Source organism: Pseudomonas sp. G166 (assembly GCF_037027455.2).
In the GTDB taxonomy this organism is placed as follows: Bacteria; Pseudomonadota; Gammaproteobacteria; order Pseudomonadales; family Pseudomonadaceae; genus Aquipseudomonas.
Genome location: NZ_CP146985.1, coordinates 5442574 through 5556922 on the forward strand (window position 1 = coordinate 5442574; position 114349 = coordinate 5556922).

Sequence of the window (114349 nt, forward strand, 5' to 3'; positions counted from 1 at the left end):
CTCATGACTAGAACCATGCGCACCCGAACGTTGAAAACGCTGCTGGCGCCGTCCCTGCTGACCCTGGCGATATTCGCCGGGGCCACGCAGGCGGCAGCCCCGCTGCGCCCGCCACAGGGTTACTTCGCACCGATCGAAAAGATCAAGACGGGCGACGCAGCCCAAGGCTGCGACGCGACACCGACGCCCTATACCGGCTCCTTGCAGTTTCGCAGCAAGTACGAGGGCTCCGACAAGGCCCGTGCGACCCTGAACGTGCAGTCGGAAAAAGCCTTCCGTGACAGCACCGCCGACATCACCAAGATCGAGCGCGGCGTCAGCAAGCAAGTGATGCAATTCATGCGGGACGGTCGCCCCGAGCAACTGGAATGCACCCTGAACTGGCTGACTGCCTGGGCCAAGGCCGACGCGTTGATGTCCAAGGACTTCAACCACACCGGCAAGTCCATGCGCAAATGGGCCTTGGGCAGCATGGCTTCGGCCTATGTACGCTTGAAGTTCTCCGACTCCCACCCACTGGCCAACCACCCGGAACAGGCGCAACTGATCGAAAGCTGGTTCAGCCGGATGGCCGATCAGGTGGTCAGCGACTGGGACAACCTGCCACTGGACAAGACCAACAACCATTCCTACTGGGCCGCCTGGTCGGTAATGGCCACCTCCGTGGCAACCAACCGCCGCGACCTGTTCGACTGGGCCGTCAAGGAATACAAGGTCGGCGTCAATCAGATCGACTCCGAAGGCTTCTTGCCCAACGAGCTCAAGCGCAAGCAACGGGCGCTGTCCTACCACAACTACGCCTTGCCGCCGCTGGCGATGATCGCCAGTTTTGCCCAGGTCAACGGTGTGGACCTGCGCCAGGAAAACAACGGCGCGCTCAAGCGCCTGGGTGACCGCGTGCTGGCCGGCGTCAAGGATCCGGACATCTTCGAAGAGAAGAACGGCGATGAACAGGAAATGAAGGATCTGAAGATCGATTCGAAATTCGCCTGGCTCGAACCGTTCTGCAGCCTCTACACCTGCTCCGAAGACGTGCTGGAACGCAAGCATGAAATGCAACCGTTCAAGACTTTCCGCCTCGGCGGGGACTTGACCAAGGTGTATGACCCTTCGCATGAGAAAGGCGAAAAAGGAAGCTGATGCCGTATCCCCTGCCTGACAGGGAACCTTGTGGGAGCGAGCTTGCTCGAGATTGCGGTCTGACATTCACCATGGATGTCGATTGACACTCCGTCATCGCGAACAAGCTTGCTCCCACAGGGAATGTGGTCTGTTTCGAATGTAATGAAGCCCCCCGGTTTTCATGGGGGGGTTTGGGGGGGCTCTGGCCCTTGACTGTTGATTCAACATGGAGAGATCGGGATGGTATTTTCATCCAACGTGTTCCTGTTCCTGTTCTTGCCGATCTTTCTCGGCTTGTACTACTTGAGCGGGCAACGCTATCGCAACCTGCTGCTGCTGGTCGCCAGCTATGTGTTCTATGCCTGGTGGCGGGTGGACTTCCTGTTGCTGTTCGCCGGCGTGACCCTGTGGAACTACTGGATCGGCCTCAAAGTCGGTGCCGCCGGCGTGCGCACCAAACCGGCCCAGCGCTGGTTGTTGCTCGGCGTGGCGGTAGACTTGTGCATCCTGGGCTACTTCAAGTACGCCAACTTCGGCGTGGACAGCCTCAACGCGATCATGACCAGCTTCGGTCTCGAGCCGTTCATCCTGACCCACGTGCTGTTGCCGATCGGGATCTCGTTCTACATTTTCGAGTCCATCAGCTACATCATCGACGTCTATCGCGGTGACACCCCGGCGACCCACAACCTGATCGACTTCGCAGCGTTCGTGGCGATCTTTCCGCACCTGATCGCCGGCCCCGTGTTGCGTTTTCGCGACCTGGCCGATCAGTTCAACAACCGTACCCACACCCTGGACAAGTTCTCCGAAGGCTGCACGCGCTTCATGCAGGGTTTCATCAAGAAAGTGTTCATCGCCGACACCCTGGCGGTGGTGGCCGACCATTGCTTCGCCCTGCAGAACCCGACCACCGGCGATGCCTGGCTCGGTGCCCTGGCCTACACCGCACAGCTGTACTTCGACTTCTCCGGCTACAGCGACATGGCCATCGGCCTGGGCCTGATGATGGGTTTCCGCTTCATGGAAAACTTCAAGCAGCCTTACATCAGCCAGTCGATCACCGAGTTCTGGCGGCGCTGGCACATCAGCCTGTCCACCTGGCTGCGCGATTACCTCTACATCACCCTGGGCGGTAACCGCAAAGGCACGTTGATGACCTATCGCAACCTGTTCCTGACCATGCTGCTCGGTGGCTTGTGGCACGGTGCGAACATCACCTACGTGATCTGGGGCGCCTGGCACGGTATCTGGCTGGCCATTGAAAAAGCCGTGGGCATCAACACCTCGCCACGCAGCATCAACCCGATCCGCTGGGCATTGACCTTCCTGCTGGTGGTCATGGGCTGGGTGATCTTCCGCTCCGAGAACCTGCACGTGGCCGGTCGCATGTACGGCGCCATGTTCAGCTTTGGCGACTGGTCGCTGTCGGAACTGACCCGCGCCAACCTGACCGGCCTGCAAATCGCCACGCTGGTGGTGGCCTACATCACCCTCGCCTTCTTCGGCCTGCGGGACTTCTACACCAACCGTCCGCCGGTCAAGACCAAGCCTGAGGTCAATACCGAAGCCAATGGCCCGGCCACGGCCCAACCGGGGCTGATCAAAGCGGTACCGGGTGACAACCCGTCGGCTATCCACGAACCAGGCTACACCGTGGGTGTCGAAGCCCAGGTGCAACCGGCCTACTGGACCGCGGACTGGTCACGCTACGCGATGCGCGCCCTGGTGCTGCTGTTGTTCATCGCCTCGATTCTCAAACTCTCGGCGCAAAGCTTCTCGCCGTTCCTTTACTTCCAGTTCTGAGGGATCTGAACATGACCCGCTCATTACGCATCTTTTACATCGCATTGTTCCTGCTGCTGCTGACAGCACTGGGCCTGTGGTCGATGCGCAGCTTCTTCGGCTTCAGCACCAACCCTGACGCAACCGTACTCAACGGGCGCTGGGCCAAGGCCGTGGAAACGCACTACGACGACGAGTTCCCGATCAAGCGCCTGGGCACCAATATCTGGGCGGCACTGGACTACAAGCTGTTCAACGAAGGCCGCAAAGGCGTGGTCCTGGGCCGCGACCAGTGGCTGTACAGCGATGAGGAGTTCAACCCGATCGTCAATGAAGAGCTGAACCTGCAAGGCAACTACGCGCTGGTCGAAGGCGTGCGCCAGAAGCTCAAGGAACAAGGCATCACCCTGGTGATGGCGATCGTGCCGGCCAAGGCGCGCTTGTATCCGGAGCACATGGGTGAAGTGAAGCCATCGAGCATTCACGCCAACCTGTACCAGGATTTCCACGCTCGCGTGGCGGCAGACAAGATCCTCGCCCCTGACCTGCTCGGCCCGCTGCAAGAGGCCAAGCAGAACGGCCAGCAAGTGTTCCTGCGCACCGACACCCACTGGACCCCGGAAGGCGCGCAAGTGGCCGCCGAGAACCTGGCCAAGGCGATTGCCGAGAAAGCACCGCTCAACGGTGAGCCGCAGCGTTTCGTCACGGAGCCCGCGGAGAAAATCACCCACAAGGGCGACCTGCGTCAGTTCCTGCCCCTGGACCCATTGTTCGAAAACCTGATGCCAGCCCAGGAGCCGCTGGTCAAGCGCAACACCCGCGAAGCCGACGACCAGCCGGCCGGCGATGACGCGCTGTTCGCTGACACCCAGGTGCCCGTGGCCCTGATCGGCACCAGCTACAGCGCCAACCCGACCTGGAACTTCGTCGGTGCACTCAAGCAAGCCCTGCACAGCGACGTCGTGAACTACGCCGAAGACGGCCATGGCCCGATTCTGCCGATGCTCAGCTACCTCAAAAGTGACGCCTTCAAGAACAGCCCGCCACAGGTGCTGATCTGGGAGTTTCCTGAACGTTATCTGCCCGTGAACAACGAAATCGGTGACGCCGACCCACAGTGGGTCGCAGAACTCAAACAAGCCGGCGCTCGTCAACAGAACGTCGCAGCTAACACTCAATCCGAGACGCCCGACCGGGCGCAAAACTGAAAGAGAGGTCCACCATGACTTTCAACACTACTCCTCGCCGTCTCGCTGCTCGCTCCTTCAAGGCCCTTGCCCTCGTCGCCAGCATGAGCGCCCTTTCACTGTCCGCCTTTGCAGGTGATTCGGCCCTGTATGGCCCAGTCGCACCAAAAGGTTCGAGCTTCGTACGTGTCTACAACGCCAGCAACGCCGAAGTCAGCGCCACCGTTGGCAGCACCAACATCAGCGACGTAGCCCCCTTGGCCAGCAGCGACTTCAGCTTCATGCCCGGTGGTGACTACAGCGCCAAGGTCGGCAGCCAGACCGTGCCGGTGAAACTGGCTTCCGATCACTACTACACCCTGGTCAACAACGTCAGCGGCCAACCTCAACTGATCGAAGAGCCGCCGTTCAAAAACAAGCAGAAGTCCCTGGTACGCGTGCAGAATCTCACCGACAAGGCACTGACCCTCAAGACCGCCGATGGCAAGACCGAAGTGGTGCCGAACGTAGCGGCCAAAGGCCGTGGCGAGCGTGAAATCAACCCGGTGAAAGTGACCCTGGCTTTGTTCGAAGGCGACAAGAAAGTCGGCGAGCTCAAGCCCGTGGCCCTGGAGCGCGGCGAAGCGGCCGTACTGTACGTCACAGGCAGTGGCAGCAGCCTGTCGCCAGTGTGGGTGAAACGCCCGGTATCGACCCGCTGATGAGTTTTCCTGACTGACGCTTTCCTCCTGTGGGAGCGCGGCGTCATTCGGGCACGGAACAACAACAAGAGAGTGAAACGACAGAACGCAGTAGCTCTAAAACCATTTCGATTTGTAGGAGTAACAAACATGATTCCGGTGATCTTGTCAGGTGGTAGCGGCTCACGTCTTTGGCCGCTTTCGCGCAAGCAATTCCCTAAACAGTTCCTGGCCCTGACCGGCGAACACACCCTGTTCCAACAGACCCTCGAGCGCCTGGTGTTCGAAGGCATGGACACGCCGATCGTGGTCTGCAACAAAGACCACCGGTTCATCGTCAACGAGCAACTGAGCAACCGCAAACTGGAAGCCCAGCGCATCCTGATGGAACCGTTCGGCCGCAACACCGCACCGGCGGTGGCGCTGACCGCGATGATGCTGGTCAATGAAGGTCGCGACGAACTGATGCTGGTGCTGCCGGCCGACCACGTGATCGAAGACCAGAAAGCCCTGCAACGTGCCCTGGCCCTGGCCACCGTGGCCGCCGAGCGTGGCGAAATGGTGCTGTTCGGCGTACCGGCCACCAAACCGGAAACCGGCTACGGCTACATCAAGTCGACCAACGATGCGCTACTGCCTGAAGGCGTGAGCCGCGTCTCGCACTTCGTCGAAAAACCCGACGTCAAGCGCGCCACCGAGTTCGTCGACGCCGGCGGCTATTTCTGGAACAGCGGCATGTTCCTGTTCCGCGCCAGCCGTTTCCTCGAAGAGCTGAAAAAGCATGATCCGGACATCTACGACACCTGCCTGCTGACCCTGGAGCGCAGTGAGCAGACCGCAGACACCATCACTTTCGACGAAGCCACCTTCGCCTGCTGCCCGGACAACTCCATCGACTACGCCGTGATGGAAAAAACCCAGCGCGCCTGCGTGGTACCACTGTCGGCGGGCTGGAGCGACGTCGGTTGCTGGGCGTCGCTGTGGGAAGTCAATGAAAAAGACACCAACGGCAACGTCACCAAGGGCGATGTGGTGGTCCAGGACAGCCGCAACTGCATGATTCATGGCAACGGCAAACTGGTGTCGGTGATCGGCCTGGACAACATCGTGGTGGTCGAAACCAAGGACGCCATGATGATCGCCCACAAGGACAAGGTCCAAGGCGTCAAGCAGATGGTCAACACCCTCAACGCACAGGGCCGTACCGAGACCCAGAACCACTGCGAAGTCTATCGCCCATGGGGTTCCTATGATTCGGTGGACATGGGCGGTCGCTTCCAGGTCAAGCACATCTCGGTCAAGCCGGGCGCGTGCCTGTCACTGCAGATGCACCACCACCGCGCCGAACACTGGATCGTGGTCAGCGGCACCGCCGAAGTGACCTGCGACGAGAACGTGTTCCTGCTCTGCGAAAACCAGTCGACCTACATCCCGATCGCGTCGGTCCACCGCTTGCGCAACCCGGGCAAGATCCCGCTGGAAATCATCGAAGTGCAGTCCGGCAGCTACCTGGGTGAAGACGACATCGAGCGTTTCGAAGACATCTACGGTCGCTCCACCCCGGTTGAGCGCGGCGTCTCGGTGAAAACCATCGCGCAGTAAACCTTCGCAAAAGAGAAGCCCCCGTCCAGCCCACTGCGTCCCCTATCCGCAGTGGGTTGGGTGGGGGCTTTTATCAAACAAGTTCAGACTTCACTGATCCCAACTCATGGTCCGAACGCGTACAACTCCGCCACCAAGAGACTCTCCGCTAAAAAGATCTTCAGCTAGCAAAGCCACCTCCAGTTCATGATCAATATTCAGTGGCGCATAATAAACCCCGTTCCAATCAACGGAACCCAAATTATCTGGCTCTGGCGGTAGGCCGACATAATGCACAGACCACTTCGCAACAACGGGAAGGCCATTCTGCTTTCTAATTGAAAGCTGTACCGTTCCGCCAGGAGTAATATTCGTGGATTGAGAGTCTACAACCGAGAAACCACTACGCTCTTCCTGATTGGGTGTGTGTTCCTGACTAAGGATCGAAAGCATATGAACCAGTTCCACAAAAACTTCAGTGGCAATACTTTGATCCTTGGCCATAGCCCTGACCATAAAGGGTAAAGTACGATTATAAGACCCAGCCTCGGGAGCTCTATACACCCCATCGGGCCCAATCGTACCGATATTCCCTGCCATCATTGGGATCAACGACCAAGTTACATCAACGGGTTCGTGTCTATTATCTAGTGCCTTAAAGTTGACCTTTGTCCCAGCGTAAACGACCATAGGTAAAGAAGCGATGGATAAAGAATTTTCACTTTCGGAAACTTTAAACTTACTGCCTGTTGAGCCGCTCATATTTTTTTCCTCTATTTAGTTACTGCACACTCTCAGCCCCACCACAGCATTTGCCTTCCAAACGATCACACTGTCAACTAACAGAACAGATAGTTGACAAAACATAAAGCCCAATATAAAGCCATCACAAATGAGCTACGCCAGAATAAGACGCAGAGTCATTGCGAAGTTCGAAATAAGGTCGCCATGCATCATCAGGGGCCTTGACGCTGCTGGCGGATCATCCACCGGCACATTGAATGTTCATTGCCTTGCCCCTTAGGTAGGATGGTGTCCACTCATCCCCGGAGCGTTCAGATATGCTCATCGGCGTCCTGCTGGTCATCACCTGGCTCATCCTGCTGTTGCGCTACCCGGCCAAGGCCTTGCCGGTCTCCCTGGCGGCGTTCGTCGGCCTGGGCCTGGTGGCCGCGTGGGTGCTCTGGCAGGAAAACCGTGAAACCCGGCAGTTGGAGCGCCTGGAACTGCGCCTCACCTACGCCCCCGAACACTGCCCCGCCGACCGTCCACTGCTGCTGAACATGAACAATGGTAACGATGTGCCGTTGACCGAACTGCGTTGGCGGATCGCCGCCTACGCGCCCGGCGATACCATCAACCTGGCCGACAACCCCTACACCGCGCCCCGCTACCGGGGTCCGGGCGAACTGCAAGCCGGCGCCAGTTGGCAGGACTGTCTGCCCCTGCCAGCGCTGCGCCCTGGCTATCGCCCGCAAACCCTGGAGTTTCGCGCCGAGCGGTTGCAAGGTAGTTTCTCCAACTGATTGCCTCCACCACTTTTGCACAAGGAACGCGCCATGCCCGTTGCGTTGATTACCGGATGTTCCAGCGGCATCGGCCGCGCCCTCGCCGACGCCTTCAAGGCTGCCGGCTACCAGGTCTGGGCCACTGCGCGCAAAGTCGAGGACGTGGCAGTGCTCAACGCTGCCGGGTTCACGGCGGTGCAATTGGACGTGAATGACGGTCAGGCCCTGGAGCAGTTGAGCGAGCGGATCAACCAACAGCACGGTGGCCTCGATGTGCTGATCAACAATGCCGGCTACGGCGCCATGGGGCCGCTGCTGGACGGCGGCGTACCGGCCATGCAGCGCCAGTTCGAGACCAACGTATTCGCCCTCGTCGGCGTAACGCGTGCACTGTTTCCGGTGCTGCGCCGGGCCAAAGGCCTGGTGGTGAACATCGGCAGCGTTTCCGGTGTGCTGGTCACGCCGTTTGCGGGTGCCTATTGCGCCTCGAAGGCAGCGGTGCATGCCCTGAGCGATGCGCTGCGCATGGAACTGGCACCGTTCGGCATCCGCGTGATGGAAGTCCAACCCGGCGCCATTGCCTCCAGCTTCGCCAAGAATGCCGGGCACGAGGCCGAACAGTTGATCAGCGAGCAATCGCCCTGGTGGCCCCTGCGCGACGGCATCCGCGCCCGGGCCAAGGCCTCCCAGGACAACCCCACCCCGGCCAGCGAATTCGCCGATGGGCTGCTCAAGGCTGTACAACATCCCAAGCCACCGCGCCTGCTGCGCCTGGGCAATGGCAGCCGGGCCTTGCCGTTGATGGCCGGATTGCTGCCCAAGGGGTTGCTGGAGAAGGGGTTGATGAAGCGTTTTGGGCTGGGAGGGTCGCTGTAGCTGCTGGAAAAGCAGGCGCTATTTCTGTGGCGGACACAAAAAAAATGCCCACCGAAGCTCCAATGTGGGAGCGGGCTTACTCGCGAAGGCGTCGGCACAACCAACATATTCGCAAGCTGACCCACCGCTATCGCGAGCAAGCTCGCTCCCACAGGGGAATTGCAGTGATCACAAAATCCAAGCTCACCACAAATCAAATGTGGGAGCGAGCTTGCTCGCGATGACGTCGGCACAGTCAACATCAATACAAGCTGAATGGCCTCAACGCTCGCCCTGGGGCTCGACCACCACCGTACATGTCATCCCCGCCGCCAGCAGCACACCCTGCGGCACTTCATCGAGATGAATCCGCACCGGCACCCGCTGGGCCAGGCGCACCCAGTTGAAGGTCGGGTTCACGTCGGCGATCAGTTCGCGGCTTTCGGGGTTGTCACGGTCGTAGATGCCACGGGAGATGCTTTCCACATGCCCCTTGAGCATTTCACCGCTCATGAGCTGCAATTGCGCCGCATCACCGATCCGCACCTTGGGTAACTTGGTCTCTTCGAAGAAGCCATAAACCCAGAACGAATTCATGTCCACCACCGCCATCTTCGCCTCGCCGATGCGCGCGTAGTCGCCACGGTGCACGTTGAGGTTGGTGACGTAGCCGTCCACCGCCGCGCGGACTTCGGTGCGCGCCAGGTTCAGCTCGGCCGCCTCCAGTTGCGCCTGGGCGTTCTGGTAATCGGCCAGGGCCGAGTCGGCGATGTTGCTGGCGTCGTCGCGGTTTTCCCGGGAGATCACCAGGCTGTCCAGGTCGGCTCGGCGATGGGCGTTGACCTTGCGCATTTCCCAGGTGGCCTTGCGCGACGCCACCAGGGCGCGCGCCTGTTTGACCGCGATGCGGTAGTGCTCGGGGTCGATGCGCAGCAGCAGGTCACCCTTTTTTACGGTTTGGTTGTCGCGCACCGGCACCTCGACCACCTCACCACTGACATCGGCAGCGACGTTGATGATGTCGGCCCGCACCCGACCATCGCGGGTCCAGGGGGTGTTCATGTAATGCACCCACAACGTACGGCCAATCCACAGCGCCAGGGCCAGCACCAACAGCGTCGCCAGCAGGCTGAAAAACTTTTTCATCGCATCGATCTCAACGGTAGACCGTCAGCGCCAGCGCGCCGAACAGGCAGGTAAACAGACTCAGGCGCAGCAACGCCGGGTGCCAGAAGAAGCGGTACAGGTCCAGCCCCGACAGGAAGCGATCCAACGCCCAGGCCAGGGCGGCGGCGATGAAAAACATCAGAGTCATGGTGGGCATGTACACGCCGTGGAAGGCGATCTCACGGGGCATGTTCAGGTTCCTGGGGAAGCGGTGTGGCATGCGGCATGGCATAGCCGGCCAATGGCGATTGCGGGTCGAGCAGCGAAGTACGGATGAAATGCAGGTAGCTTTTCACCCGGCGCAAGGCCGAGGTATCGAAATGCGGGGCAAAAGGTTCGTCGGTGGCTTGCACGCGGCTGATGGCGTGATCCACTGCCACCAGGGCGCGCTCCAGGTTGCTCGGGCCCGGCTGGCGGAACAGCCGCACCAGCGCCCGCCCCATCACGCGGATCGCCTGGCGCCACGGCTGGCTTTCGGCATAAGCCGGATGCACGGGCAAAATCGCCTGCTCCTTGCGCAACTCGATAATCGCGTGGCCAACCTCCAGCACCACGAACATCCAGCGCAGCAATCCCCGTTGCACCTGGGGCTGCCCCGCCGCCAGCCCGTAGGCTTGGTGCAGCAAATCGCGGGTACCACTTTCGAAACTTGACGCCAGGCCCTTGAGCTTGCCGCTGATGGCATACACCACTTGCTCGCGCAGGTCCTGTTCGAGCCGGCGCCACAACCAGCGGCTGTTGGGCGGCAGGATGATGGCCCCGGCGGCGGCGCATACCAGCATGCCGAGGATCATCGCGATGTAGTCGTTGATGAAGGCATAGGGGTTGTAGACCGTCAGGTTGTCCGGCACCGAACCGGTGCTGAAAAAGATCAGCAGCCCCAGCCCGACTCCGGCGTATTGCGGCCTGGAACTGAGGAACGAACCGAGCATGATCACCGGCGCCAGCATCACGCAAAGCAACGGGAAGCCATCGATCAACGGGAAGACGAAAAACATCTCGACGAAGCCGATCAGCGCCCCGAGCAAGGTGCCGCAGGCCATCTGGAACGCCATGCGCTTGGGGTTCGGCGTCGCGGCCGACAAGCCCACCGTAGCGGCGGCGATCATCGTCATGGTCGCGCCGCTTGGCCAGGCCGTGGCGACCCAATAACTGCCCAGTACCAACAGGATGAAGGCGGCGCGAAACCCCGAAGCCGCCGCAGCCAAACCATTGGTCTGTGGCACGAACGGTTCGTCCCAACGCTCGCGTTCGTGCCGATGATCGGCCAGGGACGCGTGGGTCAAGGCGTAGCCATGCAAGTCGTCGACGAAGCGATAAAGCAGTTCGTAGGCCGTGTGAAAATCCAGTTGCTGCGCATCACTGGGCGCCGTTTCCTGGAACAACGCCCGCAGCCGTCGCACCTGGGCCGGCAGCTCGGCCTTATAGTCGGCCAACGCCACCGCCAGGCGCGCCGCATCGGCGTCGGTCAAGGCTCGCGCACTAAAGCTGTCCAGCAGTTCGGCCAGGTTTTGCAAACCAGGCTTGATGGCACTGACCACATGATCGGCCGCGCTGCTGCGCAAGCGCTCGAGCAACTGATGCAAGGCATTGAAGCGGGTGGTGATACCCATGAATTCGCTATTCAGGCGGCTGAGCCGGCCGTTGCGCCGACGCATGTGCGGGTCTTCGAACACGGTCACGCTGCGCAGGCTTTCCAGGCCTACGGCTTCCGCGATGAAGCCCACGTTGCGCGCCTCGAAAGCCTCTCGTTTGCTGCGCCCGCGCAAGCCATCGGTCACGAACAGGGCAAACACCCCAAAGCGCTGGTACAAGGCATTGCGCATGGCGGCACTGGCGGTTTGCGGCAGGATCGCGGCGCTGACCAGGGTGGCACAGACAATCCCCAGGGAAATCTCCAGCACCCGCCAGACCGCCGCCATGAACGCGCCTTCCGGATGGGCCAGGGCCGGTAGGCCGATCATCGCCGCGGTGTAGCCAGCCAGCACGAAACCATAGGCCCGGAAGTTGCGATAACGCGCGGCACCAGCCGAACAGACCCCGACCCAAATGGCCAGGCTGCCGAGAAACAGTTCGGTGTTCTGGGCGAACAGGGCGATCAACGCCACCATCACCGTCGAACCGGCCAAGGTGCCGAGGAAGCGATAGAAGCTCTTGGCGAACACCTGGCCGCTCTGGGGTTGCATGACGATGAACACGGTGATCATGGCCGTGCGCGGCTGCGGCAGTTCCAGGCGCATCGCCAGCCACAACGTCAGGAATGCGGCGAACAGGACCTTGAAGATATAGACCCAGGTCACCCCATCGCTGCGGGCCCAGTCAAAAAACCCACGACGCCATTCAAGGCGATACAACCTGCGGGCAGGGGCGAATAAAGACATCACAATAGACCTACTCGGCATGGCTCAAGTCAGGAGTGTCGGTGCCGGCTTCCAGCCCACCGCCCAGCGCCGTCACCAGGTCGGCATGGGCACTCAATCGCGCCGCCTCCACTTGCTGCTGCACCTGTTGCTGCTTGAACAACAGGCTTTGGGCATTGAGCACGTTGAGGTAATCCGTCAGCCCGCGCTGGAACGCCACCAGCGCAATGTCGTAGGTGCGCTGGGCGGCCGCCACCGACTCGGTGGCAAAGGCTTGTTGTTTGTCCATCGATTCACGACGAATCAACTGATCGGAAATGCTCTTGAGAGCCTCCACCAACGTCTGGTTGTAGTGGGCCACGGCGATGTCATAGCCGGCCGCCGCCTCGCCCAACTGCGAACGCAAGCGCCCACCGTCGAAGATCGGCAACGTAATCGCCGGCCCGACGTTGTAGGTGAGCTTCTTGCCGGTCAAGAACTCCAGCGCCCCGCCGCCGGTGGCCATGTAGCCGATGCTGGCGACCAGGTCGACGTTGGGATAAAAACCGGCGCGAGCCACATCGATGCCCCGCGCCTGAGCGGCCACTTGCCAACGCCCGGCCACCACATCCGGACGCTGGCCGAGCAGTTCGGCGGGCAATGCCGACGGCAGTTTCAAGGGTGCGCCGAGGGCCAGGGTCGGACGCTGCAACCGCGCGCCCTCTCCTGGTCCCTTGCCCGCCAGCGCCGCCAACTGATTGCGGCTCAAGGCAATGGCTTCGTCGAGGGCGTCGAGTTGGCGATGGGTCTCAGGCAACGGCGCCTGGGCCTGGCTGACTTCGAAATGGGTGCCAATGCCGCCGTCCAGGCGCTTTTGCGCCAGCTCGAGAATCTGCTCTTGTTGATGGAGCGTTGCGGCAACGATATCGCGCTGGGCGTAGTGCAACGAAAACTGGATGTAGGCGCGCACGATGTTGTTCTGCAACTCCAGTTGCGCCTGCCGTGCCTGCGCCACGCTGACGTGAGCCAGGTCGACGGCCTGCTCACTGGCGTTGCGCTCGCGCCCCCACAGGTCCAGGGCATAGCTCAAGCCCAGGCCGGCATTGTTGTCCCAGGTGGTGGTGTCGGCGAGTTCGCCAGGGCCATAGAACTGATCGGCGGGCCAGTTGTGACGCTTGAGGGTCGCCTGGCCATTGATCTGCGGCGCCTCTGCAGCCTCGGCCACGCCCGCCAGCGCCTTGGCCTGGCGCACCCGGGCCACCGCCATGGCCAGGCTCGGGCTATCGTGCACGGCCAGGTCGATCCAGCGATTCAACTGCGGGTCGCCATAGGCGCTCCACCACTGGCGGTTGGGCCAGTGGGCGTCGCGGGCGGCCTCGCGGATGGCCGCATCGGTAGCCAATTGGTTGGCCGGTAATACCTGGCTTTGCGGCCCAATCCCTCCTGTCCCGATGCAACCACTGATGGTTAATGTCAGAACCCAAACACTGAGAGTCTTCAGCTCTCTGCTGATGCAACGCGGCACTTGCGCAAAATTCCTGAGAGGGGGGGCATGACGACGAGGATGGCTGCCTGTTAACGCAAAACTTGTGGGAGCGAGCTTGCTCGCGATGGCGCCCGGCCATTCATCTCAAATGTTGAATGTGACGGCCTCATCGCGAACAAGCTCGCTCCCACAGGTGCCCGCCAAGGCCCGCTCCTGCTTTGGCGGCAATTCTAGGCATCGCCCTCGCCGGCGATAAGCCGACCTTTCTGTGAATCTTTGTTACCGTTAACGCGATAATCCATTAGTCGGGGTCCCGTAGCGCTGTAACTTCATGTCACAATTTGCCACCGCCCAAGAGAGCCCTCCATGGACACTTTGCAAAACATGCGCGCGTTCAGTTGTGTTGCCGAAGCTGGCAGTTTCACCGCCGCCGCCGCGCAACTGGACACCACGACAGCCAACGTCTCGCGCGCAGTTTCCAACCTGGAAGCCCATCTGCAAACGCGCCTGCTCAACCGCACCACCCGCCGCATTGCCCTGACCGAGGCCGGTAAACGCTACTTGCTGCGTTGCGAGCAGATCCTGGCGTATGTTGAGGAAGCCGAGGCCGAGGCCAGTGATGCCCACGCCCGTCCCGCCGGGCAGTTGAAGGTCCATACCATGACCGGCATCGGCCAGCATTTCGTGATCGACGCCATCGCCCGTTACCGCAAGACCCATCCAGACGTAACCTTCGACTTGACCTTGGCCAACCGCGTACCGGACATCCTCGACGAGGGCTACGACGTGTCCATCGTGCTCGCCAGCGAGTTGCCGGATTCGGGCTTCGTTTCCCAGCGCCTGGGCATCACCTACAGCATCGTCTGCGCATCGCCCGCCTACGTGAAAGCCAGCGGCTGCCCGCAAAAACCCGGCGACCTGCTCAACCACGCCTGCCTGCGCCTGGTCAGCCCGGTCATTCCGCTGGAAAAATGGGTATTCGACGGCCCGGAAGGCCAGGAAATGGTCACTATCAACAGCTCACCGTTCCTGGTGAATTCCGCCGATGCGATGAAAACCGCGATCACCAGCGGCATGGGCGTAGGGGTATTGCCGGTGTACGCCGCCATCGAAGGCCTGCGCAACGGCACGCTGGTGCGGGTCATGCCCAACTACCGCTCCCAGGAGCTGAACCTCTATGCCATCTACCCTTCGCGCCAATACCTGGATGCGAAGATCAAGACCTGGGTCGAGTACCTGCGAGGTTCATTGCCGGAAATCCTGGCGGCGCACCAGGCCGAGCTGACGGCTTATGAGCTGAGTGGAAGCCTGGCGGGCGCACGGGCAGCAATCTGAAGTCACCGCCGTGCGCCGAGGATGATATTCAGCGCTTGCCCATCGAACGGCGCGTGCCGGGAGGCGCAGCGCCCGGCGTCTTGGTATGACCGTTTTTCGCGCCGTTCTTGTACCACGGCTGTTGCCCGGCACCTTTGGCTGCCGCCAGCTCACCAGGTTTGAACGGGAATTTGAAAGCCGGGATCGCCGGGTTGACGTTCTCGGCGCTGGAAACATCGCTGTCGGCTCGGTCGGCCTGGTCGCCGTCCGAGCTTTCGTGCGCGGGCGAAGGTGTTGGGGAAGTCATGTAAAGCTCCGGGTAATGCATGCAAGTCGGGCCCGGAGAGCGAGCCGCGAAAGGCGGCAGTATACCTGCCCGCCATCGGGGCGCGCAGGGCAGATTCGATCAGCGTCACCACTGGTCTGACAGCCATCGGGGACAAAACTGACAAGCCTGTCAGTTGGGCGTCACCTTCCTGACCGTCTCGCAACGCTATATAAGAATGATAGAAATCCCTCCGTCCTGAACCGGCTCTTCGCATCCATGCACATCCAGAAAAAAACCGTCCTGTTCGTCGCGCTCCTGGTCGCCCTGGCGGCCCTCGTCCTCTGGTATGTCATGAAGCCTGTCACCGCCAAGCCCGGTGCTCCCGCCGCCGTTCCGGTAAGGGTCGTCAGCGTGGTGCAAAAGGATGTGCCACGCTTTGCCAGCGGTATCGGCACGGTGCTGTCACTGCACAGCGTGGTGATCCGCCCCCAGATCGATGGCATCCTCACCAAGCTGATGGTCAAGGAAGGGCAACTGGTCAGGAAGGGTGACCTGCTGGCGACCATCGACGACCGCTCCATCCGCGCCAGCCTCGACCAGGCCCGGGCCCAGCTCGGCGAGAGCCAGGCGCAACTGGCAGTGGCCCAGGTCAATCTCAAGCGCTACAAATTGCTCAGTGTCGATGACGGCGTCTCGAAACAGACCTATGACCAGCAACAGGCACTGGTCAATCAGCTCAAGGCCACGGCCCAGGGCAATCAGGCGGCCATCGATTCGGCGCAGGTGCAATTGTCCTACACCCAGATCCGCTCCCCCGTGAGCGGTCGCGTCGGCATTCGCAACGTGGACGAAGGCAACTTCCTGCGCACCAGCGACACCGAAGGTTTGTTCACCGTGACCCAGATCGATCCGATCGCCGTGGAGTTCTCCCTGCCCCAGCAAATGCTGCCCACCTTGCAACGGTTGATCGCCGCACCCGAGCAAGCCTTGGTCAAGGCCTATATCGGCGCCGATGGCGCCCCCGGGGAGCTGCTCGGCGAGGGGCGGTTGAGCCTCATCGACAACCAGATCAACACCAACACCGGAACCTTGCGGGCCAAGGCTGAATTCAACAACGCCGCGCAACGGCTCTGGCCCGGGCAGTTGGTGACCCTGAAAATCCAGACCGCCATCGAAAAGGACGCCCTAGTGGTCCCCCCGACGGTGGTCCAACGGGGCCTGGAGCAGCACTTCGTCTATCGGGTCAACGGCGACAAGGTCGAAAGCGTGCCGGTGGTGATGGTTTATCAGGACAGCGGCATGCACATCATCAAAGGCGTGAACGCTGGCGATCAATTGGTGAGCGACGGTCAGTCGAGGCTCAAGCCGGGGGCCAGTATCCAGGTGCTCAGTGATCCGCCGGCCGTGGCCAAGTCTTCGGAGCCGCAGCCATGAAGGGCCGGGGTTCGATCTCAGCCTGGTGCATCGACCACCCCATCGCCACGGTGCTGCTGACGTTCGCCGTGGTACTGCTGGGTTTTATCGCTTTTCCCCGGCTACCAGTTGCGCCGTTGCCGGAGGCGGAATTCCCGACGATCCAGGTCAACGCCCAGTTGCCCGGTGCCAGCCCCGAGACAATGGCTTCATCTGTGGCGACGCCGCTGGAGGTGCAATTCAGTGCCATCCCCGGCATCACCCAGATGACCTCCAGCAGCGCCTTGGGCTCGACCAACCTGATCCTGCAATTCAGCCTCGATAAAAGCATCGACACCGCGGCCCAGGAAGTCCAGGCGGCCATCAACACCGCCGCTGGAAAACTGCCCAATGACATGCCGAACCTGCCCACCTGGCGCAAGGTCAACCCGGCCGACAGCCCGGTGCTGATCCTCAGCATCAGCTCCAGCCTGATGCCGGGCACCGAACTGAGCGACTACGTCGAAACCCTGCTGGCCCGTCAGATCAGTCAGATCGACGGCGTAGGACAAATCTACATCACCGGCCAGCAACGACCGGCAATCCGCGTCCAGGCCTCCGCTGACCGGCTCGCCGCCATCGGCCTGACCCTGGCGGATATCCGCGTGGCGCTCCAGCAAGCCAGCCTTAACCTGGCTAAGGGCGCCCTGTACGGCGACTCAAGTGTTTCCACCCTGTCCACCAACGACCAGTTGTTCCAACCTGAGGAATACGGTGAGTTGATTGTGTCCTACAAGAACGGGGCACCGGTTCACCTCAAGGACATCGCCAAGGTGATCAACGGTTCGGAAAACGCCTACGTCCAGGCCTGGTCCGACAACGAGCCCGGGGTCAACCTGGTGATCTTCCGGCAACCCGGAGCGAACATCGTCGAGACCGTCGACCGCGTCCAGGCAGCCTTGCCGACCCTGCAAGCGATGCTGCCTGCCGCTGTACAGGTCAAGGTGCTGATCGACCGTACCCAGACCATTCGCGCCTCTCTGCACGAAGTGGAAATCACCTTGCTGATCGCTGTGCTACTGGTGGTGGCGGTGATGGCGCTGTTCCTGCGCCAGTTGTCCGCGACCCTGATTGTTTCGGCGGTGCTGGGGGTGTCGCTGACCGCCAGCTTCGCCCTGATGTATGTGATGGGCTTCAGCCTGAACAATCTCACATTGGTGGCCATCGTCATTTCGGTGGGGTTCGTGGTGGACGATGCAATCGTGGTGGTGGAGAACATCCACCGCCACCTGGAAGCCGGCGACGACATGCGCGAAGCGGCGATCAAGGGCGCCGGCGAAATCGGTTTTACAGTGATCTCCATCAGCTTCTCGCTGATCGCCGCGTTCATTCCGTTGCTGTTCATGGGCGGCGTGGTCGGACGGCTGTTCAAGGAGTTCGCCCTGACCGCCACCTCGACCATCCTGATTTCGGTGGTGGTATCGCTGACCCTGGCGCCGACACTGGCCGCGCTGTTCATGCGCGCCCCGGTGCATCATGCCCATGGCAAGACCGGGTTCGGCGAACGTCTGCTGGGCTGGTATGAACGGGGTCTGCGTCGGGCCCTGGCTCATCAGAAGCTGATGATCGGCGTGTTCGGTCTGACCCTGGCGCTGGCCGTGGTGGGCTACGTGTTCATCCCCAAGGGGTTCTTCCCGGTACAGGACACCGGCCTGGTGCTGGGCACCAGCGAAGCCGCCGCCGATGTGTCATTCCCGGACATGGTGGCCAAGCACAAGGCCCTGGCCGAAATCGTTGCCGCCGACCCGGCGGTGCAGACCTTTTCCCATTCCGTCGGCGTCTCGGGCAACAACCAGACCATCGCCAACGGCCGCTTCTGGATCGCCCTCAAGCCTCGGGGCGAGCGGGATGTGTCGGCCAGCGGGTTCATCGACCGGATACGCCCCAAACTGCTGAAAATCCCCGGCGTGGTGCTATACCTCAGGGCCGGGCAGGACATCAACCTCAGCTCAGGCCCCAGCCGCGCCCAATATCAATATGTACTCAAGAGCAACGACGGGCCGAGCCTCAACGCCTGGACGCAAAAACTCACCGACAAACTGCGCGGCAACCCGGCATTCCGCGATATTTCCAATGACCTGCAATTGGGCGGCAGCATCACCCACATCAACATCGACCGCAGCGCGGCGGCGCGCTTCGGCCTCACCGCCAGCGACGTCGACCAGGCCCTGTACGACGCCTTCGGCCAGCGGCAGATCAACGAATTCCAGACCGAGACCAACCAGTACAACGTGATCCTGGAGCTCGATACCGCACAACGGGGCAAGGCCGAGAGCCTGGCGTATTTCTACCTGCGCTCGCCGCTGAGCGGGGAAATGGTGCCGCTCTCAGCCCTGGCGCGCTTCGATCCTCCGAGCAACGGCCCGCTCTCCATCGCCCACGACGGCATGTTCCCGGCCGCCAACCTGTCGTTCAACCTGGCGCCAGGCGTGGCCCTGGGAGATGCGGTGCGCATGCTCGACCAGGCCAAGAACGAGATCGGCATGCCGGCCGCCATCGCCGGTAGCTTCCAAGGCGCCGCCCAGGCATTCCAGAGTTCCCTGGCCAGCCAGCCGTGGCTGATCCTCGCCGCATTGGTGGCGGTTTACATCATCCTCGGTGTGCTCTATGAGAGTTTCGTGCACCCGTTGACGATCATCTCCACCCTGCCCTCGGCCGGCCTCGGCGCACTGATCATGCTGTGGCTGTTGGGCCAGGACTTCTCGATCATGGCGCTGATCGGTTTGGTACTGCTGATAGGGATCGTCAAGAAGAACGGCATCCTGATGATCGACTTTGCCCTCGACGCCCAGCGCAAAGGCGGGCTGACGCCCCAGGAAGCGATTTTCCAGGCCTGCCTGACCAGGTTCCGGCCGATCATGATGACCACCCTGGCCGCCCTGCTCGGCGCCCTGCCGTTGATGCTCGGCTATGGCCCTGGCGCGGAGCTGCGCCAGCCCCTGGGCATCGCGGTGGTGGGCGGCCTGCTGGTGAGCCAGGCGCTGACGCTGTTCACCACACCGATCATATACTTGTGGCTGGAGCGACTGTTCCATCGGCCGCCCCATCAGCCAGGGGTTGCGCCGGCAGCGGCGCTGGCGAGCACAGACTGAGGCGGGGCCATGCGCGTTCTGATCATCGAAGACGAAGAAAAAACCGCGGATTACCTGCATCGCGGCCTGACCGAACAGGGCTACACCGTGGACGTCGCACGGGACGGCATTGAGGGACTGCACCTGGCCCTGGAAAGCGACTACGCCGTGATCGTGCTCGACGTGATGCTGCCGGGCCTGGACGGTTTCGGCGTGCTGCGGGCGCTGCGGGCCCGCAAGCAGACACCGGTGATCATGCTCACCGCTCGGGAGCGGGTCGAAGACCGCATCAAGGGCCTGCGCGACGGCGCCGACGACTACCTGGGCAAACCCTTCTCCTTCCTGGAGCTGGTGGCCCGCCTGCAAGCCCTGACCCGTCGCAGCGGCGGCCATGAACCGGTACAGGTGAGTATCGCCGACCTGTGGATCGACCTGATCAGCCGCAAAGCCACGCGAGCGGGTCAACGCCTGGACCTGACGGCCAAGGAGTTTTCCCTGCTCAGCGTCCTGGCCCGCCGCCAGGGTGAAATACTTTCGAAAACCGCCATCGCCGAAATGGTCTGGGACATCAACTTCGACAGCGACGCCAACGTGGTGGAAGTGGCGATCAAACGTCTGCGGGCCAAGCTCGATGGGCCGTTCGAACAAAAGTTGCTGCACACCATTCGTGGGATGGGCTATGTACTGGAGAGTCGAAGCGATGACCTTGCCTAACAGCATCGCCTTGCGCCTGAGTGGCCTGTTCACGCTGGTGGCGGCGCTGGTGTTCCTGTTGATCGGCGGTGCCTTGTACCAGCAGGTTGCAAAGGGTCTGGGCCTGTTGCCCGAGGCCGAACTCGACGCCCGCTACAGCGTGCTCGAATCGACAGTTGGCCGTTATGGCACGCCCGAGCATTGGGTGAAGATCAATAACAAACTGCGGCTGCTGGGTGAGGAAGACAAACGCATCCATTTCTGGATCGTCAGCGGCGATCCGCGCTTTGAATATGGTGCCCTCGATCCGCAGATCCGCACCTTTGCCGAAGGACCATTGGGCAAACGCGACTTGAAGCTGCCCCATCGGCACTACCCGATGAAAGTGCTGGTGAGCCAGTTCCCGGCCAAGGACCAACGTCCACCGCTACGCTTCATGATCGGCATCGACACCGAGACGTTCTACCAGACCCAGCATCGTCTGCTGGTGGCACTGGTGAGCCTGGCGATTGTCGGCGTCCTACTGGCCTCCCTGTTGGGCTACTGGGTGGCGCGCATTGGCCTCAAACCATTGATCAAGCTGTCCGATGAAGCCCGGCGCCTGACCCCGCCCCGCCTGTCCGGGCGCTTGCGGCTGTCACCGCTGCCACCGGAACTCAGTCAGTTCGTCAGTTCCTTCAACGCCACCCTCGACCGGGTCGAACAGGCGTATTCGCGACTGGAGTCATTCAACGCCGACGTCGCCCATGAACTGCGCTCGCCTCTGACCAACCTGATCGGCCAGACCCAGGTAGCCTTGACCCGTGGGCGCTCGGCCGAGCATTACTTCGAAGTGCTGCAATCAAACCTCGAGGAGTTGGAGCGGCTGCGTTCGATCATCAACGATATGTTGTTCCTGGCCAGTGCAGACCAGGGCAGCAAAGCCACCAAGTTGACCAGTGCCTCACTGGCCGGTGAAGTGGCAACCACCCTCGACTACCTGGACTTCATCCTCGAAGACGCCCAGGTCCAGGTCCGGGTCAGCGGCGACGCCCAGGCCAACATCGAGATAGCCCATCTGCGCAGGGCGTTGATCAACCTGCTGAGCAACGCCGTACAGCACACCGCGCCAGGGCAATTGATCGAGGTGCGCATCGAAGCCCTTGGCGACCAGATCAGTCTCGGCGTCACCAACCCCGGCGAGCCGATTGCCGACGAGCACTTGCCGCGCCTGTTCGAACGCTTCTATCGGGTCGATGCCTCCCGCAGCAACAGTGGCGCCAACCACGGATTGGGACTGGCCATCGTCAAGGCCATTGCACTGATGCATGGAGGGGATGTGTTCGTGCGCAGTGACCGGGGCGTCAATACCTTCGGGATCCGTTTGCCAGCCTGACCCCCGAAAGCCGGCACCGCATTCATGCGATCTTTCCAGGCCATTGAATGCTGGGCGAAAGCCAACTGGATCAAAATAAAAAGAGCATCAGGATGCGGCCCCAGCCTGCCTCGGCGCCTACAGTTATAACGCGAACACCGATTGCCCACTCCCTCCGATCCAAGCACAATCAGCAAAAGGCCAGCATCTGGTTCATTGCCCGTGATGCATCCTTTGGGACGGATCCCAGCCACATGACACTACAGACATCGGAACCATGAGCGCGAGCAGTGCGACACCCGGCAACACCCCGTTTTCGATACGTTCGGAGCGGGTACTCGTACTGGCCAGCTCGCTGGTTGTCATTGCCATCCTGAGCATCGTGACTTTTCTGCTGATCCGCGAACATGCCGCCGCCCAGCAGGCAGCGACACGTGCGGCGACCAATATCGTGCAACTTATCGACGCCGATGTACTGCGCAATGTGGAGCTCTACGATCTGTCGCTGCAAGGTCTGGTCGCCGCTGCCAAACGCGACGACCTGAAAGACGTTTCGCCGACGATTCGCCATCTGGCGCTGTTCGACCGCGCCACCGCCGCGCCCTACAAGGGTGACATCCTGCTGCTCGACAAGCATGGCGACGTGGTCGCCGACTCCGCCTCGATCGAACCGCGCAAAGGCAATTACGCCGACCGGGAGTATTTCCAATCCCACGTCCAAGACCCGAGCCTGGACATGATGATCAGCCGCCCGTTTCGGTCCAGAAGTCACGCGCAGGACTGGCGCATCAGTTTCAGTCGTCGACTGAGCGATGAACGGGGCGAATTCATAGGCGTTGCCGAGGCGGCGATGCGCTTGAACTACTTCAACCAATTGTTCAAGAGCCTGAACATCGGTCATGGCGGCACGGTCAACCTGGTCAGCCGAGACGGTATTCTATTGGCCCAAGAACCGCCCTTGGCCGAAGACCTGACAGGCAGGGACTTCAGTAACCGACCGAACTTCGTGCGCATCCTGCGCGAAGGCAATGGCAGTTTCACCAGCCTGTCTGGCCAGGACCAGACGCAGCGCCTGTACACCTTTTCCCAGGTAGGCGACTTGCCGTTGATCGTTGTGGTCGCGCTCTCGGCCCAGGAAGTTTTTGCTTCGTGGCAACGTACGGCGCTGCTGGTCAGCGGCGCTACAGGCGCACTGTGCATCGGTCTACTCTGGCTCACCTGGCTGCTGCGCCACGAACTGCGGCGCCGCCACGCCGCTGAGCGGGAACTGGCCCAATTGGCATCCATCGATTCGCTGACGGGCCTGGCCAACCGCCGGACCCTGGACGATACGCTGCAACAGGAATGGCTGCGCGCCCAGCGCTCCGGTCAACCACTGTCAGTCATGATGATCGATGCCGATCACTTCAAGGCCTTCAACGATCGTCTTGGCCATCAACGCGGTGACGAGGCCTTGCGCACCCTGGCGCAGTTGATCAGCAGGCACGTCCGCCGACCGGCCGACCTGGCAGCGCGCTACGGCGGTGAGGAGTTCTCGGTGGTACTGCCGGAAACCACCACCGCCGGAGCCTTTACCATGGCCCAGAACATTCGCGAAGCGGTGGAGCAATTGCCACCCGCCCTCGATGGTGATGCTCCCATGACGGTCAGCATCGGCATCGCCACTTGGGCCAAAGGGCCGTATGGCGAACTCGAACAACTCATGTTCGCCGCTGACAAGGCGCTGTATCAGGCCAAGGCCAGTGGGCGTAATCGTGTGGTTTGTGCGATGTAATGTTCCTTCGCCTCTGTGGCTAATGCTGCTGTGAATCTTCAATTCGACCGATTTGGGGTAGTGTGTATATCCATTTCTGCGGTAACGGCCACTGGCGGTTCCGCTCTTACAGCGGGTCACTTTTGGAAGAGCTGGAATGCCGGACCAGCCAAAAGTCACCAAAACCGCTTTACCCCACCACTCGGTGTCTCGCCTCGGCATCCATGCCGAGGTGCCCACTGCGCAATGCCTGCGTTCGGCTAGCGTGGTTTAACGGGGCACCGAGATCAAAATCAAAAGCAGAGCAAAAGCAAAAGCGGGGCACAAGCAGGAGCATCTGTGTCTGAACCACCGCTATCGCGAGCAAGCTCGCTCCCACAGGGGTTAGTCGGTGTTCACAGCACTGCAAACGACACAAAAACCAGTGGGAGCGAGCTTGCTCCCACAGGTCCAGCCCAAACAGCTCTGATTGGTGTACACCGCCCGCAAGAACCAGGCCGGCTGTCAGGCCGCCTCGCGGCGGACGTTGATCTCGGCGCCCCGTTAACCACGATGGCCGAACGCAGGTATTGCGCAGTGGGCATCCCGGCATGGATGCCGGGATAGCCGCGCTGGACCATGGATGGTCCTTCGCGGCGGGCCCACGGAGCAATGCCGGAGTGAGGGCATGCCGAGCCGAAGCGAGGCACCGAGTGGTGGGGCATGAAGCGTTTTGCTTACTTTTGCGCTTCTCAAAAGTGAGCCGCCGTAAGGGCGGAACCATAAGCCGCCGTTACCGCAGCAACGGATATGTACCCCAACCAACCCAACCCAAAAAAACAGCATTACCCCCTATCGCCACAGACGCCCCAGAAAGCAGCCATAAAAAAAGGCCACCCAAAGGCAGCCCTTAAAAAACTAGAGAGGTTTTTTGCTTACACGGCCGCTACAGGACGCATGTAAGAGATTGGTGCGGTGCTGGCATCTTCGAACGTCACGACTTCCCAAGCATCTTTCTGCTCAATCAACTTGCGCAGCAGCTGGTTGTTCAGCGCATGGCCGGACTTGAAGCCCTTGAACTCACCAATCAGGCTATTGCCCAGCAGGTAGAGGTCGCCGATTGCATCGAGGATCTTGTGCTTGACGAATTCGTCTTCATAACGAAGGCCGTCTTCGTTCAGCACACCGTCGGAATCAACCACGATCGCGTTTTCAACACTGCCGCCGAGTGCGAGGTTGTGCTTGCGCAGGTACTCGATGTCACTCATGAAACCAAAGGTACGGGCGCGGCTGACTTCTTTTACGAACGAAGTGCTGGAAAAATCCACGCTTGCACTCTGGGTGCGGTCACGGAAAACCGGGTGATCGAAATCGATCTCGAAGCTCACCTTGAAACCTTCGAAAGGGACGAAAGTGGCGCGCTTGTCGCCGTCTTCAACTGTCACTTCCCGCAGGATGCGGATGAACTTCTTGGCGGCGTCCTGCTCTTCCAGGCCAGCCGATTGAATCAGGAATACGAAGGGTCCGGCACTGCCATCCATGATCGGGACTTCGGACGCGGAGAGCTCGACGTAGGCGTTATCGATGCCCAGGCCAGCCATGGCCGAGAGCAAATGCTCCACCGTGTCCACTTTGGTGTCACCGTTGACCAACGTGGTCGACATAGTGGTTTCACCAACGTTTTCCGCGCGAGCAGGAATCTGCACCACAGGGTCGAGGTCGGCACGACAAAACACGATGCCGGTATCGACAGGCGCGGGCTTGAGGGTCAGGTAGACCTTCTCGCCGGAGTGCAAGCCGACACCTGTGGCACGGATAATATTCTTCAGGGTGCGTTGTTTAATCATGGCATGGGCCGCTTCAGCGCAAATTGCGAACTGGTATCAACAAAGGCTGGCGATGATAGCAGACCAGACCTTTGCTGAACACCAATCACCCGTATCCCCCTGATACATTTCATCAATCGGCCTGACGACGCAGGAATGCCGGGATGTCCAGGTAATCCAGATCGTCTTGCGGATTCATCTTCGCGGCAGTCGCAGTACCGGCCTGGGCCTGGTTGCGCATGACGGTCGGACGGTCCAGGTCACGGTAGTTCACCGCAGGCGCTTCCTGACGGGCAGACACTTGTTGTTGCGGTTGCGAAGCCATGGAAGTGTGAACGGTATTGTCGATGACCTTCACAGGTTTCTCGATTTTCGCGCCCAGACCAGTGGCAACCACGGTGACGTGCAACTCGTCGCGCATGTCCGGATCGATAACAGTACCGACCTTGACCATCGCGTGCTCGGAAGCGAAGGCTTCGATGATGCTACCCACGTCGGAGTACTCACCCAGGGACAGGTCAGGACCGGCGGTGATGTTCACCAGGATGCCGCGTGCACCTTGCAGGTTCACATCTTCGAGCAACGGGTTGCGAATGGCCGCTTCGGTGGCCTCGCGTGCACGGTTCGGACCGCTGGCGCAGCCAGTGCCCATCATCGCCATGCCCATTTCGCTCATGACAGTCCGTACGTCGGCAAAGTCGACGTTGATCATGCCCGGACGCTTGATGATGTCGGAGATACCGCGAACGGCACCGGCCAGTACGTCATCGGCCTTGGCGAAAGCCGACAAGAGGCTTGCGTCTTTACCGAGGATGGTCAGCAGCTTCTCGTTAGGGATGGTGATCAACGAGTCGACGCTTTCAGACAGCAGACGGATACCTTCGTCGGCGATCTGCATGCGCTTGCGGCCTTCGAACGGGAACGGACGAGTCACCACCGCAACGGTGAGGATCCCCATTTCCTTGGCCACTTCGGCAATGATTGGCGCCGCACCGGTACCGGTACCGCCGCCCATGCCCGTGGTGATGAACACCATGTTGGTGCCTTGCAGGACTTCAGCAATGCGCTCACGGTCTTCGAGAGCGGCCTGACGACCGACTTCAGGGTTGGCGCCGGCGCCCAGGCCTTTGGTCACGCCAGTGCCCAGTTGCAGGATGGTCCGCGCGCCGATGGATTTCAGCGCCTGGGCATCAGTGTTGGCGCAAATGAATTCGACGCCTTCGATGTTGCTCTTGACCATGTGGTTGACAGCGTTGCCGCCGCCACCGCCGACACCGATTACTTTGATAACCGGGCTAGCGGGGATGTTGTCTACGAGTTCGAACATTTTCCCTCTCCTTTCATTCTCTAGTTTTTTCGCCTACTGCGTTTGCTGCATCTTCCTGCGCCAAGCCGGGCTTGCCGCGTGAAGCTTTGAATCTGGTTTAAAAATTGCCTTTGACCCAAGCCTGGAGCCGCTCGAACAGCGGCGCCTTCGGCTCGTCATTGCTATAACTGTCGCGGCTGCCGATGCCCGAGAACGAAATCCCGTCGGACTGCTTCTGCAGGCCGTACATCAACAGGCCCACGCCGGTGGAATAAATCGGGTTGCGGACCACGTCATCCAGGCCCTTGACGCCATGGGGCACGCCCAGGCGCACTGGCATGTGGAAGATCTCTTCGGCCAGTTCGACCGCGCCTTCCATCTTCGAGGTACCGCCGGTCAGCACGATGCCGGCCGGGATCAGGTCTTCGTAGCCACTGCGGCGCAGTTCGGCCTGGATCAGCGTAAACAGCTCGTCGTAACGCGGCTCGACCACTTCGGCCAGGGCCTGGCGCGACAGCTCGCGCGGTGGACGGTCGCCAACGCTTGGCACCTTGATGGTTTCACCGGCACCGGCCAGTTTCGCCAGGGCGCAGGCGTAGCGGATCTTGATTTCCTCCGCGTATTGGGTCGGAGTGCGCAACGCCATGGCGATGTCGTTGGTCACCTGGTCACCGGCAATCGGGATCACCGCCGTATGGCGAATGGCGCCTTCGGTGAAGATCGCGATGTCGGTGGTACCGCCGCCGATGTCCACCAGGCACACGCCCAGCTCTTTCTCGTCGTCGGTCAGCACCGAGTAGGCCGAGGCCAGTTGCTCGAGGATGATGTCGTCGATTTCCAGGCCGCAGCGGCGCACGCACTTTTCGATGTTCTGCGCTGCATTCACTGCGCAGGTGACCACGTGGACCTTGGCTTCCAAGCGCACGCCGGACATGCCCAGGGGCTCGCGAACGCCCTCCTGGTTATCGATCACGTAATCCTGCGGCAGGGTGTGCAGCACCCGCTGGTCGGCCGGGATCGCCACGGCCTGGGCCGCGTCGAGTACACGCTCGAGGTCGGCGGAGCTGACTTCGCGATCACGGATCGCCACGATGCCGTGGGAATTCAGGCTGCGGATGTGATTACCCGCCACGCCAACGAACGCCGAGTGGATCCGGCAACCGGCCATCAGCTGCGCTTCTTCGATGGCGCGCTGGATCGATTGCACGGTGGACTCGATGTTCACCACCACGCCTTTTTTCAAGCCACGGGACGGGTGGGTACCGATCCCGACGATGACCAGCGTGCCGTCGTCCGCGACCTCGCCTACCAGCGCTACCACCTTGGAAGTGCCGATATCCAGACCGACGATCATTTTTCCGCTTTGCACGTTTGCCATGGTCCTGCCTCTTCTTAATTCTTCGCGACGGCGGGTGCGGCCGTCGTGGGCGCTACAGGTTCCCGCCAGCCAACAGCCAGGCCGTTGGCGTAGCGCAGATCGATGCGCGCAATGTTCGTAATCTGTTCTTTAAGCGTCTTGTCATAGATGGCGATGAAACGGCGCATCTTTTCCACCAGGTTGCCGCGACCGAGCAACAGCTCGATGCCCGGGCCCGAGCTGCCCGCGCCAGTGGTCAGGAACCAGCTGCCGCGCTCACGCAACTCCAGGCGCGCGATGGAGAAGCCCAGTGGCCGCAACATCTGACTCAACACCTGGTACTGCTGCATCACTTGCTGCTGGGCCCGCTGCGGGCCGAACAGTTGTGGCAAATGTTCATAGTTGGCCAGTTCCCGCGGCGTAAACGCCTGGCCCTGGTTGTTCAGCAACGACTCGTCGCCCCAACGGGCCACCGGCAGTTGTTCTTCCAGGCGGATCGACACTTGGTCGGGCCATACCCGGCGGACTTCGGCATGGGCGATCCAGGGCATCTGTTCCAGCTCCGTGCGCATGCCCGCCAGGTCGATGGTGAAGAAGCTCGAGGCCACGAACGGGGCGATCCGCTGCTGCACCGCCTGCTGGCTGATGTAGCTCAGGTCGCCCTGGACGTTGATCCGGGCAATTGGCCGGTCGGCGTAAGGCAACAGCCGTTGGGCGCCTTCATAAGTACCGAACCCCAACGCCACCAGCAGCACTGGCCAGAACAGGCTCTTGAGAAAGCCAAAATTGGCTTTCGGCAGACGCGCCGACATCGGCTCCTTGGCCACCATCCGGCTGGCACCCCGCGGCACCGGCTTGCGACCGGGTGCGGATGGCTGATGACGAAGCGATGCGCCTTGCATGGCTTAACCTCTTGGCTCTTGATGGCCGACACTGGCGGCCAGGATCGACAGCACCAGTTGCTGGAAATCCAGGCCGGCGGCGCGGGCCGCCATCGGTACCAGGCTGTGATCGGTCATGCCGGGGGCGGTGTTGACTTCCAGGAACCAGAACTGCCCATCGGCGTCCTGCATCACGTCCGCCCGACCCCAGCCGGCGATACCCAGCGCCTCACAGGCCTTGGCCGTGAGGTCCATCAGTTCTTTTTCCTTGGCGGCGTCCAGCCCGCAGGGAATGCGGTACTGGGTATCGTTGGCGACGTACTTGGCGTCGTAGTCGTAGAACGTGTGCGGGGTGCCCAGCGCAATCGGGGGCAACACCTGGTCACGCAGGGTGGCGATGGTGAACTCGGGACCACTGATCCACTGTTCCACCAACACTTGCGAATCGTAGGAACTGGCGTCTTTCCATGCCGCGGTCAACTCAGGCAGCGAATTCACTTTCGCCATGCCGATACTTGAACCTTCATGGGCCGGTTTGACGATCAAAGGGAAGCCCAGTTCCGTGGCCGCCGAAATACAATCGGCCTCGCACGCCAGCACGGCGTGACGCGGCGTCGGAATGCCGAGGCTGTGCCAGACCTGCTTGGTGCGCAGCTTGTCCATCGCCAGGGCAGACGCCAGGATGCCGCTACCGGTGTAGGGAATGCCCAGGCATTCGAGCAAGCCTTGCATGCTGCCGTCTTCACCGCCGCGGCCGTGAAGGATGATGAACGCGCGGTCGATCTTTTCGTTCAACAGGCGTTGCAGGAAGTCGTCGCCCACGTCGATGCCGAATGCGTCGACACCGGCGCTTTGCAGGGCTTGCAGCACGGCATTGCCGGACTTGAGGGACACCTCGCGCTCGGCGCTCTTGCCGCCGAACAATACGGCAACGCGGCCGAAGGCTTTCGGCTCGAGGGTCGAGACCAGGTTGGCGTAGGCAGCAGTCATTTCAGTTTCCCCTCGCTGGAAGCCACGATTGCCCCGGCGAATAACGGACTTTTCAACAGTTTCGGGGCCAGGCCGCCGATGTCACCGGCACCCTGGCACAACAGGATGTCGCCAGCGCGCAACAGCGGCTTGACCAGTGGCGCCAGCTCCACGCCGCGCTCGATGTAGATCGGGTCCAACTGGCCACGCTGGCGGATGCTGTGGCACAACTGACGGCTGTCGGCCCCGGGGATCGGTTCTTCACCGGCCGGATAGACTTCCATCAGCAGCAGTACGTTGGCGTCGGCCAGCACTTGGACGAAATCGTCGTACAGGTCGCGGGTGCGGCTGTAGCGGTGCGGCTGGTAGACCATCACCAGGCGCCGATCCGGCCAGCCACCACGCACAGCCTTGATCACCGCCGCGACTTCGGTCGGGTGATGGCCGTAGTCGTCCACCAGCATCACGTTGCCACCTTCCACCGGCAGTTCGCCGTAGACCTGGAAGCGTCGGCCCACACCCTGGAACCCGGACAGGCCCTGGACGATGGCTTCATCGCTGACACCTTCGTCGGTGGCGATGCAAATGGTCGCCAAGGCGTTGAGCACGTTGTGATTGCCGGGCATGTTCACTGACACGTCCAACGGTTCGCGATCCGGACGCAACACGGTGAAGAACGTCTGCATGCCCTGCTGGCGCACGTTGATGGCGCGCACGTCGACTTCTTCGCCAAAACCGTAGGTCACGGTCGGGCGCTTGATCAGTGGCAGGATTTCGCGCACCACCGGGTCGTCCAGGCACACCACCGCCAAACCGTAGAACGGCAGGTTGTGCAGGAACTCGACGAAGGTTTTCTTCAGTTTGTTGAAGTCACCGTCGTAGGTCGCCATGTGGTCGGCATCGATGTTGGTGACCACGGCCACCAGCGGCTGCAAGTGCAGGAAGCTTGCGTCGCTCTCATCGGCTTCGGCGATCAGATAGCGGCTGGTGCCCAGCTGGGCATTGGTGCCCGCGGCATTCAGGCGCCCACCGATCACGAAGGTCGGGTCCAGGCCCCCGGCAGCGAACACCGAAGCGATCAGGCTGGTGGTGGTGGTTTTGCCATGGGTACCGGCGACGGCGATGCCGTGTCGATAGCGCATCAGCTCGGCCAGCATCTCGGCCCGAGGCACCACGGGAATACGGCGTTCCAGGGCGGTGGCGACTTCCGGGTTGGAGGTGTTCACGGCACTGGAGACCACCAACACGTCGGCATTGGCGGCGTTCTCGGCACGGTGACCGATAAAGATGTGGGCGCCGAAGGACTCCAGGCGCTCGGTCACCGGGGACGCTTTGAGGTCGGAACCAGAGACTTCATAGCCCAGGTTCAACAACACTTCGGCGATCCCGCACATGCCCACGCCGCCGATACCGACGAAGTGGATACGGCGGATACGGCGCATTTCCGGTTGCGGCATGGCTTTGCGATTCTCAACCATGGGCCACCTCCAGGCAGGTATCGACCACTTGGGCCGTGGCATCGGGTTTGGCCAGGCGGCGGGCGGCACGGGCCATGTCTTCGAGTGTTTGCGGCTGCATCAAAACCTCTGTCAGGCGCGCGGCAAGATCCGCGGCGCCAGTCGTTCTTTGCGGCATCAGGAAGGCAGCGCCTTCACGGGCCAAATAATCGGCGTTGCGGGTCTGGTGATCGTCGATGGCGTGGGGCAAAGGCACCAGCATCGAGGGCAGACCGGCGGCAGCCAGTTCACTGACAGTCAGCGCGCCAGCGCGGCAGACCACCAGGTCGGCCCAGCCATAGGCTTGGGCCATGTCTTTGATGAAAGGCTGCACTTGCGCCTCCACGCCTGCGGCGCGATAGCGCTCGGCGGTCACTTCATCGTGGTTTTTGCCGGCCTGGTGAAACACTTCCGGGCGCAGTTCGGGGGCGACCTGCGACAAGGCTTCGGGCAGCAATTTGTTCAACGGTTCTGCCCCCAGGCTTCCGCCCAGGATCAGCAAACGCGCCTTGCGTCCGGCCAGGGCCGGGCGCGGTGTATCGAGGAACAGCTCGGTACGCACCGGATTACCGGTGGTGCGGCGGCTGCCCGACAGGGTAAAGGTGTCGGGAAAGGCTTCACAGACCCGGGCGGCCAACGGCACCAGTAACCGATTGGCGGTACCGGCCACGGCGTTCTGTTCGTGAACGATCACCGGCACACCGGCCAATTTCGCCGCAACACCGCCAGGACCGGTCACATAACCGCCAAACCCCACTACGCATATCGGTTGCAACCGACGGATGATCGCTCGCGCCTGCCAGACCGACCGCAGCAGCATCAGCGGTGCCTTGAGCAACGACAACTTGCCTTTGCCGCGCAGGCCACTGGCGTCGATCCGGTGCAGCTCCAGGCCCGCGCCAGGCACCAGTTCGTTCTCGATACCCCGTGGCGTTCCCAGCCAGTGCACGGTGTAGCCGCGCGCCTGGAACTCCCGGGCACAGGCCAGCGCCGGGAACACATGTCCGCCGGTACCGCCGGCCATGATCAGCACGTTAGCGCCCATGAGTCGGCTCCTCGGCGAAGTCGCTCTCCTGGAACTCCATCTCTTCACTGCCCAAATGGGTTCGACTCTCCCATTCGATACGCAGCAACAAGCCGAGACAGGCACAGCAGATCACCAGGGAACTGCCGCCATAACTGAGGAACGGCAGCGTAAGGCCCTTGGTCGGCAACAGGCCGACGTTCACGCCGATGTTGATCAGGAACTGGCCGATCCACAGGAACGACAGGCCATACGCCACGTACGCGGCAAAAAACTGCTTGGCCTTCTCCGCCCACAGGCCGATGTACATGCCACGCACGCAGACGAACACGAACAGTGCCACGGTGCACAACGAGCCCACGACGCCCAGTTCTTCGGCCAGGACCGAGAACACGAAGTCGGTATGGGCTTCGGGCAGGTAGAACTGCTTCTGTACGCTGTTGCCCAGGCCTACGCCCAGCCATTCGCCGCGACCGAAGGCGATCAGCGCCTGGGTCAATTGATAGCCGGAACCGAACTGGTCCGCCCACGGGTCGGTAAAGGTGATCAGGCGCGCCATCCGATAGGGTTGCGCCTGCACCAGCACCGTTACCGCCGCAACCGCCAGCGCGACCATCAGGGTGAAACGGAACAGCCCGACGCCTCCGAGGAACAGCATCGCCGCCGCCGCGCCCATCATCACTACCGTGGCGCCGAAGTCCGGCTCCATTAGCAGCAGGCCCGCCATCGGCAGCAACACGATGAATGGCTTGAAGAAGCCCATCCAGCTCTCACGTACTTCTTTCTGGCGCCGCACCAGGTAACCGGCGAGGTAGATCACCACGAAGACCTTGGCGATTTCCGAAGGCTGCACGTTGAAGAAGCTGAAACCGATCCAGCGCATCGAGCCGTTGACCTCGCGGCCGATCCCAGGCAACAGCACCATCACCAACAGGCCGAAGGCACCGAGCAGCATCATCCAGCCCAGGCGCTGCCAGGTGGCGATCGGCACCATCATGGTGACGATGCACGCGCCCAAGCCGATCACCAGGTAAATCAGGTGGCGGATCATGTGGTAAAGCGTATTGCCTGACTGTACGGCCGCCACTTCCGACGACGCGGACGTGATCATCACCAGACCCAGGCCCAGCAGCGCCAGGCAACCGGCGAGCATCGGGAAATCCAGGTCGATGCCGCGCCCGGTGATCAACGGCGACGGGTACGGCTTGATGATGTTCATCAGACTCATGCCAAGTCCTCCGCGGCCCGGGCGAACAGCTGCCCGCGCTCTTCATAGTTCTTGAACATGTCGAAACTGGCGCAGGCCGGCGACAACAGGACTGCATCGCCCGGTTGAGCCAGGGCGCGGCACTGCTGCACCGCTTCATCCAGCGAAGCGACACGCACCAGCGGCACGGCATCGCCGAGCGCCTGGGCGATCAATTCGCGGTCGCGGCCCATCAGCACCACGGCACGGCAGTTGGCCGCCACCGGATCGCGCAAATCCTTGAAGTCGGCACCCTTGCCGTCGCCACCGGCGATCAGCACCAGTTTGCCTTCGATATCCGCGCCCAGCCCTTCAATGGCCGCCAGTGCGGCACCGACGTTGGTGGCCTTGGAATCGTTGTACCAAGCCACGCCATCGAGATCGCGAACCCACTGGCAGCGGTGCTCGAGACCGGCAAACGTGCGCAGGGCCGCCAGCATGGCATCGAACGGCAGGCCGACCGCGTGCCCCAGGGCCAGGGCAGCCAGGGCGTTGGCCTGGTTATGGGCGCCACGAATCTTCAGCTCGCGCACAGGCATCAGGTTCTGGAATTCGAAGGCCAGGTATTTCTCGCCATTCTCTTCGCGCAGCCCGAAGCCTTTGAAATCCGGAACCCCCAGGCCGAAGGACCAGCACGGCAACCCCTCGCCCAACAATGGCCGGGTCAGGGCGTCCTGGCGGTTGAACACCACTTGCCGGGCGCCACGGAAGATCCGGTGCTTGGCCAGGTGGTAAGCCGGCAGGCCGCTGTAACGGTCCATGTGGTCTTCGCTGACGTTGAGCACGGTCGCCACTTCGGCGCCCAGATGGTCAGTGGTCTCCAGCTGGAAGCTCGACAGCTCCATCACGTACAGCTCGACGTCGTCATTGAGCAGGTCCAGCGCCGGAGTACCGAGGTTGCCGCCCACGGCGACGCGCTTGCCGGCCGCTGCCGCCATCTCGCCCACCAGGGTGGTGACGGTGCTTTTGGCGTTGGAACCGCTGATGGCAATGATCGGCGCCTTGGCGTTGCGTGCGAACAGCTCGATGTCGCCGGACAATTTCACGCCACGGGCAGCCGCCGCCTGCAGGGCCGGAGTCGCCAGGGCCAGGCCGGGGCTCACGTAGAGCTCATCGGCGCGGCACAGGAATTCGACATCCAGCTCGCCACAACGCACGTCCACCTGGGGATAGTCACGCCGCAGCGTGGCCAGCTCAGGTGGATTTTCCCGCGTATCGGCCACAGCAAACGACACGCCCCGGTTCGCCAGGAAGCGAACCAGGGACATGCCGCTCTTGCCGAGGCCGACAACGATGCGGAAGTGGTCAGAAGCGATCAGGGACACTCGTTCTACCTCAGCTTCAGGGTGGCAAGGCCGATCAGCACCAGGATCACGGTGATGATCCAGAAACGGACGATCACACGCGGCTCGGGCCAGCCTTTGAGTTCAAAGTGGTGGTGAATCGGCGCCATGCGGAATACGCGGCGGCCGGTCAATTTAAAGGAAGCAACCTGAATGACGACTGACAGGGTCTCCATCACGAACACACCGCCCATGATGAACAGGACGATTTCCTGGCGAACGATGACCGCGATGGTGCCCAGGGCCGCGCCCAGCGCCAGTGCGCCGACGTCGCCCATGAAGACCTGTGCCGGGTAGGTGTTGAACCACAAGAAACCCAGGCCGGCACCGATCAGCGCGCCGCAGAACACGATCAGCTCGCCCGCCCCGGGCACATAAGGAATCAGCAGGTATTCGGCGAATTTCACGTTACCCGACAGGTAGCAGAAGATCCCTAGCGCGCCGCCCACCATCACCGTCGGCATGATCGCCAGGCCATCGAGGCCATCGGTAAGGTTGACCGCGTTGCTCGAACCGACGATCACCAGGTAGGTCAACACAACGAAACCTGCGCCCAACGGAATGCTGTAGTCCTTGAGCATCGGCAGGATCAGGGTGGTTTCCACCGGCGAGGCGGCAGTCATATAAAGGAAGATTGCCGCGCCGAGGCCAAACACCGACTGCCAGAAATATTTCCAGCGGCTCGGCAGGCCACGGGAGTTCTTCTCGATCACCTTGCGGTAATCGTCGACCCAGCCGATGGCGCCAAATAGCAGTGTCACCAGCAGCACGACCCAGACGTAACGGTTCGCCAGGTCAGCCCAAAGCAAAGTACTGATGCCAATGGACGACAGGATCAGCGCACCACCCATGGTCGGGGTGCCGGATTTGGACAGGTGGGACTGCGGGCCGTCGTTACGCACCGACTGGCCGATTTGCAGGTTCTGCAAGGTGCGGATCATCCACGGGCCCAGGAACAGCGACAACGACAGCGCGGTCAGCACACCCAGGATCCCGCGCAGGGTCAGGTACTGGAAGACCGCGAAGCCTTTGTGGAACTGTTGCAGGTACTCCGCTAGCAGCAGCAGCATTAATGTTTCTCCATACGGGTGCCGCACAGCGCCGCGACGACGTTTTCCATCGCTGCACTGCGTGAGCCCTTGATCAATAAGGTGGTGTTCGGGTCTTGCTCGGCCCCCAGGGCCTGGATCAGCTCGGCCTGAGTGGTGAAATGCTGTGCGTGTTCGCCAAACGCAGCGACCGCGTGGGCCATCATCGGGCCAACGGCATACAGCGCATCGACTTTGTCGCGCGCATAGGCACCGACATCGTGATGGCCCTGTTGCGCCCACTCGCCCAGTTCACCGATATCCCCCAGTACCAGCACGGTACGGCCGGAGAAACCGGCGAGGATATCCACCGCCGCGCACATGGACGTCGGGTTGGCGTTGTAGGTGTCGTCGATCACGCGCATGCCGTTGCTGGCCAATTGCGCAACACTGCGACCCTTGACCGGTTGCACCGCATTCAACCCGGCGACGATGCCCGGCAGCGACACGCCCAGGGCATGGGCGGCAGCGGCAGCGGCCAGGGCATTGGCGACGTTATGGGTGCCGAGCAGGTTCAACTGGACCCGCTCGGCGCCATCCGGGCTATGCAGGTTGAAGGCCGGGCAACCACGGGCGTCACGGTCCAGGTCGCTGGCGTAGAAATTCGCGGCAAGATTGCTCAGGGCGAAGGTCAACACCTTGCGCTCACCCGCCCGGACCTTCCAGGTTTCGAAAGCCTTGTCGTCAAGATTCAACACGGCGACGCCATCGGCATCGAGCCCTTCGATGATCTCGCCCTTGGCCTCGACGATTTTTTCCGGCCCGCCGAATTCGCCGACGTGGGCGGTCCCGGCATTGTTGAGCACCGCCACGTGGGGCTTGGTCATGGCTACGGTGTAGGCAATCTCGCCGAGCCGCGAAGCACCCAGCTCGATGACGGCGGCGCTGTGTTCCGGCGCCAGTTCCAGCAGGGTCAGCGGCACGCCGAGGTCATTGTTCAGGTTGCCCCGGGTCGCCAGCACAGGGCCGCGGGTGCGCAGGATGCTGGCAAGCATCTCCTTGACCGTGGTCTTGCCGCTGGAGCCGGTGATGGCCGCAACCGGGTTGCCAAACGCCGCGCGGTTCAGCGCGCCGAGTTGGCCCAAGGCCTGGCGAGTGTCATCGACCAGCAACTGCGGCAGCGTGCTGTTGGTCACTTCCCGCTCGACCAATGCTGCAACCGCACCTTTGGCGGCGACTTCATTCAGGTAGTCGTGGCCGTCGAAACGCGGCCCGGCCAGGGCGACGAACAACTGCCCCGGGGCAATGGCCCGGCTATCGATGCTGACCCCGTCGAAGCTGGCATCCGCAGCCAGCAGGCGTGCATTCAGGGCGTTGGTCAGCTCGCTGAGTTTCAGGGCCTTAAGCATGGGCCACCTCCCACGCGGTCAGGGCGTGATCGGCTTCCACCAGATCGGAGAACGCATGGCGTTCGCCGTTGATTTCCTGATAGTCCTCGTGGCCCTTGCCGGCCAGGACGATGACATCCTCCGCCGAAGCGCTGGCAATCAACTGGGCGATGGCCTGGCCACGACCTGCTACGAACGTGACGTTATCCACCGCCGAGAAACCGGCACGGATGTCGTCGAAAATCTGCAACGGATCTTCGCTGCGCGGGTTGTCGTCGGTAACCAGCACGCCGTCGGCCAGCCGCTCTACCACTTCAGCCATCAGCGGGCGCTTGCCGCGATCGCGATCGCCGCCGCAGCCGAACAGACACAACAGCTTGCCTTTGGCGTGAGGTCGCAGGGCCATCAAGACTTTTTCCAGGGCATCGGGGGTATGGGCGTAGTCGACCACCACCAACGGTTGCGTTCCGCCACCCAAGCGCTGCATGCGACCGGCCGGGCCTTCGAGCTTCGGCAGGACCTTGAGGATTTCATCCAGCGCGTAGTCCAGCCCAAGCAAGGCGCCGATGGCGGCCAATACGTTGCTCAGGTTGAAGCGACCCAGCAAGCTGCTGCGCAGATGGTGTTCGCCCTGGGGCGTGACCAGCGTGGCACGCACGCCTTCGTCAGTAAATTGCGCCTGGCGCACATACAGGTAGGCGCTGGCATCTTCCAGGCTGTAGGTGATCAACCGCGATTCGCGCTGGTCGGCGGCCAGTTGCCGACCGAACTCGTCATCGATGTTGATGACCCGGCATTTCAAGTCGTTCCAGGCAAACAGCTTGGCCTTGGCTTCGCCGTAGGCCTGCATGGTGCCGTGATAATCCAGGTGATCCCGGGACAGATTGGTCAGCACCGCGACGTCAAAGGCCAGAGCAGTCACTCGCCCCTGGTCCAGGCCGTGGGAAGAGACTTCCATCGCAACGGCCTTGGCACCGGCCTTTTTCAGATCCGCCAGGGTCGCTTGCACGGCAATCGGGTTCGGCGTGGTGTGCAGGCCACTTTCCAGCGCGCCATGAAAGCCGTTACCCAAGGTTCCAACAATGCCGCAATGCTGGCCGAGCAGGTCCAAGGCCTGGGCCACCAACTGGGTGACGCTGGTCTTGCCGTTGGTGCCGGTCACGCCAATCAGGTTCAGGTGACGGCTCGGGTCGCCATAGAAACGCCCAGCGATGTCCGACAACTGCGCTGCCAGCCCCTTGACCGGAATCAGGGGGACGTCAGTGATCGGCAGTACGGTTGCGCCTTGCACTTCATAAGCCACGGCAGCCGCACCGCGCTTCAAGGCGTCGGCGATATGGGAGCGACCATCGAACCTGGCGCCCGGCACCGCCAGGAACAAGTCCCCGGCACGTACATTGCGGCTATCCAGGGCCAGCTCGCGAATCAGCAGATCGTGACCGGCGTGGGCAAAAATCTTGTTCAGGCTCAGGGACATCAGCCACGCCCTCCTTCGGCTTTCAGGGGAACGACCGGTGCGGTATTGGCCTGCTGGGTCGGTGGCAGGTTATCCGGGGTAATGTTCATCAGCCGCAGGGTGCCGGACATCACTTTGCTGAACACCGGCGCCGAAACCAGGCCACCGAAATAGCCCGCCTTGCTCGGTTCGTCGATGACCACGACGATGGCGTAGCGCGGGTCGCTCATCGGGCCGAAGCCGGCAAACAGCGAACGGTAGGAATTCTCGGCATAGCCTTTAGTGCCCACGGAGGTCTTACGGGCCGTACCCGACTTGCCAGCCACGTGATAGGCCGGCACCTGGGCGCGATAGACACCGCGCGGCGCCTCGATCACCTGTTGCAGCATGCCCTGCATGGTCTTGGCGACATTCTCCGGGATCACCTGGGTAGTCTGCGGCGCTTTGTCGGTTTTGATCAGCGTCAGCGGTGCGATGCGCCCATTGTTGGCCAGCGCGGAGAAGGCGTGGACCAGTTGGATCGCCGTCACGGATACCCCGTAGCCGTAGGACAAGGTAGCCGTTTCGGCCTTGCGCCAGTCGCGGTAGTTCGGCAGGTTGCCGACACGTTCGCCTGGGAAACCCAGGCCGGTGTCCTGGCCGAGGCCGATCTTCTGAGCCAGGCGATAGATCGTCTCACCGCCGATATCGAAGGCAATCTTGCTCATGCCCACGTTACTGGAATTGATCAGGATGCCGGTCAGGTCCAGCACCGGGCCTTCGGTCTTGGACACGTCGCGAATGGTGTACTTGCCGATCTGCAGCGTGCCCGGATACACCTCGACGGTGTCGCTCGGTTTCCAGCGCCCGGTTTCCAGGGCAGCGGCCATGGACACGGCTTTCATGGTCGAACCCGGCTCGAACACGTCGATCATCGCGCGGTTACGCATCATCGCCGGTTGCAGGTTGCGACGGTTGTTCGGGTTGTAGGTCGGCTGGTTGACCATGGCCAGGATCTCGCCGGTCTTCACGTCCATGATCACCAGGCTGCCGGCCTTGGCACCGTTCTCGACGATGGCATTACGCAACTCGCGGTTGGCCAGATATTGCAGGCGCAGATCAATAGACAACGCCAAGGGCTTGCCGGCCTTGGCGTTTTTGGTGACTTGGACATCCTTGATCAGCCTGCCGCGCCGATCCTTGATGACCTGTCGCTTGCCGGCAACCCCGGCGAGCCATTCGTCATAGGCCAGCTCGACGCCTTCGCGCCCCCGGTCATCGATGTCGGTAAACCCGACCATGTGGGCCGTGACTTCACCGGCCGGGTAAAAACGCCGGAACTCTTCAATGCCATAGACGCCCGGGACTTTCAGGTCGAGCACGCTCTGGCCCTGCTCGGGGGTCAACCCGCGCACCAGGTAAATGAATTCTTTGTTGGCCTGGGCTTCGAGACGCTCGGCCAGGGCCTTGGGATCCTGTCCAAGAGCGGCCGCCAGTGCTGGCCATTTTTCCTTGGCCAGCTGCATTTCCTTGGCATTCGCCCACAAGGTGGTCACCGGCGTACTCACGGCCAACGGTTCGCCGTTGCGGTCGGTGATCAGGCCACGGTGAGCGGGGATCGGAATATGCCGCACGCTACGGGCATCGCCCTGCCCCTTGAGGAAGTCACGGTCGACCACCTGCAGGTCGATGATGCGCCAGGAAATGGCCGCCACCATGATCCCGAGCAAACCCAGGACCAGGCGGAACCGCCATGGGAACAGCGCCCCTTCAAGCTTCATCATGGCGTCACCATCTGCACTTCGGCAGCGCCAGGGATGCGCATTTTCAGCTGTTCGGTGGCCAATACTTCGATGCGGCTATGGGCGGTCCAGGTGCTCTGTTCCAGGATCAACCGGCCCCACTCGGCCTGCGCCTTGTCGCGCACGCTCAACTCGTTGTAGAGGGTATTGAGAAGCTGACGGTTCCAGTGCGCGCTATAGGACACGGCGATGGCCGACACGAGCACGCCGATAAACAGCAGCAGCATGAAAAAGCTGCCGCCCGGCAGAGGCTTGGCGAAGAGCTTGCTCACCGCAACTTCTCCGCGACACGCATGACCGCGCTACGGGCACGCGGGTTGGCCTTGAGTTCCGCCTCGGAGGCGAACTGCGCCTTGCCATGGATCTTGATTTTCGGCACGAAGGCTTCGAAACGCACCGGCAGGTTGCGCGGCAGGTTATCGGCTTCGCCCTTGGTGAGCTTGCGCATGAACAGCTTGACGATCCGATCTTCCAGGGAATGGAAGCTGATCACCACCAACCGACCACCGATCTCAAGCGCTTCGAGGGCCGCTTCAAGGCCCGCCTCGAGGTCGCCCAGCTCATTGTTGACGTGGATGCGCAAGCCCTGGAAAGCACGGGTCGCCGGGTTCTTGCCCTTCTCCCAGGCCGGGTTGGCGACTTTCAGCACTTCGGCCAGATCGCCGGTGCGCTCGAACGGCTTGATGTCGCGACGCTCGACCACGGCGCGCGCCATGCGGCCAGAGAAACGTTCTTCGCCGTATTCCTTGAAGACACGAGCGATTTCTTCCACCGGGGCAGTGTTGACGAATTCGGCAGCGCTGATTCCACGGGACGGGTCCATGCGCATGTCCAGCGGGCCGTCATTGAGAAAACTGAAGCCGCGCTCCGGGTCGTCCAGCTGCGGCGAAGACACGCCCAGGTCGAGCAGGACGCCACTGACCTTGCCGGCCAGACCGCGTCCGGCGACTTCCGAACCCAGCTCGGCAAAGCTGCGCTGCACAATGACAAAGCGGCCGTCTTCGGCCGCCAGCGCTTGCCCTGTGGCAATCGCTTGAGGATCCTTGTCGAAGCCCAACAACCTTCCGTCCGGACCGAGCTGGCTGAGAATCAACCGGCTGTGCCCGCCACGCCCGAACGTACCGTCCAGATAGCAGCCATCAGGACGTACGGCGAGAGCCTCGACGGCCTCGTCCAGCAGTACGGTGATGTGGTTAAAGCCGCTATCAATAGTCACAGGATCAAATCACGCAGTTCATCAGGCATGGCGCCCGGTTGTTGAATAGCAGCGAGGTCGGCGGCAGAAACCGCATTCCAGGCATCTTCGTCCCACAGTTGGAACTTGTTCAGTTGGCCTACCAGCATCGCGCGCTTGTCCAGCTTGGCGTATTCGCGCAGACGCGGTGGCACCAGGAAACGACCGCTGCCATCGAGTTCAAGGTCGACGGCATTACCGATCAGCAAGCGTTGCAGGCGGCGGTTTTCTTCTCGTAGCGAAGGCAATGCGCGCAGTTTGGTTTCGATGATTTCCCACTCATCAAGGGGGTAAACACACAAACAAGGATCAACGGCGTCGATCGTGACGATTAATTGCCCCGAACTTCGCGAAACGAGCTCGTCACGATACCGGCTCGGCATGGCGAGACGGCCTTTTGCATCGAGACTGATAGCGTTAGCTCCGCGAAACACGTCAGCGTTTCTCCACTTTTTGGCGTTTTACCTTCAAAAAAACCCACTTCATGCCACTTTCCGCCACTTGCGCACACTATAGGAATGCGCCCACCGCACCGTCAAGGCGCGGATTGAAGGAAAAGCCTTATAGATCGGAGATTTAGGAGCGTTTCAGGAGGGGTAACAAGAATCTGACGTAGGAAATTTCGCCTCAACCCGAATGGGCACAGGAGGCTGCGCGCACAAGTTAAAGTGATTTATTAAGAGTAAGATTTTTTTGGTATTAGGAACTGCGTCTGCCAGTGATTCCGACAGGGAGGGGAAAAGGTGGAGAGTCGATCTGTAAGCCGGGTTCTGTCTTGAACAGTCATTCGTCTACGATGGCCATCACTGGACATCTTTAGCAACCTACCCGGTCCCAGCGCGGGCCACGCCTTGGGACCCTATTTGGTCTTGCTCCAAGTGGGGTTTACCTAGCCACGAACTGTTGCCAGACGTGCGGTGCGCTCTTACCGCACCTTTTCACCCTTACCGGCGCCGAAACGCTTAGGCGGTTATTTTCTGTGGCACTTTCCGTAGGCTCACGCCTCCCAGGCATTACCTGGCACTTCGCCCTATGGAGCCCGGACTTTCCTCCCCCCCCTAATTCTCATAGAGGGCAGCGACTGTCCGATCGACTCTCCGCCGCGAAGGTTAACGGTAGCGGGCCTGAAGAACAAGCGCTAAAAGCCCTTGGCCAGCCCCGTGTCCCGGTTTCACTGGTCCTTCTGTTTTTCCAGCGCAACCTGATACAGCACGTTCTTACGCTCGCCGGTGATCTGCGCGGCAAGGGCAGCGGCGCGCTTGAGAGGCATCTCCTCAAGCAGCAGGTTCAGGATGCGTATCGCTTCGCTGTTGACGGCCTCCTCACTTTCTGGCGCGGTCCAACCGGCCACCAGTACCACGCATTCGCCGCGCTGTTGATTGCTATCGTTTTCGACAAACGCCCGCAGCTCGGCCAAGGGCAGCCCCTTGAGGGTTTCGAAGGTTTTGGTCAGCTCACGGGCCAGCAAGGCCGGACGCTCGGGGCCGAACACCAGCTCCATATCCTGCAGGCATTCCAGGATGCGGTGCGGCGCTTCATAAAAGATCAGCGTGCGCGACTCCTCCTTTATGGCCTCAAGACGCGCCCGCCGCCCCACCGCCTTGGCCGGCAGGAAACCTTCGAAGATGAAACGGTCCGACGGCAAGCCTGCTGCCGACAGCGCTGCGATCAACGCACAAGCCCCCGGCACTGGCACCACGTTGATACCGGCTGCCCGGGCCTGGCGCACCAGGTGATAACCGGGATCGGAAATCAACGGCGTCCCCGCGTCGGAAATCAGCGCCACGTTATCGCCCGCCAGCAAACGGGTGATAAAGCGACTGCCTTCGTCACGCTCGTTGTGTTCGTGGCAGGCCGCCAACGGCGTGGAAATGCCAAAATGCTGCAACAGGCGCTGGGAATGGCGCGTGTCTTCGGCCGCGATAAGGGCAACGTCCTGCAGAATCTTCAGCGCCCGGGCACTGATATCGTCCAGGTTGCCGATGGGCGTCGCCACCACATACAGCGAGCCGGCAGCGGAATTCAAAGCGCCTGGAGCAGTCAAGACACATACCTCATGATCGGTAAAAACCGCCATTGTAGCGTGTGCCGGCCGCCTCAGCTGATCACATCAACCATTGTGGCGAGGGGATTTATCCCCGCTGGGCTGCGTAGCGCCCCCAAGACCTTGCGCCTCGGTGTGTCAGGTGGAACGGTTTTCAGCCTTTTCTGGGCTGCTGCGCAGCCCAGCGCGGATAAATCCCCTCGCCACAGGTTTAGTGCCGTCACCTGAGTGAGCAGCGTCTTTTGTGCTACGCCGCACTCTTTGAAATACCTAAATTGATCGATTCACGCCACTAACATCGCGCCCCGGCCAGTGCTTGGGTACAATTCGACGCTAATTTGATCTCGTATCAGGAACACTTACATGATCGCTTGCCTGCGGCTGCTCTCCGCCCTCTGCCTCGCTGCCCTCCTGGCGGCCTGCGCCAGCTCGCCCTCGTCCAGCCTTGGCGAACTTCCCCGGACCCCGGATGCCAGTATCGAGCAGTTGCTCGAACAGGCCGTCCAAAGCAAAGACCCAGAAAAAGCCGCCCTGTTGCGCCTGAGCGCGGCAGACCTGGCCTACCGCCAAGGCAATGCCGGCCAGTCCGCGCAGATCCTGCAACAAGTGCCCATGGAGCAACTCAAGCCCGGCCAACAGATTTTCGCCAGCACCCTGGCGGCCGAACTGGCAATGACGCGCAACCAACCCAAGGCGGCGCTGACCGCCCTGAGCCACCCTAGCCTGCAACACCTGAGCGAAATGCCGGTAGAGCAGCAAGTGCGCACCGGCACCGTCCGCGCCCGCGCCCTCGAGGCCGATGGCCAGACCCTGGCGGCCGCCAAGGAACGCATCTTCATCGCACCGCTGCTGCAGAACGAAGCCGCGGCGAAGAACCACGAAGCGATCTGGACATTGATCGCCTCGCTGCCCACCGACCAACTGCAACCGACCACCACCGACGACCTCGGCGGCTGGCTGGGCCTGGCCAAGGCAGTGAAAACCGCCGGTACCCTGGAGCAGCAACAAGCCGCCATCGACAGCTGGCGCGAACAGAACCCAAAGCACCCGGCCGCTCTCCAATTGCCAACACCGCTGGTCAAGCTCAAGGAACTGGCGAGCCAGCCGCTGAGCAAAATCGCCCTGCTGCTGCCACAAAGCGGCCCGCTGGCCACTGTCGCCAAAGCCCTGCGTGAAGGTTTCATGGCGGCGCACTACCAGGCGCAACAGGCCGGGCAGAAGCCGCCGAGCATTCAGTTCTACGACAGCGCCAGCCTGACCTCCATGGACGAGTTCTATCGCAAGGCCCAGGCTGACGGCGTGCAAATGGTCGTCGGCCCGCTGGAAAAACCACTGGTCAAGCAGATCAGCTCCCGCCCGCAACTGCCGATCACCACCCTGGCGCTGAACTACAGCGAAGGCGAACAAGGCCCACCCCAACTGTTCCAGTTCGGTCTGGCAGCCGAGGATGAAGCCCGCGAAGTCTCCCGCCGCGCCCGTACTGATGGCCTGCATCGCGCCGCGGTCATGGTACCCAAGAGCGAATGGGGCGATCGCGTACTGAAGGCCTTCAGCCAGGACTGGCAGGCAAACGGTGGCACTATCGTCGCTGTGGAGCGGGTCGACCAGCCGGTGCAACTGGCACAACAGATCGCCGACATGTTCCAGTTGCGCCAGAGCGAAGGTCGCGCCAAAAGCCTGCAAAGCACCGTGGGCACCACAGTCGCGGCCCAGCCGTCCCGTCGCCAGGACATCGAGTTCATCTTCCTGGCGTCAACTCCGCAACAGGCCCAGCAGATCAAGCCAACCCTGAATTTCCAATACGCAGGCGACGTGCCGGTTTACGCGACTTCCCAGGTGTTCAGCGCCAACGGCGACCAGAACCAGTACAACGACATGAACGGCATTCGCTTTTGCGAAACCCCGTGGTTGCTCGACGCCAACGACCCTCTGCGCAAGCAGGTCACCGCCCAGTGGCCCCAGGCCGGAGGCAGCATGGGCCGCTTGTATGCAATGGGGGCAGATGCCTACCGCCTGGCACCGCGCCTGGGTCAGCTCAAGACCTTGCCGGACAGCCGCATCGAAGGCCTGACAGGCAGCCTGGCAGTGTCGCCATCCCAGCGTGTGCAGCGCCAATTGCCCTGGGCCGAGTTCGTCAGCGGCCAGGTACAGCGCCTGCCGGACACTCAGCGCTGATGCCTGACCGATCACGCCAGCAAAGCGGACGGGATGCCGAGGGCCAGGCCCTCGCGCATCTTCAGCAACGAGGTCTGCGCCTGTTGGCGCAGAACTGGTTGTGTAAACGCGGCGAGCTTGATCTGGTCATGCTTGACAGCGATACAGTAGTATTCGTCGAAGTCCGCTACAGAAAAAATACCCAATGGGGCGGTGCGCTCGACAGCATCGATGGGCGCAAGCGCCAGAAGCTGATTTTCGCCGCGCAGTACTTCCTGCAAAAGGAGTCTCGCTGGGCCGATTATCCCTGCCGTTTTGACGTCGTTGCCATCGACAGCGACGCCGATCAGTTGAACTGGCTGCAGAACGCCTTCGACAGCTGACCCCCATGCCGAACCGGACACCTTCACTTAACTTTTTTGCTCTTTGCTTTGCGGGCCGCACATGTTTGTGCCGATAAGCCGCGCTACTTAAGGTCACACAGATGGACATGCAATCGCGAATTCGCCAGCTTTTTCAGGCCAGTATCGACACCAAGCAACAGGCGATGGACGTACTTGCACCGCACATCGAGCAAGCCAGCCAAGTGATGGTCAACGCCCTGCTCAACGAAGGCAAAATGCTCTCGTGTGGCAACGGCGGTTCTGCCGGCGACGCGCAACACTTTTCGTCGGAGCTGCTCAACCGCTTCGAACGCGAGCGCCCGAGCCTGCCGGCCATCGCACTGACCACCGACAGCTCGACGATCACCTCGATCGCCAACGACTACAGCTACAACGAGATATTCTCCAAACAGATCCGCGCCCTGGGCCAACCTGGCGATGTGCTGCTGGCGATTTCCACCAGCGGCAACTCGGCCAATATTATTCAAGCGATCCAAGCCGCACATGATCGCGAAATGATTGTCGTAGCATTGACCGGTCGTGACGGCGGTGGCATGGCGTCACTGTTGTTGCCTGAAGACGTCGAGATCCGCGTACCGGCCAATGTCACTGCACGTATTCAGGAAGTCCACCTGCTGGCGATCCATTGCCTTTGCGACTTGATCGACAGCCAACTGTTCGGGAGTGAAGAATGACCCCTAATCGCCTAGGCCTTCTGGCCCTGACCCTGTGCCTCGGCATCAGCGGCTGTACATCGGTGGTTAACGCCAGCCGGGAAAAGCCGATTGAAGATGACCGCGGCACCCGCACCTTCGGCAGCAAGATCGACGACTCCCTGATCGAAACCAAGGTGGGAGTGAACATCGCCAAGGCCGACCCTGACCTGGACAACAACTCGCACATCGTCGTGACCAGCTTCAACGGTGTGGTGCTGCTGGCCGGCCAGACCCCACGCGCCGACCTGAAGGCCAAGGCCGAGCAGGAAGCCAGCGCCGTGCAACGGGTCAAGACCGTGCATAACGAGTTGCAGGTCCTGCAACCCTCCTCGCTGCTGGCACGTCAGAACGATGCGTGGCTGACCACCAAGATCAAGACCCAGATGCTCACCGACGCCAGCATTCCCGGTTCGCGCATCAAGGTTGTGACCGAGAACGGCATCGTCTATCTGCTGGGCTTGCTGACCAAGAAGGAGGCCGCGCAGGCGACCAACCTGGTGCAGGGGGTTTCCGGGGTGCAGAAGATCGTCAAGTTGTTTGAGTACATTGACTGATACTGAGCTCCTGTCGCTCAAGAGAAACGGCGCTTCTTCCGAGACGGAAAGCGCCGTTTTTTTTGGGCTTCGTTTTTTTGGAGGGAGTTTGGCCGGTGTGTATGTCCGTTACCGCAGAAACGGATATGCACACCAACGACACCCAAAAAAATGCCCGCATCTCGCGACACAGGCATTTTCCTAACCAAGCTGCCAGGCTTTCACACAGTCCATGACTGGATGGCCTTTTTGCACAACCCGCTATTTCACCACTTTCAGACTCGGCCGGCCGCTAGGACGTGGCGGCTCGTCATCCGGTGGTGGCAGATCATCATCCGGCTCGAGCTCGTCGTCGCCGTCCAACGGCGCCTCCAGCTCAAACACCATGCCCTGGCCATTCTCCCGGGCATAAATCCCCAGGATCGAGGCCACAGGCACGTACAGAGTGTGCGGCACGCCACCGAAGCGCCCTTCGAAGCTGACCGCATCGTTATCCATGTGCAGGTGACGCACGGCGGCCGGCGATACGTTCAGGACAATCTGCCCGTCGTTGGCAAAACCCTGCGGCACCTGTACCGATGGATACTCGGCGTTGACCAGCATGTGCGGGGTGCAATCGTTGTCCACAATCCACTCGTAGAGCGCGCGGACCAGATAAGGTCGACTGGAGTTCATAGCGGCTCCTTAAGCCTTAGCGCATGTCGCGTTCGACACCAGACAGACTCGCCTGGAAAGCCTCGCGCGCAAACTGGCGCTCCATATAATCAAGCAGCGGCTTGGCAGGCCGCGGCAGTTCGATACCCAGAATCGGCAAACGCCAGAGTATTGGCAATAGGCAGCAATCCACCAGACTTTGTTCCTCACTAAGGAAAAACGGCTTGTCGGCGAATAACGGCGACACGCCAGTCAGGCTTTCACGCAACTCTTTACGCGCCACGACCCGCGCCGGCTCCTTGGTTCGTGAATCCAGGATCAGATCCACCAACCCGCACCAGTCACGCTGGATGCGATGGATCAGCAAACGACTGTTGGCGCGTGCGACAGGGTACACCGGCAGCAAAGGCGGATGCGGATAACGCTCATCCAGGTATTCCATCACCACGGTCGACTCCCACAATGCCAGGTCACGATCGACCAGTGTGGGCAGGCTGCCGTAAGGGTTCACTTCGATCAGCTTCGGCGGCTGACGACCCGCTTCGACGTAAATGATCTCGGCGCTGACACCCTTCTCTGCCAGTACGATGCGTACCCGGTGGGAATAGTGGTCGGCGGGGTCGGAGTAACAGGCCAACCGATTGGTCACGCCCATGGCGGTCCTCCTCGCTTGTTGAAATTATCGAAAAACGGAAAAACGAGCGCGCCCGAAGGGCGCCTCCCGTAACACCTGGCTGACCAGGCTCGTTACACTTTCAGAGACGCCCTTGGGCGCGCACGATTAACAGCAACGGATTACAGCTTTATCAATGCACGTCTTTCCAGTATTCACGCTTGAGCAGGTAAGCGAATACGAAGAAGAACGCCAGGTACAGCAATACGTACGTACCGATGCGCTGATGCTCCAGCTTCACCGGGTTGGCCGAGTAGGCCAGGAAGGTCACCAGGTTCTTGACCTTCTCGTCGAACTGCTCTGGAGTCAGGCTACCGGTGTTCGGCAACACGGTCAGCTGGTCGCAGGCTTCATGCGTCAAAGCGGTGCCGGTCAACGGGTCGAATTGCTTCTTGCCATCCTCGACGATCTGCACCTGCTTGCAGCCTACCACTTGACGACCCTGGAGGCCGACCAGAACGTTCGGCATGCCGACGTTCGGGAAGACTTTGTTGTTCACACCCCATGGACGCGCAGGATCCTCGTAGAACGAACGCAGGTAACCGTAGAGCCAGTCGGTACCACGTACACGGGCTACCAGGGTCAGGTCAGGCGGCGCAGCGCCGAACCAGGTCTTGGCGTCTGCTGGCTGCATGCCGATGGTCATGTGATCACCCAGCTTGGCACCGGTGAATACCATCTTCTCGAGCATCAGTTCGTGAGGAATGCCCAGGTCATCGGCCACTCGCTCGTAACGCTGGAACTTGGCACTGTGGCAACCCATGCAGTAGTTGGCGAACGTCCGTGCGCCGTCCTGCATGGCAGCTTTGTCGGAAACGTCGATGTCGACTTTTTCCAGCTCTGGGCCACCGTGTTCGGCCGCGAAGGACAATACAGGCATAGCAGCAAGAATCAGTACAGCAAATAGCTTTTTCATCAGCCAGTCACCCTTTCCGGAACCGGTTTGGTCTTCTCGAGCCTGGTATAGAACGGCATCAGAATGAAGTAGGCGAAATACAGGAAGGTGCAGACCTGCGACAGCAACGTACGCTCCGGGGTCGGCGCCAGTACACCCAACACACCCAGGATCACGAACGAGATGCAGAACACCACTAGCCAGATCTTGCTCAGCCAGCCTTTGTAGCGCATCGACTTGACGGGGCTGCGGTCCAGCCACGGCAGGACAAACAGTACGGCGATGGCCGCGCCCATGGCGATAACGCCCATCAGCTTGTCTGGAATCGCCCGCAGAATTGCGTAGAACGGTGTGAAGTACCAGACCGGGGCAATGTGCTCAGGGGTCTTGAAGGCGTTCGCTTGCTCGAAGTTCGGCTTCTCGAGGAAATAACCACCCATTTCCGGGAAGAAGAACACGATCGAGCAGAAGATGAACAGGAAGACCACCACGCCGACGATATCTTTCACGGTGTAGTACGGGTGGAAGGCGATGCCATCCAGCGGTACGCCGTTCTCGTCCTTGTGCTTCTTGATGTCCACGCCATCCGGGTTGTTCGAGCCGACTTCGTGCAGCGCCAGGATGTGCAACACCACCAGACCGAGGATCACGATCGGCAGGGCCACGACGTGCAAGGCGAAGAAGCGGTTCAGGGTAATGCCGGAGATCAGGTAGTCACCACGGATCCACTGGGTCAGGTCGTCACCGATGACCGGGATCGCACCGAACAGCGAGATGATCACCTGGGCACCCCAGTAGGACATCTGGCCCCACGGCAGCAGGTAGCCCATGAAGGCTTCGGCCATCAGCGCCAGGTAGATCAGCATGCCGAAGACCCACACCAGCTCACGAGGTTTCTGGTACGAACCGTAGAGCAGGCCCCGGAACATGTGCAGGTAAACCACGATGAAGAACGCCGAAGCGCCAGTGGAGTGCAGCAGACGCAGGATCGAGCCGTACTCGACGTCGCGCATGATGTATTCGACCGAAGCAAACGCCTCTTCCGCCGAAGGGGTGTAGCTCATGGTCAGCCAGACACCGGTGACGATCTGGTTGACCAGAACGAGCAATGCCAGGGAGCCAAAGAAGTAGAAGAAGTTGAAGTTTTTTGGGGCGTAGTACTTGCTGAGATGGTCTTCCCACATTTTGGTCGCGGGAAAGCGCGCATCAACCCAATCCATGAATTTGCTCATCACGCTTTCTCCGTGTCGACGCCGATGACAATGATGTCGTCCGACTCATAGGAATGCGGGGGAACTGGCAGGTTCAGAGGTGCAGGCTGAGACTTGTAGACGCGACCCGCCAGGTCGTAGTGGGAGCCGTGGCAAGGGCAGAAATAACCACCGACCCAGTCCTTGCCCAAGTCGGCTGGAGCCACTTCAGGGCGGAACGTTGGCGAGCAACCCAAGTGCGTGCAGATCCCGATCAGCAGCAGGACTTCCGGCTTGATCGAACGCGTCTCTGGGTCGACATAGGTCGGTTGCGTCGAGTTCTTGGAGGTGGGGTCAGACAACTGGCCCTCGATCTTTTTCAGATTCCCCAGGATTTCCTCGGTACGGCGGACGATGAACACCGGCTGGCCGCGCCACTCAGCAATCATCTGCTGGCCTGGCTCGATCTTGCTGACATTCACTTTCACCGGTGCACCTGCAGCTTTCGCCTTGGCACTGGGAAACCATGACCCCACGAACGGGACCGCAGCCCCCACCGCTCCTGCAGCACCCACCACGGATGTGGCTGCTACCAGGAAGCGACGCCGGCCTGCATTCACGCCGTCATTGCTCATTCAGTCCTCTCCCATCAGCTTTGTGGCCTGTTAAATCAGGCGTCTACTAAGTAAAAATCTGAACTTATAAAAATTTTGCCGAATGGTAATGAAAAGCCCCAATATTGACAAGGTAATTACCAAGCGGCCAAACCGCCAAGCCTTGTAGTATAGGGCCTCTACGGATGTGGCAAGTTGTCACAGCATAAATATTTCGCCCATAAAAAAACGCCCAGCTCCGTAAGGAACTGGGCGCTTTTTGAACGCGAAAGCGAATTAACGCTTCGAGTACTGCGGACGCTTACGCGCTTTACGCAGACCGACTTTCTTACGTTCAACTTCGCGAGCATCGCGAGTTACGAAGCCGGCTTTGCGCAGAGCACCACGCAGAGTCTCGTCGTAATCCATCAGGGCGCGAGTGATGCCGTGGCGGATTGCGCCAGCTTGACCACTTACACCGCCACCGATAACAGTGACGTAGATGTCGAATTTTTCGACGGTCTCGGTCAGTTCCAGCGGCTGACGAACTACCATGCGGGCAGTTTCGCGGCCGAAGAAGTTATCCAGGGAGCGGTTGTTGATGGAGATGTTACCAGTGCCCGGACGCAGGAAAACGCGTGCGGTTGCAGTCTTGCGACGGCCAGTGCCGTAATTTTGAGTCGCCGACATAATGAACTATTCCGTTAAAACTTCAGTTCTTGGGGCTGCTGAGCAGTATGAGGGTGAGCAGCGCCCGCATATACTTTCAGCTTACGATACATGTCGCGACCCAGTGGGTTCTTAGGCAGCATGCCTTTAACCGCGGTCTCGATCACGCGCTCAGGGGCTTTGGCGATCAGCTTTTCGAAGTTGATCGACTTGATGCCGCCAGGAAAACCGGAGTGGGAGTAGTACATTTTGTCAGTGGTTTTAGCGCCAGTAACACGTACTTGCTCAGCGTTGATCACGACGATGTAGTCACCGGTGTCAACGTGAGGGGTGTACTCAGGCTTGTGCTTGCCACGCAGACGGCTCGCGATTTCGGTGGCCAGACGACCCAGGGTCTGACCAGCAGCGTCGACGACAAACCAGTCGCGCTTTACTGTTTCCGGTTTAGCAGTAAAAGTTTTCATTCTTTATAGCCTCAGGGGCCGCCCTGTAAATTAGACGGCGGATCTTACTGAATAGTGCGTACTTTGACAAGTCAAAGGCAGCCGGATACAGACGCTTTCGGGGGCTCGGGTCGGCGCGTCCGTTCAACGGCAAGATTCTTCGGCGGCGGCGCATCACTTCCACTGCAGAAAGAGGTGCGCAATTATGCAGATTGCGAAAAATAATTCAACCTGCTTTTATGATTGTTTTGCCCAAGGAGTCACCGATGGACTATCGCCAGCTAGGCCGTACCGATCTGAACGTGAGCGCCTTGTGCCTCGGAACCATGACCTGGGGTGAGCAGAACAGCGAGGCCGAGGCCTTCGCCCAGATCGAACGCGCCAAGGGTGCCGGCATCAATTTCATCGACACCGCCGAGATGTATCCGGTGCCGCCGAAGGCCCAGACCTACGCCACCACCGAGCGCTACATCGGCAATTACTTCAAGAGCCGCGGCGACCGTGCCGATTGGATCCTGGCAAGCAAGATCGCCGGCCCCGGCAACACCATCGACTACATCCGCGACAGAAACCTCAAGCATAACCGCCAGCACATCGTCGAAGCCGTGGATGCCAGCCTCAAGCGCTTGCAGACCGACTGGATCGATCTTTACCAATTGCACTGGCCGGAGCGCAGCACCAACTTCTTTGGCCAGTTGGGCTACAAGCACAAGGCCGACGAAGACTTCACCCCCCTGGAGGAAACCCTCGAAGCCCTGGACGAACAGGTCCGGGCCGGCAAGATCCGCCACATCGGCCTGTCCAACGAAACGCCTTGGGGCACCATGAAATTCCTCGCCCTGGCTGAAGCCCGTGGCTGGCCGCGAGCCGTGTCGATCCAGAATCCTTACAACCTGCTCAACCGCAGCTTCGAGGTCGGCCTCGCGGAAATCGCCATCCGCGAACAGTGCGGCCTGCTGGCCTATTCGCCCCTGGCGTTCGGTTTCCTGTCGGGCAAATACGAAAACGGCGCACGACCAGCCAAGGGTCGCCTGACCCTCTATAGCCGCTTCATGCGCTACTTCAACCCGCAATCGGAAGCGGCGTGCAGCCGCTATGTGGCGTTGGCCCGCGAACATGGCCTGGACCCGGCACAGATGGCCCTGGCGTTCGTCACCCAGCAGCCATTCGTCACCAGCAACATCATTGGCGCCACCACGCTGGAGCAACTGGACAGCAACATCGCCAGCTTCGACCTGAAGCTGTCGGACGACGTGCTGGCGGGGATCGAGGCGATTCACAAGGATCAGCCGAACCCGGCGCCTTGATTGATTCATAGACCCAATCGCGAGCAAGCTCGCTCCCACAGGGTTCTGTGCCGATCACAAAATCGTGAACAGGCATAAATCAATGTGGGAGCGAGCTTGCTCGCGATGGCGGCCTCAGGCTCACAGCGAATTCAAAGCGACCGCGCAATAATCTCCTTCATGATTTCATTGGTCCCGGCATAGATCCGCTGTACCCGTGCATCCGCCCACGCCCGGGCAATCGGGTATTCCCACATGAAGCCGTAGCCGCCATGCAACTGCACGCATTCGTCGAGCACCTTGCATTGCAGGTCCGTGCCCCAGTACTTGGCCATTGCCGCCGTCGGCACGTCGAGCTTGCCTTGCAGGTGCAGTTCCAGGCAGCGGTCGACGAAAACCCGGCCGATCTGGATCTCGGTGGCCATTTCCGCCAGCTTGAAGCGCGTGTTCTGGAAGTCCGCGATGGATTTGCCGAACGCCTTGCGGTCACGGGTGTAGTCCAGGGTCCACTGCAGCGCCGCTTCGGCCGAAGCCAGACCACCGATGGCGACGGTCAGGCGTTCCTGGGGTAGCTCCTGCATCAAATAGGCGAAGCCCATTCCTGCCTGGCCAAGCAGGTTTTCCTTCGGCACGCGGACATCCTGGAAGAACAATTCCGACGTGTCCTGGGCCTTCATTCCGACTTTTTCCAGGCGCTTGCCCTTTTCAAAGCCAGGCGTGCCCGCCTCCACCAGGAACAGGCTGGTGCCCTTGGCGCCAGCCTTCGGGTCGGTCTTGGCGACCACGATCACCAGGTCAGCCAGGAAACCGTTGGTAATGAAGGTCTTCGAGCCGTTGATGACGTATTCGTCACCGTCCAGCACCGCCGTGGTCTTTACGCCTTGCAGGTCGGAACCGGCGCCCGGCTCGGTCATGGCGATGGCCGTGACCATCTCCCCAGACACCAGTTTCGGCAGGTACTTGTGCTTCAGCGCTTCACTGCCGTAATGCAGGATGTAGGGCGCGACGATGTCGGAATGCAGCGAGAAGCCGATCCCCGTCAGCCCCAGGCGTCCGATTTCCTCAATCACTACCGTGCTGTAGAGGAAGTCTGCGTCGAGCCCGCCATAGGCCTCTGGAAGGTGCGAGCACAACATGCCCGCCTCCCCCGCCTTGTTCCAGAGTTGGCGATCGACATGACCCTGTTTTTCCCACTGACTGTGGTACGGCACCGCTTCTTTTTCGAGGAAGGTTCGTACGCTGTCGCGAAACAGTTCGTGCTCGGGAGCGAACAAGGTTCTTGGGATCATGGCGCACCTTTGGTTATTGTTGAATGTGGTTATCCAACAGAGCCTATGCCTGCGATGTACGACAGGACACTGGACACATCCGACAAAAAATAAGACGATCCAGCCGTCTGGTGACCACTTTCCCCTATAAAAACAAGATGAATTATGTCTATGCACGCCTCTACGCCTTTGCGGCGCGTCAGCATCCTGGCGATCGACCGGGTTTTCGCTTCCACCCTCATGCAAGCCAAGGATTTCTTCCATCTGGCCAGCCTGCGTTATGGCAAACAATTGGGCCACGGCCTGACACCGGCCTTCGAAACCCGCCTGGTCAGTCCTGACGGCAAGCCAGTGAACAGCTTCAGCGATGTGATCATGCCGGTGGATGGCGGCCTGGAAAATACCGATGTAATCATCCTGCCAGCGTTCTGGGACGATTTCGCCAACCTTTGCCAACGTTACCCCCAGGTCCTGCCCTGGCTGCGGGAACAGCATGCGCGCGGAGCGGTGCTCTGCGGCGAAGCCACCGGGGTATTCTGGCTGGCTGAGTCCGGGCTGCTCGACGGCAAGGAAGCCACCACCTACTGGCGTTTCTTCAACACCTTCAAGGAACGCTTCCCCCAGGTGCATCTGAACCAGGACAAGCACCTGACTGACGCTGACAACCTGTTCTGCGCCGGCGGCACGACCTCGGCCTGCGACCTGTACATTTACCTCATCGAACGCTTCTGCGGCGCCAACGTGGCCCAGGCCGTAGCGAGGGACATCCTGTACGAAGTGCAACGCAATTATTCGCCGGGAAGAATCGGCTTCGGCGGTCAGAAACTGCATCAGGACGTGATCATCCTGCAGATCCAGCAATGGCTCGAAGAACACTTCGCCGACAAGTTCCGCTTCGAAGACGTCGCCCGCGAACACGGCATGAGCATCCGCAATTTCATGCGCCGCTTCCAGACCGCCACCGGCGACAAACCACTGCATTACCTGCAACGACTACGGATAGAAACCGCCAAGGGCCTGCTATCCGGCAGCCGCAAGAGCATCAAGACCATCAGCTACGAGGTCGGGTACGACGACGCGAGCTTTTTCGCCCGACTGTTCCGCCAACACACCGACCTGTCGCCGAACCAGTATCGGCAGCAGTTTCAGCAGGCGGCGTGAATCGGAGCTGAATGCAAAATCCAATGTGGGAGCGGGCTTGCTCGCGAAAGGGGCCGACATTCAACATTGATGTCGACTGATGCGCCGCCTTCGCGAGCAAGTCCGCAGTGTGTGCATGGAAAGGTCGCCCCCTTTTGCACATTCCTACATAAAAAGCGGAATGCAGAGCGCCCGAGCGCTGGATTTCGCTCACATACACCACCGCATGAACACCGCACCATCGTTCCCTGAAAGACATCATCAGGGAAGAGCAACCATGACCATCGGATCAAGCTACAACTACCCCGCCTCTGCCGCCAAGGAAGTCGCTCGAACCAAGCGCTCGGCGGACAATAAATGGGCAGTTCGCTTTCCAAACCCACCCGATTTGTGCTTCGACTACCGGGCGTTGGTCGAACAGAAAAACGGCATCGCCACGGCCACTGATCCACAACACAGGATTTGCATCATAGGCGCCGGCATCACCGGCTTGACTGCCGCCAGAGAACTTTATCGCTGCGGATTCACCCACATCACCTTAATAGAACAATCCAGGCGCATAGGCGGCAGGCATCTGACCGTTCCCGGAAGCAAACACTCCAGCGCAAGCCATACACCCTTTGAGATGGGGGCAATGCGTATGCCCTTTTTCAACCAGGTTGATGAGCCACCGACAGAAGGACGGTCGATGATGGCTTACTACGCAAAGACCTTTGACTTATCAACGTCGGATTTTGCCAATCCGGGAAGCCAATGGGTCCGCTCGACAGGCATCTTCCTGCGCGAGGGCAGCCTTGGGGGTGAACCGGCCCCACAAATGCAGATCTGGAAAAATGAAGACGGCCACACACCGCCTCCCGGCAAAGAGTTGCAAAAGGTTTACTCCAAGTGGAAAGCCTTTGCCGACCGTATGACTCGGCACATCGCAGGGGTTTACGCCAGTGCGGGATGGGAAACCATGTGGGCCGCTATTGTTGCAAAGTACGAGAGCGTTTCGTTTCGCGACCTGGTAAGTATGCCGGTATTACAAAACTGGGATGAACGCTCTCCGGGAGACTTTGGCGGGATGGGAATGTCCGCAGAAGAGTCCGCAATCTTCTACGCGATTGGCATAGGCGACGGCAGCTGGGGTGCATTTTATGACGTCTGCTCTCTTTATCCCCTGCGCACCGCCATCTTTGGATTCAGCAGCCACCTGCAACTGATCCATGGTCGGGTGGACCCGAAGGGTGACCCGCTCGCTTCACCCCACCTGCACAGCGAAGCGGTTTTCGACTCCACGGGGCTGATTTTCGACAGCCCCCGCTACGTCGGGCTCGCCGCATTGGCCGAGTGTCTACTGTTCATGAAAACCGATGAAACCCAAAAGTCCTTCTACGAACACTGCCGCGAAAAGACCGATGGTTTGCTCACGGATTCCTCCGTGACAAAACTAACAAAATTGGCTAACCAAAAAATCCGCGTCCACTTCAACTGGAAACACAGCCAGCCCGAGCAACTCCAGCAACGCTCTGAAGATTTCGACTCGGTCATCATGACGCTTCCCTCCTGGCTGATCGAAACGCGCATCGAGCTTGAAAACTTCACTGCGCAAATGCTGCCTTTCGAGACCATCAATGCTTATAAAACAGCTCACTGGGAAACCAGTTGCAAGGTCTTTGCGCCATTAAAAAAATCGTTCCTTTCCAAAAACAGCAAAATTCCACAGGCCATCGTCACCGACAGCTTCATCCACGATGTCTACACCTACCGCTACAACGACAACTACAGCTATGACTGCATTCTCCTTAGCTACACGTGGGAAGACGACGCAACCAAACTCGCCTCATTCACCGACAAGGAACTGGTGACCAAGTGCGCCAAAGAGCTGGATCGAATACTCATGAAGTGCACCAACGTGCGCGAGACAATTTCTCCCTATATCGGGCTCGATCAGGCCAAAGTCCAACGCTGGATGACCGATACAAATGCGCTGGGTTGCGCAAAATTGTACCGGCCTGGCACCTATTACGATGCTGTGAGCTTGATGAAGTACAACCGGGATTTTGGACATCATTCAGGCCTGTACTTTTCTGGCGAATCATTTTCGGTAGACGCCGGCTGGACGGAGCCTTGCTTTCGAGGTGCCGTCGATGCAGTCATTCATATCTGCAACAAAACCGCTGCGATATTCAATGGTGATTTTTCCATGAGCGACTATCCGCATTACAAAACCGCGACCTGACGTCCCTCTGCCCTTGGAGCCGTGCTAGACGTGCATTGGCTCCGCCCCTACCAAGGGGTCCGTTCATTCATCTTCGGAGACTGCCTACAACCTAAACGGAAACGGCTGACTTACGCTCCGCGCCCGCTTCGCCTCTTATGAACACGCCATTAAACAGCGTGAATAACAATAAAAAGAGGTTTCCGAAAAATGAGCGAGCCAACCAGTCCTGTTCGTGTAGCAGTCGTGCAGTTCGACCCCCAGGTCGGCATCAGCAATCGCGAGGATAATCTGCACCGCAGCCTTGCTCTGGCCTTGGAGGCAGTGAACGGCGGAGCGAATCTCATCGTCCTGCCCGAGTTATCAAGTACCGGTTATTTCTTCAGCAACCGACAGGATGCGTTCGACCACTCGGAGTCAATCCCCGGCGGGCAGAGCGTGCAAGCCTGGATGGACTTCGCCCGCCGGCACAAAATTTACCTGGTCGGAGGTTTGACCGAGCGCGAAGGTATGCGGCTCTTCAATACCGGCGTGCTAGTGGGACCTGACGGCTTTATCGGCAAGTATCGCAAAGCACATTTATGGAACCTGGAGAAACTGTGGTTCACACCGGGTGATCTGGGCTTTCCGGTGTTTGACACACCGATAGGCCGCATAGGGTTGCTGATTTGCTGGGATATCTGGTTTCCGGAAGTGCCGCGAATTCTCAGCCAGCAAGGCGCAGACATCATTTGCAGCCTGAACAACTGGGTCTGGACGCCACCGCCTCTGTTTGATGACGCAGGCAAATGCATGGCGTCGTACCTGACGATGACCGCAGCGCATGTAAACAATGTATTTATTGCAGCGGCAAGCCGCATAGGTGAAGAGCGAGGTGCCCGCTACCTGGGCTGTTCGTTGATCGCGGGCACCAACGGCTGGCCGATCGGTGCGGTGGCTTCCGCTGACCAACAAGAAGTCCTTTATGCCGATATCGACCTCACCAGCTCTCGTAGCGCGGCCATTTGGAACAACTTGAATGATCTGCACCGTGATCGTCGGGTTGATCTCTACGATCAAATGCTCGGTTACACCCAGCACCCTTGTCTGCCGCGTTGATAAGGGAACTGTTCAATGGAAACGACAAACGAAAAACTCGAACAACGCCAGCATTCCGTCCGATCATCGCTGGATATCTTCATCATTTTGCTAATACTCGGCGCGATAGTACTGGTCACCTGGCTTTCATTCACGAACCGCGCTTCCTGGGCAGCCCACTGGCCAGACTACAGCCACATGGTATCCAACCTGCCGCAACCAAGCGCCTGGTTACGCTGGGTGCTGGGAGATATCAGCGAGGTTGCGTTCTATAAACATGAGTTCGCTTCTATTGGGCTGCTCGCCGGAGCGTATCTGGCGTATCGGGCCAATCGGACCGGAAAAGCCTGGCAAGGCTTTTCCATCTGCTATGGCAGCGGCCTGTGGCCTTGGCTGATCGCCAGTTCGCTGCTTGGGCTATTGCTGAGCAACCTGATGTGGGGCTGGACCGTTACGGCCACGGCTTGGCAGCCTACGTTTGCCGCTTTTGTTTCGTTGCCGGCGGCAATGGTGTTGATGTTTGGCGGCGGCTGGAAGGTCGCGATCAATGGCGCAATCATGGGCGCTTTGCTCGTCACCCCGACGTGCTTGTTGATAGTCAATTACGTCTGCCATCCATTTGGATTACCGGCCGTGATCGGGAATGTCTCGGGGATGGCTGTCGCCAGCGTCATTGCGTTTCTGCTCTGTCGCTACCTGCCGAGCCTGATGAAGTCGCCAGCATCCGGGAAATCCTGCGAACCGCCACCAGCAACCGCCAACGCCAAGGTGTCTGACTACGGTTTCGTCTGGGGTTTGCGCCGGGTCTTGGCAGATTTTTCGGAAGCGCCATTCCTCGGCAATGAATGGGCCAGCCTCGGTCTGATATTGGGTGCATTGCTGGCTTTCACCTTGAACCCGATGAGCCCGGTTTACGGCTCTGGTTTGTTGCCCCAACTGATCGGTGCACAGGCATTGACCTCGGCGCTGGGCGTGATGATCTGGCGTCGACAATGGATGTTGCGCGGATGGTATCCCACCTACATTCCGCTGGTATCGGTGGTGCCGGCAGCGATTTTGAGCTACGGCGGCAGTTGGCTGGTGATTGCCTCAAGCGCATTGCTGGGTGCACTGATTGCGCCACCGCTGGCGTGTGCAATTGCCAAACGGTTACCGGCCGACATGCATGCCTTCATCGCAAATGTCCTGTCCATGGCCATCAGCACCTTGCTCATCATTCCGTTCATCGGACTCCTGATAGCCAACTGAGCCCTCCCCCCACGGCTGTACTGCGGCTTCAAGCGGATACAGCCATTTCTACTACAAAGTAACGAGGTATCACATGGACCTGCCCAAACTGGCCATTGCTTCACTTGGTGGCACCGTGAGCATGCGGGCCCGGACCGTCAGCGAAGGAGTGGTCCCAACCGTCAGCGGCGAAACCCTGCTGGCTTCGGTACCGGAGTTGGCGACACTGGCACACGTAGACGTCGAAACGCTCGGGATGTTGCCCAGTGCCTCATTGAACTTCGAGTTTTTATTGAGCGTCCTCTGTTGGGCGAACTATCAGATCGAGCAAGGTGCCGTGGGTATTGTCATCACGCAGGGCACGGACACGCTGGAAGAAACCGCCACATTTTTCGATCTCCTGTGGGATCACGACGAACCGTTGGTGCTTACCGGCGCCATGCGCTCTGCAGCCCAGGCAGGGGCCGACGGACCGGCAAATCTGCTGGATGCTTGCCGGGTTGGCTTGGCCGGCAATAGCCGTCGGCGTGGCGTTCAGGTGGTAATGAACGGGCAGATTCACCCAGCGCACGCTGTTCGCAAAACCGACTCGATGGCATTACAGGCGTTTTCTTCACCAATCGTAGGCCTGGCCGGACTGTTGTCGGAGGGTACAGTTCACTATCTGCGCCCCAGTCTGCCACGCAACGTCTTGCCCTTGCCGCAACACACAACACAGAAAGTTGCCCTGCTACAGGCCTCGCTGTCTGCCGACACCCTCCTGTTGGAAAACATTCTCACGCTGGGTTATGACGGGCTGGTCATCGCCGGCTTCGGTGCGGGACACCTTTCTGAAACCTGGGCTGATGCGATTGATGCCATTGCCAAGAAAATCCCGGTCATTATTGCAACTCGCTGTGGCTCCGGCTCTACGGCGCATTCAACCTATGGGTTCGGGGGGAGTGAGATGGACTTGAGACGTAGAGGCGCTTCGATGGCAGGCTTTGCCTGTCCACGCAAAGCCAGAATCCTCCTGTGGTTGCTGATTGGTTGCCAGCGACAGGATGATTTGGCCCGATATCTGAAGGAGAACATCCGGTTTCAGTCTTAATGTTTGTGGCGGGGGCGATAAATGGGAGACGCCAAATAAAAACGGCCTGCAATCGCAGGCCGTTTTTTTATCCGAATCACCCTACGGCTTATGCGCCCGAGCCAGGAATTCGTGGGATTGCATTTCCAGCAAACGACTCAAGGTCCGCTGGAATTCGAACGTCAGGCGACCGCCGGTGTAGAGGTCCTTGAGTTCGACTTCGGCCGAGATGATCAGCTTCACGTTACGGTCGTAGAACTCGTCGACCATGTTGATGAAGCGGCGGGCGATGTCGTCTGTGGTGACGCTCATCTGTTCGACGCCGCTAATCAGCACGGCGTGGAAGATCTTGCCCAGTTCGATGTAGTCGTTCTGGCTGCGAGGGCCATCGCACAGTTCGCGGAAATCGAACCAGGCCACGTCGTCACAGGTGCGGATGGCGCGGATTTCGCGGTTCTCGATGATCAGTACATCGTTCTCCACCGCCTGGGTGCATTCCGGGGTCAGCGCACGGAAGCTCTTGCGCAGGCTTTCTTCGGCGGCGGCGTCCAGGGGGAAGTGGAAAAGCTCGGCTTGCTCAAGGTGACGCAGGCGATAATCCACACCGCTGTCGACGTTGACGATCTCGGTATGTTCCTTGATCAGCGCGATGGCCGGCAGGAAACGCGCCCGTTGCAGGCCATCCTTGTAGAGGCCGTCGGGCACGATGTTCGAGGTGGCGACCAGGGTCACGCCGTTCTTGAACAGTTCTTCCATCAAGGTGCCGAGGATCATGGCGTCGGTGATGTCGGAAACGAAAAACTCATCGAAGCAGATCACCCGGGTCTCGTCAGAAAACCGCTTGGCAATGATGGTCAGCGGGTTTTTCTCGCCACCCAAGGTCTTCATTTCTTCGTGCACGCGCTTCATGAAGCGGTGGAAGTGCGTCCGCGTTTTTTCCTTGAACGGCAACGCCTCGAAGAAAGTGTCTACCAGGTAGGTCTTGCCACGGCCCACGCCGCCCCAGAAATACAGGCCCTTGACGGGAGTCTGGTCTTTTCTGCCGAACAGTTTGCCCAACAGACCCGGTTTGTTGTTCGAGGCGGCAACCAAGTCATCGTACAGGCGCTGCAAATGCCGCACCGCCGTTTCCTGGGCTGCGTCGTGGAAAAACTCCGGGCGTTTCAGATCAGCTTGATATCGTTCTAGGGGCGTCATATTCGTTAGCAAGGCAACAAAAACGGGCCGTCACTGTAGCGATGGCCCAGAGGAATGGCAATCGGCCCTTATTCGAGCCGATGGTCGGGTTACGCGCTGGATCAGTCTTGGACAGGCGTCAGGGCGACTTGCAACGCATCAATGGCCGCGTCGCGAGCGGCGCTGTCTGCGAAAGCCGGGCTGTCTGCCACGCACTCGCCGCCCAGCCAGACACTGAAACTCAGCGCATCGTTACGAACGTCCAATGGCTCACCGGATTGCAATTGCTTGGTGACCTGGCCGGCAGTCTTGCCATCGGCAAAGTGACGGGACAACAACAGTTGCTCGCCATCGGCCGCCAATAGACGGAAGCGGAAGCTGCCGTCGTCTTCACGAAAGCTCACGAAGCGTGCGGCTTTGGCGGCTTTCTTTTTGGTGCTGGTCGAAACCTGGACCTGGCTGACAAACGACCGCAGGCCAACGGCTTCACGCAGTTCGTTAAGGAACGGCGTCGCCACGGCCCGGGCTTTTTTCGCGCCCAATTGCAGGATGTCTTCAAGGTCCGACGGGCGCTCGATGAACTGGTGATAACGTTCGCGCGCCTCACCCAGCTCGCTGTCGAGCAGTTGGAACAAACGGTTCTTGGCTTCGCCCCAACCCAGGCCCTGCAACAGTTCGCTGCGGAACTCATCGGCCTGGGCCGGTGTGGCGAAGGCCTGGAACAGGGTGAACAGGTGCGAGTTGTCCGGATCCTTCGCCTCACCCGGGGCGCGGGAATCGGTGACGATCCGCGAGATCGCGTCTTTCATGTCCTTGGCGCTGCTGAACAACGGGATGGTGTTGTCGTAGCTCTTGGACATCTTGCGGCCATCCAGGCCCGGCAGCGTGGCGACGCTTTCTTCGATCAGCGCCTCGGGCATGGTGAAAAACTCCTTGCCCTGGCCGAACAGGTGATTGAAGCGCTGGCCGATGTCCCGGGCCATCTCCACGTGCTGGATCTGGTCACGACCGACCGGCACTTTGTGGGCGTTGAACATCAGGATGTCGGCGGCCATCAGTACCGGGTAGCTGTACAGGCCCATGGTGATACCGGCGTCCGGGTCTTCGCCGGCCTCGACGTTCTTGTCCACCGAGGCCTTGTAGGCGTGGGCGCGGTTGAGCAGGCCCTTGGCGGCAACGCAGGTCAGCAGCCAGGTCAGCTCGGGAATCTCGGGAATATCGGACTGGCGATAAAAGGTCACGCGGTCCACGTCCAGGCCACCGGCCAGCCAGGTCGCAGCGATTTCCAGGCGAGAACGCTGGATGCGCAGCGGGTCATCGCACTTGATCAGGGCATGGTAGTCGGCCAGGAAGTAGAACGAATCGGCGTTGGTGTCGCGACTGGCGAGGATCGCCGGGCGGATGGCGCCGGCGTAGTTGCCCAGGTGCGGGGTGCCGGTGGTGGTGATGCCGGTCAGGATACGGGTACGAGTCGTCATGGGTTATCGCTTGTCAGACTGCAGTCAATTCGAGAGACGCGGCAGGAGCAGATCCTTGAGATCGGTCAGCTTGCCATGGAAAAAGTGTCCGCATTCTGCCACTTTCAGCAGCTCATGGGGGCGCTGGAGCGTGTCGGACCATTCGTAAACCAATTGCGGATCGACCACTTCATCGGCTTCCGGCTGGATGACGGTCAATTCGCCGCTCATCGGCAAGGGCGATTGCTCGTCCAGGCGCATCACCGCCGGGGCCACCATGAACAGGTGCTTGAGCGGTTGGCCCTGGGCTTCCAGGCGTCCGCCAAGGCTTGCGGCGACAAAACCACCAAACGAAAAACCGAACAGGGTGAGCGGCAGCTGCGGGTATTTTTCCCGCAGCCAATCGGCAGCGGCCTGGGCGTCGTCGACTTCACCAGTGCCCATGTCATGGCTGCCGGCACTGGCGCCGACGCCACGATAATTGAAACGCAACGTAACCAGGCCAGCATCACGGGCAGTGCGCTGCAGGGTCGAGACCACTTTGTTGAGCATGGTTCCACCCTGCACCGGGTTCGGGTGGCAGATCAGCGCCAGGCCACGGGGTGCCTCGCTGTCCAGGTACAAGGCTTCCAGTTGGCCCACCGGGCCATCGATGAATACAGGGGTTTCGCGCATAAGCAAGGTAAAGAACTCCGTGACCTTGAATAGGGTCGACTCGTCTAGCTAAAGTCTGTGCCTGGCATGATTGCGATGTTCTTCGCGGTATACAGCGCAGGTCCGAGCCGTTAACGTAAAGCAAAGCCGTTTATAGAGGAAGGACTCGTGGAACACTCGCTCTTAGTTTGGTTGTTGCCGACTCTTGCCCTGGTTGCCGGTGTCGCCATTGGATTCCTGCTTGCCCGACTGCTGCCCAACGCGGTGCCCAACAGCACGCAACGTCAGCTGGACGACATTCAGGAACGTTTCGACAGTTATCAGAATGAAGTGGTCACCCATTTCAACAGCACCGCTTCTCTGGTGAAGAAACTCACCCAGAGCTACCAGGACGTCCAGGATCATTTGTCCGAGGGTGCCAATCGCCTGGCCCTGGACGAACAGACTCGCCAACGCCTGCTGGCTGCCCTGCACGCCGACGCGGCGCAGGCGCCACGGGAACGCCTGACCCCGCCAAAGGATCAGGAACCGCCCCGGGACTATGCCCCCAAGGCCCCCAATTCGCCCGGCATGCTCGATGAGCATTACGGTTTGAAGAAGTAATTTTCAGCGACACCAAAAGCCCGCCCGATCCCATGATCGGGCGGGCTTTTTTTGGCTTGGGTTATCCAGGAGTCAGGTCTGCAGACATTCTGCGCCCAGTACAGAGTCCCCGTGGAGCGAGTGCTCACAGATTCCATGCCTGCCACAGAGCCCTGTGGGAGCGAGTCTGCTCGCGATTGCGGTCTGTCAGGGCCGGCGATGTTGAAGGTGCAACCGTCATCGCGAGCAAGCTCGCTCCCACAGTTTTTGATCGCAGTGTTCACAGACTCTGCGCCAACCAAAAGCCAGCACAACTCCCACCGTCGCCTCAGAACGCCAGTTGCAGACTCTGCTGCCCTTCAAGGCTCAGCAGGAACTGCTTGGCTGCCAGGCCGCCAGCGAAGCCGGTGAGGCTGCCGCCGGTACCGATGACGCGGTGACACGGGGCGATGATCGAAATGGGGTTACGCCCGTTGGCCGCGCCCACTGCCCGTACCGCAGTCGGTTGGCCAATCTGGATGGCGATGTCGCGGTAGCTGCGGGTTTCGCCGAAGGGAATAGTCAACAGGGCCTGCCAGACCCGGGTCTGGAAGTCCGTACCGACGAAATCCAATTGCAGATCGAAGCGCCTGCGCTGGCCGGCGAAATACTCCATGAGCTGGCGTTCGGTTTCCTTGAGGGTCGGATGGTGGTTGTCCTCCTCCAAGGGTCCCAGGCGCACCCGGTTGAGCCGCTCGTTTTCCCACAGGATAGCCGCCAGTTTTGTATCCCGGGCCACGAGGATCAATTGGCCCACGGGGGATTGGATGGTTTTGTACTGGGGTAGCATCGAGCATCCTTATCGTAGACCGAGCACTTTTGTGGCGAGGGCGCTTGCTCTCGCTTGGGGAGGCGAAGCGCCCCTGAAAACCTGAGGACGCGGCGTGTCAGGCAAACATGTTCGCTGCCTGGAGGGTTGCGGCGCAACCCAGCGGGAGCAAGCTCCCTCGCCACAGGTTTCCCTGCGGATCAAGAACCTCGCTTACGCTAACAACCCCAACGCCTTCGCCCGCGCCACAGCCTGGGTACGCCGCTCCACGCCGAGTTTGCTGTTGATGTGGCTGGCGTGCGTCTTGACCGTATGCAGCGAGATGAACAACTGCTCGCTGATTTCCTGGTTCGAACAGCCTTGTGCAATCAGTTGCAGTACCGCTCGCTCGCGGCTACTGAGGGTTTCGACAGGTGCCAATGGGTCAGCCGCTTGCACCGCCGTCGAGGGCAAGCGCTCGAGCAGATGCTCGCGCAAGGTGCTGGGTGGTGCCTGCAGCAGTTGTTCGCGCAGCCATTCACCATGCTCTTCGCCCAGCAACCATTCAAAGGGTTGCAACACACCGCCGGCGGCGGCCTCGAACGCCTGGGCCAGGGTGCGGCGGGCTTCGGGTTCGCGTCCGACGCTCAACAACAAGGCGACTTTCTGATTGAGCGCCATCACGCAGAGCATCTGTCGACCGGTCTGCTGGCCGTGTTCAAGCAAGGCATTGAGCCGCCCCTCGGCCAACATCGGTTGGCCCCGGATGGCCTCCAGCACCGCCCGCTGCAGTTCGACATGCAGCGGCAATTGCGGGTGGAACTCCGGCGGCGCAGCGGCCTGTTCGCCGGTATAGGTCTGCCCCAACCGCATCAACCAGGCTTCGGCCAGGTCAGTACGCCCCTGGGTCAGCCAGAGTTCGCATTTGACCAGGGTAATCATCGCCAGGTAGTAAATCGGTGGAACGTCCCAAATGTGCATCAGGCGCTCGGCTTCGGCCAGTTCGGCAAAGGCCCGGGCGAATTCGCCGTTGTAGCCCTCGATACGGGCGATCACGCAGTGACCGATCAATACGCTGATGTCGCGGCAAGCCCGGGCTTCGGTGAGGCCAGCCTGCAACCGCGCCACCCCGGCCTGGGGCTGCATGCGCAAAGTGAGCAGGAAGCCCTGGTACAGGGTCAGGCGCGCCCGCACCGCATAGAGCCGTTGGGGCGACAGCTTGTGCAAACGTTGCAGGCCCTGGTGGACTTCATCCAGTGCCCGCAGGATTTCCCCCCGCGCCTGCAACACTCGGGCGCGATCGTAATGGGCCAAGGCTTCGAACAGCGGGTTGCCGACCCGTTGAGCCAGTTCCAGGGAGTCACGGTTCAAGTTTCGCGCGCGCCACAAGTCACCATCGGCAATCGCCAGGTTCGACAGCGTGGACAGGCACATCAGGCGCTGGCCGTAGCGTTTGTGCGGCAAGCTCTCCAGGGCTTCGGTGCAATACCGCACGGTGGCTTCACGATCGCCGCGGCCACGGGCGACGATCCCGCTGAGGGCCAGCCATTGGGCAAGCATGGACTTTTGCGCAGTGGCCGAGGGGGCTGGCAAGAAGCGACTCAAGTAGGCGGCCAGCTCTTCGGCGGCGTCCAGCTGGCAAGCCAGCCCCAGCGCCCAGCTGTAGAGCACGATCAACCGTGGTGTGCTGATGAGCAGGCTGTCGGGCAGGTCCATTTTCCAGCGCAGCAACATGCCGACGTTCTGCTCGGCCAGCAGTTGCTCCTCCGAGAGGTTCTGCACCAGGTTCGCCGCCACGTCCAGGTGCCCGGCCCGCAGGGCCTGCTCCACGGCCTCGTCGATCAGGCCCTGGGCGTTGAACCAGCGACAGGCCCGCAGGTGCAAGGTCGCCGCCGGCACCATGACCGGCGCGCTGGGCCGACTGCGCAGCAGGTCGGAAAACAAGTGGTGATATCGATACCAGTGGCCATGCTCGTCCAGCGGCACCAGGAACACTTGATGAGCGGCCAGGTAACCCAGGATTTGCGCGCTGTCATGGGCTTCACGCACGGCATCGCACAGTTCGCTGCAAAAGCGGTCCTGGGGGGCGGTATCGTAGAGAAACGCCTGCACCTCGGCGGGCAGGCAGTCGATGACCTCTTCGAGCAGGTAATCGCGAATCAGCCCTTCCCCGCCGTGCAAGGCCTGGGGCAGCAAGCCTTCGGTACCGGCTTCGGAGGCCGCCAGCAGCCAGAAACGCAACCCGGCCACCCAGCCTTCGCTGCGCTGGATCAGATTTTCCAGGGCTTCCCCACGCAGCGAGCTGCTGTGATGCTGGAGCAGGGTCAGGGCCTCATCGTGGGTCAGGCGCAGATCCTGTTCGTTCAGTTCGAGCAACTGCCGTGACAGTCGCAGGCGCGCCAGATGCCAGTCCGGGCGCTGGCGGCTGGTGACCAATACCAGCAGGCCATCGGGCAGGTGATTGAGGAAGAATTGCAGGCAACGATCCAGCACCGAGCTCTGGGCCAGGTGGTAATCGTCGAGCACCAACAACAAGGGTTTGTCGGGCGAAAGATGCGTGGACAGTTCATCGAGCAAACCGTCGAGCCATTCTTCATAAGCGAAGGGTTGATGACGCTGGCGCATTTTCAGCAACCCCAGCGCCCGCCCTCCCAACTGCGGAAAGAACGCCTGGAGGCCTTCGAGCAGCCGCTCCAGAAAACGCCCTGGGTCGTTGTCCCGGGCACTGAGCCCCAACCAGAGGCTTTGCCAGTGAGGCGGCAGGCCCTGGCAGAATTCCACCGCCAGGGAGCTTTTACCAAACCCCGCCGGGGCGCTTACCAACAGCAACCGGCCTCCCAGCCCCGCGCTCAAACGCTCGCACAACCGCGGCCGCACAACATGACCGTCGGGCAAGGGCGGGCGGTAGAATCGTCCGTCCTGTACCGCAATGGCTGCGCGGGCATAATCCGGAAGTGAAGACAGATCAGTCATGGCCGGCTCTTGTTGAAAGGCGGGTGGCGGCGTTGCAGATGTCCGCAGACTAGCCGTAAACGAGGAGGTATTGAAGGGAGTGCTACAAATGGCTACAAAAAGACTACAACACGATTCACTTGAAAGGCCAATGCCAGGCACCGCTCCCACGCCACGGAGTTTGTGTTGGCTGATGGGACAAAAAAAACGCCCCGAACCAGTCGGGGCGTTTCTTCGAGGATGCGGCCTCGGGTAAAGCGATTTAGCGGATGCCGTCCTGACGCAGCGCGTTCGGGGTGAAGTCGGCGGTGGTGGCGGTAAAGCCGAAGTCGTAGGCCGACTTCTCTTCGTTTTTCATGCCCAGGGCCAGGTAGCGGCCAGACTGCAAGTCGTAGAGGGTTTCCAGGGCGTACCACGGCACTTGCTTGTCGTAGTAGTTCTCGGCATGGGCCTCGGCGACGCGCCACAGTTGGCCACGACCGTCGTAATGGTCGATCACCGCCGCTTGCCAGGTGTCTTCGTCGATGTAGAAGTCACGCTTGGCGTAGATGTGGCGCTGGCCTTCCTTCAAGGTCGCGGTCACATGCCAGACCCGACGTAGCTCGTAGCGCGCCAGATCCTGGTTGATGTGGCCGGCCTTGATGATGTCGTCGTACTTGAGCTGCGGCGAATCGATCTTGTAGCTGTTGGACGCGATGTACAGCTCTTTCTTGCCTTCCAGCTTCCAGTCGTAGCGGTCCGGCGCACCGTTGTACATGTCCAGGTTGTCGGAGGTACGCAGGCCATCGGCGGCGGTACCCGGGCCGTCATAGGACACTTGCGGGGCACGGCGCACACGGCGTTGGCCGGCGTTGTAGACCCAGGCCGAACGAGGTTCCTTCACTTGGTCGAGGGTTTCGTGCACCAGCAGCACGCCACCGGCCAGGCGCGCCGGCGCGGTCACTTGCTGCTTGAAGTAGAACAGGATGTTGCCAGGGTTGGCCGGATCGAAATCCTTCATCTTGTCGCGGAACACGAACTGGTCGCGGAAGTACACCAGGCTGTAGGAGCCATTGGGTTGCGGCGTGGCCTGGGTCACCAGGCGGGTCACGCTGCCACCGCGATAACGGGTGATGTGGTTCCAGATCACTTCCACACCGCTCTGGGGAATCGGGAACGGCACGGCCGTCTCGAAGTTCTCCAGGCCGTTGCCACCGGACACCAGCTTGGTGTTGACCGCGTTTTTCTTGATGGAAGCAAACACTTCATCCGGCACGGTGGCGCCGCGATGGGTCGGGTAGACCGGCATCTTGAAGGTTTCCGGGTAACGTTTGAACATCGCGTACTGGCCCGGCGCGAGCTTGGCTTTGTACTGCTCGACGTTCTGTGCGGTGATGGTGAACAGCGGTTTTTCACTGGCGTATGGGTCGGCAAGGAAGCCCTTGCTGTCCACGGCGCCGGCGTTCTTGGCCATGGGTTTCCAGGCCGAGATCGACCCATCGGCATTGCCAGCCATTTCCGCGCCCATCGGCGTCAGGCTCTTGCCCAGTTTGTCGGCCTCGGCGGCAGGCACCGCCGCCATGACACTGGCCGCCAGCAGGGATAGCCCCAAAACACCGACCTGCAACATATTCTTGGTTATTTTCATAGTGTTCGTCCTGAAATACGGTGCTTAGAAGGTCACGCCGACGCTAAGCGCCAGGAAGTCGCGATCGTCCACGGTGCTGAAGTCGCCACCAAAGAAGTTGGTGTAGGCCAGGCTTGCGTTGTAGGTGTTCTGATACTCGGCATCCAGCCCGAGGCTGACGGCCTTGCGGCCTTCTTCGAAGTTGCCACCAGGGCCTGGGGAGTAGCCTTTGACGTCATGGGACCAGGCCACGTTAGGCTTGAGGTTCACGCCAGCGAAGACGTCCGGGTATTCCCAGATGGCACGAGCGCGGTAGCCCCAGGAGGTCGCGGTGGTGAAGCCGTCGTTGTTGCAGTTGCTGTTCACGCCGCTGCTGGTCTGGCCGCCACCTGCGGCGGTCGAAGCGTTCAGCGTGCTGCAGAAACCATTGGGCAGCTCGCCCGGACCGAACACTGGGTCACGACCGTAGCGAGCCTCGGATTTACTTTCCAGGCCACCGACGTGGGTGACGCCGATTTCCCCCACGAGAGTCAGACGACTGGCGCCCATGACCTGGTCGAGGAAATGGGTGAATGTGGTCTGGAACTGGGTGATTTCCTTGCGGCGGTAGCCATGCAGATCCTGGCCGGGGGTGCCATCGAGCACCGAGGCGTTACCAAGCCCGGGGAGCGGGGTCACACCCGCGAACAGGATATCGGTGGTACTCAACTGTACCGGCGCATTCGGACGATAACTCAGCTCACCACTCCACGCCGTACCGGTAGGCAAGGTGGTGGAGAAACTCAAGCCATAGAGGCGGATATCTTCTGGATATTCGACGAAATATTTCGAGTTACCCGCCACGATCAGCGGCGCCAGTTGGCCAAAAAGCGGCGCACTGTTATAGACCGCCTGCGAGGCGCCGGTAGCGCTAAAAATCGGCGCACGGCTGTGATAGTTCATGAAATAGGCACCGAACTCGGTGTCCAGCGGCTCGAACATATACTTCAAGGACGCGCCCCACTGGCCGCTGTCGCGGGCGTCACGGTCGGCACCGCGGCGCACCAGTACGCCTTCCTCATTCACATCCACGCCGTTTGCAGTCAGGAGCGGCAAGGCGAAGCCAGGAATAGTGGAACGTTTATTCAACACCCGCAGGTTATCCGTACAGCCGTCGGCAATAACATCCGGCTGGGAGAAGAACGTCCCGCAGTTATCGACAACCGTCTGGTCCCACTCCAACTGGTAGAAAGCTTCAGCCGACAGATTGTCGGTCAGGCTCTGGGACACGTAGAACATGTTGACCGGGATCAGCCCTTCCTTGACCTCGGCACCAGGGCGACGGAACGCGGACACATCGATCGGGTTGATGGAGTTGATGCCGCCTTGGATGAAGGTACTTTCCCCCCAACTGACGACCTGCTTGCCCAGGCGGACCGCCCCTGGCTGATCGGCAATGGAGTAATTGTGGTAGACGAACGCATCGAGGATCTGCCCGCCGGACGACTTGGCGCCTTCCTTGCGGTTGTTGTCACTGATGTCCTTGTACAGGCGGTTTTCGTCTTTGAGCTCAAAGTCGTACCAGTATTTGCCGCGCACAAACACGCCGGTATCGCCGTACTTCAGTTCCAGGTCATGGATACCCTTGAAGATTTTCGAGAAGGTTTCCCCGCGCTTGAAGTTCAAGTGACCGTCATCGGAAGTCTGCGACAGACCGCGACCTCCGTTGTTGACGCCGATCAGGTCCTTGTTGGCATTGGCCGTGGACCAGCTCGCCCCCACCGACAGGGACGAGTCGAACTGGCCTTCGATTTCACCGATGTTGAAACTGACGCCGAATGCTGGGCCGGCGAGCGAAGAGGCAAGACTGACCGCCAAAGGCAGTTTTGCCCGGCGCCAGAACGTATTTGCTGTGGTCATCGACGCTACTCCATGTGCTTTATTGTTATGGCAGACAGGATTTTCAAAGAACCCTTTCAACGGTTGGAAACGACACCTCCCGCCCTCCGTTCAAAGTCGCAGCGCCCGTTTAGTACGTGCGTCCCGTTTTTGAAAATTCTTACGCGGACTATAGCCAGCAGGTAGTACGGCTTGATCCCTCTAAAGTGTGATTTATCGCCTCGACCACTCTGGAACAGTCCATTGCCAGGCCGACAGATGTCGGCACGGCAAGGATGGCTGAAATTTCCGATTTGACAAGACAAGCGCTTGCTTGGTGGGGCTACCGCGCCCTTTCGGGCGCGGTAAACGCGTTTAAAGCGTCGAGAGGAAGGTGCTGTTGTTGCTCTGCCATTCGGTGATGTCAACGCGGATACGCTTCTTGTCGAGTTTGCCGACGCTGGTCTTGGGAATTTCCGTAACAAGAGCGATCTGGCTCGGGATCGCCCACTTGCTCAGGTGCCCCAGCTCGACGAACGGCTTGAGGTGCTCCTTGAGCTCACGAGCCCCGATCTGGTGCCCTTCGCGAATCACCAGCAAGGCAAATGGCCGCTCGCCCCACTGCGGATCGGGAATACCCACCACTGCTACTTCACGTACCGCCACGTGCCGGCTGATGAGGTCTTCGAGGTCCAGGGAGGAGACCCATTCGCCACCGGTCTTGATCACGTCCTTGATGCGATCGCGGATGTCGATAAAGCCCATGTTGTCCAGCGTGGCGACGTCACCGGTGTGCAGCCAGCCCCCGGCCCAGAGCTCGGCGCCCTTCTGCGGCTCGTTGAAATAACCCTCGGTGAGCCACGGCGCACGCAGCACCAGTTCGCCCTGGGTCTCGCCGTCGGCGGGCAGGAAACGGCCCTCGGCGTCGACGATCGCCGCCTCCACCAACGGCCCCGGCACGCCAGCCTTGATCCGATAGGTAGTGCGTTCGTCTTCGCTACCGGCCATCAGTTCGTCGTTGAGGTGAGCGCAGGACACCAGCGGGCCGGTTTCCGACATGCCATAGGCGGCAGTGAGCTGGATCCCCTTGGCCTTGGCCGCTTCGTACAGGCTGCGGTTCAGGGCGCTGCCGCCGATGACGATTTTCCAGCCACCGAAATCGGTGTCCTGGGCACCCTTGGCGTTGAGGACCATTTGCAGGATGGTCGGGACGCAATGGGAAAAGGTGACCTTTTCCTTGCGCCACAGCTGCACCAGGAACTCGGGATCGTAGCGGCCGGGATAGACCTGCTTGAGCCCGAGCATGGTCGCCACGTAGGGCAAACCCCAGGCGTGTACATGGAACATCGGCGTGATCGGCATGTACACGTCGTTGGTGCCCAGCAGGCGCACGCTGTCGATGGACCCCATGATCGTCGCCACGCCCATGGTGTGCAGCACCAGTTGCCGATGGGTGAAATACACGCCCTTGGGGTTACCCGTGGTGCCGGTGGTGTAGAACGTGGTGGCGACGGAGTTTTCGTCGAAATCCTGGAAATCGTAGACGGGGCTGGCAGCGGCGAGCAGTTGTTCGTATTCGCCCACCAGGTTCGGCAGGTCGGCGGTTTTTTCCGGCAGGTCGGTCAGCAGCAGGGTCTTCTGCACCGTGGTCAGGTGCCCGGCGATTGCCTGGTACAAGCCGAGGAACTCGCTGTTGACCAGCACGAAGCGGTCCTCGGCGTGGTTCATGGTGTAGACGATCTGCTCCGGTGACAGGCGCACGTTGATGGTATGAATCACCGCGCCGATCATCGGGATCGCGAACATGCATTCCAGGTAACGATGGCTGTCCCAGTCCATCACCGCCACGGTATCACCGGCCTTGACCCCGGCCTCGGTCAGCACATTGGCCAGCCGCGCGACCCGTTCGATCAGCGTTGGATAGCTGTAGCGCAACTGGTCACGGTAGATGATCTCGCGGGTTTTCTCGTAGCGCGCCCCGGACATCAGCAGCCGCTTGATCAGCAGCGGGTATTGATAAGCGCCTTCGGCTGGAGGAATAACGCGAGTCTGCAACATAAGAGTCCCTTTTCTGACTGCACGGTCTTGGCTGGAGTGAAGCACTCTAGAGTGCTTATACACGGATCAAATCAGCCAAAGGAATGATTTGATCAGCGTGCAAATACTAGCCTTGAGCCATCCCCGTGCAGCGATGGGGCCCGTCAGTGCATCTCGGTAAACGCCAGCTTCACGCCGATAGCCACCAGTACCGCACCCATGGTCCGGTCGAACCAATGGCCCATGCGGGCAAAGCCGGCGCGCACCCGCTGCTGGCTGAACAACATGGCCACCAGGCAGAACCAGGCCGCCGTCGCAACCGCCAGGTACACGCCGTAACCGGCCTGGATCGCCAGGGGTGTGTGAGGGTTGATCACCACGGTGAACAGCGAGAGGAAGAACAGCGTGGCCTTGGGGTTCAGGCCATTGGTGACAAAGCCCGAGGTGAACGCGCCGCGGGCGGTACGTTCGCCAACCTCCTGGTGCAGGTTGTCTGCCGTCGGCTTGGCCGGTTGCGCGCGCAACGCCTTGAAGCCGATGTACAGCAGGTAGGCCGCAGCGGCCCATTTCAACGCGTTGAACAACACGATCGATTGGGACACGATCAGGCCGATACCCAGCAGCGAATACCCCACGTGCAGGAAGATCGCCGTGCCGACGCCCAGCGCCGTCCAGGTCCCGGCACGTCGGCCATGGGTCACGCTTTCACGCACCACCACGGCAAAGTCCGGGCCGGGACTGGCGACGGCCAGCAGGTGGATCAGGGCGACGGTGAGGAATTCGGCGAGGTACATGGGGGGCTCCTTGGCTGACTCAATCTTGAAACGAACATCAATTCCTGGGGCAAATGGACCCCAACATTCGAGCCCGACCGACCACAGTCCATCTGATAGGCTCGCCACATTACGCTTTCGATTCTTCAGATAAAAGGTACAGCTGATGACGAATACCGCCCGCGCAGTTTTCCTCGACCACCCTTCCCTGGACCTTGGCGATCTAGACCTGGCCCCGTTGCGCAATTGCTTCGGCGAACTGCAGTTGTTTGCCCGGACCACACCGGATCAGGTGACCGAACGGCTCAAGGGCGCCACAGTGGCGATCACCAACAAAGTCGTGATCGACGCGGCTGCGATGGCCGCCAGCCCTGAGCTGAAACTGATCCTGATCAGCGCCACCGGCACCAACAATGTCGACCTGGTCGCCGCCCGCCAACACGGCATCACGGTGTGCAATTGCCAGGGCTACGGCACGCCGTCGGTGGCCCAGCACACAATCATGTTGCTGCTGAACCTCGCGACACGCCTGGCCGACTATCAGAAAGCCGTAGGCGAAGGTCGTTGGCAACAGGCCTCGCAGTTCTGCCTGCTGGACTATCCGATTGTCGAACTGCAAGGCAAAACCCTTGGCTTGCTGGGGCATGGCGAACTGGGCAGCGCCGTCGCGCGATTGGCCGAAGCCTTTGGCATGCGCGTGCTGCTGGGGCAGGTTCCCGGGCGCCCTGCCCGCCCTGACCGCGTGCCGCTGGAGCAACTGCTGCCGCAAGTCGATGCGCTGACCCTGCATTGCCCACTCAACGAACACACCCGACACTTCATCGGTGCCCGGGAATTGGCGCTGCTCAAACCCGGCGCCTTTGTGGTCAACACCGCCCGTGGCGGCCTGATCGACGAACAGGCCCTGGCCGAGGCACTGCGCAACGGCCATCTGGGCGGCGCAGCCACCGACGTGCTGAGCGTGGAGCCGCCGACCCTGGGCAACCCGTTGCTGGCCGCCGACATTCCCCGGCTGATCGTCACGCCCCACAACGCCTGGGGCAGCCGCGAGGCGCGGCAACGGATCGTCGGTCAACTGACCGAGAACGCCCAGGGCTTTTTCAGCGCTGCAGCGCGGCGGGTCGTCAGTTGATAAACTGCCGCACTTTTTTTCAAGGAGCAGACCATGGATCCGCGCAGTGAAGTACTGCTTCGTCAGGCCGAGTTATTCCAGGGTTCGGTCTTGCTGGCCGGCCTGCCCGCCGACGATCTGCTCGGTCGCCTGCCCGAGGCCCATGGCTGGTGCTGGCACGCCGGCGATCAGGCGGCGCTGGACGCCCGTTTTCCCGAGCGCAGCCAGTTTGGCGTGAACGTCCCAGAGCGTGGGTTCGACACCGCCGTGGTGTTCCTGCCCAAGGCCAAGGACCTGACCGATTACATCCTCAATGCCGTGGCCGCGCGCCTGGCCGGGCGCGAGGTGTACCTGGTGGGGGAAAAACGGAGCGGCATCGAGGGCGCGTCCAAGCAACTCAACCCGTTCGGCAAGCCGCGCAAGCTCGACAGCGCACGGCATTGCCAGCTATGGCAGGTCACCGTCGCCGATGCGCCCGAGGCCAAGCCGCTGGAAAGCCTGGCCCAAACCTACGAGTTGCCCCTGGCCGAAGGCCCACTGAAGGTCATCAGCCTGCCGGGGGTGTTCAGCCATGGCCGCCTGGATCGCGGCAGTGCACTGCTGTTGGAGCACCTGGATAAACTGCCCAGCGGCCATTTGCTGGACTTCGGTTGCGGGGCTGGCGTACTGGGGGCGGCGGTCAAGCGGCGCTACCCGCACAACACTGTGACGCTGCTGGATGTGGACGCGTTCGCCGCCGCCAGCAGCCGCCTGACCCTGGCCGCCAACGGCCTGGAAGCCGAGGTGCTGACCGGCGACGGTATCGACGCCGCACCGATGGGCTTGAGTGCGATCCTGAGCAACCCACCGTTTCATGTCGGCGTGCACACCGATTACCAGGCCACGGAAAACCTGTTGCGAAAAGCGGCCAAACATCTGAAAAACGGCGGCGAACTGCGATTGGTGGCGAACAGCTTCCTCAAGTACCAGCCTCTGATCGAGGAGCATTTGGGCGTGTGTGCGATCAAGGCCGAGGGTCAGGGTTTTCGTATCTACCGAGCCAAGCGCGGCTGACGTTTTTTAAGAGACAGCACTTGCCCAATCGGATTTGCCTAGGCAGAATCCGCTCCGTCCTAGGGGAGTAGTCTCCCGCGAGCGCCATGCTCGCCCGGCATACGTCAACATACTTGGTCAGCAGACCATGGCGTATGCGGCCCAAGCGTCCACACAGATGGCCGCTGGGTTTGACAAGACCTATGACACGCACACCTTACCCGGGGCGGGAAGGCTGTACGTGTCATAGCCGTGTCGACCCGCCCCTTTAGGAATCACCTGATGCTGGACTCTCTCCTCGTACCTACCGCTATCGTTGCGCTGGCCGAAATCGGCGACAAGACGCAATTGCTCGCGCTCATCCTTGCGGCTCGCTTTCGCAAACCCTGGCCGATCATTGCCGGCATCGTTGCCGCGACCCTGGCCAACCATGCCGCAGCCGGGGCGGTGGGGGCCTGGGTCAGCGGGTTTTTCTCCAACGCGGTCTTGCACTGGATCCTGGCAGCAAGCTTCACGGCCACCGCGCTATGGACCCTGGTCCCGGACAAGCTGGACGACGAAGAAGCCAATACGGCGCGCAAGTTCGGCCCCTTCGTCACCACGCTGATTGCGTTCTTCCTCGCGGAAATCGGCGACAAGACCCAGATCGCCACGGTGATGCTCGCCGCGCAATACCCGGAGCTGTGGCTGGTGATCATTGGCACCACCGTGGGCATGCTGATTGCCAACGTGCCGGTAGTACTGGCGGGCAATTTCGCCGCCGAGAAGCTGCCCCTGACGCTGATCCGCCGCCTGGCCGCCTCGGCATTTTTCGTCCTGGCAATCGTGGCGGTGTACAAGGCGATGCAGAGCAGTGGGTGGGTTTGATCTGATACCGCGTTATCGTTCATCGCGAGCAAGCTCGCTCCCACAGGGGCTGCGGGTGTTCACAGAGTTGTGTTCACTGCGGAGCTCTGTGGGAGCGAGCTTGCTCGCGATGAGGCCTGCCGCCTCACCGCAGGGTGAAGCTTACTTCTTGGCCTGCTGATAAAGCGGCATCACCTTTGGAATCGCCGCCTGCAACGAAGCGATCCGGCTGCTCGACGAAGGGTGAGTGCTCATGAACTCCGGTGGCGCCCCTTCCGATGCCTTGCTCATCTTGTTCCACAAGGTGATCGCGGCATTCGGGTCGTAACCGGCCCGGGCGGCCAGTTCAAGGCCGATCAGGTCGGCTTCGTTCTCGTTGCCGCGGCTGTTGGGCAGGGTCATGCCGTAGTTGGCAACGGTGTCGGCCAACGCCAGGCTATCCTGGCCCAGGCCGAACAAGGCACCGGCGCCCTGCTTGGCCATCTCGATGCCATAGGCCTTGGACATCGCCTCACGACCATGCTCACGCAGGGCGTGGGCGATTTCATGGCCCATGATCGCCGCGATTTCAGCGTCAGTCAGCTTAAGCTGGTCGATCAAGCCAGTGTAAAACATGATCTTGCCGCCAGGACCACAGTTGGCGTTGAGCTCGTCGCTCTTGATCAGGTTCACTTCCCAGTTCCATTGCGCCGAATCCGGACGGAATATCGGGGCCTGGGCAATCAGCCGGTCAGCGATGACCTGGATACGCTTGGCATCGCTACTGGTCTTGTCCAGCACACCCTTGGCGCTCGCCTCGCCCATGGTCTTCTGATAGGACTGCGCATACATCTGGTTGACCTCATCAGTCGACAGCATGCTGAACATGTACTGTTTGCGCTCAACGCCCACGGCCCCACCGCTGGTGGTGTTGACCGACTGGCAACCGGCAAGCAGCAACCCTGCGCTCAATGCACTCACCATCAAAATCTTGTTCATTTAGAAGCTCCCTGGAAACGTGGGCGTATCCTAGGCGGTGATTTGTATCCGCGCCAGATACACAGCAGTCAGGGACTGCATTTTTTTGCGACAAATCCACCCAGTCCATTTACGACACCGACAAAGCCAAAACAGTCATCCGACGAACAACGCCTCATGCTCAGCTGTAGAAACGCCGATACAGGCTCCAGACGTCATTTCCGCGTCCGGAGCCCTTATGAAATTCAAATCGATCCAGTCTTCCGTGGCCGCCCTGGCCGGGGCCATCGTGCTCAGCGTGGTCGGCGCTCTGGTGCTATACGCGCTGTTTGCCGGCGCCCGCACCCAGGACATGGTGCAACAGCGGACCAAGGCGCAGTTCGAACAGCTCATCGAGCAACGCCTCAGCGCGCTGGCCCGCACCCAGGCCAGCCTGATCCAACGGGAGCTGGAGGCGCCGCTGTTGCTCGCCCGTGGCCTGGCCACCAGCAATGCCTTGATGGGCATGAACGGTAAGGATGGCAACCCGCAATTGAAGGTGCCCCGCGAGCAGATGATCAGCCTGCTGCGCGAAACCGTGGTGCGCAATCCGAAGATCCTCGGCGCCTACATCGCCTGGGAGCCGAACGCCATCGACCACGACGACGCCAGTTATGTGAACAGCCAGGTGCTGGGCATGGAAACCAACGGGCGCTTCCTGCCGTGGTGGTTTCGCAATCAGGACGGCACCCTGGGCCTGGAAAAACTCGCCGACGTGACCGACCAGAAACTGCTCTCCACCGGCATCCGCGCCAGCGAGTACTACCTGTGCTCCCAGGACAGCAAGAAAGCCTGCGTGATCGACCCGGCGCCCTACCGCGTCGGCGACACCATGACCATGCTCGCCTCGTTCATCGAGCCGATCATGATCGATGGCAAGTTCCAAGGCATCGTCGGGGCCGACCTGTCGGTGAACTTCATCCAGGACATGCTCGTTGCCGCTGACGGCAAGCTGTACGGCGGTGCTGGGGAAATGGCCCTGCTCTCCAGTAATAACCGGCTGGTGGCCTTTACCAAGGACCCGAGCAAACTGGGGGAAAAGGCCAGCGACCTGCTCGACACCAGCGAGTTGGATAACCTGGCCAAACTCGGCGTCGGCGAAGTGCGTTACGACATCGATGAAGAGCATGGGCATATCGAGGTGTACATGCCGTTTGGCATCGGCGAGACCACCGCCCGCTGGACGCTGATGCTGCAACTGCCACTGAATGCGGTGATGGCCGACCTGCAGGCGTTGCAGCAGGACCTTGACCATCAGCGCCAGGCCGACATCTTTGGCATGGCGATGGTGGGCCTGGTGATTGCCGGTATCGGCCTGTTGGTGATCTGGCTGGTGGGCCACGGCATTGCCCGACCGCTCAAGCAAATGGTGGCGATGCTCGATGACATCGCCCAGGGCGAAGGCGACCTGACCCGCCGTCTGGTGAGCGACCGCGCCGACGAACTGGGCGCGATTGCCAGGGGCTTCAACACCTTTCTGAGCAAGTTGCAGGGGATGATTACCCAGGTAGTGACCTCGGTGCAGAGCGTCAGTGACTCGTCCGAGCACACCGCCGACATCGCGATCCGCACCAACCAGGGCGTGCACAAGCAGATGTCGGAGATCGATCAGGTCGCCACCGCCGTCCACGAAATGACCGCCACCGCCCAGGACGTGGCCCGCAACGCGACCCAGGCTGCCCAGGCCGCCAGTCACGCCGACCAGGCCGCCAGCCAGGGCATGCAGATCGTGCGGGATACCTCCACCTCCATCGGTGCCCTGGCCGTGGAGATCGGCAAGGCCGTCAGCGTGGTGCAGACCCTGGCCAAGGACAGCGAGAACATCAACGCAATCCTCACCGCCATCCGCGGGATCGCCGAACAGACCAATCTGCTGGCCCTCAACGCCGCCATCGAAGCCGCCCGGGCCGGTGAACAGGGACGTGGTTTTGCGGTGGTCGCCGATGAAGTGCGCAACCTGGCACAAAAGACCCAGCAAGCCACGGAAGAAATCCAGTCGATGATCCAGCAACTGCAACAAGGCACCCGCGATGTGGTGCGGGTAATGGAAGACAGCCAGCAGCGCACCGATGAAAGCGTGCAGCACGCGGCGAAAGCGGCCCAGGCCCTGGAAACCATCACTCAGGCGGTGTCGGTAATCAACGACATGAACACCCAGATAGCCAGCGCCGCCGAGGAACAAAGCGCCGTGGCCGATGACATCAACCGTAACGTGATCAACATCGGGCAAGTGGCAAACGAAGTGGCGAGCGGCGCCGACGAGTCCAGCGCCGCCAGTGCCGGATTGACCAAATTGGCGGAGCAGCAGCGACGGTTGATCAATCAGTTCAGGGTCTGATCCAAGGGCCCCATCGCGAGCAAGCTCGCTCCCACAGGGATCTACGGTGTACCTAGACTTTGTGAACACCCGCAGCCCACTGTGGGAGCGAGCTTGCTCGCGATGAGGGCGTGTCAGGCAATCTGGCTTTGTCTGGTCGACCGCTTTCGCGAGCAAGCTCGCTCCCACAGGGGATCTACGGTGTACCTAGACTTTGTGAACACCCGCAGCCCACTGTGGGAGCGAGCTTGCTCGCGATGGGGGCCAGCACAGGCGCCTCAACACTCAAGCCGGAGTCAGGCACTCCGGCCCATTGAGCTTCGGGTCATTGACCATGTTGGCCAGCACCCGCTCACGCAATGGCGCCGGTTCACTGGCCAGCAGCCCTTGCAAGGCATGCAGTGGCGTCTCGGGGTCGAGCCACAGGCGCTGGCCCTCTTCGTCCAGGATCAATGGCCGGCGCTGACCCGCCGCCGGCTGGGTGATGACCGCTGTGCTCAGCCACACCTGCTCCTGCACCGGATAGGCCTCCCAGATCGCCGCGAAAAACAACGACGAACCCTCCCCCGGCGTCAGCCAGTACGGCCGCTTGCGCGTGCCGCCGCGCCATTCGTAGAAACCGTTGGCCGGCAGCAGGCAACGACGCTGACGCAAGGCTTCACGGAACATCGGTTGCTCGGCCACGGTTTCGGCCCGGGCATGGGCCGGGGTGCGGGACAGGTCGGTCAACCACGGCGGCGTCAGCCCCCAACGAGCCCGGGCCAATTCGCGCCGCCCCTCGACGCCGGCGCGCAGCATCAGCACCGAATCGTTGGGCGAAATATTCCATTGGGCCTTCTGATCGGCAGGAAAGCCGGGCAAGGCCGCGAAGGCGGGGTTCCAGCGAAACAGGGCATAACGTCCACACATGGGGCAACACGACTCTTGATCAAACGGCCGCCAGCCTAGCAGACCAGCGTGCCGGGGTAACTGTCCGGTTCATCGCCTGGCAACGGCAGCGCGGCATTGTACTCGGCGATCAACTCCCGGGCGTATTGCGCCTGATCATCCTCCACCGCCAGCCCCAGCAACCCCTGCATCGGCAGTTCCCCGGCACCGCCCAGCAGATCGCGGCCCACCAGGTGCGCCGTGATGCCTTCGCTGGCGAGCATGCCTTGCAGCAACTCGCCTTCCATCAGATTTTCCAGCTCGTAGATTCGTCGCATGGGCGCCCCCCATCACTCGTTTTCACTAAAGACCTCGAGATGCCACTCTTCACCATGGACCTGCAACACGAAGGTTATCGGGCGGCAGCAGACCTGGCAGTCCTCGATGTAGGTCTGATCGCCACCGGACAGATCCACCGAAGTCTCCACTTCCTCGCCACAATACGGACATTCATACAGAGCGGTTTCCAGCATCGCGGTCTCCCAGGTGACTTGTGCGTATAATCGCCGGTCTATTTGCAGGGCTATTTTTGTCTGGCTTGTCTTCCAGGCCGTGCCCCGTCGTTTTTGATCGAACCTTTACTTACCCTAGCCGTTTCCAACAAGAGAGCATGATGGGCGAATTCGATGCCATCCGACCTTACGACGACAGCGAAGTCCCAGCAGTGCTGGCACGGCTGCTCGGCGACAAGGCGTTTCTAGATATCCTCACCCACTTCCGCTTCCCGCGCCTGGCCGGCCCCTTCGGCTGGATGCTCAAACCTCTTATAGCGCAAAGATTGCGTCGTGAGTTCGCCGGTGTGACTTCAGTCGCCACTTTGCAGGATAAGGTGGAGTTCTATGTCGACCACACCATTGAGCGCGCCACCGATGGCGTGACCTACACCGGAGTGGAGCAATTCAAGTCCGGCAGTGCGTACCTGTTCATCGCCAACCACCGCGACATCGTGATGGACCCGGCCTTCGTCAACTACGCCGTGTACCACGCTGGCCTGCCGACGCCGCGCATCGCCATTGGCGATAACCTGCTGCAAAAGCCCTTTGTCAGCGACCTGATGCGCCTGAACAAGAGCTTCATCGTGCACCGCTCCATCACCGGGCGGCGGGAAAAAATGGCGGCGTACCAGTTGCTGTCGGCCTACATCAACCATTCGATCCGCAACGATTGCGCGTCCATCTGGATCGCCCAGGCCGAAGGTCGGGCCAAGGACGGCGACGACCGTACCGAGTCGGCGATCCTCAAGATGTTCCACATGAGCCGCAAGGACGAGCCGTTTGGCGAGGTGATTCGGTCGCTGAACCTCACACCTGTGTCGATCAGCTACGAATACGACCCGTGCGACCAGGCCAAGGCCCGCGAGTTGTACATCCGCGCCACCACCGGCACCTACACCAAGGCGCCGGGCGAGGACGACGTGAGCATCGCCAAGGGCATCACCGGCTACAAGGGCCGTGTCCACGTGAACTTCGCCGCGCCGATCACCGAGCTCTTCGAGGACACCAAGCAATTGGCCCTGGAGATGGACCGGCAGATTCTCGGCGGCTATCGGCTGTTCCCGGTGCACTACCTGGCCTACGCCCAATGGGCCAACGCCGACCCGCAGTTGCAGGTGCCAACGGCAGCCGAAGTGTTTGACGCCGAGGAGTTGGCCAAGGCCCAGGAAGAATGGCAACGCCGGCTGGATGCTTGTCCGGAAGAACACCGGCCGTACCTGGTGCAGCAATACGCGACACCGGTGCGTAATCAGTATCGGGTCAAGGCGGGGTTGGCGCTGTAAGACTATCTGTGAAACTCCCTGTGGCGAGGGGATTTATCCCCTCGCCACAGGTCACCATGCCCCGATCAAAACAGCGACCTCATCAGAACTGCGTGCTGATCCACGAAACCAGCAACGCCAGCGCCAGACAGCCAAAACCGAACCGATAGAAAAACCGGTTCATGCGCTGGGTGGCCAGGTCCAGCAGTGCTTCGAATCGTTCGTTACCTTCGCGATTGCGCGCTTCAAGGCAGGCCCGCGCCCGTTGTTCACGGCGTCGCGTCGCGTGCAGGACCCAGCCACCAGGGCAGGCAAACAGCAACGCGAGCAGGTTGATCAGTTTGGCGGGGTGGGCAGCGAACAGCGAAAGCAGATGCAACGACATCACAAACCTCAAGCAAAAACGGACAGGACGCGCCCGGGACCTACGAACAGGGCGCGGATTCTACCGAAAGCCCGGCGTCCTGCGCCGTTTTTTCCGACCAGTAACGATCCCGCCGTAGCGCTGGGTTCTTTTGTGGCGAGGGGATTTATCGAAACGTCGCACCGCCCCGCCGGGCTGCGAAGCGACCCTTGGGATTTCTGTATTGCTTGAGAATCTGCGAGTGCTGCGCACTCGAGCGGGGATAAATCCCCTCGCCACAGGAGGAAGCTTTCAATCGATCGTAATTCTTCATGTCACGGTTTCGTCATCTGAACAGGCCACTCTGTCGCCCTTCAAACCTGCACGGAACCCGTCATGCTGCACGCCGAAAACCAGGATCGTCTCTATCTCATCAGCCCGAGCGAAGAACAACAGAACCTCGTCGGCAGCCTGTCCTTCAACGTGCAGGATCGACACTGGCTGGTGTATTGCGCCCTCGGCGGCCATCAGCACGCCGACCTGCCCGAAACCGACCTGCTGACTGGGATCAGCGTGCTGGAATTCTATTCCCAGGCAGCGTGAAGATCTCGCCCATAAAAAACCCCTGTGGGAGCGAACTTGCTCGCGATGGCGGTGGTTCAGTCAACATTGAAGTGGCTGACATTCCGCTCTCGCGAGCAAGCTCGCTCCCACAGGGGATACGGGGCTTGCTACTTACTCAGCCAGCACCTGACCAATGGTCGGGTCTTTGAACAGCCGGGTGAGGGCATCGCTCAACACATCGCTGACCAGCTTGGTGTTGGTTTCCTGGTTAGGTGCCATGCCGAAACGCTGGTCCAGGGAAGCACCGTAACGACCGCTGTAGCGGCGGTTGGCGTTCTGCACATCGGAGCGGAAGGTCGCGCCGATGGTGGCTTCGGTCACGTACATGCCCTCCTTGGGCGACTGGTACTTGAGTTCAGCCAGGGTGACGGTCAACTGCGGTGCATTCATGGCGTTTGCGGTGGGGGTGAAGCCCAGCAAACGCACCGCCGCTTCAGCCTGGGCCTGCAACTTGGGCAGGATCTGCGCGCCTTGCACCGTGATCACGCTGGTTTCCGGATACAACCCGCCGCGAGTACCGAGCGTCGGCGACGGACGACCATCCACGACCCGCACCACCACCGGTTGGCCACGACCTACAGGCGCCAGTTGGGCATTGAGGGTGGGCTCCGGGTTAAGTTGTTGCGGGCTGTGGGCGCAGCCGACGAGGGTCAGACTGGTCACAGCGATCAAACCGAACAACAGGCGTTGCAACATGCTCTTCTCTCCAGAATCGGGCACAAACAGGCCGGCAGTATAGCGGTGCGCCATCGCGGTGAACTAGCGCCTTAGGATGAATACTGAAATGTCTGACACGGGCCACGATCGCCGGTTCCTGTCACCCCATTGTCATGGTCCTTACACCGACATGTCATGGCCGGCTGTCAGGCTTATCACAAGCACCCTGACCTGGTATCCGATCATGCGCTTTCTTATTTCTCTGTTCACTCCGCGCCCACACCACCGCAGCTTCGCCCTGCTCGATCGCGACGGCCGCTGCCAGGCCTTCAAGCAATGCAACCTGCAGCCCATGGGCGAAGGCTGGGTGGAAATCGACGAGATCCGTCTCAACTGGTTGCACCAGCCATTGCCTGCCAGCGCCCGCGTGCAACCGCTTCGTGCTCGCCCACGCAACCGGCAGCTGTTGACCATCTGACCAGACGGCTAATAAAAGTCATTAAACACGACCATTTCCCTGCGTTTCTTCGATACAATCTCCCCCCGATTATAAGGACGTCTCCTGATCGGGCCTCGCAACACCGCTGATGCGCTGGTATTGGCACCCCGCAACGCCCACAGAGAGCCGCCCACACAGATCGAGTGAAGCTGGCGCGCCTGCTGTTCCCGGGCAAATCACCACTTTTCGCGAATCTGCAGAGCTGTCATTACGCTCGGTCACTGAGCTGTCTGCCCGTTTTGCCTGTCATGTACTACATGGGGGCAACCAAACCGGGCACGGTGCCAGGCTGGGACAGCCCTTTTTTGAGGTTCACGTCTTCAAAAGAGCGTGAAAAAACGGGTTTTCACAACTTCACGAGAGTGTGGCGAGCAAATGAATAGTTTTGCGTCTGAACAAGCACCATTAGCGTCTGAAACAGCCCAACGACACAGGACCGGATATCGCTCAAGAACCGGCGCCTGAAGCCTGTCCGCTACGGATTTGGTTGCACGAACGGATGTCTCGGCCATAAGTCGAATTGCTTGCCCGGCGCTTAAATGAGTTCATGTGACTCTTGAGGCCAGGCTGCATGCATCCGCAGTAGTTGCGAAAAATTGCGAAGATTCGGACATGGCGATCCTGGCCATGGGTACCTGGGGCGCAACTGACCTGCCCCGCCAATCCTGGCCGCTATGCCGACAATTTGGTGCTGCAGATTTTGGAGACGCGTTAAATGGCGCATAACGAAGCAGTCGATGTAGTTCTGGTAGGGGCCGGCATCATGAGTGCCACCCTGGCCGTACTGCTCAAGGAGCTCGACCCCGCGATCTCGCTGGAAGTCGTCGAGCTGATGGATTCCGGTGCCGCGGAGAGTTCCAACCCATGGAACAACGCCGGTACCGGCCACGCCGGGCTGTGTGAACTCAATTACACGCCCCAGGCTGCCGATGGCAGTGTCGACATCAAGAAAGCCGTGCACATCAACACCCAGTTCGAGGTGTCGAAGCAGTTCTGGACGTACCTGACTAAAAAAGGCACGTTCGGCTCATCCAAATCCTTCATCGCCCCGGTGCCACACCTGAGTTTCGTGCAGGGTGAGAAAGGCGTGGCGTTCCTGAAGAAGCGCTTCGAACTGATGCGCCAGCATCACGCCTTCGCCGACATGGAGTACACCGAAGACAAGGCCACCATGGCCGAATGGATGCCGCTGATGATGCCAGGCCGGCCGACTGACGAAGTCATCGCCGCCACCCGCGTCATGAAGGGCACCGACGTCAACTTCGGCGCCCTGACCAATCAGTTGCTCAAGCACCTGACCAGCGCTCCGGACACCCAGGTCAAGTACTGCAAGCGCGTCACCGGCCTCAAGCGCAACGGCAGTGGCTGGACCGTGAGCATCAAGGACGTCAATTCCGGCGGCAGCCGCGAAGTCGATGCCAAGTTCGTGTTCCTTGGCGCCGGCGGCGCGGCGTTGCCGTTGCTGCAAGCCTCGGGCATCGAAGAGAGCAAGGGTTTCGGCGGCTTCCCGGTCAGCGGCCAGTGGTTGCGTTGCGACAACCCGGAAGTGGTCAAGCACCACCAGGCCAAGGTCTACAGCCAGGCCGCGGTGGGCTCGCCGCCGATGTCGGTGCCGCACCTGGACACCCGTGTGGTCGATGGCAAGAAATCCCTGCTGTTCGGGCCCTACGCCGGCTTCACCACCAAGTTCCTCAAGCACGGCTCGATCATGGACCTGCCCTTGTCGGTACGCGCCGGCAATATCGGCCCGATGCTGGCCGTGGCCCGGGACAACATGGACCTGACCAAGTACCTGATCAGCGAAGTGATGCAGTCCATGGAACAACGTTTGGAATCCCTGCGGCGCTTCTACCCCGAAGCGAAAGCCGAGGACTGGCGCCTGGAAGTGGCCGGCCAACGTGTGCAGATCATCAAGAAGGATCCGAAGAAAGGCGGAGTCCTGCAGTTCGGCACCGAGCTGGTGGCGGCCAAAGACGGTACCCTCGCCGCCCTGCTCGGCGCCTCGCCAGGCGCTTCGGTGACCGTTTCGATCATGCTGGAACTGATCGAGCGCTGCTTCCCGGACAAGGCCAAGGGTGAGTGGGCGGCCAAGCTCGCACACATCTTCCCGGCCCGGGAAAAAGTGCTGGAAACCGACGCGGCGCTGTATCACAAGATCAGCACGCAGAACAATATCGCGCTGGAACTGGTTGAAGACAACAAGGCTCAAAGTTACGCCTGACACCGCGTACGTATAAAAAAGCCTCCCGCACAAACGGGAGGCTTTTTAATTTCCGCACTGTTATTTCATGCTGAACTTGACGCGTGTTCCGCCATGACGAACATAATCATCATTATCTTCAACTTCCAACAACTCTGCGACACAGGAACCTGCCGGCTTCGCTTCAACCCAGCGACGATAGGGCATTGTCTGCTCATCACTCACCGGCGCTTTAGCGATATGCCCGAAACTGAAATGACAGGCGCGGCTTCCTTGAGTGTAGGTAAATGACTCCCGCTCGGCGCGCGATTGGGGCAGATAATAGGTTAGTTCCTGGCTCTCACCGGGGCCTACAAAAAAGCCGTGGCCTGCATTTTCCGGGGCTTGAGACCACGTGAAATCGCTGCCCGGGACAATGACTGCTGATGTCGCGTTGAATATTTCCACATTGACGACCTCATCGAACGCACTGGAAACCGAACTTGCCAAACAGCCGATCAGAGCCAATAACGCGCCGACGATATATGTATTTTTATCTTCCATGATGAACACAACTCCATTTAAACGATTGAACTGAAACCACTTGGTTTCAACGCAAAAGTAATGGAAACCCGAATAAAACAGAACAGCCCGAATGGTGACATAACCTTTCGGACTTCCTTGAACAAGTCATGGGGATACTTAACAAGAACGTTCAAGCGCCCCGAAGGGCGCTGACATGGACTCTAACGCGCTCAGCCGCGCGCCTTATTGATCAACTCAATATATTCCTCGGCATTACGCTGGTCCTGGATCAGCGCCACGAAATCGTTGCCGTGCTCATCCTTGCCATCGAGGTCGTAACCGGCTTCGACGAAGAACGTCAGGAACCGCTCGAAATCGTCGACCCGCAGGCCGCGGTAGGCCTTGATCAGTTTGTGCAGCGACGGCGAAGTGGCATCGACCGGCTCGAAATTGAGAAACAGCTTGATCTGTTCATCGCCAATCTCGTCACCAATCACTTGTTTCTTGTCTTTACGCATTGCCGGCTCCAGCTCGCACAGTTCACGGGGCGGGCAGTTTACCCCCGGCAGGCCCCGGGGCTCAACGCGAGCGTTCGGCACCGGTGTGCAGGTCGGCCCAGATATGGCCGTTGGCGTAGCTGAGAAACTGCACGTATACCGTGTCGTTGCGCAGTAGGTCGATGACCACCCGATACTGCGCCTGTGGATAAGACAGGGTCAGGGTCTTGCTCGCTTCGTCGAAAACCGGTTTCTTCAGGCTTTTGCTCTCACCGTCGAAGTTAAGGATCACCTGGCTGATGGTGGCGCCTTTGTTCATGGGCTGGCCCTTGAGACGCACCAACAGCGGGGAAGTGACGGGGATCGGTTGCTGGTTGGACTGGCGTTGATTGCCCAGCACCACCGAGTATTCGGTCACTCGCAGCAATTGTTGCTGTTGCGGTGGCTCCTGGCGCAACAGCAGGTCATCGGCCGGCAGAAACTGGCTGTGCATCGGCGCGGCAACGGCTGCCAAGGGCAGGCTGGAGATCAGCAGCAACGCGGCACAACGGCGGATCGATACACTCATGACAGGCTCCAGGGTGTTGGCCTGGCACTCTAGCATGAGCCTGTGCAGTAAAAATAACGACCCAGGTCAATACTTACACACGACGAGCACGGCATACTCAAAGAGCCATCAGCTCTCGCATCATGTGATGCCTCTTGTGGCGAGGGGATTTATCCCCGCTGGGCTGTGAAGCAGACCTGAACCGGATACTCGGTGAATCAGACAGCCCCCCCAACCCGATGGGGCCGCTACGCAGCCCGACGGGGATAAATCCCCTCGCCACAGGTTGGGTGTTTGCAGGGAATTCGGTTTTTGCCCCATTAATTTCGTGGAGTGCCCATGTCTTTCTCCGCCCCACCGTTATTCGCCGCTTGGCGCCAGGCCTGGCGCGCCGGTTACACCCTTGAGCGCCTGCGTGGCGATCTCGTGGCCGGCCTGACCGTCGGCATTATCGCCATCCCACTGGCCATGGCCCTGGCAATTGCCGTCGGTGTCCCGCCGCAACACGGCTTGTACACGGTGTTGGTGGCCGCGCCCTTGATCGCTCTCACCGGCGGCTCGCGCTTCAACGTCAGCGGGCCGACAGCGGCGTTCGTGGTGATCCTGCTGCCCATCACCCAACAATACGGCCTCGGCGGCCTGTTGTTGTGCACCATGCTCGCTGGCCTGATCCTGATCGCCTTGGGATTGATGCGCGCCGGACGGCTGATCCAATACATCCCCTATCCGGTGATCCTCGGTTTTACCGCCGGGATAGGTGTGGTCATCGCCACCTTGCAACTGAAGGATCTGCTGGGGCTGACCACCGTCGGGCAAGCCAAGCACTACATCGAACAGTTGGGCGAACTGATCGTGGCGCTGCCCAGTGCCCGACTCGGCGATGGCATCATCGGCGTCGCCTGCCTGGCCGTGCTGATTGCCTGGCCACGCTGGGTGCCGCGGGTTCCCGGGCATCTGGTGGCCTTGCTGGTCGGAGCGCTACTGGGGCTGGCGCTGGAACGCAGCGGATGGCCGGTTGCGACATTGGGCGAGCGTTTCAGCTATGTGGTCGATGGCGTCAGCTACCCTGGCATTCCGCCGTTTTTACCGAGTTTTGACTGGCCATGGAATCTGCCAGACAGCCAGGGCCATTCCCTGGCGCTTTCCTACGATCTGATCCGCCAACTGCTGGGTCCGGCCTTCGCCATAGCCATGCTCGGCGCCATCGAGTCGTTGTTGTGCGCCGTGGTGGCGGACGGCATGACCGGCAGCAAGCACGACCCCAACGCCGAGCTGATCGGCCAGGGCCTGGGTAACCTGGTGGCGCCGCTGTTTGGCGGCATCACCGCCACCGCCGCCATTGCCCGCAGCGCGACCAATGTGCGCAGTGGCGCCTCCTCACCGATGGCCGCAATCATTCATAGCCTGGTGGTGCTGCTGGCGATGGTGCTGCTGGCGCCATTGTTCAGCTACCTGCCGATGGCTGCCCTGGCGGCGCTACTGGTGATAGTGGCCTGGAACATGAGCGAAGCCGGACACGTGCTGCATACCTTGCGCATCGCCCCTCGCAGCGATGTACTGGTGCTGCTGACCTGCCTGAGCCTGACCGTCTTGTTCGACATGGTCATGGCGGTTGCCGTCGGCCTGCTGCTGGCCGCCGGGCTGTTCATCAAGCGCATGAGCGAGCTGACGGATAGCGCTGAACTGCCCCGGCACTTCCATCAAGCCTTGCTGGACATGCCCGAGCATGTGCGCTGCTACGGAATTCGCGGGCCGCTGTTCTTCGGCGCGGCAGAAAAAGCCCTCGATGTGCTGCGCAAGTTCGATCCGGGGGTGCGGGTGGTGGTGGTGGAAATGAGCGCCGTGCCGATGCTGGACATGACCGCGCTGGCCGCTTTTGAAAATATCCTGAAGGACTATCGCAAGCAGGGCATCGGCCTGATCCTGGTGGCGACCGCGCCACGGGTGCGCCTGAAATTGCGCCGCGCCGGCATTCATCGCGAGCAGCGCCAATTGGCGTATGTGCAAACCCTGGAGCAGGCGCGGATCAAAAGCGAGCAATGGCTGGCCGCTAGCAGCGCCGCTCATTGAGGCAATGCTGTTCACTTAAGAAGGTAGATGAACCCCCTCGCCACAGGTCAATCGAACTGCGCACGCATCCAGGCTTGGTACTCGGCCACACCGGCCTCGCCTTCACGGGGCGCCCAGTGGGCCAGTTCACCCTCACCCACGGGCCGGTAAGGGCCGGCCTTGCATTCGAACATCAGGCTGTCGGCCTCCAGCACCACCAGGCCGTGATACACACCGGCCGGCAGGTCGACACCGAGGCAATCGCCGCCGGCTTGCAGGACGCGCTTGTCCTGCACGACACCGGTGTCATCAAAGATCAACACACCGAGCCGGCCCTTGAGCACCAGCAAGGTTTCAGCCTTGTCAGCGCTCAAATGGCGATGGGGCGGGATGTAGGTGGAGGGTTGCAAGCCAACCACCATGCGATGGCACGGCTCGTCCATCTGATGAAAATTGTGATGCTGGCGCCCGCGTGGATTAGCCGCAGCTTTGCCGGACAATTCAGCGAACAGCGCCTGATCCAGAAAGCCCGGCCGACTCATCGATTACATCCCCTTGACGGCAAAAATGCCATTGGCGTTGCGCCAGTAACCTTTGTAGTCCATGCCGTAGCCAAAGATGTAGCGGTCAATGCACGGCAGGCCAACGAAGTCGGCTTTCAGGTCAGGACGGGCCTTGCGGTCGTGGTCCTTGTCGATCAGCACGGCGGTGTGCACGGCACGAGCGCCGGCGTGTTTGCAGAAGTCGATGATGGCGCCCAGGGTGTGACCTTCATCGAGGATGTCGTCGATGATCAGCACGTCGCGGTCGATGAACGAGACTTCCGGCTTGGCTTTCCAGAACAGGTCGCCGCCGCTGGTTTCGTTGCGATAACGGGTGGCGTGCAGGTAGGAGGCTTCCAGCGGGAAGTTCAGATAGGTCAGCAATTTGCCGGAGAAAATCAGCCCGCCGTTCATGACGCAAAACACCACCGGGTTGGCATCGGCCAGTTGATCATTGATTTGTGCACCGACACGGGCAATGGCCGCTTCGACTTCGGCTTCGGTGTACAGGCAGTCAGCCTCTCGCATGATTTGACGGATATGCTCGAGATCAGCGGACATGGCGCTCTCCAGTGGTGGCGGATCGGAAAAACGGGCAAAGGTACGCATCAAGCGAGGCCAGATCAAGCGTTTGTGGACTAACGTTCTGTATTGTCTATAGGACAACACCCTCGGATAGATTAATCTAGGCCGGTTTTTTTGCCCGCCGCCGGAGCCTTCCCCATGCCCATCCTCGAGATCCGCCATCCGCTGATCAGACACAAACTCGGCCTGATGCGCCGCGCCGACATTAGCACGAAGAACTTCCGCGAGCTCGCCCAGGAAGTCGGTGCCCTGCTCACCTACGAAGCCACCAAGGACCTGCCGCTGGAGTCCTACGAGATCGACGGTTGGGCCGGTACGGTCCAGGTTGAGAAAATCGCTGGCAAGAAGATCACCGTAGTGCCGATCCTGCGCGCCGGCATCGGCATGCTCGAAGGCGTGCTGAGTCTGATTCCCGGGGCCAAGGTCAGCGCCGTGGGCGTGGCGCGCAACGAGCAGACCCTGCAGGCTCATACCTACCTGGAGAAACTGGTACCGGAAATCGACGAGCGCCTGGCCATGATCATCGACCCGATGCTCGCCACCGGCAGTTCCATGGTTGCCACTATCGACCTGTTGAAGAAAGCCGGCTGCCGGGACATCCGCGCCATGGTGCTGGTCGCCGCCCCCGAAGGCATCAAGGCCGTGCAGGACGCCCACCCCGATGTGACCATCTACACCGCGTCCATCGACCAGAAACTCAACGAGCATGGCTACATCATCCCGGGCCTGGGCGATGCCGGCGACAAGATCTTCGGCACCAAGCAGAAGGACGCTTGAGCATGCAGGACGAGTTCAACGATCCGCTCTGGCGCCAGGTGCTGTCCGGTGCCCAGATGCTGTTCGTCGCCTTCGGCGCGCTGGTCCTGATGCCGCTGATCACCGGGTTGGACCCGAACGTGGCGCTGTTCACCGCCGGCCTGGGGACGATCCTGTTCCAGATCGTCACCGGGCGCCAGGTGCCGGTATTCCTGGCATCGAGCTTTGCGTTCATTACCCCGATCATTCTCGCCAAGGGCCAGTTCGGCCTGGCGGCGACCATGGGCGGTGTGATGGCGGCCGGTTTCGTCTATACGTTTCTGGGCCTGGCGGTGAAGATCAAGGGCACCGGGTTCATCGACCGGTTGCTGCCGCCGGTGGTCATCGGCCCGGTGATCATCTCCATCGGCCTGGCAATGGCACCGATTGCCGCCAACATGGCGATGGGCAAGGCCGGAGACGGTACCGAGCTGATTCATTATCAGACCGCGATGCTGATCTCGATGCCGGCCCTGCTCACGACCCTGATCGTCGCGGTGTTCGGCAAAGGTATTTTCCGCCTGGTGCCGATCATTTCCGGCGTGCTGGTGGGTTTTGCCATGGCGTTTTTCTTCGGTGTCGTAGACACCGCAAAGATCGCCGCCGCGCCGTGGTTCGCCCTGCCAAATTTCACTGCGCCGGAATTCAACTGGCAGGCAATCCTGTTCATTGTGCCGGTGGCCCTGGCGCCAGCCATCGAGCACATCGGCGGGGTAATTGCCGTGGGCAGTGTGACCGGTCGTGACTACCTGAAGAAACCCGGCCTGCACCGCACCCTGCTCGGTGACGGCATTGCCACCACCGCCGCCGGCCTGTTCGGCGGCCCGCCCAACACCACCTACGCCGAGGTGACTGGGGCGGTGATGCTGACCAAGAACTACAACCCGAAAATCATGACCTGGGCGGCGATCTTCGCCATCAGCCTGGCGTTCATCGGCAAGTTCGGCGCGCTGCTGCAGAGCATCCCGGTGCCGGTGATGGGCGGGATCCTGTGCCTGTTGTTTGGCTCGATCGCGGCAGTGGGCATGAACACCCTGATCCGCCACAAGATCGACCTGGGTGAAGCGCGCAACCTGGTGATCGTTTCGGTGACGCTGGTGTTCGGCATCGGCGGCGTGCTGGTGGGTACCGGTACCGGCCCGGACGACTTCGGCCTCAAAGGCATCGCGCTGTGCGCAGTGGTGGCGATTGCGCTGAACCTGCTGCTGCCGGGCAACGACAGCTGGAAGCAGAAGCAGGCGGATGAGCCGCTGATCTGACTCAAGCTGGATATTTTGTTGTCAGCCAGATAGCCATCGCGAGCAAGCTCGCTCCCACAGTGGATCTCGATTGGTCACAAAATTTGTGTACACAGCAGATCCTGTGTGGGAGCGAGCTTGCTCGCGATGGGGCCCTTGAATTTTACAAAGCGATCGGCGCCCGTTCACATAGCGTGCTCAACGCCTTCGCCCACTGCGGCTGGTCATTGAGACACGGCACGAGCACCAACTCCTCCCCGCCCGCTTCACGGAACTGTTCGCGCCCGCGATCACCGATTTCCTCCAGGGTCTCGATGCAGTCGGCCACGAACGCCGGGCACATCACCAGCACTTTCTTTACGCCACTCTTGGCCAGTTCGTCCAGGCGCGCTTCGGTGTAGGGTTCGATCCACTTGGCGCGGCCCAGTCTCGACTGGAACGACACCGACCACTGGCCATCCTTGAGCCCCATGCGCTGGGCGAACAGATTGGCGGTGCGAATGCACTGTGCTCGATAACACGTTGCCATGACCTCCGGCGGCGCGTTCTTGCAGCAATCGGCATCCTTGAAGCAATGGAAACCGGTCGGATCGAGCTTGGTCAGGTGCCGTTCCGGCAAGCCATGGAAACTCAGCAGCAGATGATCGTAATCCTGCATCAGGTACGGCTTGGCGCTGGCGACCAAGGCGTCGAGGTATTCGGGCTGATCGTAGAACGGCTGGAGAATCGAGAGCTGCACGTTGAGCTTCCTGGCCCGTACCACCCGCCGGGCTTCCTCGATCACCGTGGTCACGGTGCTGTCAGCGAACTGCGGATACAGCGGCGCCAACGTGATGTTCTTGTGCCCCTGGCTCGCCAGGCGCACCAACGCCGCTTCAATGGATGGCTCGCCATAACGCATCGCCAGTTCCACCGGGCCTCGGGTCCATTGAGCTGTCATGGCCTGTTGCAGCCGACGGCTGAGCACCACCAGCGGCGAGCCCTCGTCCCACCAGATCGAGGCATAGGCGTGGGCCGATTGCTCGGGACGCTTGATCAGGATCAGCGACACCAGCAAGCGCCGCACCGGCCATGGCAAGTCTATGACGTACGGGTCCATCAGAAATTGATTGAGGTAGCGGCGCACATCGGCCACCGAGGTGGAAGCAGGCGAACCCAGATTCACCAGAAGCAACGCGTGATCGGTCATGCAACGTCCTATTTCAAAGGCGGCCCGACAAGTCGTCCAGGGCCGCAGGCAAATCAGTAAACCGAAAAGTGAAACCCGCAGCCTGTAATCGGGCCGGCATGGCCCGCTGGCCGCCCAGCAACAGCAATGACAATTCCCCCAGCACAACTTTCAGCGCCAGCTCCGGCATCGGCACCACGGCAGGCCGATGCAACACCTTCCCCAGGGCCTTGGCAAAATCGCGATTGCGCACCGGATTCGGCGCGCAGGCATTATAAGGACCGCTGGCATCGGAGCGGTGCAGAAGAAAATCAATCAAGGCGATTTGATCGTCAATGTGAATCCACGGCATCCACTGCCGACCATTGCCGATACGCCCGCCCAGCGCCAGTTTGAATGGCAGCAACAGCCGCGACAAAAAGCCGCCCTCGGCGGACAGAACCAGGCCGGTGCGAACCAATACCACACGTATGCCCATGGCCTCGGCCCGTTGCGCGGTTTCCTCCCAGGCGATGCACAACTGGCTAGCGAAATCCTCACTGACCGGCCCCGACTCCTCGGTCAACTCACGCTCGCCGCCGTCGCCGTACCACCCCACCGCAGAACCTGAAATCAACACCTGCGGTTTCTGCTCGCAACGCTCCATCCACGCCAGCAAAATTTCCGTGAGGGTGATGCGGCTGCTCCACAGCAACAGCTTGCGTTTGTGGCTCCAGGGCCGGTCGGCAATCGGCGCGCCAGCGAGGTTGACCACCGCATCCACCGGCTCGCCAAGCTCATCGAGCTGGGCAATTCCCCGCACCCGTGCACCGCATATTTTTGCGACCTCTTCGGGTCGACGACTCCATACCGTCAAGCGATGTCCCTGCTCCAACCAGAGGCGGCAGAGCTGACGTCCGATCAAACCAGTACCGCCGGTCAGCAATATGTGCATGAGATGTTCCTCGCATCGCGTTTTAATCGGCCCGTTAGTCTATTTTTATAAGCAGGGATTTTTCGTATCGGACAGGGTCTGTGTTTAACAATAGGACAACCTGTCCAAACGCGAACGGTAAAACTTATACCAAAAACCCAAATTGTACAGGTTTAAACGACGGCGTAGTCTGTACAGAAAGGTAAACGAGGCCCTCATGACTGTACCTATCGCAATCATCGGCACCGGCATCGCCGGACTCTCAGCCGCCCAGGCCCTGACGGAGGCCGGGCACACTGTTCAACTCTTCGATAAAAGCCATGGCAGCGGCGGACGTATGTCGAGCAAACGCAGCGACGCCGGCGCCCTGGACATGGGCGCACAATACTTCACCGCCCGCGATCGCCGTTTTGTCATGGAGGTCCAGCGCTGGCAAGCCAACGGCTGGGCCGCGGAATGGAACCCACAACTCTATAATTTCCAGGGTGGGCACCTGAGCCCTTCACCGGACGAGCAGACCCGCTGGGTCGGCACCCCGCGCATGAGCGCCATCACCCGCGCCCTGCTTGGCAAGTTGCAAGTGCAGTTCTCTTGCCGAATCACCGAGGTCTACCGTGGCCAGGAACACTGGCACCTGCAAGACGCGGAAGGTTTCACCCACGGTCCCTTCGGCCAAGTGGTAATCGCCACGCCTGCACCTCAGGCCACAGCCTTGCTGGCGGCCGTACCGAAGCTGGCCGGCGTGGCCGCAGGGGTGAAGATGGACCCGACCTGGGCGGTTGCCCTGGCCTTCGAAACACCGCTGGATACGCCCATGGAAGGCTGCTTCGTACAGGACAGCCCGCTCGATTGGCTGGCCCGCAACCGCAGCAAACCGGGGCGCGACAATAAACTCGACACCTGGGTGCTGCACGCCACCAGCGAGTGGAGTCGGCAGCACATCGACCTGTCCAAGGAAGCGGTGATCGAACAGCTTCACGGTGCTTTCGCCGAACTGCTGCATAGCGCAATGCCCGCCCCAAGTTTCAGCGTGGCCCACCGCTGGCTCTATGCTCGCCCTGCGGGCAGCCATGAATGGGGCGCCCTGGCCGATGCCGACCTGGGCTTGTATGTCTGCGGCGACTGGTGCCTGTCCGGGCGAGTCGAAGGTGCCTGGCTCAGTGGCCAGGAAGCCGCGCGGCGCCTGCACGCCAGCCTGCAGTAAATCGCATCACCCGCATCACCCGCTGCTGTCGAAAAAGACAGCAGCCCATCCGTGAAAAAAACCAAAGCGCTTCCCCGCACGAAAGCGATTGACTTGTGCAGGTTCGGACCTATGATAAAAATATTGTACAAAATTCATTCCTTGTACAATATTGATCCAGCAGAGGTCCTCCTATGCCCAATGAAAACGTCGTCAAACCGAAAATCGCCATCAGCGCTTGCCTGATGGGTGATGAAGTTCGCTTTAACGGCGGGCATAAACAATCCCAACTGTGCAGTCGCACCTTGATCGATTACTTCGATTTTGTGCCGGTCTGCCCTGAAGTCGCCATTGGCCTGGGCATCCCTCGGGAGCCGATCCGACTGGTGGGCGATCCCGCACACCCCGAAGCAGTGGGCACGGTGAATCGCGACCTTAACGTGACTCAGCCACTGGCCGATTATGCACAGCAGATGGCTGGCGAACTAGGTGACATCTGCGGCTATATCTTCATGCAGAAGTCGCCGTCCTGTGGACTGGATCGGGTGAAAGTCTACGACCACAAGGGCATGCCCCAGGACAGCGGTGGTCGCGGTATTTATGCCCAGGCATTTTGCGAGCGCCATCCCGACCTGCCGGTGGAGGAAGACGGTCGCCTCAACGATCCGGTGCTGCGGGAAAACTTTCTGACCCGGGTGTTTGCCTATGCCGCCTGGCAGACGTTGCGCCGCCAGGGCCTGACTCGACGCGGCCTGATCGAATTTCACTCGCGCTACAAATATCTGCTGATGGCCCACAACCCGGTGCAATACAAAACCCTGGGTAACTTACTGGGCAACATGGGCAAGGCCGACCCCGATGAACTGGGCCCACACTATTTCAGCGCACTGATGGCCGCCTTGAAAAAATGTGCCACCCGCCGCACGCACACCAACGTACTGCAGCACCTGAGCGGTTACCTCAAGAGCGCCATCGATGCCGAAGACAAACAGGAAGTGCAGCACCTCATCGGGCAGTATCGCCTCGGCATCGTACCGTTGGTGGTGCCGCTGACCCTGCTCAAGCATCACTTGCGTCAGCACCCCGATCCCTACCTGGCGCAGCAGGTCTACCTGCAACCGCATCCGGAGAACCTCAGCTTGCGTAACGCTATCTGATGGACCGTCAACCCGATTCCAGTGCCAGCGAAGACCTGGGACCCGACTTCGCCAAAGCCTTGGCAGAAGGCTGGCTGCCCATCCGCGAAGTCGCCCGGCAAACCGGTGTCAACGCCGTCACGCTGCGGGCCTGGGAGCGCCGTTACGGTTTGATCGTCCCGCACCGCACGCCCAAGGGCCATCGGTTGTTCAACGCCGAACATGTGCAGCGGATCCTGAGCATCCTCACCTGGATCAATCGCGGGATGGCGGTGAGCAAGATCAAGCCCTTGCTCGATGCACCGCAGCCACCTGCCGAACCGCTGGAAAATGACTGGCAGCGTCAACGCCACGCCCTTGTGCTGGCGGTGACGCAATTGGCCGAGCGTCAGATTGATGACCTGGTCAACCAGGCGATGGCGCTGTATCCGCCGCGGACCGTGTGCGAGCAGTTGCTGTTGCCCTTGTTGGCCGAGCTGCAATTGCGCTGGCAAGGACAGTTCGGTGCACAGCTGGAGCGTGTGTTCCTGTTCTCCTGGCTGCGCAGCAAATTCGGCAGCCGGATCTACCACAACAACCGTCAGTTACGCGGCACGCCGTTGCTGTTGGTCAACCATTCGCAACTGCCCCAGGAACCGCACCTGTGGCTCATCGCCTGGCTGGCCAGCAGCGCCGATTGCCCGGTGGAGGTATTCGACGGGCCGATCCCGGCGGGCGAGCTGGCCTTGGCGGTCGAGCACCTCAAGGCTCGCGGCGTGCTGCTGTATTCCAGTCACGCGCTGAACCTGTCCCAACTGCCGAAGCTACTGAACGGGATCGATTGCCCGATCATCATTGCCGGGCCGGCCGCTGCAATCCACCACAGCCAGTTATCCACAGGCCTATCGATGAGTGACGTCTCCTGGGCCGAGGATCCGTTATCGGCTCACCGAGAACTGAGCCGCAAAAAACTCCTTTAAGGGTAAACAGCATGCAACTGATCTGGCTGCGCAGCGACTTGCGCCTGCACGACAACACCGCTCTCGCGGCCGCCGCACAGCGTGGGCCATGTGTGGCGGTATACCTGCCGAGCCCAGAGCAATGGCGTGCCCATGATGATGCACCGTGCAAGATTGATTTCTGGCTGCGCAATCTCGCATCGCTGGGCGCGGCCCTGGCCACATTGAACATCCCACTGTTGATCCGCCCCGCGCCGCGCTGGAATCAGGCGCCTGAAGTGCTCCTTACGCTGTGCCGCGAATTGAAGATCAGCGCCGTTCACGTCAACGAAGAATACGGCCTGAACGAAACCCACCGTGATGCCGAGGTCGCCCGGGTTTTATACGGCCAAGGCATCGAGTTTCACCGCCACCTCGACCAACTGCTGTTCAAGCCTGGCAGCGTATTGACCAAGACCGGGAATTATTTCCAGGTGTTCAGCCAGTTCCGCAAGGTTTGTTATAGCCGCCTGCACCTCTCGCTGCCGAGCCTGGTCGCCCTGCCCGCCCGGCAAGCCCCCACCGGCATCGACAGCGATCCGATCCCGACGCAGGTCGAAGGCTTCGCGCAGCCCAGTGAAGCGCTGCGTGCACTCTGGCCCGCTGGCGAAAACGAAGCCCGTCGGCGTCTGGACAACTTTGCCGAGCAACACCTCGATGATTACCAGAACGCACGGGACTTTCCGGCCAAACCGGGCACCAGCCAGCTTTCGGCTTACCTGGTGGCCGGCGTTGTCTCACCACGCCAGTGCCTGCACGCTGCACTGCAAGCCAATCAGGGCGAATTCGAGAGCGGAAGTGCCGGTACTGTGACATGGATCAATGAATTGCTCTGGCGCGAGTTCTATAAACATATTCTCGTGGGCTATCCACGCGTATCGCGCCATTGCGCGTTTCGCCCGGAAACCGAAGCGTTGGCCTGGCGCAAGGCTCCCGCGGAACTGGAGGCCTGGAAGCAGGCACGAACTGGCTTGCCCATTATTGATGCGGCCATGCGTCAGTTGCTGGAAACCGGCTGGATGCACAACCGCTTGCGGATGGTGGTGGCGATGTTTCTTACCAAGAACCTGTTGATCGACTGGCGCGAAGGCGAGCGTTTCTTTATGCAGCACCTGATCGACGGCGACCTGGCCGCCAATAATGGCGGTTGGCAATGGAGCGCCTCCACCGGCACCGACTCAGCGCCCTGGTTCCGGATATTCAACCCGCTGAGCCAGTCGGAGAAATTTGATCCCGAGGGTTTGTTCATCAAGCGCTGGTTACCCGAACTGAACGATCTCGACAGGCGACAGGTCCATAGCCCAAATACCCAGGGTGGATTGTTCGAAGGGGTGGCTTACCCTCGCCCGATCGTCAATTTGAGCCAGTCCCGGGTACGTGCATTGGAGGCGTTCCGAAATTTGCCGGCACGCCAGGACGTTGCGATTGAAAAGCTGGGCGGTGAGCGAACATGAAATTGTCGCCCCGCAGGATGTGTTATCAACCCGCTAGCATATAGTCTGACTCATAGCAGCGGCTCTTCCTGAAAGCGGAGTATCAGAGCCGGGCTTGATCGAAGGAGTATGGAATGGGTCCAAGACCGCCACGGAGATATTGGCTGACCGGTGCAGGAAACGGAATCGGCGCTGCGTTGGCCGAAGCGATACTCAAGACCGGTGCGCACCTGGCCGTGAGTTCTCGTTCGGCTCGATCCTGTGAGGCCCTTTCGGTACGGTATCCGGGGCAAGTACTGGCGCTGCCCGGCAATTTGACCGACAGCCAGACCGTGCGCGAGATCGGCGAGAGAATCACCCAACAGTGGGGTGCCCTGGATACTGTGATTCTCAACGCCGGAACTGCTGAATATGCCGGCGACCAGCCCGTTGCCCACTCCATCATCGAACACATCGTGCGTAGCAATCTGCTAGCCGCCAGTCTCTGCATCGACACAGCCTCATCACTATTACAGGCAGGTGCCGTGCCTCATCTGGCGGGTATCGTCAGCCCGGCGACTTACCTGCCACCGTCACAAGCGAAGAACGATGGCAACGGGATGCGTCAATTGTTCGAATCGGCCCGCCTCAACCTCGCCCCCAACGACATTGATGTGACATTGGTCCACCCTGGTTTCGACAGCCGGTCGACGAGTGTCGACGACAGCTTTCCGGCCCCTGTCCAGTGGTCGGCTGAAACGGCGGCGAACCACATACTGTCGCAGTTGGTCGAGCGTCCCCACGAGATAGCGCTCCCCGTCGCGTCCATGACAGTGCTCTGGCCATTGCCGTCATCGACCGAAACCGAGCAGACAAACGTGGCCCCCTGCCAGGCAAGTGTCTGGTCACCGATCAAGGGTCGACCCTGAGCGGTCCGCTTGCCTTACACTGCGCGCCATGAAAATCATCCCCCTCCATGAAATCACCGCACCGGCCGTCACATGCTCGACGTGCGCGGCATGCTGCTGCCAGCTGGAAGTCATGCTGATCACCGACACCGGCGTTCCGAAACGGTTTATCGACACGGATGATTGGGGCGGGGAAGTCATGCTGCGGCTTGACGACGGCTGGTGCGCGGCCCTGGACCGCAACAGCATGATGTGCACGATCTACGAAAAACGCCCGCTGATCTGCCGGGAATTCGAGATGGGGGCACCGGAGTGCATTGAAGAACGCTTGGGGATTGCGACGGCGTATCGCTAAAGCGCTGACCTGACGGACCTGATCTTGTGGGAGCGAGCCTGCTCGCGCTAGCGGCGCAACAGGCAACATCACATTGGCTGACCCACCGCTATCGCGAGCAGGCTCGCTCCCAAGGTTTTTGAGGTGTTACAGCGGCATCGTGTAGTGCAGCGCGTAGCTTTCCACACCATCGTTGGTCGACTTGATGCCAGCATTGGAATAGTGAGTGGCGCGAATACCCACTTCATGTCCGCCATTGAAGCGCAGGCCGAAACCGATACGATCCTCGAACTGGAAAGCCGTCCCGAGCTTGTTGTCTTCCACTTCGGTATTGGCGAACAACGCAACACCTACACCCGCCTCGATGTAGGGCTTCACGTTCTGACCGGAAAACTCATACACAAAGACCGGCGAGAACGACAGGCTGTGGTTGCTGGAGGTCTTGTCCCCTTCCCAATAGGTATAGGCGCCGCTCCAGTAACCGGTCAGGCGGCCCATGTCGCTCTGCAACCAACTCTTGTCCCAGTCGAACTGCATCCCCAAGCGATAGGTCATGGTCGAATCACTGGTTTGCCCGACCCCAAACTCCACACCCGCCGCCTGTGCGGTGTAGGTGTGCCCCAACAATGCAGCCGCAAACGCGGCAAAGCAGAATAAACGCTTCATTAGAAACATCCTTTTCTGAACAGACTTAGTAAGTTTTGTTACAAACAGACAAAGCTATAGAAATCTGCGCTAAAACAGAAGTTCAGCCCGTTTTACACAATTTTCACGTTTTATTTACAGATCAAAGCTTCGCACATCGCCAGACGAATGCCATAGGACTGGTAGGATTTTTCTTAAATGTATCGGATCCGCGCTACTCCAGAATTGCGTTTCGCGGGCGGGCCCTTCGGCCAATAGCGCTCGTTCGGCCAACAGCCGCTGAAGTTGCCGTGCCACGGCGGCCCCGGTGTCGATCAGGCTTATGTGTGCCGGGATCATCTGCTTGAGCAACGGTTTGAGAAACGGATAGTGCGTACAGCCCAGGATCAGCGTGTCGCAACCGGCTGCCAGCAAGGGATCGACATAATGTTGCAGCAATTGATGCAAGGCCGGGCTGTGCAGGTCACCGGTTTCGATCAGTTCCACCAGCCCCGGGCACGGTTGGGTGATGACCCGCACATCCGTGGCGAAACGGTCGAGCAACGCGGCGAACTTGGCGCTCTGCAAGGTACCGGTGGTGGCCAGCACACCGACGATACCGCTACGGGTCGCGGCGGCGGCCGGCTTGACCGCCGGCTCCATGCCGACGATGGGCCAGTGGGGGAAATCGCGGCGCAGATCGGCCACGGCGGCGACCGTTGCGGTATTGCAGGCCACCACCAGCGCCTTGGCGCCCTGCCCCAGGAGAAAGTCAGCGATGATCGCGCAGCGCTGTCGGATGTATTCCGGGGTTTTCTCGCCGTAGGGAATATGCCCACAGTCAGCGACGTACAACAGCGACTCATTGGGCAGCAGCTGGCGAATTTCCCCCAACACCGAAAGCCCGCCGACCCCCGAGTCAAGCACACCGATCGGCGCTTCACTCATGTTGACCACCGCAGACGCTGCAACCTGGGTCGCGCTTGACGCGCAACTCGCGAAAACGCGTGCCCAGGGCATCGATCAACAACAGGCGCCCCACCAGCGGCTCACCAAAGCCGGCCAACAACTTCAAGGCTTCAAGGGCTTGCAGGCTGCCCACCAACCCCACCAGCGGGCCGATCACACCGGCTTCGCTGCAGGTCAATTCGGCTTCGCTGCCGTGGCCGTAGAGGCAGTGGTAGCAAGGGCTTTCGGGGCGGCGCGGATCGAACACCGACAACTGTCCTTCCAGGCGAATCGCCGCACCGCTGACCAGCGGTTTGCCCGCAGCGACACACGCTGCGTTCACCGCTTCGCGGGTCGAGAAATTGTCGGAACAGTCCAGCACCACATCCACCATCGCGACGGCGGCGGCCAGGCTGTCTTCATCCATGGCCAGCGGATGCGGTACCAGTCGAATCTCGGGGTTGATCACCGCCAGGCGCCGCATCGCCGAATCGACCTTGCTCAGGCCGATGCTGTCGGTGTCGTGAATGATCTGGCGTTGCAGGTTGGTCAAGTCGACCGTGTCGAAATCCGCCAGATGCAACTCGCCGACGCCGGCGGCGGCCAGGTACAACGCCACCGGTGCGCCGAGCCCACCAAGACCGACGATCAACGCGCGACTTTGCTTGAGGCGCAATTGGCCATCGATGTCGACATGCTGCAACAGAATCTGCCGGCTATAGCGCAACAGCTCCTGATCGTTCAGCACGGCAGGCACCCCAGGCTGATGCGTTCATGAGCGCCCAGGTCCTTGCGGCTGTGAACTTCAGCAAAGCCTTGGGCTTGCAGCAAATCACGTACTGCGCCGGCCTGATCGTAACCGTGCTCAAGCATCAACCAACCGCCCGGTTCGAGGTGACCGGGGGCCTGGGCAATGATCTGGCGCAAATCATCCAGGCCGTCCGGCCCTGCGACCAACGCACTGCTCGGTTCGAAACGCACATCGCCCTCGGCCAGATGCGGATCGGCGGCCGCGATATAAGGCGGATTGCTGATGATCAATGCAAAACGCTCCCCCTCCAAGGCGCTGAACCAGTGACTACTCAACACCGTGACGTTACCCAGGTCCAGGCGCTGGCGATTGCGTTCGGCCAGGGCCACAGCCTCCAGCACCCGATCGACCGCCGTGACCTTCCAGGCCGGGCGCTCGCTGGCCAAGGCCAGGGCAATCGCGCCGCTGCCGGTGCCCAGGTCCAGGACCCGGACCGGGGTGGCCGGCAACAAGGCCAGCGCGGTTTCCACCAGCAACTCGGTGTCGGGACGCGGGATCAGCGTATGGGGCGCGACTTCCAGGTCGAGCTTCCAGAAGCCCTGTTGCCCGAGGATGTAGGCCACCGGCTCGCCGGAACGACGTCGGCGCAGGTACTCAGAGAACAGCAACGCCGCCTCGCTCGGCACGATCCGCTCGGGCCAGGTGTGCAGGAAACTGCGGGACTTGCCCAGCGCAGCGGCCAGGAGCAACTCGGCATCCAATCGCGGCGTGGGCGAATCCGGCAGCTCGGCGGCGCGTAACAAACTGGCGATGATGGTCATTTATTCACCTGTGCTTACTCGCCAATCGCAGCCAACTGGTCGGCCTGGTATTCGGCCAGCAATGGCTCGATCACCGCATCGACACCACCGGCAAGAATCTCGTCGAGGGAATACAGGGTCAGGTTGACACGATGGTCGGTGACCCGGCCCTGGGCGAAGTTGTAGGTACGGATCCGCTCGGAGCGATCACCCGAACCCACCAGCAATTTGCGTTCGCTGGCGATGGCATTGGCCGCGGCGCTGGTCTGCTGGTCGTTGAGCTTGGCCGACAGCCAGGCCATGGCCCGCGCCCGATTCTTGTGCTGGGAACGTTCTTCCTGGCACTCGACCACGATGCCCGAAGGCAAGTGAGTGATGCGGATCGCCGAGTCGGTCTTGTTGACGTGCTGGCCACCCGCGCCGGAGGAACGATAGGTATCGACCCGCAGGTCCGCCGGGTTGATCTCGATGGCTTCCTGCTCGTCCGGCTCGGGCAATACCGCCACGGTGCAGGCCGAGGTATGGATGCGCCCCTGGGATTCGGTGGCTGGCACACGCTGCACACGGTGGGCACCGGACTCGAACTTCAGCTTGCCGTAGACGTTGTCACCCTCGACCCGGGCGATGACTTCTTTATAGCCACCGTGTTCGCCTTCGTTCTCCGAAAGAATCTCCACGCGCCAACCGCGGCGTTCGGCGTAACGCGAATACATGCGGAACAGGTCGCCGGAGAAAATCGCCGCCTCGTCGCCACCAGTACCGGCACGGATCTCGAGAAACACGTTGCGCCCGTCGTTCGGGTCCTTGGGCAACAGCATGCGCTGCAGATTGCCTTCCAGCTCGAGCAATTGTTCCTTGGCTTCGCGGACTTCCTCCACCGCCATTTCGCGCATGTCCGGGTCGCTGTCCTTGAGCAGCGCCTGCGCGCCCTCGAGGTCGCCCTGCACTTTGAGCAACTGTTTATAGGTGGCGACAATCGGCTCGACTTCCGCGTATTCCTTGGAATAGGTGCGGAATTTGTTCTGGTCGGAAATGACTTCGCCATCGCCCAGCAAGGCGGTCAGTTCTTCGAAACGGTCCTGGAGGATGTCCAGTTTATTGAGCAGTGACGCTTTCATTGCGGTTTTTTATCCGAAAAGCTATCCGGTGAACCCTCACCGAGGGCAAAGAGTTCCTGGGCCATGGCCAACGCGTCGAGGCGGCCTTCGGCGGTCAACTTCTTGAGCTGGACACTGGGGGCGTGAAGCAATTTGTTGGTCAGGCCGCGGGCCAGTTGCACCAGCACCTCTTCGGCGTTGCCACCGTTGGCCAGCAGGCGCTGGGCCTTTTGCAGCTCTTCATCGCGCAGGCGTTCGCTCTGCTGCCGATAGGCCTTGAGCACATCCACTGCCGCCAGCTCGCGCAGGCGCACCATGAAATCGTCGGCGCCGACAGTGATCATCTCTTCGGCCGCCTGGGCCGCGCCTTGTCGGCTCTTGAGGTTCTCGGCAACCACTTCGTGCAGATCGTCGACGCTGTAGAGGTAAACGTCGTCCAGTTCACCGACTTCCGGCTCGATGTCCCGAGGGACGGCGATGTCTACCATGAAAATCGGTTTGTGCTTGCGCAGCTTCAAGGCGCTTTCCACCGCGCCCTTGCCCAGGATCGGCAACTGGCTGGCGGTGGAACTGATGACGATGTCACTGTGCACCAGCTCGGCCGGGATGTCCGAGAGCAGCACCGCGTGGGCGCCAAACTGCTCGGCCAGGGTACTGGCCCGCTCCAGGGTCCGGTTGGCGACGACGATGCGCTTGACCCCCAGGTCATGCAAATGACGGGCGACCAGGGTGATGGTCTCGCCAGCGCCGATCAGCAACGCCTGGCTGCGCTGCAAATCGCTGAAAATCTGTTTCGCCAGGCTGACGGCGGCAAACGCCACGGACACCGGGTTCTCGCCGATGGCGGTGTCGGTGCGCACCTGCTTGGCGGCGTTGAACGTAGCCTGGAACAGCCGCCCCAGCAGCGGGCCGACGGTACCGGCCTCCCGCGCCACGGCGTAGGCCGATTTCATCTGACCGAGGATCTGCGGTTCGCCCAACACCAGCGAGTCGAGCCCCGAGGCGACACGCATCATGTGACGAACGGCCGCATCGTCCTCATGCACATAGGCACTGGCGCGCAGCTCTTCAAGGCTCAGGTTGTGATATTCGGCCAGCCAGCGCAGCACCGAATCGGCCGAAACATGATCCTGTTCTATATAAAGCTCGCTGCGATTGCAGGTGGAGAGGATCGCTGCTTCGCGGCTGTCGGTGAGTCGGCAGAGCTGCTGCAGGGCCTCAACCAACTGCTCAGGCGTAAAGGCCACGCGCTCGCGGACGTCTACTGACGCAGTCTTATGGTTAATACCAAGTGCAAGGAAGGCCATTCAAGGTCGCTGATAGTGACGTGAAGCCGGCAATTGTCCTACTTCGCCAGATTCAGAACAACCACTCGATCTCTATCGCCTTGGCCTGTGCCGTAAATCGACGGGGCGGTTATGTTTGACCGAAGGCTTGTGTCATGATGATCCGACCGCAGGTTAGTCGTCCTCTTCCTATATGAATAGATCTTCCGCGTTGCTCCTCGCCTTTGCCTTGCTCAGCGGCTGCCAGTCCATGGCTCCCGTGTCGACGGACGGTACGCCGCCGGTCGAAGACAGCACGCAGGCTCCCGAAAAGCCCAAGGTCTACGGCTCGTTCAGCGAAGAAACCATCTTCAGCCTGTTGAGCGCCGAACTGGCAGGCCAGCGCAATCGTTTCGACATTGCGCTGGACAATTACGTGACCCAGGCCATCAACACCCAGGACCCGGGCATCTCGGAACGTGCGTTTCGCATCGCCGAATACCTGGGGGCCGACCAGGCCGCACTGGATACGGCATTGATCTGGGCGAAAAATGCCCCGGACGACCTCGAGGCGCAACGCGCCGCTGCCGTCCAGCTGGCCCGCGCCGGGCGCTACGACGACTCCATGGCGTACATGGAGAAAGTCCTGCAGGGCAAGGGCGACACCCATTTCGATTTTCTGGCGCTGTCCGCCGCCGATACCGATCAGGAAACCCGCAGCGGCCTGATGAAAAGCTTCGACCGCCTGTTGCAGCGTCATCCGAACAATGGGCAACTGATCTTCGGCAAGGCCCTGCTGCTGCAACAGGACGGCGATTCCCAAGGTGCCTTGACCTTGCTGGAAGACAACCCGCCGGAAGCCGGCGAAGTGGCGCCGATCCTGCTGCGCGCGCGCTTGCTGCAAGGTTTGAACCGCGGTGACGAAGCACTGCCGCTGCTGGAAAAAAGCATCAAGAAGTACCCGGACGACAAACGCCTGCGCCTCACCTACGCCCGCATGCTGGTGGAAAACAACCGCATGGACGATGCCAAGGTGGAGTTCTCCAGCCTGGTCCAGCAATACCCTGAAGACGACGAGTTGCGTTACTCCCTGGCGCTGGTTTGCCTGGAAGCCAAGGCCTGGGACGAGGCCAAGGGTTATCTGGAAGACCTGATCGCCCGGGAAAGCCACGTCGACTCAGCCCACCTGAACCTGGGTCGCATCGCTGAAGAGCGCAACGACCCCGAGAGCGCGCTGATCGAGTATGCCCAGGTTGGCCCGGGCAACGATTATCTGCCGGCGCAGTTACGCCAGGCCGATATCCTGATGAGCAATGGCAAGACGGCCGAGGCCCAGAGTCGCCTCGCCGTGCAGCGCGACTCCCAGCCGGATTATGGAATCCAGCTCTACCTGATCGAAGCCGAAACCCTGTCGGCCAACAATCAGGGCGATAAAGCCTGGAACGTACTGCAGCAAGCCTTGAAGCAGTACCCGGACGACCTGAACCTGTTGTACACCCGCGCCATGCTGGCGGAAAAACGCAATGACCTGGCCCAGATGGAAAAAGACCTGCGCCTGATCATCCAGCGTGACCCGGACAACGCCATGGCCCTCAATGCCTTGGGCTACACGCTGTCGGATCGCACCACCCGCTACGACGAAGCCAAGCTGCTGATCGAACAGGCCCACCAGATCAATCCGGAAGACCCGGCAGTGCTCGATAGCCTCGGCTGGGTGAATTTCCGCCTGGGTAACCTCGATGAAGCCGAACGCTTGTTGCGCCAAGCCCTGGAACGCTTTCCCGACCAGGAAGTCGCCGCTCACCTGGGCGAGGTCTTGTGGGCCAACGGTAAACAGCGCGAGGCCCGGCAGATCTGGAGCCGCTTCCTCAAGGACCAGCCCGACAGCCCTGTTTTGCGCAGCACCATCAAACGCCTGACCGGATCAGAGACCCTTTAAGATTATGTTTTTGCGCCACTTCATCGTATTCAGCTTTATCGCCCTGCTCGCCGGTTGCGCGGGCTTCGGCGCCCGTGAATCCGTCCAGGGCCAGGGCAACCAGGCCCAGTGGCGCGAACACAAACAACAACTGATCGGCCTCGACGGTTGGCAGATCGATGGCAAGATCGGCATTCGCGCACCAAAAGACTCGGGCAGCGGTACGCTGTTCTGGTTGCAACGCCAGGACTACTACGACATTCGCCTGTCCGGTCCATTGGGCCGTGGTGCGGCACGATTGACTGGCCGGCCGGGCCAGGTCTCGCTGGAAGTCGCCAACCAGGGTCGCTATGAAGCGCCCACTCCCGAAGCGTTGCTGGAAGAACAACTGGGTTGGAAATTGCCGGTTTCCCACCTGACCTGGTGGGTTCGCGGGCTGCCGGCACCGGACAGCAAGAGCCGCCTGGTCCTCGACGCCGACAGCCGCCTGTCCAACCTGGAACAGGATGACTGGCAGATCGAATACCTAAGCTATGCCCAGCAGAACGGCTACTGGCTGCCCGAGCGAATCAAGCTGCACGGCAGCAACCTCGACGTTACGCTGGTGATCAAGCAATGGCAGCCGCGCAAGCTGGGGCAATGACATGAGCGCTGCACGCCTGACCCTGCCCTCCCCGGCCAAACTCAACCTGATGCTGCACATCCTCGGTCGTCGCCCGGATGGTTATCACGAATTGCAGACGATTTTTCAGTTTCTGGACTACGGCGATGAAATCACGTTTGCCGTGCGTGACGACGGCGTGATTCGCCTGCACACCGAATTCGAAGGCGTGCCCCACGACAGCAACCTGATCGTCAAGGCCGCGAAAAAACTCCAGGAACAATCCGGTTGTTCGCTGGGCATCGATATCTGGATCGAGAAAATCCTGCCCATGGGCGGCGGTATCGGTGGCGGCAGCTCGAATGCAGCGACGACTTTACTGGGGCTCAACCACCTCTGGCAGCTGGACTGGGACACGGATCGCCTGGCAGCACTGGGCCTGACACTGGGCGCCGACGTGCCGGTTTTCGTGCGTGGCCACGCCGCTTTCGCCGAGGGCGTCGGGGAAAAACTCACCCCGGTAGACCCCGAGGAACCCTGGTACTTGGTGCTGGTGCCGCAAGTATCTGTAAGTACAGCAGAAATTTTTTCAGATCCGCTGTTGACACGTAACTCTCCTCCCATTAAAGTGCGCCCCGTTCCCAAGGGAAACAGTCGAAATGACTGCTTACCGGTGGTAGCAAGGCGTTATCCAGATGTTCGTAACGCTTTGAATTTGTTAGGTAAATTTACCGAAGCAAAACTCACCGGAACTGGAAGTTGTGTGTTTGGGGGCTTCCCAAGCAAAGCTGAAGCTGATAAAGTCTCGGCCCTTCTGACAGAGACCCTTACAGGGTTTGTAGCAAAAGGAAGCAACGTTTCGATGTTGCATCGCAAGCTGCAAAGTCTGCTCTAAAAGGAATCGAGTGCTCGGCACTCGCAGCAACAGATACAGGGGCGTCGCCAAGCGGTAAGGCAGCAGGTTTTGATCCTGCCATGCGTTGGTTCGAATCCAGCCGCCCCTGCCATTTTCCTATACTCATCCAGGTATACCCTCAGCCTTCAGGTACTGCGCGTGTCCAAGATGATGGTCTTTACGGGGAACGCCAACCCCGATCTGGCTCGGCGTGTAGTACGTCAGCTGCATATCCCTCTCGGTGACATTTCTGTCGGTAAGTTCTCCGACGGCGAAATCACTGCCGAGATCAATGAAAACGTTCGCGGTAAAGACGTCTTCATTATTCAGCCGACTTGCGCTCCGACCAACGATAACCTGATGGAACTCGTCGTGATGGCTGATGCCTTCCGCCGTTCCTCGGCTACTCGTATCACTGCTGTTATTCCTTACTTTGGTTATGCCCGTCAGGATCGCCGTCCGCGTTCCGCACGTGTGGCAATCAGCGCGAAAGTCGTGGCTGACATGCTTACCGTAGTCGGCATCGATCGTGTCCTCACGGTTGACTTGCATGCTGACCAGATTCAGGGCTTCTTCGATATTCCTGTGGATAACATCTACGGCTCCCCGGTCCTGGTGGATGATATTGAAGATCAGCGCTTCGAAAACCTGATGATCGTGTCCCCGGACATTGGTGGCGTCGTGCGTGCACGGGCCGTTGCCAAATCCCTGGGCGTGGATCTGGGTATCATCGACAAACGCCGTGAGAAAGCCAATCACTCCGAAGTGATGCACATCATCGGCGACGTCGAAGGGCGTACCTGTATTCTGGTCGACGACATGGTCGATACCGCCGGCACCCTGTGCCACGCGGCCAAGGCCCTGAAAGAGCATGGCGCTGCCAAGGTCTTTGCCTACTGCACACACCCTGTGCTGTCGGGTCGAGCGATCGAAAACATTGAAAATTCCGTGCTGGACGAACTGGTGGTGACCAACACCATCCCATTGTCCGCAGCAGCACAAGCCTGTGCACGTATCCGTCAACTGGATATCGCACCGGTTGTTGCCGAAGCGGTTCGCCGCATCAGCAATGAAGAATCGATCAGCGCGATGTTCCGCTAAGGGCCCGGCCCTCACCGCGACATCTCGTTGACGAAAAGCGCCCCGCCCCGACATTCACTGTCGGGGCGGGGCTTTTTTGCCCATATCGCCTTTAGCGCTGGTCGCAAGCGCTGGGGTGAATGTGGTTACTTTGGAGATACAACATGAACGAATTTACCCTGAATGCTGAAGTGCGTTCCGACCTGGGGAAAGGTGCGAGCCGCCGCCTGCGTCGTCTCGCAAGCCT

The 114349-nt window shown here is 60.6% G+C and carries 105 protein-coding genes, 1 tRNA gene, 1 other RNA gene and 1 riboswitch (1 of these 108 cut by a window edge); of the genes, 47 read left to right on the top strand and 60 right to left on the bottom strand.

What is annotated here, in order from left to right:
* Positions 1–15 precede the first annotated feature (15 nt).
* From SGN16_RS24045 to SGN16_RS24065, 5 genes are all read left to right on the top strand, one after another.
* Positions 16–1140 (top strand): mannuronate-specific alginate lyase, encoded by a 1125-nt coding sequence (locus tag SGN16_RS24045; protein WP_210645401.1) that lies wholly within the window; start codon positions 16–18, stop codon positions 1138–1140.
* A 222-nt stretch (positions 1141–1362) separates the two neighbouring features.
* Positions 1363–2928: an MBOAT family protein gene (locus SGN16_RS24050; protein ID WP_210640711.1), complete on the top strand. Its 1566-nt coding sequence runs from the start codon at positions 1363–1365 to the stop codon at positions 2926–2928.
* Between the two features lie 11 nt (positions 2929–2939).
* Positions 2940–4115: an alginate O-acetyltransferase gene (locus tag SGN16_RS24055; protein ID WP_210640712.1), complete on the top strand. Its 1176-nt coding sequence runs from the start codon at positions 2940–2942 to the stop codon at positions 4113–4115.
* Positions 4116–4129: 14 nt separating this feature from the next.
* Positions 4130–4795: an alginate O-acetyltransferase AlgF gene (locus SGN16_RS24060; protein ID WP_210640714.1), complete on the top strand. Its 666-nt coding sequence runs from the start codon at positions 4130–4132 to the stop codon at positions 4793–4795.
* Positions 4796–4924: 129 nt separating this feature from the next.
* Positions 4925–6376 carry a mannose-1-phosphate guanylyltransferase/mannose-6-phosphate isomerase gene (locus SGN16_RS24065; protein WP_210640716.1) on the top strand — a complete coding sequence of 484 codons (1452 nt, stop codon included), beginning with the start codon at positions 4925–4927 and terminating at the stop codon, positions 6374–6376.
* Between the two features lie 90 nt (positions 6377–6466).
* Here the strand turns inward: SGN16_RS24065 and SGN16_RS24070 are convergent, their stop codons facing one another.
* Positions 6467–7117, bottom strand: coding sequence for a hypothetical protein (locus tag SGN16_RS24070; RefSeq protein WP_335945564.1), 651 nt, complete (start codon positions 7115–7117; stop codon positions 6467–6469).
* A gap of 299 nt (positions 7118–7416) precedes the next feature.
* On the opposite strand from SGN16_RS24070, the gene SGN16_RS24075 reads away from it, so the two are divergent.
* The gene (locus SGN16_RS24075) at positions 7417–7881 is read left to right on the top strand and encodes a multidrug transporter (RefSeq protein ID WP_335945565.1); all 465 of its coding nucleotides are present in this window, start codon (positions 7417–7419) and stop codon (positions 7879–7881) included.
* A gap of 33 nt (positions 7882–7914) precedes the next feature.
* Positions 7915–8739, top strand: coding sequence for an SDR family oxidoreductase (locus tag SGN16_RS24080; protein WP_210640722.1), 825 nt, complete (start codon positions 7915–7917; stop codon positions 8737–8739).
* Between the two features lie 261 nt (positions 8740–9000).
* On the opposite strand, the gene SGN16_RS24085 is transcribed toward SGN16_RS24080, so the two are convergent.
* The 4 genes from SGN16_RS24085 to SGN16_RS24100 are packed head-to-tail and all read right to left on the bottom strand — an operon-like array spanning position 9001 to position 13749.
* Positions 9001–9864, bottom strand: coding sequence for an HlyD family secretion protein (locus SGN16_RS24085; RefSeq protein ID WP_335945566.1), 864 nt, complete (start codon positions 9862–9864; stop codon positions 9001–9003).
* A 10-nt stretch (positions 9865–9874) separates the two neighbouring features.
* Entirely contained in the window at positions 9875–10075 is a 201-nt protein-coding gene (locus SGN16_RS24090) for a DUF1656 domain-containing protein (protein ID WP_024617598.1), read from the bottom strand.
* The gene (locus SGN16_RS24095) at positions 10065–12269 is read right to left on the bottom strand and encodes an FUSC family protein (protein ID WP_335945567.1); all 2205 of its coding nucleotides are present in this window, start codon (positions 12267–12269) and stop codon (positions 10065–10067) included. Before SGN16_RS24095 ends, SGN16_RS24090 begins: the two co-directional genes overlap by 11 nt.
* A gap of 7 nt (positions 12270–12276) precedes the next feature.
* Positions 12277–13749 carry an efflux transporter outer membrane subunit gene (locus SGN16_RS24100; RefSeq protein ID WP_335945568.1) on the bottom strand — a complete coding sequence of 491 codons (1473 nt, stop codon included), beginning with the start codon at positions 13747–13749 and terminating at the stop codon, positions 12277–12279.
* A gap of 327 nt (positions 13750–14076) precedes the next feature.
* On the opposite strand from SGN16_RS24100, the gene SGN16_RS24105 reads away from it, so the two are divergent.
* Positions 14077–15045, top strand: coding sequence for a LysR family transcriptional regulator (locus SGN16_RS24105; RefSeq protein ID WP_210640729.1), 969 nt, complete (start codon positions 14077–14079; stop codon positions 15043–15045).
* Between the two features lie 28 nt (positions 15046–15073).
* On the opposite strand, the gene SGN16_RS24110 is transcribed toward SGN16_RS24105, so the two are convergent.
* Entirely contained in the window at positions 15074–15331 is a 258-nt protein-coding gene (locus SGN16_RS24110; RefSeq protein ID WP_210640730.1) for a hypothetical protein, read from the bottom strand.
* Between the two features lie 237 nt (positions 15332–15568).
* Here SGN16_RS24110 and SGN16_RS24115 point away from each other — a divergent pair, with 237 nt between their 5' ends.
* The 5 genes from SGN16_RS24115 to SGN16_RS24135 all read left to right on the top strand — a co-directional run bounded on the left by SGN16_RS24115 (position 15569) and on the right by SGN16_RS24135 (position 23636).
* Complete coding sequence (locus tag SGN16_RS24115; RefSeq protein ID WP_335945569.1) at positions 15569–16726, top strand: efflux RND transporter periplasmic adaptor subunit; 1158 nt, start codon at positions 15569–15571, stop codon at positions 16724–16726.
* Entirely contained in the window at positions 16723–19836 is a 3114-nt protein-coding gene (locus SGN16_RS24120; protein ID WP_335945570.1) for a multidrug efflux RND transporter permease subunit, read from the top strand. The genes SGN16_RS24115 and SGN16_RS24120 overlap by 4 nt, the downstream gene beginning before the upstream one ends.
* Positions 19837–19845: 9 nt before the next feature.
* Positions 19846–20529 (top strand): heavy metal response regulator transcription factor, encoded by a 684-nt coding sequence (locus SGN16_RS24125; protein ID WP_210640742.1) that lies wholly within the window; start codon positions 19846–19848, stop codon positions 20527–20529.
* Positions 20516–21883 (top strand): heavy metal sensor histidine kinase, encoded by a 1368-nt coding sequence (locus tag SGN16_RS24130; RefSeq protein WP_210640744.1) that lies wholly within the window; start codon positions 20516–20518, stop codon positions 21881–21883. The genes SGN16_RS24125 and SGN16_RS24130 overlap by 14 nt, the downstream gene beginning before the upstream one ends.
* A 256-nt stretch (positions 21884–22139) precedes the next feature.
* Positions 22140–23636 carry a diguanylate cyclase gene (locus SGN16_RS24135; protein WP_335945571.1) on the top strand — a complete coding sequence of 499 codons (1497 nt, stop codon included), beginning with the start codon at positions 22140–22142 and terminating at the stop codon, positions 23634–23636.
* A gap of 893 nt (positions 23637–24529) precedes the next feature.
* Here the strand turns inward: SGN16_RS24135 and lpxC are convergent.
* The 18 genes from lpxC to rsmI form a co-directional block, all read right to left on the bottom strand.
* The gene (gene lpxC, locus SGN16_RS24140) at positions 24530–25441 is read right to left on the bottom strand and encodes a UDP-3-O-acyl-N-acetylglucosamine deacetylase (RefSeq protein WP_030139673.1); all 912 of its coding nucleotides are present in this window, start codon (positions 25439–25441) and stop codon (positions 24530–24532) included.
* 112 nt (positions 25442–25553) lie between these two features.
* Positions 25554–26747, bottom strand: a complete 1194-nt coding sequence (ftsZ, locus tag SGN16_RS24145; RefSeq protein WP_063324491.1) for a cell division protein FtsZ — start codon at positions 26745–26747, stop codon at positions 25554–25556.
* 97 nt (positions 26748–26844) lie between these two features.
* Positions 26845–28104 (bottom strand): cell division protein FtsA, encoded by a 1260-nt coding sequence (gene ftsA, locus SGN16_RS24150; protein WP_003178237.1) that lies wholly within the window; start codon positions 28102–28104, stop codon positions 26845–26847.
* Between the two features lie 14 nt (positions 28105–28118).
* Positions 28119–28985 (bottom strand): cell division protein FtsQ/DivIB, encoded by an 867-nt coding sequence (locus tag SGN16_RS24155; RefSeq protein WP_025215394.1) that lies wholly within the window; start codon positions 28983–28985, stop codon positions 28119–28121.
* Between the two features lie 3 nt (positions 28986–28988).
* Entirely contained in the window at positions 28989–29954 is a 966-nt protein-coding gene (locus SGN16_RS24160; RefSeq protein WP_210640748.1) for a D-alanine--D-alanine ligase, read from the bottom strand.
* Positions 29951–31411 carry a UDP-N-acetylmuramate--L-alanine ligase gene (gene murC, locus SGN16_RS24165; protein WP_210640750.1) on the bottom strand — a complete coding sequence of 487 codons (1461 nt, stop codon included), beginning with the start codon at positions 31409–31411 and terminating at the stop codon, positions 29951–29953. The genes SGN16_RS24160 and murC overlap by 4 nt, the downstream gene beginning before the upstream one ends.
* Complete coding sequence (murG, locus tag SGN16_RS24170) at positions 31404–32474, bottom strand: undecaprenyldiphospho-muramoylpentapeptide beta-N-acetylglucosaminyltransferase (protein WP_335945572.1); 1071 nt, start codon at positions 32472–32474, stop codon at positions 31404–31406. The genes murC and murG overlap by 8 nt, the downstream gene beginning before the upstream one ends.
* Entirely contained in the window at positions 32464–33675 is a 1212-nt protein-coding gene (ftsW, locus tag SGN16_RS24175) for a putative lipid II flippase FtsW (RefSeq protein WP_176689625.1), read from the bottom strand. The genes murG and ftsW overlap by 11 nt, the downstream gene beginning before the upstream one ends.
* Before the next feature lie 2 nt (positions 33676–33677).
* Positions 33678–35024 (bottom strand): UDP-N-acetylmuramoyl-L-alanine--D-glutamate ligase, encoded by a 1347-nt coding sequence (gene murD, locus SGN16_RS24180; protein ID WP_210640754.1) that lies wholly within the window; start codon positions 35022–35024, stop codon positions 33678–33680.
* A 5-nt stretch (positions 35025–35029) separates the two neighbouring features.
* Positions 35030–36112: a phospho-N-acetylmuramoyl-pentapeptide-transferase gene (mraY, locus tag SGN16_RS24185; protein ID WP_210640756.1), complete on the bottom strand. Its 1083-nt coding sequence runs from the start codon at positions 36110–36112 to the stop codon at positions 35030–35032.
* Positions 36112–37479, bottom strand: coding sequence for a UDP-N-acetylmuramoyl-tripeptide--D-alanyl-D-alanine ligase (gene murF / locus SGN16_RS24190; RefSeq protein ID WP_335945573.1), 1368 nt, complete (start codon positions 37477–37479; stop codon positions 36112–36114). The genes mraY and murF overlap by 1 nt, the downstream gene beginning before the upstream one ends.
* Entirely contained in the window at positions 37472–38935 is a 1464-nt protein-coding gene (locus SGN16_RS24195) for a UDP-N-acetylmuramoyl-L-alanyl-D-glutamate--2,6-diaminopimelate ligase (protein WP_210640759.1), read from the bottom strand. The genes murF and SGN16_RS24195 overlap by 8 nt, the downstream gene beginning before the upstream one ends.
* Positions 38935–40674 (bottom strand): penicillin-binding protein 2, encoded by a 1740-nt coding sequence (locus tag SGN16_RS24200; protein ID WP_162893922.1) that lies wholly within the window; start codon positions 40672–40674, stop codon positions 38935–38937. Before SGN16_RS24200 ends, SGN16_RS24195 begins: the two co-directional genes overlap by 1 nt.
* The gene (ftsL, locus tag SGN16_RS24205; RefSeq protein WP_210640760.1) at positions 40674–40967 is read right to left on the bottom strand and encodes a cell division protein FtsL; all 294 of its coding nucleotides are present in this window, start codon (positions 40965–40967) and stop codon (positions 40674–40676) included. Before ftsL ends, SGN16_RS24200 begins: the two co-directional genes overlap by 1 nt.
* The gene (rsmH, locus tag SGN16_RS24210) at positions 40964–41905 is read right to left on the bottom strand and encodes a 16S rRNA (cytosine(1402)-N(4))-methyltransferase RsmH (RefSeq protein ID WP_123344356.1); all 942 of its coding nucleotides are present in this window, start codon (positions 41903–41905) and stop codon (positions 40964–40966) included. The genes ftsL and rsmH overlap by 4 nt, the downstream gene beginning before the upstream one ends.
* A 2-nt stretch (positions 41906–41907) precedes the next feature.
* A complete protein-coding gene (mraZ, locus tag SGN16_RS24215; protein ID WP_003205355.1) occupies positions 41908–42363 on the bottom strand; it encodes a division/cell wall cluster transcriptional repressor MraZ in 456 nt (151 codons plus the stop codon).
* Between the two features lie 309 nt (positions 42364–42672).
* Positions 42673–43026: RNase P RNA component class A (gene rnpB, locus SGN16_RS24220), an RNA gene on the bottom strand.
* Between the two features lie 74 nt (positions 43027–43100).
* Positions 43101–44006, bottom strand: a complete 906-nt coding sequence (gene rsmI / locus SGN16_RS24225) for a 16S rRNA (cytidine(1402)-2'-O)-methyltransferase (RefSeq protein ID WP_335945574.1) — start codon at positions 44004–44006, stop codon at positions 43101–43103.
* A gap of 330 nt (positions 44007–44336) precedes the next feature.
* Here rsmI and SGN16_RS24230 point away from each other — a divergent pair, with 330 nt between their 5' ends.
* The 4 genes from SGN16_RS24230 to SGN16_RS24245 all read left to right on the top strand — a co-directional run bounded on the left by SGN16_RS24230 (position 44337) and on the right by SGN16_RS24245 (position 47780).
* Positions 44337–46148, top strand: a complete 1812-nt coding sequence (locus SGN16_RS24230) for a penicillin-binding protein activator (protein ID WP_335945575.1) — start codon at positions 44337–44339, stop codon at positions 46146–46148.
* Positions 46148–46510, top strand: coding sequence for a YraN family protein (locus tag SGN16_RS24235; protein WP_335945576.1), 363 nt, complete (start codon positions 46148–46150; stop codon positions 46508–46510). Before SGN16_RS24230 ends, SGN16_RS24235 begins: the two co-directional genes overlap by 1 nt.
* A gap of 101 nt (positions 46511–46611) precedes the next feature.
* Positions 46612–47205: a phosphoheptose isomerase gene (locus SGN16_RS24240; protein WP_007904374.1), complete on the top strand. Its 594-nt coding sequence runs from the start codon at positions 46612–46614 to the stop codon at positions 47203–47205.
* Entirely contained in the window at positions 47202–47780 is a 579-nt protein-coding gene (locus tag SGN16_RS24245; RefSeq protein ID WP_003178201.1) for a BON domain-containing protein, read from the top strand. Before SGN16_RS24240 ends, SGN16_RS24245 begins: the two co-directional genes overlap by 4 nt.
* A gap of 240 nt (positions 47781–48020) precedes the next feature.
* Here SGN16_RS24245 and SGN16_RS24250 read toward each other — a convergent pair whose 3' ends face one another.
* The 7 genes from SGN16_RS24250 to rplM all read right to left on the bottom strand — a co-directional run bounded on the left by SGN16_RS24250 (position 48021) and on the right by rplM (position 52897).
* Positions 48021–48434 (bottom strand): ClpXP protease specificity-enhancing factor, encoded by a 414-nt coding sequence (locus tag SGN16_RS24250; RefSeq protein WP_210640767.1) that lies wholly within the window; start codon positions 48432–48434, stop codon positions 48021–48023.
* Positions 48435–48450: 16 nt separating this feature from the next.
* Positions 48451–49068: a glutathione S-transferase N-terminal domain-containing protein gene (locus SGN16_RS24255; protein ID WP_210640769.1), complete on the bottom strand. Its 618-nt coding sequence runs from the start codon at positions 49066–49068 to the stop codon at positions 48451–48453.
* 151 nt (positions 49069–49219) lie between these two features.
* Complete coding sequence (locus SGN16_RS24260) at positions 49220–50002, bottom strand: cytochrome c1 (protein WP_210640771.1); 783 nt, start codon at positions 50000–50002, stop codon at positions 49220–49222.
* Positions 50002–51213, bottom strand: a complete 1212-nt coding sequence (locus SGN16_RS24265) for a cytochrome bc complex cytochrome b subunit (protein WP_003205362.1) — start codon at positions 51211–51213, stop codon at positions 50002–50004. The genes SGN16_RS24260 and SGN16_RS24265 overlap by 1 nt, the downstream gene beginning before the upstream one ends.
* Positions 51213–51806 carry a ubiquinol-cytochrome c reductase iron-sulfur subunit gene (petA, locus tag SGN16_RS24270; RefSeq protein WP_109754820.1) on the bottom strand — a complete coding sequence of 198 codons (594 nt, stop codon included), beginning with the start codon at positions 51804–51806 and terminating at the stop codon, positions 51213–51215. The genes SGN16_RS24265 and petA overlap by 1 nt, the downstream gene beginning before the upstream one ends.
* 255 nt (positions 51807–52061) lie before the next feature.
* Positions 52062–52454 (bottom strand): 30S ribosomal protein S9, encoded by a 393-nt coding sequence (gene rpsI, locus SGN16_RS24275; RefSeq protein ID WP_003205364.1) that lies wholly within the window; start codon positions 52452–52454, stop codon positions 52062–52064.
* A 14-nt stretch (positions 52455–52468) separates the two neighbouring features.
* Complete coding sequence (gene rplM, locus SGN16_RS24280; RefSeq protein ID WP_003205365.1) at positions 52469–52897, bottom strand: 50S ribosomal protein L13; 429 nt, start codon at positions 52895–52897, stop codon at positions 52469–52471.
* A 245-nt stretch (positions 52898–53142) separates the two neighbouring features.
* Here rplM and SGN16_RS24285 point away from each other — a divergent pair, with 245 nt between their 5' ends.
* A complete protein-coding gene (locus tag SGN16_RS24285; protein ID WP_210640773.1) occupies positions 53143–54183 on the top strand; it encodes an NADP(H)-dependent aldo-keto reductase in 1041 nt (346 codons plus the stop codon).
* A 131-nt stretch (positions 54184–54314) separates the two neighbouring features.
* On the opposite strand, the gene SGN16_RS24290 is transcribed toward SGN16_RS24285, so the two are convergent.
* Positions 54315–55451: an acyl-CoA dehydrogenase family protein gene (locus tag SGN16_RS24290; RefSeq protein WP_210640775.1), complete on the bottom strand. Its 1137-nt coding sequence runs from the start codon at positions 55449–55451 to the stop codon at positions 54315–54317.
* Between the two features lie 243 nt (positions 55452–55694).
* Between SGN16_RS24290 and SGN16_RS24295 the strand changes: the two genes are divergently transcribed.
* The 5 genes from SGN16_RS24295 (at position 55695) to SGN16_RS24315 (ending at position 62167) form a co-directional block, all read left to right on the top strand.
* Entirely contained in the window at positions 55695–56591 is an 897-nt protein-coding gene (locus tag SGN16_RS24295; protein WP_335945617.1) for a GlxA family transcriptional regulator, read from the top strand.
* A 256-nt stretch (positions 56592–56847) separates the two neighbouring features.
* Entirely contained in the window at positions 56848–58794 is a 1947-nt protein-coding gene (locus SGN16_RS24300) for an FAD-dependent oxidoreductase (protein WP_335945577.1), read from the top strand.
* 189 nt (positions 58795–58983) lie between these two features.
* Positions 58984–59871, top strand: coding sequence for a nitrilase family protein (locus SGN16_RS24305; RefSeq protein ID WP_335945578.1), 888 nt, complete (start codon positions 58984–58986; stop codon positions 59869–59871).
* 15 nt (positions 59872–59886) lie between these two features.
* The gene (locus SGN16_RS24310; protein WP_335945579.1) at positions 59887–61098 is read left to right on the top strand and encodes a hypothetical protein; all 1212 of its coding nucleotides are present in this window, start codon (positions 59887–59889) and stop codon (positions 61096–61098) included.
* 73 nt (positions 61099–61171) lie between these two features.
* A complete protein-coding gene (locus SGN16_RS24315) occupies positions 61172–62167 on the top strand; it encodes an asparaginase (protein WP_335945580.1) in 996 nt (331 codons plus the stop codon).
* 81 nt (positions 62168–62248) lie between these two features.
* On the opposite strand, the gene zapE is transcribed toward SGN16_RS24315, so the two are convergent.
* From zapE to SGN16_RS24330, 3 genes are all read right to left on the bottom strand, one after another.
* Entirely contained in the window at positions 62249–63343 is a 1095-nt protein-coding gene (gene zapE, locus SGN16_RS24320; protein WP_335945581.1) for a cell division protein ZapE, read from the bottom strand.
* Positions 63344–63444: 101 nt separating this feature from the next.
* Positions 63445–64800: a tryptophan--tRNA ligase gene (locus tag SGN16_RS24325; protein WP_335945582.1), complete on the bottom strand. Its 1356-nt coding sequence runs from the start codon at positions 64798–64800 to the stop codon at positions 63445–63447.
* Between the two features lie 24 nt (positions 64801–64824).
* Positions 64825–65454: an alpha/beta fold hydrolase gene (locus SGN16_RS24330; RefSeq protein WP_210645405.1), complete on the bottom strand. Its 630-nt coding sequence runs from the start codon at positions 65452–65454 to the stop codon at positions 64825–64827.
* A gap of 147 nt (positions 65455–65601) precedes the next feature.
* Between SGN16_RS24330 and SGN16_RS24335 the strand changes: the two genes are divergently transcribed.
* On the top strand, positions 65602–66036 hold the full coding sequence (locus tag SGN16_RS24335) for a DUF1043 family protein (protein ID WP_025215418.1): 435 nt from the start codon (positions 65602–65604) through the stop codon (positions 66034–66036).
* A gap of 307 nt (positions 66037–66343) precedes the next feature.
* On the opposite strand, the gene SGN16_RS24340 is transcribed toward SGN16_RS24335, so the two are convergent.
* The 6 genes from SGN16_RS24340 to SGN16_RS24365 all read right to left on the bottom strand — a co-directional run bounded on the left by SGN16_RS24340 (position 66344) and on the right by SGN16_RS24365 (position 76048).
* A complete protein-coding gene (locus SGN16_RS24340; protein ID WP_210640781.1) occupies positions 66344–66844 on the bottom strand; it encodes a methylated-DNA--[protein]-cysteine S-methyltransferase in 501 nt (166 codons plus the stop codon).
* 192 nt (positions 66845–67036) lie between these two features.
* Positions 67037–69775 carry a LuxR C-terminal-related transcriptional regulator gene (locus SGN16_RS24345; protein ID WP_210640783.1) on the bottom strand — a complete coding sequence of 913 codons (2739 nt, stop codon included), beginning with the start codon at positions 69773–69775 and terminating at the stop codon, positions 67037–67039.
* Positions 69776–70016: 241 nt separating this feature from the next.
* Complete coding sequence (locus tag SGN16_RS24350; protein ID WP_210640785.1) at positions 70017–71381, bottom strand: DUF1329 domain-containing protein; 1365 nt, start codon at positions 71379–71381, stop codon at positions 70017–70019.
* Between the two features lie 24 nt (positions 71382–71405).
* Positions 71406–73259, bottom strand: coding sequence for a DUF1302 domain-containing protein (locus SGN16_RS24355; RefSeq protein ID WP_335945583.1), 1854 nt, complete (start codon positions 73257–73259; stop codon positions 71406–71408).
* A gap of 333 nt (positions 73260–73592) precedes the next feature.
* On the bottom strand, positions 73593–75275 hold the full coding sequence (locus SGN16_RS24360; RefSeq protein ID WP_210640789.1) for a fatty acid--CoA ligase: 1683 nt from the start codon (positions 75273–75275) through the stop codon (positions 73593–73595).
* A 143-nt stretch (positions 75276–75418) separates the two neighbouring features.
* Positions 75419–76048: a LysE family transporter gene (locus tag SGN16_RS24365; protein ID WP_210640791.1), complete on the bottom strand. Its 630-nt coding sequence runs from the start codon at positions 76046–76048 to the stop codon at positions 75419–75421.
* A gap of 145 nt (positions 76049–76193) precedes the next feature.
* Here SGN16_RS24365 and SGN16_RS24370 point away from each other — a divergent pair, with 145 nt between their 5' ends.
* From SGN16_RS24370 to SGN16_RS24380, 3 genes are all read left to right on the top strand, one after another.
* Positions 76194–77159: a 2-hydroxyacid dehydrogenase gene (locus tag SGN16_RS24370; RefSeq protein WP_210640793.1), complete on the top strand. Its 966-nt coding sequence runs from the start codon at positions 76194–76196 to the stop codon at positions 77157–77159.
* 33 nt (positions 77160–77192) lie between these two features.
* Positions 77193–78191, top strand: coding sequence for a class I SAM-dependent methyltransferase (locus SGN16_RS24375; protein WP_210640795.1), 999 nt, complete (start codon positions 77193–77195; stop codon positions 78189–78191).
* A 50-nt stretch (positions 78192–78241) separates the two neighbouring features.
* Positions 78242–78362, top strand: a riboswitch (yybP-ykoY riboswitch).
* Positions 78363–78452: 90 nt separating this feature from the next.
* Positions 78453–79037 (top strand): TMEM165/GDT1 family protein, encoded by a 585-nt coding sequence (locus SGN16_RS24380; RefSeq protein WP_210640797.1) that lies wholly within the window; start codon positions 78453–78455, stop codon positions 79035–79037.
* A 141-nt stretch (positions 79038–79178) separates the two neighbouring features.
* On the opposite strand, the gene SGN16_RS24385 is transcribed toward SGN16_RS24380, so the two are convergent.
* Positions 79179–79994: a M48 family metallopeptidase gene (locus SGN16_RS24385; protein ID WP_210640799.1), complete on the bottom strand. Its 816-nt coding sequence runs from the start codon at positions 79992–79994 to the stop codon at positions 79179–79181.
* A 217-nt stretch (positions 79995–80211) separates the two neighbouring features.
* Here SGN16_RS24385 and SGN16_RS24390 point away from each other — a divergent pair, with 217 nt between their 5' ends.
* Complete coding sequence (locus tag SGN16_RS24390) at positions 80212–82350, top strand: methyl-accepting chemotaxis protein (RefSeq protein WP_335945584.1); 2139 nt, start codon at positions 80212–80214, stop codon at positions 82348–82350.
* A gap of 264 nt (positions 82351–82614) precedes the next feature.
* Here SGN16_RS24390 and SGN16_RS24395 read toward each other — a convergent pair whose 3' ends face one another.
* From SGN16_RS24395 to SGN16_RS24405, 3 genes are read right to left on the bottom strand one after another with little or no spacing between them, the layout of a single operon-like run.
* Positions 82615–83238 carry an SOS response-associated peptidase gene (locus SGN16_RS24395; RefSeq protein WP_335945585.1) on the bottom strand — a complete coding sequence of 208 codons (624 nt, stop codon included), beginning with the start codon at positions 83236–83238 and terminating at the stop codon, positions 82615–82617.
* Between the two features lie 35 nt (positions 83239–83273).
* Positions 83274–83534, bottom strand: a complete 261-nt coding sequence (locus tag SGN16_RS24400) for a DUF2007 domain-containing protein (RefSeq protein WP_210640804.1) — start codon at positions 83532–83534, stop codon at positions 83274–83276.
* A gap of 12 nt (positions 83535–83546) precedes the next feature.
* On the bottom strand, positions 83547–83729 hold the full coding sequence (locus SGN16_RS24405; protein WP_109754890.1) for a CPXCG motif-containing cysteine-rich protein: 183 nt from the start codon (positions 83727–83729) through the stop codon (positions 83547–83549).
* A 137-nt stretch (positions 83730–83866) separates the two neighbouring features.
* Here SGN16_RS24405 and SGN16_RS24410 point away from each other — a divergent pair, with 137 nt between their 5' ends.
* On the top strand, positions 83867–85033 hold the full coding sequence (locus SGN16_RS24410) for a 1-acyl-sn-glycerol-3-phosphate acyltransferase (protein WP_210640806.1): 1167 nt from the start codon (positions 83867–83869) through the stop codon (positions 85031–85033).
* Between the two features lie 82 nt (positions 85034–85115).
* On the opposite strand, the gene SGN16_RS24415 is transcribed toward SGN16_RS24410, so the two are convergent.
* Positions 85116–85397: a hypothetical protein gene (locus tag SGN16_RS24415; protein ID WP_210640808.1), complete on the bottom strand. Its 282-nt coding sequence runs from the start codon at positions 85395–85397 to the stop codon at positions 85116–85118.
* Between the two features lie 354 nt (positions 85398–85751).
* Between SGN16_RS24415 and SGN16_RS24420 the strand changes: the two genes are divergently transcribed.
* Positions 85752–85958, top strand: a complete 207-nt coding sequence (locus tag SGN16_RS24420; protein WP_135847120.1) for a hypothetical protein — start codon at positions 85752–85754, stop codon at positions 85956–85958.
* 132 nt (positions 85959–86090) lie between these two features.
* Here SGN16_RS24420 and SGN16_RS24425 read toward each other — a convergent pair whose 3' ends face one another.
* Positions 86091–86675, bottom strand: a complete 585-nt coding sequence (locus tag SGN16_RS24425; RefSeq protein WP_210640815.1) for a YajG family lipoprotein — start codon at positions 86673–86675, stop codon at positions 86091–86093.
* A 205-nt stretch (positions 86676–86880) separates the two neighbouring features.
* On the opposite strand from SGN16_RS24425, the gene SGN16_RS24430 reads away from it, so the two are divergent.
* Positions 86881–87114 (top strand): hypothetical protein, encoded by a 234-nt coding sequence (locus SGN16_RS24430; RefSeq protein WP_210640817.1) that lies wholly within the window; start codon positions 86881–86883, stop codon positions 87112–87114.
* 736 nt (positions 87115–87850) lie between these two features.
* A complete protein-coding gene (gene mqo / locus SGN16_RS24435; protein ID WP_210640819.1) occupies positions 87851–89356 on the top strand; it encodes a malate dehydrogenase (quinone) in 1506 nt (501 codons plus the stop codon).
* 60 nt (positions 89357–89416) lie between these two features.
* Here the strand turns inward: mqo and SGN16_RS24440 are convergent, their stop codons facing one another.
* The 3 genes from SGN16_RS24440 to SGN16_RS24450 all read right to left on the bottom strand — a co-directional run bounded on the left by SGN16_RS24440 (position 89417) and on the right by SGN16_RS24450 (position 90904).
* Positions 89417–89878: a hypothetical protein gene (locus tag SGN16_RS24440; RefSeq protein WP_335945586.1), complete on the bottom strand. Its 462-nt coding sequence runs from the start codon at positions 89876–89878 to the stop codon at positions 89417–89419.
* A 191-nt stretch (positions 89879–90069) separates the two neighbouring features.
* Complete coding sequence (locus SGN16_RS24445; RefSeq protein WP_210640823.1) at positions 90070–90357, bottom strand: PA4642 family protein; 288 nt, start codon at positions 90355–90357, stop codon at positions 90070–90072.
* A gap of 61 nt (positions 90358–90418) precedes the next feature.
* Positions 90419–90904 carry a hypothetical protein gene (locus SGN16_RS24450; RefSeq protein WP_210640825.1) on the bottom strand — a complete coding sequence of 162 codons (486 nt, stop codon included), beginning with the start codon at positions 90902–90904 and terminating at the stop codon, positions 90419–90421.
* 318 nt (positions 90905–91222) lie between these two features.
* Between SGN16_RS24450 and dauA the strand changes: the two genes are divergently transcribed.
* Positions 91223–92953 (top strand): C4-dicarboxylic acid transporter DauA, encoded by a 1731-nt coding sequence (dauA, locus tag SGN16_RS24455; RefSeq protein WP_335945587.1) that lies wholly within the window; start codon positions 91223–91225, stop codon positions 92951–92953.
* Positions 92954–93000: 47 nt separating this feature from the next.
* Here dauA and SGN16_RS24460 read toward each other — a convergent pair whose 3' ends face one another.
* Positions 93001–93474 (bottom strand): WbuC family cupin fold metalloprotein, encoded by a 474-nt coding sequence (locus SGN16_RS24460; protein WP_335945588.1) that lies wholly within the window; start codon positions 93472–93474, stop codon positions 93001–93003.
* A gap of 3 nt (positions 93475–93477) precedes the next feature.
* Positions 93478–94035 carry a hypoxanthine-guanine phosphoribosyltransferase gene (locus tag SGN16_RS24465; RefSeq protein WP_003205500.1) on the bottom strand — a complete coding sequence of 186 codons (558 nt, stop codon included), beginning with the start codon at positions 94033–94035 and terminating at the stop codon, positions 93478–93480.
* 162 nt (positions 94036–94197) lie between these two features.
* Between SGN16_RS24465 and upp the strand changes: the two genes are divergently transcribed.
* Positions 94198–94836, top strand: a complete 639-nt coding sequence (gene upp / locus SGN16_RS24470; RefSeq protein WP_003185330.1) for a uracil phosphoribosyltransferase — start codon at positions 94198–94200, stop codon at positions 94834–94836.
* A gap of 2 nt (positions 94837–94838) precedes the next feature.
* Positions 94839–96113: a uracil-xanthine permease family protein gene (locus SGN16_RS24475; RefSeq protein WP_335945589.1), complete on the top strand. Its 1275-nt coding sequence runs from the start codon at positions 94839–94841 to the stop codon at positions 96111–96113.
* A gap of 142 nt (positions 96114–96255) precedes the next feature.
* Here SGN16_RS24475 and hemH read toward each other — a convergent pair whose 3' ends face one another.
* Both hemH and SGN16_RS24485 read right to left on the bottom strand, forming a co-directional pair.
* A complete protein-coding gene (hemH, locus tag SGN16_RS24480; RefSeq protein WP_335945590.1) occupies positions 96256–97281 on the bottom strand; it encodes a ferrochelatase in 1026 nt (341 codons plus the stop codon).
* A gap of 13 nt (positions 97282–97294) precedes the next feature.
* Positions 97295–98194, bottom strand: coding sequence for a TIGR01777 family oxidoreductase (locus tag SGN16_RS24485; RefSeq protein WP_335945591.1), 900 nt, complete (start codon positions 98192–98194; stop codon positions 97295–97297).
* A gap of 196 nt (positions 98195–98390) precedes the next feature.
* Here SGN16_RS24485 and SGN16_RS24490 point away from each other — a divergent pair, with 196 nt between their 5' ends.
* From SGN16_RS24490 to SGN16_RS24515, 6 genes are all read left to right on the top strand, one after another.
* Positions 98391–99377: an NAD(P)/FAD-dependent oxidoreductase gene (locus tag SGN16_RS24490; RefSeq protein WP_210640837.1), complete on the top strand. Its 987-nt coding sequence runs from the start codon at positions 98391–98393 to the stop codon at positions 99375–99377.
* 173 nt (positions 99378–99550) lie between these two features.
* Positions 99551–100513, top strand: coding sequence for a DUF523 and DUF1722 domain-containing protein (locus SGN16_RS24495; RefSeq protein WP_335945592.1), 963 nt, complete (start codon positions 99551–99553; stop codon positions 100511–100513).
* The gene (locus SGN16_RS24500) at positions 100513–101451 is read left to right on the top strand and encodes a MerR family transcriptional regulator (protein ID WP_335945593.1); all 939 of its coding nucleotides are present in this window, start codon (positions 100513–100515) and stop codon (positions 101449–101451) included. The genes SGN16_RS24495 and SGN16_RS24500 overlap by 1 nt, the downstream gene beginning before the upstream one ends.
* 11 nt (positions 101452–101462) lie before the next feature.
* Entirely contained in the window at positions 101463–102923 is a 1461-nt protein-coding gene (gene phrB / locus SGN16_RS24505; RefSeq protein WP_335945594.1) for a deoxyribodipyrimidine photo-lyase, read from the top strand.
* Positions 102924–103036: 113 nt separating this feature from the next.
* Positions 103037–103810 carry an SDR family oxidoreductase gene (locus tag SGN16_RS24510; RefSeq protein ID WP_210640844.1) on the top strand — a complete coding sequence of 258 codons (774 nt, stop codon included), beginning with the start codon at positions 103037–103039 and terminating at the stop codon, positions 103808–103810.
* A 28-nt stretch (positions 103811–103838) separates the two neighbouring features.
* Positions 103839–104144: a YkgJ family cysteine cluster protein gene (locus SGN16_RS24515; RefSeq protein ID WP_210640846.1), complete on the top strand. Its 306-nt coding sequence runs from the start codon at positions 103839–103841 to the stop codon at positions 104142–104144.
* 126 nt (positions 104145–104270) lie between these two features.
* Here SGN16_RS24515 and SGN16_RS24520 read toward each other — a convergent pair whose 3' ends face one another.
* The 6 genes from SGN16_RS24520 to hemA all read right to left on the bottom strand — a co-directional run bounded on the left by SGN16_RS24520 (position 104271) and on the right by hemA (position 109650).
* Complete coding sequence (locus tag SGN16_RS24520) at positions 104271–104789, bottom strand: acyloxyacyl hydrolase (protein WP_335945595.1); 519 nt, start codon at positions 104787–104789, stop codon at positions 104271–104273.
* A 114-nt stretch (positions 104790–104903) separates the two neighbouring features.
* On the bottom strand, positions 104904–105695 hold the full coding sequence (gene murI, locus SGN16_RS24525) for a glutamate racemase (RefSeq protein WP_335945596.1): 792 nt from the start codon (positions 105693–105695) through the stop codon (positions 104904–104906).
* Complete coding sequence (locus SGN16_RS24530; protein WP_210640852.1) at positions 105688–106443, bottom strand: molybdopterin-synthase adenylyltransferase MoeB; 756 nt, start codon at positions 106441–106443, stop codon at positions 105688–105690. Before SGN16_RS24530 ends, murI begins: the two co-directional genes overlap by 8 nt.
* Complete coding sequence (gene prmC / locus SGN16_RS24535) at positions 106437–107267, bottom strand: peptide chain release factor N(5)-glutamine methyltransferase (protein ID WP_335945597.1); 831 nt, start codon at positions 107265–107267, stop codon at positions 106437–106439. The genes SGN16_RS24530 and prmC overlap by 7 nt, the downstream gene beginning before the upstream one ends.
* A 14-nt stretch (positions 107268–107281) precedes the next feature.
* Positions 107282–108364, bottom strand: a complete 1083-nt coding sequence (prfA, locus tag SGN16_RS24540; RefSeq protein WP_210640856.1) for a peptide chain release factor 1 — start codon at positions 108362–108364, stop codon at positions 107282–107284.
* Positions 108361–109650: a glutamyl-tRNA reductase gene (gene hemA, locus SGN16_RS24545; RefSeq protein ID WP_135847144.1), complete on the bottom strand. Its 1290-nt coding sequence runs from the start codon at positions 109648–109650 to the stop codon at positions 108361–108363. The genes prfA and hemA overlap by 4 nt, the downstream gene beginning before the upstream one ends.
* Positions 109651–109822: 172 nt before the next feature.
* Between hemA and SGN16_RS24550 the strand changes: the two genes are divergently transcribed.
* The 6 genes from SGN16_RS24550 to SGN16_RS24575 form a co-directional block, all read left to right on the top strand.
* Positions 109823–111547, top strand: coding sequence for a tetratricopeptide repeat protein (locus SGN16_RS24550; RefSeq protein ID WP_210640858.1), 1725 nt, complete (start codon positions 109823–109825; stop codon positions 111545–111547).
* 4 nt (positions 111548–111551) lie between these two features.
* Positions 111552–112169, top strand: a complete 618-nt coding sequence (gene lolB / locus SGN16_RS24555) for a lipoprotein insertase outer membrane protein LolB (protein WP_210640861.1) — start codon at positions 111552–111554, stop codon at positions 112167–112169.
* Between the two features lies 1 nt (position 112170).
* Positions 112171–113022, top strand: coding sequence for a 4-(cytidine 5'-diphospho)-2-C-methyl-D-erythritol kinase (ispE, locus tag SGN16_RS24560; protein WP_335945598.1), 852 nt, complete (start codon positions 112171–112173; stop codon positions 113020–113022).
* A gap of 37 nt (positions 113023–113059) precedes the next feature.
* Positions 113060–113134: transfer RNA gene (locus SGN16_RS24565), tRNA-Gln, on the top strand.
* 47 nt (positions 113135–113181) lie between these two features.
* Complete coding sequence (locus SGN16_RS24570; protein ID WP_003171603.1) at positions 113182–114123, top strand: ribose-phosphate pyrophosphokinase; 942 nt, start codon at positions 113182–113184, stop codon at positions 114121–114123.
* 143 nt (positions 114124–114266) lie between these two features.
* A protein-coding gene (locus SGN16_RS24575) for a 50S ribosomal protein L25/general stress protein Ctc (RefSeq protein WP_210640865.1) crosses the window boundary here: on the top strand, positions 114267–114349 show its start. The gene runs 520 nt beyond the window's last position; only the first 83 of its 603 coding nucleotides appear in the window; it begins with the start codon at positions 114267–114269; its stop codon lies beyond the right edge, outside the window.

Excerpts from the sequence above, each read along its gene's own strand:
- SGN16_RS24045 (WP_210645401.1), top strand. The coding sequence starts at position 16 with ATGCGCACCCGAACGTTGAAAACGCTGCTGGCGCCGTCCCTGCTGACC.
- SGN16_RS24050 (WP_210640711.1), top strand. The coding sequence starts at position 1,363 with ATGGTATTTTCATCCAACGTGTTCCTGTTCCTGTTCTTGCCGATCTTT.
- SGN16_RS24055 (WP_210640712.1), top strand. The coding sequence starts at position 2,940 with ATGACCCGCTCATTACGCATCTTTTACATCGCATTGTTCCTGCTGCTG.
- SGN16_RS24060 (WP_210640714.1), top strand. The coding sequence starts at position 4,130 with ATGACTTTCAACACTACTCCTCGCCGTCTCGCTGCTCGCTCCTTCAAG.
- SGN16_RS24065 (WP_210640716.1), top strand. The coding sequence starts at position 4,925 with ATGATTCCGGTGATCTTGTCAGGTGGTAGCGGCTCACGTCTTTGGCCG.
- SGN16_RS24070 (WP_335945564.1), bottom strand. The coding sequence starts at position 7,117 with ATGAGCGGCTCAACAGGCAGTAAGTTTAAAGTTTCCGAAAGTGAAAAT.
- SGN16_RS24075 (WP_335945565.1), top strand. The coding sequence starts at position 7,417 with ATGCTCATCGGCGTCCTGCTGGTCATCACCTGGCTCATCCTGCTGTTG.
- SGN16_RS24080 (WP_210640722.1), top strand. The coding sequence starts at position 7,915 with ATGCCCGTTGCGTTGATTACCGGATGTTCCAGCGGCATCGGCCGCGCC.
- SGN16_RS24085 (WP_335945566.1), bottom strand. The coding sequence starts at position 9,864 with ATGAAAAAGTTTTTCAGCCTGCTGGCGACGCTGTTGGTGCTGGCCCTG.
- SGN16_RS24090 (WP_024617598.1), bottom strand. The coding sequence starts at position 10,075 with ATGCCCCGTGAGATCGCCTTCCACGGCGTGTACATGCCCACCATGACT.
- SGN16_RS24105 (WP_210640729.1), top strand. The coding sequence starts at position 14,077 with ATGGACACTTTGCAAAACATGCGCGCGTTCAGTTGTGTTGCCGAAGCT.
- SGN16_RS24110 (WP_210640730.1), bottom strand. The coding sequence starts at position 15,331 with ATGACTTCCCCAACACCTTCGCCCGCGCACGAAAGCTCGGACGGCGAC.
- SGN16_RS24115 (WP_335945569.1), top strand. The coding sequence starts at position 15,569 with ATGCACATCCAGAAAAAAACCGTCCTGTTCGTCGCGCTCCTGGTCGCC.
- SGN16_RS24120 (WP_335945570.1), top strand. The coding sequence starts at position 16,723 with ATGAAGGGCCGGGGTTCGATCTCAGCCTGGTGCATCGACCACCCCATC.
- SGN16_RS24125 (WP_210640742.1), top strand. The coding sequence starts at position 19,846 with ATGCGCGTTCTGATCATCGAAGACGAAGAAAAAACCGCGGATTACCTG.
- SGN16_RS24130 (WP_210640744.1), top strand. The coding sequence starts at position 20,516 with ATGACCTTGCCTAACAGCATCGCCTTGCGCCTGAGTGGCCTGTTCACG.
- SGN16_RS24135 (WP_335945571.1), top strand. The coding sequence starts at position 22,140 with ATGAGCGCGAGCAGTGCGACACCCGGCAACACCCCGTTTTCGATACGT.
- lpxC (WP_030139673.1), bottom strand. The coding sequence starts at position 25,441 with ATGATTAAACAACGCACCCTGAAGAATATTATCCGTGCCACAGGTGTC.
- ftsZ (WP_063324491.1), bottom strand. The coding sequence starts at position 26,747 with ATGTTCGAACTCGTAGACAACATCCCCGCTAGCCCGGTTATCAAAGTA.
- ftsA (WP_003178237.1), bottom strand. The coding sequence starts at position 28,104 with ATGGCAAACGTGCAAAGCGGAAAAATGATCGTCGGTCTGGATATCGGC.
- SGN16_RS24155 (WP_025215394.1), bottom strand. The coding sequence starts at position 28,985 with ATGCAAGGCGCATCGCTTCGTCATCAGCCATCCGCACCCGGTCGCAAG.
- SGN16_RS24160 (WP_210640748.1), bottom strand. The coding sequence starts at position 29,954 with ATGACTGCTGCCTACGCCAACCTGGTCTCGACCCTCGAGCCGAAAGCC.
- murC (WP_210640750.1), bottom strand. The coding sequence starts at position 31,411 with ATGGTTGAGAATCGCAAAGCCATGCCGCAACCGGAAATGCGCCGTATC.
- murG (WP_335945572.1), bottom strand. The coding sequence starts at position 32,474 with ATGGGCGCTAACGTGCTGATCATGGCCGGCGGTACCGGCGGACATGTG.
- mraY (WP_210640756.1), bottom strand. The coding sequence starts at position 36,112 with ATGCTGCTGCTGCTAGCGGAGTACCTGCAACAGTTCCACAAAGGCTTC.
- murF (WP_335945573.1), bottom strand. The coding sequence starts at position 37,479 with ATGCTTAAGGCCCTGAAACTCAGCGAGCTGACCAACGCCCTGAATGCA.
- SGN16_RS24195 (WP_210640759.1), bottom strand. The coding sequence starts at position 38,935 with ATGTCCCTGAGCCTGAACAAGATTTTTGCCCACGCCGGTCACGATCTG.
- SGN16_RS24200 (WP_162893922.1), bottom strand. The coding sequence starts at position 40,674 with ATGAAGCTTGAAGGGGCGCTGTTCCCATGGCGGTTCCGCCTGGTCCTG.
- rsmI (WP_335945574.1), bottom strand. The coding sequence starts at position 44,006 with ATGGCGGTTTTTACCGATCATGAGGTATGTGTCTTGACTGCTCCAGGC.
- SGN16_RS24230 (WP_335945575.1), top strand. The coding sequence starts at position 44,337 with ATGATCGCTTGCCTGCGGCTGCTCTCCGCCCTCTGCCTCGCTGCCCTC.
- SGN16_RS24235 (WP_335945576.1), top strand. The coding sequence starts at position 46,148 with ATGCCTGACCGATCACGCCAGCAAAGCGGACGGGATGCCGAGGGCCAG.
- SGN16_RS24240 (WP_007904374.1), top strand. The coding sequence starts at position 46,612 with ATGGACATGCAATCGCGAATTCGCCAGCTTTTTCAGGCCAGTATCGAC.
- SGN16_RS24245 (WP_003178201.1), top strand. The coding sequence starts at position 47,202 with ATGACCCCTAATCGCCTAGGCCTTCTGGCCCTGACCCTGTGCCTCGGC.
- SGN16_RS24250 (WP_210640767.1), bottom strand. The coding sequence starts at position 48,434 with ATGAACTCCAGTCGACCTTATCTGGTCCGCGCGCTCTACGAGTGGATT.
- SGN16_RS24255 (WP_210640769.1), bottom strand. The coding sequence starts at position 49,068 with ATGGGCGTGACCAATCGGTTGGCCTGTTACTCCGACCCCGCCGACCAC.
- SGN16_RS24260 (WP_210640771.1), bottom strand. The coding sequence starts at position 50,002 with ATGAAAAAGCTATTTGCTGTACTGATTCTTGCTGCTATGCCTGTATTG.
- SGN16_RS24265 (WP_003205362.1), bottom strand. The coding sequence starts at position 51,213 with ATGAGCAAATTCATGGATTGGGTTGATGCGCGCTTTCCCGCGACCAAA.
- petA (WP_109754820.1), bottom strand. The coding sequence starts at position 51,806 with ATGAGCAATGACGGCGTGAATGCAGGCCGGCGTCGCTTCCTGGTAGCA.
- rpsI (WP_003205364.1), bottom strand. The coding sequence starts at position 52,454 with ATGTCGGCGACTCAAAATTACGGCACTGGCCGTCGCAAGACTGCAACC.
- rplM (WP_003205365.1), bottom strand. The coding sequence starts at position 52,897 with ATGAAAACTTTTACTGCTAAACCGGAAACAGTAAAGCGCGACTGGTTT.
- SGN16_RS24285 (WP_210640773.1), top strand. The coding sequence starts at position 53,143 with ATGGACTATCGCCAGCTAGGCCGTACCGATCTGAACGTGAGCGCCTTG.
- SGN16_RS24290 (WP_210640775.1), bottom strand. The coding sequence starts at position 55,451 with ATGATCCCAAGAACCTTGTTCGCTCCCGAGCACGAACTGTTTCGCGAC.
- SGN16_RS24300 (WP_335945577.1), top strand. The coding sequence starts at position 56,848 with ATGACCATCGGATCAAGCTACAACTACCCCGCCTCTGCCGCCAAGGAA.
- SGN16_RS24305 (WP_335945578.1), top strand. The coding sequence starts at position 58,984 with ATGAGCGAGCCAACCAGTCCTGTTCGTGTAGCAGTCGTGCAGTTCGAC.
- SGN16_RS24310 (WP_335945579.1), top strand. The coding sequence starts at position 59,887 with ATGGAAACGACAAACGAAAAACTCGAACAACGCCAGCATTCCGTCCGA.
- SGN16_RS24315 (WP_335945580.1), top strand. The coding sequence starts at position 61,172 with ATGGACCTGCCCAAACTGGCCATTGCTTCACTTGGTGGCACCGTGAGC.
- zapE (WP_335945581.1), bottom strand. The coding sequence starts at position 63,343 with ATGACGCCCCTAGAACGATATCAAGCTGATCTGAAACGCCCGGAGTTT.
- SGN16_RS24325 (WP_335945582.1), bottom strand. The coding sequence starts at position 64,800 with ATGACGACTCGTACCCGTATCCTGACCGGCATCACCACCACCGGCACC.
- SGN16_RS24330 (WP_210645405.1), bottom strand. The coding sequence starts at position 65,454 with ATGCGCGAAACCCCTGTATTCATCGATGGCCCGGTGGGCCAACTGGAA.
- SGN16_RS24340 (WP_210640781.1), bottom strand. The coding sequence starts at position 66,844 with ATGCTACCCCAGTACAAAACCATCCAATCCCCCGTGGGCCAATTGATC.
- SGN16_RS24345 (WP_210640783.1), bottom strand. The coding sequence starts at position 69,775 with ATGACTGATCTGTCTTCACTTCCGGATTATGCCCGCGCAGCCATTGCG.
- SGN16_RS24350 (WP_210640785.1), bottom strand. The coding sequence starts at position 71,381 with ATGAAAATAACCAAGAATATGTTGCAGGTCGGTGTTTTGGGGCTATCC.
- SGN16_RS24355 (WP_335945583.1), bottom strand. The coding sequence starts at position 73,259 with ATGACCACAGCAAATACGTTCTGGCGCCGGGCAAAACTGCCTTTGGCG.
- SGN16_RS24360 (WP_210640789.1), bottom strand. The coding sequence starts at position 75,275 with ATGTTGCAGACTCGCGTTATTCCTCCAGCCGAAGGCGCTTATCAATAC.
- SGN16_RS24365 (WP_210640791.1), bottom strand. The coding sequence starts at position 76,048 with ATGTACCTCGCCGAATTCCTCACCGTCGCCCTGATCCACCTGCTGGCC.
- SGN16_RS24370 (WP_210640793.1), top strand. The coding sequence starts at position 76,194 with ATGACGAATACCGCCCGCGCAGTTTTCCTCGACCACCCTTCCCTGGAC.
- SGN16_RS24375 (WP_210640795.1), top strand. The coding sequence starts at position 77,193 with ATGGATCCGCGCAGTGAAGTACTGCTTCGTCAGGCCGAGTTATTCCAG.
- SGN16_RS24380 (WP_210640797.1), top strand. The coding sequence starts at position 78,453 with ATGCTGGACTCTCTCCTCGTACCTACCGCTATCGTTGCGCTGGCCGAA.
- SGN16_RS24385 (WP_210640799.1), bottom strand. The coding sequence starts at position 79,994 with ATGAACAAGATTTTGATGGTGAGTGCATTGAGCGCAGGGTTGCTGCTT.
- SGN16_RS24390 (WP_335945584.1), top strand. The coding sequence starts at position 80,212 with ATGAAATTCAAATCGATCCAGTCTTCCGTGGCCGCCCTGGCCGGGGCC.
- SGN16_RS24395 (WP_335945585.1), bottom strand. The coding sequence starts at position 83,238 with ATGTGTGGACGTTATGCCCTGTTTCGCTGGAACCCCGCCTTCGCGGCC.
- SGN16_RS24400 (WP_210640804.1), bottom strand. The coding sequence starts at position 83,534 with ATGCGACGAATCTACGAGCTGGAAAATCTGATGGAAGGCGAGTTGCTG.
- SGN16_RS24405 (WP_109754890.1), bottom strand. The coding sequence starts at position 83,729 with ATGCTGGAAACCGCTCTGTATGAATGTCCGTATTGTGGCGAGGAAGTG.
- SGN16_RS24410 (WP_210640806.1), top strand. The coding sequence starts at position 83,867 with ATGATGGGCGAATTCGATGCCATCCGACCTTACGACGACAGCGAAGTC.
- SGN16_RS24415 (WP_210640808.1), bottom strand. The coding sequence starts at position 85,397 with ATGTCGTTGCATCTGCTTTCGCTGTTCGCTGCCCACCCCGCCAAACTG.
- SGN16_RS24420 (WP_135847120.1), top strand. The coding sequence starts at position 85,752 with ATGCTGCACGCCGAAAACCAGGATCGTCTCTATCTCATCAGCCCGAGC.
- SGN16_RS24425 (WP_210640815.1), bottom strand. The coding sequence starts at position 86,675 with ATGTTGCAACGCCTGTTGTTCGGTTTGATCGCTGTGACCAGTCTGACC.
- SGN16_RS24430 (WP_210640817.1), top strand. The coding sequence starts at position 86,881 with ATGCGCTTTCTTATTTCTCTGTTCACTCCGCGCCCACACCACCGCAGC.
- mqo (WP_210640819.1), top strand. The coding sequence starts at position 87,851 with ATGGCGCATAACGAAGCAGTCGATGTAGTTCTGGTAGGGGCCGGCATC.
- SGN16_RS24440 (WP_335945586.1), bottom strand. The coding sequence starts at position 89,878 with ATGGAAGATAAAAATACATATATCGTCGGCGCGTTATTGGCTCTGATC.
- SGN16_RS24445 (WP_210640823.1), bottom strand. The coding sequence starts at position 90,357 with ATGCGTAAAGACAAGAAACAAGTGATTGGTGACGAGATTGGCGATGAA.
- SGN16_RS24450 (WP_210640825.1), bottom strand. The coding sequence starts at position 90,904 with ATGAGTGTATCGATCCGCCGTTGTGCCGCGTTGCTGCTGATCTCCAGC.
- dauA (WP_335945587.1), top strand. The coding sequence starts at position 91,223 with ATGTCTTTCTCCGCCCCACCGTTATTCGCCGCTTGGCGCCAGGCCTGG.
- SGN16_RS24460 (WP_335945588.1), bottom strand. The coding sequence starts at position 93,474 with ATGAGTCGGCCGGGCTTTCTGGATCAGGCGCTGTTCGCTGAATTGTCC.
- SGN16_RS24465 (WP_003205500.1), bottom strand. The coding sequence starts at position 94,035 with ATGTCCGCTGATCTCGAGCATATCCGTCAAATCATGCGAGAGGCTGAC.
- upp (WP_003185330.1), top strand. The coding sequence starts at position 94,198 with ATGCCCATCCTCGAGATCCGCCATCCGCTGATCAGACACAAACTCGGC.
- SGN16_RS24475 (WP_335945589.1), top strand. The coding sequence starts at position 94,839 with ATGCAGGACGAGTTCAACGATCCGCTCTGGCGCCAGGTGCTGTCCGGT.
- hemH (WP_335945590.1), bottom strand. The coding sequence starts at position 97,281 with ATGACCGATCACGCGTTGCTTCTGGTGAATCTGGGTTCGCCTGCTTCC.
- SGN16_RS24485 (WP_335945591.1), bottom strand. The coding sequence starts at position 98,194 with ATGCACATATTGCTGACCGGCGGTACTGGTTTGATCGGACGTCAGCTC.
- SGN16_RS24490 (WP_210640837.1), top strand. The coding sequence starts at position 98,391 with ATGACTGTACCTATCGCAATCATCGGCACCGGCATCGCCGGACTCTCA.
- SGN16_RS24495 (WP_335945592.1), top strand. The coding sequence starts at position 99,551 with ATGCCCAATGAAAACGTCGTCAAACCGAAAATCGCCATCAGCGCTTGC.
- SGN16_RS24500 (WP_335945593.1), top strand. The coding sequence starts at position 100,513 with ATGGACCGTCAACCCGATTCCAGTGCCAGCGAAGACCTGGGACCCGAC.
- phrB (WP_335945594.1), top strand. The coding sequence starts at position 101,463 with ATGCAACTGATCTGGCTGCGCAGCGACTTGCGCCTGCACGACAACACC.
- SGN16_RS24510 (WP_210640844.1), top strand. The coding sequence starts at position 103,037 with ATGGGTCCAAGACCGCCACGGAGATATTGGCTGACCGGTGCAGGAAAC.
- SGN16_RS24515 (WP_210640846.1), top strand. The coding sequence starts at position 103,839 with ATGAAAATCATCCCCCTCCATGAAATCACCGCACCGGCCGTCACATGC.
- SGN16_RS24520 (WP_335945595.1), bottom strand. The coding sequence starts at position 104,789 with ATGAAGCGTTTATTCTGCTTTGCCGCGTTTGCGGCTGCATTGTTGGGG.
- murI (WP_335945596.1), bottom strand. The coding sequence starts at position 105,695 with ATGAGTGAAGCGCCGATCGGTGTGCTTGACTCGGGGGTCGGCGGGCTT.
- prmC (WP_335945597.1), bottom strand. The coding sequence starts at position 107,267 with ATGACCATCATCGCCAGTTTGTTACGCGCCGCCGAGCTGCCGGATTCG.
- prfA (WP_210640856.1), bottom strand. The coding sequence starts at position 108,364 with ATGAAAGCGTCACTGCTCAATAAACTGGACATCCTCCAGGACCGTTTC.
- hemA (WP_135847144.1), bottom strand. The coding sequence starts at position 109,650 with ATGGCCTTCCTTGCACTTGGTATTAACCATAAGACTGCGTCAGTAGAC.
- SGN16_RS24550 (WP_210640858.1), top strand. The coding sequence starts at position 109,823 with ATGAATAGATCTTCCGCGTTGCTCCTCGCCTTTGCCTTGCTCAGCGGC.
- lolB (WP_210640861.1), top strand. The coding sequence starts at position 111,552 with ATGTTTTTGCGCCACTTCATCGTATTCAGCTTTATCGCCCTGCTCGCC.
- ispE (WP_335945598.1), top strand. The coding sequence starts at position 112,171 with ATGAGCGCTGCACGCCTGACCCTGCCCTCCCCGGCCAAACTCAACCTG.